The 113,577-nt window shown below is 65.5% G+C and carries 100 protein-coding genes, 1 other RNA gene and 1 pseudogene (1 of these 102 only partly in view); 56 read left to right on the top strand and 46 right to left on the bottom strand.

Annotation, left to right across the window (positions count from 1 at the left end):
* The 3 genes in view from B2R83_RS13500 to B2R83_RS13490 are tightly spaced (at most 33 nt apart) and all read left to right on the top strand, a layout consistent with a single transcriptional unit that may run on beyond the window.
* Positions 1-1,271, top strand: partial view of a TerC family protein gene (locus B2R83_RS13500; RefSeq protein WP_292042142.1) — the 3' portion only. The gene continues 289 nt to the left of window position 1, outside the view; 1,271 of the gene's 1,560 nt are visible here — the last part of the coding sequence; the start codon falls outside the window, past its left edge; the stop codon is at positions 1,269-1,271.
* 33 nt (positions 1,272-1,304) lie between these two features.
* Positions 1,305-2,177 carry a protease HtpX gene (htpX, locus tag B2R83_RS13495; protein ID WP_209587878.1) on the top strand — a complete coding sequence of 291 codons (873 nt, stop codon included), beginning with the start codon at positions 1,305-1,307 and terminating at the stop codon, positions 2,175-2,177.
* Positions 2,174-2,788: an exopolysaccharide biosynthesis protein gene (locus B2R83_RS13490; protein ID WP_292042140.1), complete on the top strand. Its 615-nt coding sequence runs from the start codon at positions 2,174-2,176 to the stop codon at positions 2,786-2,788. The genes htpX and B2R83_RS13490 overlap by 4 nt, the downstream gene beginning before the upstream one ends.
* Positions 2,789-2,803: 15 nt before the next feature.
* Here B2R83_RS13490 and B2R83_RS13485 read toward each other — a convergent pair whose 3' ends face one another.
* From B2R83_RS13485 to ftsY, 8 genes are all read right to left on the bottom strand, one after another.
* Positions 2,804-3,019: a hypothetical protein gene (locus B2R83_RS13485; RefSeq protein ID WP_292042138.1), complete on the bottom strand. Its 216-nt coding sequence runs from the start codon at positions 3,017-3,019 to the stop codon at positions 2,804-2,806.
* A gap of 144 nt (positions 3,020-3,163) precedes the next feature.
* On the bottom strand, positions 3,164-3,799 hold the full coding sequence (locus B2R83_RS13480; protein ID WP_292042136.1) for an exopolysaccharide biosynthesis protein: 636 nt from the start codon (positions 3,797-3,799) through the stop codon (positions 3,164-3,166).
* Between the two features lie 109 nt (positions 3,800-3,908).
* Complete coding sequence (locus B2R83_RS13475) at positions 3,909-4,388, bottom strand: VOC family protein (protein WP_292042134.1); 480 nt, start codon at positions 4,386-4,388, stop codon at positions 3,909-3,911.
* 101 nt (positions 4,389-4,489) lie between these two features.
* The gene (gene yghU, locus B2R83_RS13470) at positions 4,490-5,326 is read right to left on the bottom strand and encodes a glutathione-dependent disulfide-bond oxidoreductase (protein WP_292042132.1); all 837 of its coding nucleotides are present in this window, start codon (positions 5,324-5,326) and stop codon (positions 4,490-4,492) included.
* A gap of 241 nt (positions 5,327-5,567) precedes the next feature.
* Entirely contained in the window at positions 5,568-6,458 is an 891-nt protein-coding gene (gene rpoH, locus B2R83_RS13465) for an RNA polymerase sigma factor RpoH (RefSeq protein ID WP_209587884.1), read from the bottom strand.
* Positions 6,459-6,934: 476 nt separating this feature from the next.
* The gene (gene ftsX, locus B2R83_RS13460) at positions 6,935-7,849 is read right to left on the bottom strand and encodes a permease-like cell division protein FtsX (protein WP_292042129.1); all 915 of its coding nucleotides are present in this window, start codon (positions 7,847-7,849) and stop codon (positions 6,935-6,937) included.
* Positions 7,846-8,508 carry a cell division ATP-binding protein FtsE gene (locus B2R83_RS13455; protein ID WP_036210808.1) on the bottom strand — a complete coding sequence of 221 codons (663 nt, stop codon included), beginning with the start codon at positions 8,506-8,508 and terminating at the stop codon, positions 7,846-7,848. Before B2R83_RS13455 ends, ftsX begins: the two co-directional genes overlap by 4 nt.
* 15 nt (positions 8,509-8,523) lie before the next feature.
* On the bottom strand, positions 8,524-9,669 hold the full coding sequence (ftsY, locus tag B2R83_RS13450; protein WP_292042128.1) for a signal recognition particle-docking protein FtsY: 1,146 nt from the start codon (positions 9,667-9,669) through the stop codon (positions 8,524-8,526).
* Between the two features lie 24 nt (positions 9,670-9,693).
* Here ftsY and B2R83_RS13445 point away from each other — a divergent pair, with 24 nt between their 5' ends.
* Positions 9,694-10,110 carry a hypothetical protein gene (locus tag B2R83_RS13445; protein ID WP_209587887.1) on the top strand — a complete coding sequence of 139 codons (417 nt, stop codon included), beginning with the start codon at positions 9,694-9,696 and terminating at the stop codon, positions 10,108-10,110.
* A 33-nt stretch (positions 10,111-10,143) separates the two neighbouring features.
* Here B2R83_RS13445 and B2R83_RS13440 read toward each other — a convergent pair whose 3' ends face one another.
* Positions 10,144-11,847, bottom strand: coding sequence for a thiamine pyrophosphate-binding protein (locus tag B2R83_RS13440; protein ID WP_292042124.1), 1,704 nt, complete (start codon positions 11,845-11,847; stop codon positions 10,144-10,146).
* Positions 11,848-11,996: 149 nt separating this feature from the next.
* Between B2R83_RS13440 and rnpB the strand changes: the two genes are divergently transcribed.
* An RNA gene (gene rnpB / locus B2R83_RS13435) (RNase P RNA component class A) lies at positions 11,997-12,335 on the top strand.
* Positions 12,336-12,365: 30 nt separating this feature from the next.
* The gene (glpK, locus tag B2R83_RS13430) at positions 12,366-13,853 is read left to right on the top strand and encodes a glycerol kinase GlpK (protein WP_292042123.1); all 1,488 of its coding nucleotides are present in this window, start codon (positions 12,366-12,368) and stop codon (positions 13,851-13,853) included.
* A 10-nt stretch (positions 13,854-13,863) separates the two neighbouring features.
* Here the strand turns inward: glpK and B2R83_RS13425 are convergent, their stop codons facing one another.
* The gene (locus tag B2R83_RS13425) at positions 13,864-16,056 is read right to left on the bottom strand and encodes a hypothetical protein (RefSeq protein ID WP_292042120.1); all 2,193 of its coding nucleotides are present in this window, start codon (positions 16,054-16,056) and stop codon (positions 13,864-13,866) included.
* A gap of 298 nt (positions 16,057-16,354) precedes the next feature.
* On the opposite strand from B2R83_RS13425, the gene B2R83_RS13420 reads away from it, so the two are divergent.
* The 3 genes from B2R83_RS13420 (at position 16,355) to B2R83_RS13410 (ending at position 17,528) form a co-directional block, all read left to right on the top strand.
* Positions 16,355-16,906, top strand: coding sequence for a DUF6622 family protein (locus B2R83_RS13420; RefSeq protein ID WP_292042117.1), 552 nt, complete (start codon positions 16,355-16,357; stop codon positions 16,904-16,906).
* A 45-nt stretch (positions 16,907-16,951) separates the two neighbouring features.
* Positions 16,952-17,212 (top strand): hypothetical protein, encoded by a 261-nt coding sequence (locus B2R83_RS13415; RefSeq protein WP_209587892.1) that lies wholly within the window; start codon positions 16,952-16,954, stop codon positions 17,210-17,212.
* 76 nt (positions 17,213-17,288) lie between these two features.
* The gene (locus tag B2R83_RS13410; RefSeq protein ID WP_292042114.1) at positions 17,289-17,528 is read left to right on the top strand and encodes a hypothetical protein; all 240 of its coding nucleotides are present in this window, start codon (positions 17,289-17,291) and stop codon (positions 17,526-17,528) included.
* Here B2R83_RS13410 and B2R83_RS13405 read toward each other — a convergent pair.
* On the bottom strand, positions 17,525-18,475 hold the full coding sequence (locus B2R83_RS13405) for an AAA family ATPase (RefSeq protein ID WP_292042112.1): 951 nt from the start codon (positions 18,473-18,475) through the stop codon (positions 17,525-17,527). The two genes, B2R83_RS13410 and B2R83_RS13405, sit on opposite strands and share 4 nt — an antisense overlap.
* Positions 18,476-18,942: 467 nt before the next feature.
* Here B2R83_RS13405 and mraZ point away from each other — a divergent pair, with 467 nt between their 5' ends.
* From mraZ to lpxC, 19 genes are all read left to right on the top strand, one after another.
* Positions 18,943-19,371, top strand: a complete 429-nt coding sequence (gene mraZ / locus B2R83_RS13400) for a division/cell wall cluster transcriptional repressor MraZ (RefSeq protein ID WP_027867878.1) — start codon at positions 18,943-18,945, stop codon at positions 19,369-19,371.
* Positions 19,358-20,353 carry a 16S rRNA (cytosine(1402)-N(4))-methyltransferase RsmH gene (gene rsmH, locus B2R83_RS13395; RefSeq protein ID WP_285381931.1) on the top strand — a complete coding sequence of 332 codons (996 nt, stop codon included), beginning with the start codon at positions 19,358-19,360 and terminating at the stop codon, positions 20,351-20,353. Before mraZ ends, rsmH begins: the two co-directional genes overlap by 14 nt.
* Positions 20,350-20,622, top strand: a complete 273-nt coding sequence (ftsL, locus tag B2R83_RS13390; RefSeq protein WP_027867876.1) for a cell division protein FtsL — start codon at positions 20,350-20,352, stop codon at positions 20,620-20,622. Before rsmH ends, ftsL begins: the two co-directional genes overlap by 4 nt.
* A complete protein-coding gene (locus tag B2R83_RS13385) occupies positions 20,619-22,394 on the top strand; it encodes a peptidoglycan D,D-transpeptidase FtsI family protein (protein WP_292042107.1) in 1,776 nt (591 codons plus the stop codon). Before ftsL ends, B2R83_RS13385 begins: the two co-directional genes overlap by 4 nt.
* The gene (locus B2R83_RS13380; protein WP_292042103.1) at positions 22,394-23,914 is read left to right on the top strand and encodes a UDP-N-acetylmuramoyl-L-alanyl-D-glutamate--2,6-diaminopimelate ligase; all 1,521 of its coding nucleotides are present in this window, start codon (positions 22,394-22,396) and stop codon (positions 23,912-23,914) included. Before B2R83_RS13385 ends, B2R83_RS13380 begins: the two co-directional genes overlap by 1 nt.
* On the top strand, positions 23,914-25,281 hold the full coding sequence (locus B2R83_RS13375; protein WP_292042100.1) for a UDP-N-acetylmuramoyl-tripeptide--D-alanyl-D-alanine ligase: 1,368 nt from the start codon (positions 23,914-23,916) through the stop codon (positions 25,279-25,281). The genes B2R83_RS13380 and B2R83_RS13375 overlap by 1 nt, the downstream gene beginning before the upstream one ends.
* A gap of 1 nt (position 25,282) precedes the next feature.
* Complete coding sequence (mraY, locus tag B2R83_RS13370; protein ID WP_027867872.1) at positions 25,283-26,452, top strand: phospho-N-acetylmuramoyl-pentapeptide-transferase; 1,170 nt, start codon at positions 25,283-25,285, stop codon at positions 26,450-26,452.
* 14 nt (positions 26,453-26,466) lie between these two features.
* Positions 26,467-27,966: a UDP-N-acetylmuramoyl-L-alanine--D-glutamate ligase gene (gene murD / locus B2R83_RS13365; RefSeq protein ID WP_292042091.1), complete on the top strand. Its 1,500-nt coding sequence runs from the start codon at positions 26,467-26,469 to the stop codon at positions 27,964-27,966.
* Positions 27,966-29,183, top strand: coding sequence for a putative lipid II flippase FtsW (gene ftsW / locus B2R83_RS13360; protein WP_036210845.1), 1,218 nt, complete (start codon positions 27,966-27,968; stop codon positions 29,181-29,183). Before murD ends, ftsW begins: the two co-directional genes overlap by 1 nt.
* A complete protein-coding gene (gene murG, locus B2R83_RS13355) occupies positions 29,180-30,274 on the top strand; it encodes an undecaprenyldiphospho-muramoylpentapeptide beta-N-acetylglucosaminyltransferase (protein WP_292042084.1) in 1,095 nt (364 codons plus the stop codon). Before ftsW ends, murG begins: the two co-directional genes overlap by 4 nt.
* On the top strand, positions 30,274-31,662 hold the full coding sequence (murC, locus tag B2R83_RS13350; RefSeq protein ID WP_292042082.1) for a UDP-N-acetylmuramate--L-alanine ligase: 1,389 nt from the start codon (positions 30,274-30,276) through the stop codon (positions 31,660-31,662). The genes murG and murC overlap by 1 nt, the downstream gene beginning before the upstream one ends.
* 3 nt (positions 31,663-31,665) lie before the next feature.
* Positions 31,666-32,640: a D-alanine--D-alanine ligase gene (locus B2R83_RS13345; RefSeq protein ID WP_292042078.1), complete on the top strand. Its 975-nt coding sequence runs from the start codon at positions 31,666-31,668 to the stop codon at positions 32,638-32,640.
* 6 nt (positions 32,641-32,646) lie between these two features.
* A complete protein-coding gene (locus B2R83_RS13340; protein ID WP_292042071.1) occupies positions 32,647-33,471 on the top strand; it encodes a cell division protein FtsQ/DivIB in 825 nt (274 codons plus the stop codon).
* 13 nt (positions 33,472-33,484) lie between these two features.
* Positions 33,485-34,717 (top strand): cell division protein FtsA, encoded by a 1,233-nt coding sequence (ftsA, locus tag B2R83_RS13335; protein WP_209587903.1) that lies wholly within the window; start codon positions 33,485-33,487, stop codon positions 34,715-34,717.
* 178 nt (positions 34,718-34,895) lie between these two features.
* Positions 34,896-36,092: a cell division protein FtsZ gene (ftsZ, locus tag B2R83_RS13330; RefSeq protein ID WP_027867864.1), complete on the top strand. Its 1,197-nt coding sequence runs from the start codon at positions 34,896-34,898 to the stop codon at positions 36,090-36,092.
* Positions 36,093-36,219: 127 nt separating this feature from the next.
* Complete coding sequence (locus B2R83_RS13325) at positions 36,220-36,723, top strand: peroxiredoxin (protein ID WP_036210860.1); 504 nt, start codon at positions 36,220-36,222, stop codon at positions 36,721-36,723.
* A 48-nt stretch (positions 36,724-36,771) separates the two neighbouring features.
* Positions 36,772-37,221 (top strand): GNAT family N-acetyltransferase, encoded by a 450-nt coding sequence (locus B2R83_RS13320; protein WP_292042062.1) that lies wholly within the window; start codon positions 36,772-36,774, stop codon positions 37,219-37,221.
* A gap of 35 nt (positions 37,222-37,256) precedes the next feature.
* Positions 37,257-38,099, top strand: a complete 843-nt coding sequence (locus B2R83_RS13315) for a DMT family transporter (RefSeq protein ID WP_292042150.1) — start codon at positions 37,257-37,259, stop codon at positions 38,097-38,099.
* A gap of 49 nt (positions 38,100-38,148) precedes the next feature.
* Complete coding sequence (lpxC, locus tag B2R83_RS13310; protein ID WP_027867860.1) at positions 38,149-39,084, top strand: UDP-3-O-acyl-N-acetylglucosamine deacetylase; 936 nt, start codon at positions 38,149-38,151, stop codon at positions 39,082-39,084.
* Positions 39,085-39,281: 197 nt separating this feature from the next.
* On the opposite strand, the gene B2R83_RS13305 is transcribed toward lpxC, so the two are convergent.
* The gene (locus B2R83_RS13305; protein WP_036210868.1) at positions 39,282-39,749 is read right to left on the bottom strand and encodes a DciA family protein; all 468 of its coding nucleotides are present in this window, start codon (positions 39,747-39,749) and stop codon (positions 39,282-39,284) included.
* Between the two features lie 293 nt (positions 39,750-40,042).
* Between B2R83_RS13305 and secA the strand changes: the two genes are divergently transcribed.
* Positions 40,043-42,826 carry a preprotein translocase subunit SecA gene (gene secA / locus B2R83_RS13300; RefSeq protein ID WP_292042049.1) on the top strand — a complete coding sequence of 928 codons (2,784 nt, stop codon included), beginning with the start codon at positions 40,043-40,045 and terminating at the stop codon, positions 42,824-42,826.
* A 198-nt stretch (positions 42,827-43,024) separates the two neighbouring features.
* Here the strand turns inward: secA and alr are convergent, their stop codons facing one another.
* Entirely contained in the window at positions 43,025-44,116 is a 1,092-nt protein-coding gene (gene alr / locus B2R83_RS13295; protein WP_229445908.1) for an alanine racemase, read from the bottom strand.
* A gap of 19 nt (positions 44,117-44,135) precedes the next feature.
* Positions 44,136-45,425, bottom strand: coding sequence for a D-amino acid dehydrogenase (locus B2R83_RS13290; RefSeq protein WP_292042044.1), 1,290 nt, complete (start codon positions 45,423-45,425; stop codon positions 44,136-44,138).
* Positions 45,426-45,531: 106 nt separating this feature from the next.
* On the opposite strand from B2R83_RS13290, the gene B2R83_RS13285 reads away from it, so the two are divergent.
* Positions 45,532-46,017, top strand: coding sequence for an Lrp/AsnC ligand binding domain-containing protein (locus B2R83_RS13285; RefSeq protein WP_027866013.1), 486 nt, complete (start codon positions 45,532-45,534; stop codon positions 46,015-46,017).
* A 21-nt stretch (positions 46,018-46,038) separates the two neighbouring features.
* Here the strand turns inward: B2R83_RS13285 and B2R83_RS13280 are convergent, their stop codons facing one another.
* From B2R83_RS13280 to B2R83_RS13270, 3 genes are all read right to left on the bottom strand, one after another.
* Positions 46,039-47,073 carry a MerR family transcriptional regulator gene (locus B2R83_RS13280; RefSeq protein WP_292042040.1) on the bottom strand — a complete coding sequence of 345 codons (1,035 nt, stop codon included), beginning with the start codon at positions 47,071-47,073 and terminating at the stop codon, positions 46,039-46,041.
* A gap of 82 nt (positions 47,074-47,155) precedes the next feature.
* Positions 47,156-48,172, bottom strand: a complete 1,017-nt coding sequence (locus B2R83_RS13275) for a peptidoglycan recognition protein family protein (RefSeq protein ID WP_292042035.1) — start codon at positions 48,170-48,172, stop codon at positions 47,156-47,158.
* A gap of 29 nt (positions 48,173-48,201) precedes the next feature.
* Entirely contained in the window at positions 48,202-48,933 is a 732-nt protein-coding gene (locus B2R83_RS13270) for a transglycosylase SLT domain-containing protein (protein ID WP_292042027.1), read from the bottom strand.
* 345 nt (positions 48,934-49,278) lie between these two features.
* Between B2R83_RS13270 and argJ the strand changes: the two genes are divergently transcribed.
* The 3 genes from argJ to B2R83_RS13255 are packed head-to-tail and all read left to right on the top strand — an operon-like array spanning position 49,279 to position 51,842.
* The gene (gene argJ, locus B2R83_RS13265; protein ID WP_292042024.1) at positions 49,279-50,517 is read left to right on the top strand and encodes a bifunctional glutamate N-acetyltransferase/amino-acid acetyltransferase ArgJ; all 1,239 of its coding nucleotides are present in this window, start codon (positions 49,279-49,281) and stop codon (positions 50,515-50,517) included.
* Positions 50,518-50,530: 13 nt separating this feature from the next.
* Entirely contained in the window at positions 50,531-51,430 is a 900-nt protein-coding gene (locus B2R83_RS13260) for an ATP-binding protein (RefSeq protein ID WP_292042020.1), read from the top strand.
* The gene (locus B2R83_RS13255; RefSeq protein WP_292042017.1) at positions 51,423-51,842 is read left to right on the top strand and encodes an NUDIX domain-containing protein; all 420 of its coding nucleotides are present in this window, start codon (positions 51,423-51,425) and stop codon (positions 51,840-51,842) included. Before B2R83_RS13260 ends, B2R83_RS13255 begins: the two co-directional genes overlap by 8 nt.
* Positions 51,843-52,038: 196 nt before the next feature.
* On the opposite strand, the gene yacG is transcribed toward B2R83_RS13255, so the two are convergent.
* The 4 genes from yacG to B2R83_RS13235 form a co-directional block, all read right to left on the bottom strand.
* Positions 52,039-52,221 (bottom strand): DNA gyrase inhibitor YacG, encoded by a 183-nt coding sequence (gene yacG / locus B2R83_RS13250; protein ID WP_292042014.1) that lies wholly within the window; start codon positions 52,219-52,221, stop codon positions 52,039-52,041.
* Between the two features lie 19 nt (positions 52,222-52,240).
* Complete coding sequence (gene zapD / locus B2R83_RS13245) at positions 52,241-52,996, bottom strand: cell division protein ZapD (RefSeq protein WP_209587917.1); 756 nt, start codon at positions 52,994-52,996, stop codon at positions 52,241-52,243.
* A gap of 99 nt (positions 52,997-53,095) precedes the next feature.
* The gene (gene coaE, locus B2R83_RS13240) at positions 53,096-53,719 is read right to left on the bottom strand and encodes a dephospho-CoA kinase (RefSeq protein WP_292042009.1); all 624 of its coding nucleotides are present in this window, start codon (positions 53,717-53,719) and stop codon (positions 53,096-53,098) included.
* A 1-nt stretch (position 53,720) separates the two neighbouring features.
* Positions 53,721-54,593 carry a prepilin peptidase gene (locus B2R83_RS13235; protein ID WP_292042003.1) on the bottom strand — a complete coding sequence of 291 codons (873 nt, stop codon included), beginning with the start codon at positions 54,591-54,593 and terminating at the stop codon, positions 53,721-53,723.
* A gap of 259 nt (positions 54,594-54,852) precedes the next feature.
* On the opposite strand from B2R83_RS13235, the gene B2R83_RS13230 reads away from it, so the two are divergent.
* The gene (locus B2R83_RS13230; RefSeq protein ID WP_292041993.1) at positions 54,853-56,193 is read left to right on the top strand and encodes a hypothetical protein; all 1,341 of its coding nucleotides are present in this window, start codon (positions 54,853-54,855) and stop codon (positions 56,191-56,193) included.
* Between the two features lie 39 nt (positions 56,194-56,232).
* Here B2R83_RS13230 and B2R83_RS13225 read toward each other — a convergent pair whose 3' ends face one another.
* Positions 56,233-57,600, bottom strand: coding sequence for an enolase C-terminal domain-like protein (locus B2R83_RS13225; protein ID WP_292041991.1), 1,368 nt, complete (start codon positions 57,598-57,600; stop codon positions 56,233-56,235).
* 95 nt (positions 57,601-57,695) lie between these two features.
* On the opposite strand from B2R83_RS13225, the gene B2R83_RS13220 reads away from it, so the two are divergent.
* Entirely contained in the window at positions 57,696-58,943 is a 1,248-nt protein-coding gene (locus B2R83_RS13220) for an SGNH/GDSL hydrolase family protein (protein ID WP_292041990.1), read from the top strand.
* Between the two features lie 113 nt (positions 58,944-59,056).
* Here B2R83_RS13220 and B2R83_RS13215 read toward each other — a convergent pair whose 3' ends face one another.
* Positions 59,057-60,829 (bottom strand): alpha-glucuronidase, encoded by a 1,773-nt coding sequence (locus tag B2R83_RS13215; RefSeq protein WP_292041988.1) that lies wholly within the window; start codon positions 60,827-60,829, stop codon positions 59,057-59,059.
* Positions 60,724-61,266 (bottom strand): alpha-glucuronidase family glycosyl hydrolase, encoded by a 543-nt coding sequence (locus tag B2R83_RS13210; protein ID WP_292041985.1) that lies wholly within the window; start codon positions 61,264-61,266, stop codon positions 60,724-60,726. The genes B2R83_RS13215 and B2R83_RS13210 overlap by 106 nt, the downstream gene beginning before the upstream one ends.
* A 263-nt stretch (positions 61,267-61,529) precedes the next feature.
* Here B2R83_RS13210 and B2R83_RS13205 point away from each other — a divergent pair, with 263 nt between their 5' ends.
* Positions 61,530-64,466 (top strand): TonB-dependent receptor, encoded by a 2,937-nt coding sequence (locus tag B2R83_RS13205; protein WP_292041983.1) that lies wholly within the window; start codon positions 61,530-61,532, stop codon positions 64,464-64,466.
* A gap of 88 nt (positions 64,467-64,554) precedes the next feature.
* On the opposite strand, the gene B2R83_RS13200 is transcribed toward B2R83_RS13205, so the two are convergent.
* The 4 genes from B2R83_RS13200 to B2R83_RS13185 all read right to left on the bottom strand — a co-directional run bounded on the left by B2R83_RS13200 (position 64,555) and on the right by B2R83_RS13185 (position 68,749).
* Complete coding sequence (locus tag B2R83_RS13200) at positions 64,555-65,574, bottom strand: glycoside hydrolase family 43 protein (protein ID WP_292041981.1); 1,020 nt, start codon at positions 65,572-65,574, stop codon at positions 64,555-64,557.
* A 33-nt stretch (positions 65,575-65,607) separates the two neighbouring features.
* On the bottom strand, positions 65,608-67,092 hold the full coding sequence (locus tag B2R83_RS13195; RefSeq protein ID WP_292041979.1) for an MFS transporter: 1,485 nt from the start codon (positions 67,090-67,092) through the stop codon (positions 65,608-65,610).
* 213 nt (positions 67,093-67,305) lie between these two features.
* A complete protein-coding gene (locus tag B2R83_RS13190) occupies positions 67,306-68,292 on the bottom strand; it encodes a TerC family protein (protein WP_292041977.1) in 987 nt (328 codons plus the stop codon).
* Between the two features lie 28 nt (positions 68,293-68,320).
* Positions 68,321-68,749 (bottom strand): TerB family tellurite resistance protein, encoded by a 429-nt coding sequence (locus tag B2R83_RS13185; RefSeq protein ID WP_292041974.1) that lies wholly within the window; start codon positions 68,747-68,749, stop codon positions 68,321-68,323.
* Positions 68,750-68,858: 109 nt separating this feature from the next.
* On the opposite strand from B2R83_RS13185, the gene B2R83_RS13180 reads away from it, so the two are divergent.
* Positions 68,859-69,758, top strand: coding sequence for a LysR family transcriptional regulator (locus B2R83_RS13180; protein WP_292041967.1), 900 nt, complete (start codon positions 68,859-68,861; stop codon positions 69,756-69,758).
* 73 nt (positions 69,759-69,831) lie between these two features.
* On the opposite strand, the gene B2R83_RS13175 is transcribed toward B2R83_RS13180, so the two are convergent.
* From B2R83_RS13175 to uraH, 6 genes are all read right to left on the bottom strand, one after another.
* Positions 69,832-70,920 (bottom strand): hypothetical protein, encoded by a 1,089-nt coding sequence (locus tag B2R83_RS13175; protein ID WP_292041964.1) that lies wholly within the window; start codon positions 70,918-70,920, stop codon positions 69,832-69,834.
* 8 nt (positions 70,921-70,928) lie between these two features.
* A complete protein-coding gene (locus B2R83_RS13170) occupies positions 70,929-73,610 on the bottom strand; it encodes a hypothetical protein (protein WP_292041962.1) in 2,682 nt (893 codons plus the stop codon).
* Between the two features lie 181 nt (positions 73,611-73,791).
* Positions 73,792-75,027: a type II secretion system F family protein gene (locus B2R83_RS13165; protein ID WP_292041960.1), complete on the bottom strand. Its 1,236-nt coding sequence runs from the start codon at positions 75,025-75,027 to the stop codon at positions 73,792-73,794.
* Between the two features lie 17 nt (positions 75,028-75,044).
* Positions 75,045-76,772, bottom strand: coding sequence for a type IV-A pilus assembly ATPase PilB (pilB, locus tag B2R83_RS13160; RefSeq protein WP_292041958.1), 1,728 nt, complete (start codon positions 76,770-76,772; stop codon positions 75,045-75,047).
* Positions 76,773-77,009: 237 nt separating this feature from the next.
* Positions 77,010-77,567 carry an ATP-dependent Clp protease proteolytic subunit gene (locus tag B2R83_RS13155; protein WP_292041955.1) on the bottom strand — a complete coding sequence of 186 codons (558 nt, stop codon included), beginning with the start codon at positions 77,565-77,567 and terminating at the stop codon, positions 77,010-77,012.
* Between the two features lie 62 nt (positions 77,568-77,629).
* Entirely contained in the window at positions 77,630-77,989 is a 360-nt protein-coding gene (gene uraH, locus B2R83_RS13150) for a hydroxyisourate hydrolase (protein ID WP_292041952.1), read from the bottom strand.
* Positions 77,990-78,082: 93 nt separating this feature from the next.
* Between uraH and puuE the strand changes: the two genes are divergently transcribed.
* The 10 genes from puuE to B2R83_RS13100 all read left to right on the top strand — a co-directional run bounded on the left by puuE (position 78,083) and on the right by B2R83_RS13100 (position 95,042).
* Positions 78,083-79,024, top strand: coding sequence for an allantoinase PuuE (puuE, locus tag B2R83_RS13145; protein ID WP_292041948.1), 942 nt, complete (start codon positions 78,083-78,085; stop codon positions 79,022-79,024).
* 126 nt (positions 79,025-79,150) lie between these two features.
* Positions 79,151-80,629 carry a xanthine dehydrogenase small subunit gene (gene xdhA / locus B2R83_RS13140; protein WP_292041945.1) on the top strand — a complete coding sequence of 493 codons (1,479 nt, stop codon included), beginning with the start codon at positions 79,151-79,153 and terminating at the stop codon, positions 80,627-80,629.
* 13 nt (positions 80,630-80,642) lie between these two features.
* On the top strand, positions 80,643-82,982 hold the full coding sequence (gene xdhB, locus B2R83_RS13135) for a xanthine dehydrogenase molybdopterin binding subunit (protein WP_292041942.1): 2,340 nt from the start codon (positions 80,643-80,645) through the stop codon (positions 82,980-82,982).
* On the top strand, positions 82,982-84,070 hold the full coding sequence (gene xdhC / locus B2R83_RS13130; protein WP_292041932.1) for a xanthine dehydrogenase accessory protein XdhC: 1,089 nt from the start codon (positions 82,982-82,984) through the stop codon (positions 84,068-84,070). Before xdhB ends, xdhC begins: the two co-directional genes overlap by 1 nt.
* Entirely contained in the window at positions 84,070-85,380 is a 1,311-nt protein-coding gene (guaD, locus tag B2R83_RS13125; RefSeq protein ID WP_292041923.1) for a guanine deaminase, read from the top strand. The genes xdhC and guaD overlap by 1 nt, the downstream gene beginning before the upstream one ends.
* A 111-nt stretch (positions 85,381-85,491) precedes the next feature.
* Positions 85,492-86,994, top strand: a complete 1,503-nt coding sequence (locus B2R83_RS13120; protein ID WP_292041922.1) for an adenosine deaminase — start codon at positions 85,492-85,494, stop codon at positions 86,992-86,994.
* 541 nt (positions 86,995-87,535) lie between these two features.
* On the top strand, positions 87,536-90,967 hold the full coding sequence (locus B2R83_RS13115) for a TonB-dependent receptor (RefSeq protein WP_292041919.1): 3,432 nt from the start codon (positions 87,536-87,538) through the stop codon (positions 90,965-90,967).
* 181 nt (positions 90,968-91,148) lie between these two features.
* Entirely contained in the window at positions 91,149-92,843 is a 1,695-nt protein-coding gene (locus B2R83_RS13110) for a bifunctional metallophosphatase/5'-nucleotidase (protein ID WP_292041915.1), read from the top strand.
* Positions 92,844-92,869: 26 nt separating this feature from the next.
* Entirely contained in the window at positions 92,870-93,931 is a 1,062-nt protein-coding gene (locus B2R83_RS13105) for a S1/P1 nuclease (protein WP_036212128.1), read from the top strand.
* A 253-nt stretch (positions 93,932-94,184) separates the two neighbouring features.
* Positions 94,185-95,042, top strand: a complete 858-nt coding sequence (locus B2R83_RS13100; RefSeq protein WP_292041906.1) for a MipA/OmpV family protein — start codon at positions 94,185-94,187, stop codon at positions 95,040-95,042.
* Between the two features lie 73 nt (positions 95,043-95,115).
* Here the strand turns inward: B2R83_RS13100 and B2R83_RS13095 are convergent, their stop codons facing one another.
* The 7 genes from B2R83_RS13095 to B2R83_RS13065 form a co-directional block, all read right to left on the bottom strand.
* Positions 95,116-95,481, bottom strand: a complete 366-nt coding sequence (locus B2R83_RS13095) for a hypothetical protein (RefSeq protein ID WP_292041903.1) — start codon at positions 95,479-95,481, stop codon at positions 95,116-95,118.
* A gap of 210 nt (positions 95,482-95,691) precedes the next feature.
* The gene (locus B2R83_RS13090) at positions 95,692-96,657 is read right to left on the bottom strand and encodes an ABC transporter permease (protein ID WP_292041898.1); all 966 of its coding nucleotides are present in this window, start codon (positions 96,655-96,657) and stop codon (positions 95,692-95,694) included.
* Between the two features lie 3 nt (positions 96,658-96,660).
* On the bottom strand, positions 96,661-97,746 hold the full coding sequence (locus tag B2R83_RS13085) for an ABC transporter permease (protein WP_292041893.1): 1,086 nt from the start codon (positions 97,744-97,746) through the stop codon (positions 96,661-96,663).
* 1 nt (position 97,747) lies between these two features.
* Positions 97,748-99,277: an ABC transporter ATP-binding protein gene (locus B2R83_RS13080; RefSeq protein WP_307189260.1), complete on the bottom strand. Its 1,530-nt coding sequence runs from the start codon at positions 99,275-99,277 to the stop codon at positions 97,748-97,750.
* A gap of 96 nt (positions 99,278-99,373) precedes the next feature.
* Positions 99,374-100,384: a BMP family lipoprotein gene (locus B2R83_RS13075; protein WP_036212079.1), complete on the bottom strand. Its 1,011-nt coding sequence runs from the start codon at positions 100,382-100,384 to the stop codon at positions 99,374-99,376.
* Between the two features lie 387 nt (positions 100,385-100,771).
* Positions 100,772-101,737 carry an alpha/beta hydrolase gene (locus B2R83_RS13070; RefSeq protein WP_292041887.1) on the bottom strand — a complete coding sequence of 322 codons (966 nt, stop codon included), beginning with the start codon at positions 101,735-101,737 and terminating at the stop codon, positions 100,772-100,774.
* A gap of 132 nt (positions 101,738-101,869) precedes the next feature.
* On the bottom strand, positions 101,870-102,418 hold the full coding sequence (locus B2R83_RS13065) for a DUF2231 domain-containing protein (protein ID WP_292041885.1): 549 nt from the start codon (positions 102,416-102,418) through the stop codon (positions 101,870-101,872).
* Between the two features lie 138 nt (positions 102,419-102,556).
* Here B2R83_RS13065 and B2R83_RS13060 point away from each other — a divergent pair, with 138 nt between their 5' ends.
* Complete coding sequence (locus B2R83_RS13060) at positions 102,557-102,859, top strand: YciI-like protein (protein ID WP_036212074.1); 303 nt, start codon at positions 102,557-102,559, stop codon at positions 102,857-102,859.
* Positions 102,860-102,878: 19 nt separating this feature from the next.
* On the opposite strand, the gene B2R83_RS13055 is transcribed toward B2R83_RS13060, so the two are convergent.
* Positions 102,879-103,847 (bottom strand): IS1595 family transposase, encoded by a 969-nt coding sequence (locus B2R83_RS13055; protein WP_292041880.1) that lies wholly within the window; start codon positions 103,845-103,847, stop codon positions 102,879-102,881.
* A gap of 155 nt (positions 103,848-104,002) precedes the next feature.
* Between B2R83_RS13055 and B2R83_RS13050 the strand changes: the two genes are divergently transcribed.
* The 3 genes from B2R83_RS13050 to pcp are packed head-to-tail and all read left to right on the top strand — an operon-like array spanning position 104,003 to position 106,301.
* Positions 104,003-104,707 carry a DUF969 domain-containing protein gene (locus B2R83_RS13050; protein WP_292041879.1) on the top strand — a complete coding sequence of 235 codons (705 nt, stop codon included), beginning with the start codon at positions 104,003-104,005 and terminating at the stop codon, positions 104,705-104,707.
* Positions 104,704-105,657, top strand: coding sequence for a DUF979 domain-containing protein (locus B2R83_RS13045; RefSeq protein ID WP_292041877.1), 954 nt, complete (start codon positions 104,704-104,706; stop codon positions 105,655-105,657). Before B2R83_RS13050 ends, B2R83_RS13045 begins: the two co-directional genes overlap by 4 nt.
* The gene (gene pcp, locus B2R83_RS13040) at positions 105,654-106,301 is read left to right on the top strand and encodes a pyroglutamyl-peptidase I (RefSeq protein ID WP_292041875.1); all 648 of its coding nucleotides are present in this window, start codon (positions 105,654-105,656) and stop codon (positions 106,299-106,301) included. The genes B2R83_RS13045 and pcp overlap by 4 nt, the downstream gene beginning before the upstream one ends.
* Positions 106,302-106,344: 43 nt before the next feature.
* Here the strand turns inward: pcp and B2R83_RS13035 are convergent, their stop codons facing one another.
* A complete protein-coding gene (locus tag B2R83_RS13035) occupies positions 106,345-106,719 on the bottom strand; it encodes a hypothetical protein (protein ID WP_292041872.1) in 375 nt (124 codons plus the stop codon).
* Positions 106,720-106,924: 205 nt separating this feature from the next.
* Between B2R83_RS13035 and B2R83_RS13030 the strand changes: the two genes are divergently transcribed.
* Positions 106,925-107,134 (top strand): hypothetical protein, encoded by a 210-nt coding sequence (locus B2R83_RS13030; protein ID WP_292041869.1) that lies wholly within the window; start codon positions 106,925-106,927, stop codon positions 107,132-107,134.
* Here the strand turns inward: B2R83_RS13030 and B2R83_RS13025 are convergent.
* The 3 genes and pseudogenes from B2R83_RS13025 to B2R83_RS24095 form a co-directional block, all read right to left on the bottom strand.
* Positions 107,121-108,032 carry a LysR family transcriptional regulator gene (locus tag B2R83_RS13025; protein WP_036212064.1) on the bottom strand — a complete coding sequence of 304 codons (912 nt, stop codon included), beginning with the start codon at positions 108,030-108,032 and terminating at the stop codon, positions 107,121-107,123. The two genes, B2R83_RS13030 and B2R83_RS13025, sit on opposite strands and share 14 nt — an antisense overlap.
* A 13-nt stretch (positions 108,033-108,045) precedes the next feature.
* Complete coding sequence (locus B2R83_RS13020; RefSeq protein WP_292041866.1) at positions 108,046-108,954, bottom strand: pseudouridine-5'-phosphate glycosidase; 909 nt, start codon at positions 108,952-108,954, stop codon at positions 108,046-108,048.
* A gap of 2 nt (positions 108,955-108,956) precedes the next feature.
* Positions 108,957-110,013 (bottom strand): annotated as a pseudogene (locus tag B2R83_RS24095) (carbohydrate kinase).
* A 259-nt stretch (positions 110,014-110,272) separates the two neighbouring features.
* Here B2R83_RS24095 and xapA point away from each other — a divergent pair.
* The 4 genes from xapA to B2R83_RS12995 all read left to right on the top strand — a co-directional run.
* Positions 110,273-111,115, top strand: a complete 843-nt coding sequence (gene xapA, locus B2R83_RS13010) for a xanthosine phosphorylase (protein WP_036212055.1) — start codon at positions 110,273-110,275, stop codon at positions 111,113-111,115.
* Positions 111,116-111,137: 22 nt separating this feature from the next.
* Positions 111,138-112,331, top strand: a complete 1,194-nt coding sequence (locus B2R83_RS13005) for a phosphopentomutase (protein WP_292041861.1) — start codon at positions 111,138-111,140, stop codon at positions 112,329-112,331.
* Positions 112,328-113,284 carry a deoxyribose-phosphate aldolase gene (deoC, locus tag B2R83_RS13000; RefSeq protein ID WP_292041857.1) on the top strand — a complete coding sequence of 319 codons (957 nt, stop codon included), beginning with the start codon at positions 112,328-112,330 and terminating at the stop codon, positions 113,282-113,284. Before B2R83_RS13005 ends, deoC begins: the two co-directional genes overlap by 4 nt.
* Positions 113,285-113,302: 18 nt before the next feature.
* The coding region (locus tag B2R83_RS12995; RefSeq protein WP_414674412.1) for an aldehyde dehydrogenase family protein at positions 113,303-113,577 on the top strand (275 nt) is incomplete at its 3' end.

Below are 113,577 nucleotides of genomic sequence, written 5' to 3'. Positions count from 1 at the left end.
TGCTGTTCAAGGCCACGGTCGAGCTGCACGAGCGCATCGAGGGCGTGGTCCACGTCCAGTCCGGCAACAAGGTGTATGCCGGCTTCGCCGCCGTGGTGGCCCAGATCGTCGTGCTCGACGCGGTGTTCTCGCTGGACGCGGTGATCACGGCGGTGGGCATGGTCGACGAACTGTGGGTCATGATGGCGGCCGTCGTCATCTCGATCGGCGTCATGATCCTGGCCTCGAAGCCGCTGACCCGCTTCGTCAACGCCCACCCGACCGTGGTGGTGCTGTGCCTGAGCTTCCTGTTGATGATCGGCCTGAGCCTGATCGCCGAGGGACTGGGCTTCCACATCCCGAAGGGCTACCTGTACGCGGCGATCGGCTTCTCGGTGCTGATCGAGACCTTCAACCAGTTCGCGCGCCGTAACTTCCTGAAGAACGAGGCGCGCCTGCCGTTCCGTGAGCGCACCGCCGACTCGGTCCTGCGCCTGCTCGGCAAGCCTCGCCATGCCCAGGAAGAGGTGCCGGACGAAGCGCGCGAGCCGGACGACAGTTTCGCCGTCGAGGAGCGCAACATGGTCAGCGGCGTGCTGACCCTGGCCGACCGCTCGATCCGCTCGATCATGACGCCGCGCGCCGAGATGTCCTGGGTGAACCTGGAACAGGACGCGGCCACCATCCTGCAGCAGCTGCAGGAAACCCCGCACAACCAGCTGCCGGTCTGCCGCGGCGACGTCGACCGGGTGGTGGGCGTGGCCCGGACCAAGGACCTGATCGGGGCGCTGCTGCTCCACGAGCGCATCGACGAGGCCGACCCGGCGCTGCTGCGCAAGCCGATCTACCTGCCCGACACCGCCGGCGTGCTGCGCGCCATGGACACGCTCAAGCGCGCCCGCGGCCAGCTGGTGCTGGTGGCCGACGAGTACGGCGTGGTCCAGGGCCTGTTGACGCCGATCGACCTGCTGGAAGCGATCGCCGGCGAGTTCCCGGACGAGGACGAGCAGCCGGCGATCCGCGCGCAGGGAGCGGGCCGCTGGGAGGCCGACGGCAGCGCCGACCTGCATCTGCTCGAGCAGGTGCTGGAGTCCGACCGCCTGGTCGACCCGGACGCCGACTACAGCTCGCTGGCCGGCTACCTGCTGGCGCGTTTCGAAACCCTGCCGGCCGCCGGCCAGGCGATCGAGACCGACGGGCTGCGCTTCGAGATCCTGGCTGTGGAAGACCGGCGCATCCTGCGCGTTGCGATCACGCGCCTGGACCTGCAGGCGCAGGACGCCGCGGGCTGACTCTTTATCTCATTTGTCATTGAAGGAAAACCCATGAAACGCATTGTGCTGTTCCTCGCCACTAACCTGGCCGTCGTGCTGGTCCTGAGCCTGAGCGCCAGCCTGCTCGGCGTCAACCGCTTCCTCACCGCCAACGGCCTGAATCTCCCCATGCTGCTGGCCTTCGCCGCGCTGATGGGCTTCGGCGGCGCCTTCATCTCGCTGTGGCTGTCCAAGCCGATCGCCAAATGGTCGACCAAGGCGCGCGTCATCGCCCAGCCGGCCAATGCCACCGAGGCCTGGCTGCTCAATACCGTGGGGGAGCAGGCGCGCAAGGCCGGCATCAAGATGCCGGAAGTGGCCGTGTACGAGGGCGAGCCGAACGCCTTCGCCACCGGCGCCACCCGCAACGGCTCGCTGGTCGCGGTGTCCACGGGCCTCCTGGCCTCGATGTCGCAGGAGGAGGTCGAAGCCGTGCTGGCGCACGAGGTGGCGCACATCGCCAACGGCGACATGGTCACGCTGACCCTGGTCCAGGGCGTGGTCAACACCTTCGTGGTGTTCCTGGCGCGGGTGGTCGGCTACGCCGTCGACCAGATGCTGCGCCGGAACGACAGCGAACAGTCGGGCCCGGGCATCGGCTACATGGTCACGGTGGTGGTGTGCGAGATCCTGTTCGGCATCCTGGCCAGCATCATCGTGATGTACTTCTCGCGCCAGCGCGAATTCCGCGCCGACCGCGGGGCTGCACAGATCCTGGGCCGCCCGCAGCCGATGATCGCGGCGCTGCGCCGCCTGGGCGGCCTGGCCGAAGGGGAGCTGCCGAAGAACATGGCGGCCTTCGGCATTTCCGGCAAGGGCGCGCTGTCGCTGTTCTCCAGCCACCCGCCGATCGAGGCGCGCATCGCGGCATTGCAGGCGCAATGACCGGCCCAGCCGCGGGGAGCGCGCTGTCGGCGGTGCTGCAGCGCCTGGCCGAGGAGGAGGGCGAGCGGATCTCGATCGGCGACCTGCTCGCGGCCCTGGGCGACCGCGCGCTCGGCGCCCTGCTGTTCGTGTTCGCCTTTCCCAACGCGCTGCCGGCGCTGCCCGGCACCTCGGCCATCCTGGGCCTGCCGCTGGTGTTCCTGGCGGCGCAGCTGGCGTTCGGGCGCCAGCCCTGGCTGCCGCGCTTCATCGCGGCGCGTTCGATACCGCGCCCGGCCTTCCGCGCGCTGGTAGGGCGCATGCACCCCTGGCTGCAGCGCGCCGAGCGCCTGCTGCGGCCACGCGCCGGCGCGCTGGCGCTGCCGCCGATGGAATACCTGGTGGGCGCGGTGTGCCTGGTGCTGGCCGTGGTCGTGCTGCTGCCGATCCCGATGGGGAACATGCTGCCGGCTTTTTCGATCAGCCTGCTGGCGCTCGGCATTCTCGAACGCGACGGCTACTGGATCCTGGCCGGCCTGGCCGCGGCCCTGGCATCCGCCGCGCTGGTGTCGGGCGTGGTGATCGTGTTCGTCAAGATGGCGCTGTACGCGGTGGCGGCCTGGCTGCCTTAGGCGCCAGGACTGCCGTCAGCGTGCGGGACGGGGATGCCGGCGGCGGTCGCGCTGGCGGAAGTGTTCGGGAGAGCACAGCACGCGCAGGGCCACCCGGCGCGGCACCCCGACCTGTTCCATGAACAGCAGGGCGGGGTGGACGCCGTAGCGCGCGCATAATTTCAGGCCCTCGTCGACCTGGCCAGCCGTCACCAGGTCACTGCGTGCATCGTTCCTGCTCTGCTCTGCCATGCGTTCCTCCATGCGAGCGAAGGATGCTAGCAGAGCTGTAAATGCACTTAAAGTAAATTCTTAAGACTTTGCATTAAGTTGATGTTTTAGTGGCTAAACAGCAAAAATTGCCGGTTTGGTATTGCAGACCGGACTTCGAGCTGCTCAGCCAACCATGCGGTTGAACAGCTCGCGCGCGGCCAGGCCGCCGCCACCGATGAGCAGGCTGAAATACAGGATGGTGACGACGTTGCTGACGTGACCCAGCAGTACGCTGACGCCGTCGCGCTGCAGCAGGCCGATCGCCAGGAACAGCAGGGCGACCGCGGGGAAAGTGTTGCTGAACGGGATCAGGCCGAAGGGCATCATCAGCAGCACGGCGCCCAAGATCAGGCCGGCGTTGTTGAGATGCTCGATCGAGCCATTCGCCACCAGCCACTGGATACGATTCGGCTTGCACACCCGTTCGATCCGGTACAGCCAGGGCAGCGCCTTGCGCAGCGCCGGGCGCAGCTTGCTGGTGGAGATCAGTCGGTGCTTCAGCTTTGCCGGGACCCAGAGTTCGCGGCCGAACAGGCGGCTGACGCCGATCAGGAGGATCGCGGCGCCGAACACGGTGCTCACCCCCGGAATCGACACCGGGATCAGGAAGACCAGGGTGAGCAGGGCGGTCAGGATCAGCAGGCCTTCGTTGCCGACACGGCGGATCAGTTCGCTCAGGGTGATGCCGCCGGGCGGCAGGGAGCGGACCATGCCGCGCAGTTTCTTGAAGACCGGTTCAGCTTGCATGGGTTCTTTCATCGTGCTTCTCATGGTTCCTGGCGGGAAGGCAAGAGTATAGTGCAGGAGCGCATGCTTCCGCCGCTGAATGGCAAGTGCGCGCAGCCCACAGGCCGCTGTCCGTTCCCGTTCAGCCGCGCCGCGCAGCCTCGATCGCCGCCACGTCGATCTTGCGCATCGTCATCATCGCCTCGAACACGCGCTTCGCCACGGCCGGGTCGGGGTCGGCGATGCCTTCGCTGAGCACGCGCGGCGTGATCTGCCAGGACAGGCCCCACTTGTCCTTGCACCAGCCGCAGGCGCTTTCCTGGCCGCCGTTGCCGACGATGGCGTTCCACAGGCGGTCGGTTTCTTCCTGGTCATCGGTCGCGATCTGGAAGGAAAAGGCTTCGGTATGGGAGAAGACCGGGCCGCCGTTCAGGCCGATGCAGGGGATGCCGGCCACGGTGAAGGCGACGGTCAGGACGTCGCCTTGCTTGCCGGCCGGATAGTCACTCGGTGCGCGGAACACCTCGCCGAGCGCGCTGTCGGGAATGGTCGCCGCGTAGAACTGCGCCGCTTCCAGCGCGGTTCCGTTGAACCAGAGGCAAATCGTGTTCTTGCTGACCATGGCATGTCTCCCATCGTAGGCACATCGTTCGGAATATCGCGCGCCAGCATAACGCAATCGCGCGCGCCTTCCTCGCTTGCCACGGTCTCCCTTACGGAAGATCAGTCCAGGTCGGAAGCGTCGTGACGCTCGGGAACCTGCTCCTCCGGATTGCCACGAACCCGGTTGACCTTGCGGCCACGGACGACGGCCGGGCGCGCGGCGATCTCGTCGGCCCAGCGGCGCACGTGCCGGTACTCGTGCACCGAGAGGAATTCGCCGGCATCGTACAGCTCGCCGCGCACCATGCCGCCGTACCACGGCCAGATCGCCATGTCGGCGATCGTGTACTCGTTGCCGGCCACAAACTGCTTGTTGGCCAGCTCGCGCTCGAGCACGTCGAGCTGGCGCTTGGTCTCCATCGCATAGCGGTCGATCGGATACTGCAGTTTTTCCGGCGCGTAGGCATAGAAGTGGCCGAAGCCGCCGCCCACGAAGGGCGCCGACCCCATCTGCCAGAACAGCCAGTTCATGGTCTCGGCGCGCGCCGGACCATCTTTTGGCAGGAAGGCGCCGAACTTCTCGGCCAGGTAGACCAGGATCGAGCCGGATTCGAACACGCGCACCGGCTGTTCGGCGCTGCGGTCGACCAGGGCCGGGATCTTGGAATTCGGGTTGATCTCGACGAAGCCGCTCGAGAACTGGGCGCCCTCGTTGATCTTGATGAGCCAGGCGTCGTACTCGGCGCCGCTGTGGCCGAGGGCCAGCAGCTCTTCCAGCATGATGGTCACCTTCACGCCATTGGGCGTGGCCAGCGAGTACAGCTGCAGCGGGTGCTTGCCGACCGGCAGTGCGGCCTCGTGGGTCGGGCCGGCGACCGGGCGGTTGATGTTGGCGAAGGTGCCGCCGCTGGAAGCGGGCGGGGTCCAGACTGTGGGTGGGACGTACTGGTCGGTCATCGGGCGCTCCTTGGGAATCTGGTCAAAGTAGCCATTCTAGCCGCGGCATGCCGGACCTGCCCAAACCATGAGAAACCATGAGGGTCAGAAACCATGAGGGTCAGGTCTGACATTCGGACACGAGCTCGAGCGTTACTCCGATGTTGTATTGCTCAGTCCGTGTCTGAATGTCAGACCTGACCCTCGACTTTAAAAAAAGAAAACCCCGCCGGGGCGGGGTTTCGGTTGGGGCGGGCAGGGCTCAGATGTAAGCCGCCAGCGCGCCTTTCATCTTCTTCAGCGCAGCCGATTCGATCTGGCGGATACGCTCGGCCGACACGCCGAATTCTTCGGCCAGCGTGTGCAGCGTGGCACCCGAACCGTCGTCGTTGGCCAGCCAGCGCGCTTCGACGATGCGGCGCGAACGCGGGTCCAGCTTCGACAGTGCGGTCTCCAGTCCTTCGGACTGCAGGCGGTCGCGCTGCTCGGATTCCAGCACGCGGGTCGGCTCCTGCTGCTCCGACGACAGGTAGGCGATCGGGGCGAACTTGTCGTCTTCGTCGTCGGTTGGCGATTCGAGGGCGATGTCGCGGCCCGACAGGCGGGTTTCCATCTCGATCACTTCTTCACGCTTGACGTCGAGCATCTTCGCCAGCTCGTCGACCTGGCTCGGGGTCATGGTGTCCAGGCCCTGCTTGTTGCTGCGCAGGTTGAAGAACAGCTTGCGCTGGGCCTTGGTCGTCGCGACCTTCACCAGACGCCAGTTCTTCAAAATGTATTCGTGCATCTCGGCCTTGATCCAGTGCATCGCGTACGAGACCAGACGCACGCCCTGGTTCGGGTCGAAGCGCTTGACCGCTTTCATGAGGCCGATATTGCCTTCCTGGATCAGGTCGGCGTGCGGCAGGCCATAGCCGAGGTAGCCGCGCGCGATCGACACGACCAGGCGCAGGTGCGACAGCACCAGCTTCTGTGCAGCGTCCAGGTCATTCTTTTCCCGGAGCGACTTCGCCAGCGATACCTCTTCCTCGTGAGTCAGCATCGGCAGGCGGTTGACGGCAGAAATGTAGGCATCGATGTTGCCCAGATTGCCAGAGAAACCCAGTCCCAGAGCACGACTGCCGGCCGGAACCAATGCGGATTGTGCGGACATTTTCAATTTCCTCGTAGTAGACTTACTGCATCCCAATGTGCCACCGACCCATGCCGTGTGACACCAGCGTTACTGCTTGTTACTTGGATGCTTTCCTTGATTTCGCTGTATTCGAGACATATATTAGCACTCTCCATGTATGAGTGCTAGGCAGGCCATCGATTTATCGAAATCGATTAAGTTTGGCTAAAGTATTGCTCGTGGGAATCAAAATCGCGCCGCCTTAACTGTAGTGCAGGCGACCCCAATTCAGTTGATTTAGCTCAAAAGTGAGCAAAAACCCGCTGGAAAACGTGTTAGAGACAGGTTAAAGGCCTGAGAAGCGGCCTTCTGTTGGATGGCGCACATTCGTCAAAGCCGGCCTGTAGGAATAGCGCTCGTGTGAACGTAGGGTGGGGCGGGTCAGCAGTTTGAAGCAGGGCCAAGATTGGGCGCGCCGCCGGCTCGAACGGCCCGCGCGCCCAGTGGAGTCTGCCTTATTGCACGCGCGCCAGGTGGCGCTGCACCGACAGCATCGCGCCGATCAGGCCGAGGCCCGCGCTGATCGCGAGGACGCCGGCGGTTTCCAGTGCGCCGAGCGGCGCCAGCTGGAATTCCGACGCATACAATCTTGCAAAGTCCGCAATCGCGCCGTTCAGCGGCTGCAGGGCCAGCACCACGGCGCCGAGCGCCACCGCGCCCGCGCACAGGCCGAGCAGGCCGCCGGTATAGTAGAAGGGGCGGTGGATGAAGTTGTCCGTGGCGCCCAGCAGCTTCGACACGTTGATTTCCTCCTTCTGCGTCAGCACCTGCAGGCGGATGGTGTTGAACACCACCGCGATCACCACGATGCCGAGCGTGACCGCCAGCAGCAGCAGGGCCAGGCGCAGGATGGCCAGCATGGCGGCCAGGCGCTTCACCCAGGCCGAATCGACCTGCACTACATCCACGCCGGGCAGGGCGCGCAGCTGTTCGGTGATCGCGTCGACCTGGCTTGCTGCGCTGCTGCCGCTAAGTCGCAGCTTGAAGCTGTCCGGCAGCGGGTTTTCGCCCAGCGTGTCGATCACGTCGCCCAGGCCGCTCCCGGCCTTCATCGCGGCCAGCGCTTGCTCGCGCGGGATGAAGTCGATGTCGGTCTTGCCGCCGCCGGCCGCGATCGCGCGAATGCGCGGCTGCAGGGCGGTCGCTTCCTCGCGTGTCGCCTCGAGTTTCATGAAGACGCTGATCTCCGGGTCGACCGAGAGCTGTTCGGACAGCGGACGCACGTTGTCGAGCAGGGTGATGCCGGCGATCGGCAGCATCAGGGCGAAGGCGACGACGAGCACGTTGAACAGGAAGCTGCCCGGCGATTTGCGCACCGTGGACAGGGCCGCCCCCAAGGCGAAGCGGTGCTGGCGGATCCAGGGGCTCATGCGGCGTCTCCCACCAGTTGGCCATGCTCGAGACGGATCACGCGTGCCGCCGCACTGTCGAGCACCTGATCGTCGTGGGTCGAGATCACGCAGGTCACGCCGACGGCGTTGAAGGCGCGCAGCGCGTCGAGCACCTTGTCGGCCGCCACGCGGTCGAGGTTGGCGGTCGGCTCGTCCGCCAGGATGATCTGCGGGCGGTTGACGATGGCGCGCGCCACCGCCACGCGCTGCTGCTCGCCGCCGGACAGTTCCAGCGGCATCGCCCTGGCGCGTTCGAGCAGGCCCACCTTGTCGAGGGCGGCCCGGGCGCGCTGCTCGGCCTGCGCCTTGGGGGCGCCGGTGACGAGCAGGGGCAGCATGACGTTGCCGAGGATGTTGCGGTCGTTGAGCAGGCGCTGGTGCTGGAAGATCAGGCCCAGGTTACGGCGCAGGAAAGGAATGCCGGCCCGCTTGAGGCGGCCGATGTCCTGGCCGTTGACGGTGACCACGCCGCTGCTGGGCCGCTCGACGGCGGCCACCATCTTCATCAGGGTCGACTTGCCCGCGCCGGACGGGCCGGCCAGGTAGACCAGCTCGCCCTTGCCGATATTGAGGGAGACGTCGCGCAGCGCGTAAGCGTCAGGGGAATATTGTTTGGAGACGGACTGGAATTCGATCATCGATGGTCCGTTCCTTCAACCCAGCAGCGCTTCGACGAATTCTTCGGCGTTGAACGGCTGCAGGTCGTCCAGCTTTTCGCCCACGCCGATGAAGTACACCGGCACCGGGCGGGTACGCGCGATCGCGGCCAGCACGCCGCCCTTGGCGGTGCCGTCCAGCTTGGTGATCACCAGGCCGGTCAGCTGCAGGGCGTCGTCGAAAGCCTTGACCTGGGCCAGCGCGTTCTGGCCGGTGTTGCCGTCGATGACCAAGAGGGTCTCGTGCGGGGCGCCGTCCATGCCCTTGCCGATGACGCGCTTGATCTTCTTGAGTTCTTCCATCAGGTGCAGCTGGGTCGGCAGGCGGCCGGCGGTGTCGACCATGACCACGTCGGTGCCGCGCGCCTTGCCCGACTGGACCGCGTCGAAAGCGACGGCGGCCGGGTCGCCCGAGGCCTGCGAGATCACGGTGACGTTGTTGCGCTGGCCCCAGACCATCAGCTGCTCGCGCGCGGCGGCGCGGAAGGTGTCGCCCGCGGCCAGCAGCACCGACTGGTCGAAGCGCTGCATGTGCTTGGCCAGCTTGCCGATGGTGGTGGTCTTGCCGGCGCCGTTCACGCCCGAGATCATCATCACCAGCGGTTCGTGGCGGCCCAGTTCGAGGGGCTTCTGCAGCGGCGCCAGCAGCTCGATCATGAGTTCCTTGAGCGCGGCCTTGACCTGGGCGGCGTCGAGCAGCTTGTCTTCCTTGACCTTGCGGCGCAGGGCGCCCAGCAGGTGCTCGGTGGCGTCCATGCCGGCATCGGACATCAGCAGCGCCGCTTCGAGCTCCTCGTACAGGTCCTCGTCGATGCGCGCACCGACGAACAGCAGCGACAGGTTGCTCGAGGTCTTGGACAGGCCGGCCTTCAGGCGCGCCATCCAGGATGTCTTCTGTTCCGCGGCGCTGGTCGGGCGTTCCGCGGTTTCCGGGAACAGTTCGCCGAGATCGGCTGCGACGGGCGGGGCGGCCGGCGCAGCCGGCGCAGCCGGCGCGATAGCGGGCGCGGCGACTGGTGCCGGCGGCGGGCTGACCGGTGCGTCCAGTGCACCCGGCACGAACATCGGCGCCGCTGCGGGCGCCGCCTGGTCCGGCGTCGAGACCTCGGTTTCAGGCTTCTTTCTCTTGAAGAAACTAAACATAAATGGGGGCGATTCCTGCGCACGATGCCGGCTGGCGCCGGCGATGAAAAAAGTAGCGAATATTTTACCAGAGCAGCAAGACGCCACCCGGAATGGCAGGTATCGACGCTAGAAGATGCGTGGAAGGAACTCTTTGTTGTGTTATTGCTGAAACCGACTGGTTACTCAACAGTGCGCGTCTGGAAAACGACAGCGACTTGCGTTAAATTGAACAGAGAGAGAAAACCACAAAATACAACGGGGCACACCGTGAAAATTACCAATTTTCTGAAGCGCCTCATCTATGGCGACAACGCCACGGATGGCAGCGCCGCGAACATGCGCAACATTATCGTGTGGGCGTTCATCGCCCTCGTCGCATTGTTCCTGACCAACCCGGAACAGGTCAGTTTCTTCGACCAGCCGATTCCGCTGCCGGCCGAGCTGGGCTTGGGGCAGTAGGGCGGTGGTCGGCAAGCCGACCACCGTACGACATCAACGGCCGGCCTTGGCCGCTTCCGCCGTCTTGCGAATCGTCTCGAGCGTCGCGTTCGGCGTAATCAGATTGCCGTCGTAGCGCAGCTCGATCACCGCCGGCAGCTTGCGTTCGTTCGCATGCGCCAGCGCGCGCTGCAGGGCGGGCGCGAATTCCTCGGTCTTCTCGACCACCTCGCCGTGGCCGCCGTAGGCGCGCGCCAGCGCGGCGAAATCCGGATTGTGCAGGCTGGTACCCGACACGCGGCCCGGGTAGTCGCGCTCCTGGTGCATGCGGATGGTGCCGAACATGCTGTTGTTGAACACCAGGATGATCACGCCGGCGCCGTACTGCACCGCGGTGGCCAGTTCCTGCCCCGTCATCATGAATTCCCCGTCGCCGGCGAAGGTGACCACCGTGCGCTGCGGATCGATGATCTTGGCCGCCACGCCGGCCGGCACCGCATAGCCCATCGCGCCGTTGGTCGGCGCGAGCTGGGTGCGCTTGCCGCCGTAGCGGTAGAAGCGGTGCGCCCAGGTCGCGTAGTTGCCGGCGCCGTTGGTGATGATGGTGTCGCGCGGGCTTTGGCGCATGAGTTCCTGCACCACTTGCCACAGGTCGAGCGGCGCAGCGCCGTCGCGGAAGATCGGCGGCTGCGCCTGCCAGGCGGTCAGGTCGGCCCTGGCTTCTTCCACTGTGTTAGCCCAGGCCGAGGAATCCACCGGCTCCATCGCGGCCAGCATCGCGCACACCTGCGGAGCGCCGCTGGCGATCATCAGGTCGGCCTGGTAGACGCTGCCCAGCTCTTCCGGATCCGCGTGGATGTGGACCAGGCGCTGGCGCGGCACGGGCGAGGACAGCAGCGAATAGCCGCTGGTGGTCATCTCGCCCAGGCGCGGGCCGATGGCGATCACCAGGTCGGCTTCCTTCACGCGCGCCGCCAGTTTCGGGTTGATGCCGATGCCGACGTCGCCCACGTAGTTCGGGTGGGCGTTGTCCATCAGGTCCTGGAAGCGGAAGGTGCAGCCGACCGGCAGCCGGTTGGCTTCGGCGAAGCGGGCCAGGTCGGCGCAGGCCTGGTCGGACCAGGAGCCGCCGCCGAGCAGCACGATCGGGCGCTGGCTTTCGGCCAGCATGGAACGCAGCTGGGCGACCTGTTCCGTCGACGGTGCTGCCTGCACCGGCTGGTAGCGGCGCGCATCCGGCACTTCCGCTTTGTTGACCAGCATGTCTTCCGGCAGGGCCAGCACCACCGGGCCGGGGCGGCCGCTGGTGGCGACCTGGAAGGCGCGCGCGATGTATTCGGGGATGCGGTCGGCGCGGTCGATCTGGGTGACCCACTTGGCCATCTGGCCGAACATGCGACGGTAGTCGATTTCCTGGAAGGCTTCGCGGTCGATGAAGTCGCCGCCGACCTGGCCGATGAACAGGATCATCGGGGTCGAGTCCTGGTAGGCGGTGTGCACGCCGATCGAGGCGTTGGTGGCGCCGGGTCCGCGGGTGACGAAGCAGATCCCCGGCTTGCCGGTCATCTTGCCGTAGGCCTCCGCCATGAACGCCGCGCCGCCTTCCTGCCGGTTGATCACGAAGCGGATGTCCGAATCGTGCAGTGCGTCCAGCACGTCGAGGTAGCTTTCGCCGGGCACGCCGAAGGCGGTGTCCACGCCATGGGTATGGAGCGCATCGACCAGGATCTGGCCGCCGGTGCGGGAAGGGTGGGTCATGGTTGGGTCTCGTCCTTGATGGTTTTGCTATCCAAACATTCTATGTGGATGAGGTGGGGAAGGATTTTGAAATGGCGACACGAAATTTCAGAAAACGTGGTCACTTGGCGATAGGTTGCGCGAGCCCAATCGGTTACAATGCCCTCCGTGAAGCAGGCCAGGCAGCCGCTGGCCGTCATCTTCGGGTGATGGCGGGAGGAAGGTCCGGACTCCACAGAGCAGGGTGACGGTTAACGGCCGTCCGCTGAAAGCCGCAAGGTATAAGGCGAGGAATAGGGCCACAGAGACGAGCGTATTAAGTTACGGTGAAACGCGGTAACCTCCACCTGGAGCAATTCCAAATAGGCACGCGTTGATGTTGCTCGCGGAGCGTGCGGGTAGGAAGCTTGAGCGCTGGAGTAATCCAGCGCCTAGAGGAATGGCTGTCATAGGGGCGTCCCGCAAGGGAGACCACTACACAGAATCCGGCCTATCGGCCTGCTTTACATGAATTCCGGTAGTCCTTGGTGGAGTCATCGATGCATCAATACATCCTTGCCCTCGACCAGGGCACCACCAGCTCACGCGCCATCGTCTTCGATCGCGCTGGCTTGGCCGTAGCGAGCAGCCAGCACGAATATCCCCAGCATTTCCCCGAACCCGGTTGGGTCGAGCACGACGCCCTCGACATCTGGCACAGCCAGCTCGCCTGCGCGCGCGAGGCGCTGCGCCAGGCCGGCATCGACGGACGGCAGCTTGCCGCGATCGGCATCGCCAACCAGCGCGAGACCACGGTGCTGTGGGACCGCGCCACCGGCGAACCGGTCGCGCGCGCCATCGTCTGGCAGGACCGCCGCACCGCCGCCATGTGCGACCGCCTGCGCGAAGGAGGTAAGGCGGAGGACATCCGGCAGCGCACCGGCCTCGAAGTCGACGCCTATTTTTCCGCCACCAAGCTGCAATGGCTGCTCGAGCAGGTGCCGGGCGCCAGGACCCGCGCCGAACGCGGCGAACTGGCCTTCGGCACGGTCGACAGCTGGCTGGTGTACCGCCTGTGCGGGCGCCACGTCACCGACGCCAGCAATGCCGCGCGCACCATGCTCTTCAATATACATACCCTGCGCTGGGACGAGGAACTGCTGGCCCTGTTCGGCATTCCGGCCGGCGTGCTGCCGGACCTCGTCGCCAGTTCGGAGGTCGTGGGCCTCGCGGCCGAAGAATGCTTCGGCGCCGCGGTGCCGATCGCCGGCATCGCCGGCGACCAGCAGGCCGCCATCTTCGGCCAGGCCTGCCACCGCCAGGGAATGGTCAAGAATACCTACGGCACCGGCTGCTTCATGCTGATGCATGCCGGCGCCACGCCGCCGGTCTCGCACAATCGCCTGCTGTCCACGGTCGGCTGGAGCGTCAGGGGCGCCACCGACTATCTATTGGAAGGCAGCGTCTTCATGGGCGGCGCCACCGTGCAGTGGCTGCGCGACGGCCTCGGCATCATCAGGCAATCCGGTGAGGTCGAGGCGCTGGCCCTGAGCGTGCCGGACAGCGGCGGCGTGATGCTGGTGCCGGCCTTCACCGGCCTGGGCGCGCCGCACTGGGACCAGTACGCGCGCGGCACCATCGTCGGCATGACGCGCGGGACGACTGGCGGCCACATCGCCCGCGCCGCGGTCGAGGCGATCGCCTACCAGAGCGCGGAACTGCTGGCGGCGATGCAGAAGGATGCCGCCTGTCTTGTTACCGAGATGCGCGCCGACGGCGGCGCCGCCCGCAACGACCTCCTGATGCAGTTCCAGGCCGACCTGCTCGGCATCCCCGTCGTGCGGCCGCGCGTGCTTGAAACCACGGCGCTGGGCGCCGCCTACCTGGCCGGGCTGGCGGTCGGCTACTGGGAGGGTGTCGACGAGATCGCCCGCCAGTGGCAGGTCGAGCGGCGTTTCGAACCGGCGATGGATGCCGGCCGGCGCGCCGAGCTGATGGCGCGCTGGGGCCGGGCGGTGGAGCATGCGAAGGGCTGGCCGAACGGCTAGCCGGCGTGGTTCAGAACAGCTTGAAGCCGCCCACGCCGGTGTTGAAGCCAAGCCAGGTCAGCGCAGCCGCGGCCAGCATCCCGAGCACCAGGTAGAGCTTCCAGGATGTACCTTGTGCGACGTAGGGGTCCCGCAGGCTGCGCTCCGCCCCTTCCGGTAGCCTGGCCATGCGGGTCAGCGCGGTGCCGAAGGGGATGTTGATGCGGGCGCGGGCGTTCACGGCCCAGCCGTTCGCGTCCAGGATGGGGCCCAGGTTGCGGTTCCTCAGCTTGAAGAAGGCCATCGCCACGGAAGGACCCGAGATCGCCAGGAAAAGGCCCACCATCGCGAGCGGCATCTGCCAGCCCTTGAGGCCCAGGAAGCCAGTGACCACCGAGGCCAGGGCGGTGCCGATGGCGCCGATCGCGAGCCCGAGGGCCGCGAAGATGCCGGCGAAGCGCGCCGCGTCGAACGGCGTGGGGGCAGGTCCGGGCCTGGCGCCGGATTCGACCTTGCTGCCGGCCTCGGTGACCAGCCTGGACGTCATGTCGTCCACGCCCTTGGCCCGGGTGGCGGCAAATTTCTCCATCTGCTCGCTGATCAGGCGGGTGGCCTTGCGGTAGGGCGCCCAGAAAGCCTGGCGGATGCTGATCGGGTGGTCCACGATCTTGGTGATGGTGGCATCCCAGTCCTTGCCCTCGCGGTCATAGAAGATGCCGTTGCGACCGACCATGAGCTGGTCCGAATCGCCGGCGGTGAACGCGGCGGCGATCGTCATCTTCTGGCCGGCGCGCACACAGTCGCAATACGCCAGGTAGACCCCGGACAGGCTTGCCAGGACCCCGTGGCGCGCCGGGTCCAGTACCTTGATGCAGAGCTCGCAGCTGCGGCCGTCCAGGAACAGGGTGCCGGCCTGGAATACGGCCTTGTCCTCGCTACTATAGAAGTTGCGGAAGGAGACGAAATTATTGGCCAGCTGTTCCAGGTCGCGCACATACCGCACCAGGCGTTCCACCTCGGCGATGGCGTCCGCTTCCGGGGCCAGGGCCAGGTCGCGGGACAGGAGCCCGTCAATGGCGGCGCGGATGCCCGGGGCCAGGAAGGCTTGCAGGCGGGAGGTCTCGAGCTTGGCCAGGGGTGTTTCCGGACGGGCCGCCTGCCAGGCCTGGTAGGCGGCAAAGCGGTCCTTCAGGTTCTCCCACTCGCCGGCGCCCAGGCTTTCCCGGTCTCCCAGCAGGGGCTGGACCACCTGGTCGCGCAGGGCCGCCACTGCCGCCGTCCAGGCCGGATTGATGCCGGACTCCAGCGGCAGCGCGCCGCCGGGCTGGACGTAGGCGATCGGCAGGGCCGCCAGGACGGCGTCGTCTGCCGTCAGGCTCCGGGCGCCGACGGCGCGGATCTCTTCCGGTGCGCCGTTCATCAATTCCGCGGCCCGTGGGTCGAACTCGGCCAGGCGGCAGCGGGTGAAATAATCGTCGGCCTTGACCCGGATCGCGGCCAGGGCGGCGAAGGCGGATTCGGTGTCGGCGCCGAGGGGGAGCAGGGTGGCGTCTTCGTGGGGGCGGGACTGCCAGGCGAGCCAGGCTTCGGCTTCGGTAAAGAAGCGGTCGGCGCGCGCCCCGTCGATGCCTGGCGCGCCGCTGCGATCCGGCACGCTGCCCAGGGTGTCCACGATGGCGGCGAAGACCGGCTCCAACGCCTCGTCGCAGGCGGCGGCGGTGATGACGCCGTCGCCGTTGAAAGCCATGCCGGAAAAGATGCGGTCGCTGTCGCTGACATCCTCGACGCTGATGCTGTCGCTGCCGCCCTTGCCCAGGCTGTCCAGCACGTGGCGCGCCGAGGTCAGGAGCCGCGCGCCCGCTTCGCTGTCGATGTCGAGGGCGGCCAGCGGCAGCGGGCCGCCCCGCGCCAGGACATCGGGGGAGGCCAGCCGCGCCGCCGCCCAGTCGATGGCGGCGATCAGTTCCGGAGCCCGGATGTGTCCGTCGTTGTCCGTATCCATCAGCGCCAGGGTGCGGCGGTCGAATTCCAGGCCCTGGACGGGACAGGAAAGGGCGACCCACAGCTTCTGGTCGAGCTGCTTGAGGTTGACGAAGTCGGCGCCCGTGTCGAGGCGGACCTGGGTGAAACCGCCGGCGGAAAAGAAGCGCCATGGATGACGCGCCTGGTCCTCGGCGGCAAGAGAGGCGAGATCCAGGAGGTGGCGATCCAGCGGGGCGTTCATGACAGGGCCTCGCAGGCGCGGCATGTTCCCATGCGGGTGTGGACGGTGGAAGCGATAAGGGGTAGGACAACTGCCATGTCGAGCTTGGCCAGGGAGGCCTGGGTCATTGTACGGAGCCCGGCAGTCTAGCCTAAAACTTATCGCTAAGAAGTTGGTCGGAGATTTATACCAAAGAGCAGCGCGCCTTCGTGGCGCATTTCGCACCGCTTTCCGCGCATCTGGCGCCGCCGACCGGCCATGTCGTCGCAAACCTGCCGGCGCACTACCCGCCCTGATAAGGTGGCGTGCATCGACCACCATGCGAAAGCCCGTCATGCTGCAGCAGATCCTCATCAAGACCCCAATGTATGTCTGGGCCATCCTCGCCTTCCTGGTCTATCGGGGCGTGCTGGCCGCGCGCGAGCGCGACATGACACTCACCCGGATGGCGATCGTTCCGGTGGTCATGCTGGTGCTGGCGCTGCACGCCATCGCCACCCAGTTCGGCATGGCGAGCGTGGCCATGCCGGCATGGCTGCTCGGCGCGGCTGTCCTGACGCTGCAGCGCCTGGCTTTTGGCCGTAGCTGCGTCCTCGCGGCCGCCGGCGCGGGGAGGGTGCGACTGCGCGGCAGCTGGACGCCGCTCGCCCTGATGCTGGCGGTATTCTCGATCAAGTATGTGCTGGCGGTCGTGCTGGTGATCCTGCCCGAGATGGCAGGACAGGCGATCTTCGTGGCCACTGTGTGCGGCCTCCTTGGCCTGTGCAATGGCTACTTCCTGGGCCAGCTGGTGCGCGATATCGCCTCGGCCCGCCGCATCCCGCATGAGCAGTCCAATGGTGTGCCGTCCACGATTGCCGATGCCGTATGATCCCCGCAGCGGCGGCGCCCAGCTCGCCGATTCGCAGGAGAAAACATGCTGAAACTGGGAGACACCGATCCCCGGCTGATCGACAAGCTCGGCACACTCGCCGCACGCGTGGTGGAAGACGCACTGGCCTCGGGCCTGACCTGGGACCAGGCCGTCGTCGCCCTGGGCGTCGCGGCCAAGGCCATGTCGGCCAAGGCGGCCAGCCAGGGCGGCGCCGCGCCGGCCGACTACGCCCTGCATGCCGAGAAGCGCCTGAAGGAAGGCATGGACCGCAGCGCCGCGGTCCTCAAGGCCTACCTGAGCTGAGGCGTGACATTCCGAGAGTTTGCAAGCCTGCGGCAGATGGCATGATCTGCCGAATGCAAACGAAGGATGGACGAGGATGAAGAACACCAAGCCTGACTACTGGTTCGCGGCCAAGCCACCGGGACACGGATGGGGATGGGGCCCGCCGCTGACCTGGCAGGGCTGGGCGGTCTTTGTGGGCTTCATCGTGCTCCTGATCGCGGGATCGGTCCTGGTCCTGCCCTACGGCACCGGCATCTTCCTCGCCTACGTCGCCGTGCTTGGCGCGCTGCTGATCTTGATCTGCGCGAAGAAAGGGGAGCCGCCGGGATCCTAAAACCCGATCCGGCCCTTGCCCGGCGTCGGCCTGATCCGGATATCGTCCACGCTCACGCGTTCGCGTCCGGCCGCTACCGCATGGCCCAGGCCATCGAGCAGGGTCTTGCGCAGGTCGCGCGGCGACACGTTCACCAGCTTGTCCAGCACCACGTCGCCCAGTCTTGGGTCGAAGGCCGCCAGGTTCAGTTCGTCCAGCAGCCCGGCATACATGCGCTGGGCGATGCCGGCCGCCTGTTCCGGCGTCGGGGTCGGTACCTCGTACACCGCCATGCGATTGAGCAGCGGATGCGGGATGCCTTCGACCGAGTTCGCGGTCAGCACCCAGAAGATCTGCGAAGCGTCGATCTCGACGTCGATGAATTCGTCGCGGAAGGTGCTGGCCGTTTCCGGTTCCAGCAGCTGATACAGGGCGGCCAGCGGATCGGATTGCGAGGAGCCGCTCGCCTTTTCCACTTCGTCCAGCACGATCACCGGATTGGCGTACTGCCCGCGCACCAGGCGCTCGGCCACCTTGCCGCACTTGGCGCCGCGCCAGCTGGCCGAACTGCCGGTGATGACGAAACCGGCCGACAGCGCATTCATGCTGATCAGCTCGCACTCGGTCTGCATCACCCTGGCCAGGCGCCGCGCAAAGTGGGTCTTGCCCACGCCGGGGCCGCCCAGCAGCAGGATCGGCATGACGTTGACGCCGCGGTCGCCCGCATGCGCCAAGGCCAGGTAACGCGCCAGGTCGTCCAGGACTTCGTCGAAATTGGGGCATTCCTCGAACAGGGGATCGAGGGCATCGATCGATGAGGGCTTGGTGACGAAGCGGTCGGCCCCGGTCTCCAGCATGCGCTCGTAGAACGCTTCGAGTTCCGGGGAGCGGCCGCGGCTGCGGTCGAGCGCTTCCTGGACTTCGATCAGGTCGTAGACCGCGCAGGTACGGGCGAGTGTAATGCTCACGGCTTTCTCCCAGGTCGCCCGCCCCCATCCGGCTCCCATCCTGCCGAGCGGGCCTTGGCCGGATGGGTCTTCGCCATGCCCCGATCCTAACGCTTCCAGCCGAGCGCCGCCAATCCCAAGCCACTAATTCTGTGCGGCAATTTAGTTTCCATAAAAAAAGACGACGTCATGACGTGACGTTGATCAAACGGAAAGCTTGTCATTACAACTGAGGTCCAACCTTCATGTTGTTTCCTAAGTGACTGATTTACGAGACATTTTAGCTTCGAGATGCCTCAATAGATGCCGCTAAGTCCTTGGTTTCATTAGAAAAATCCGGATTTGCCAAGCGTGAATTCGCTTGACCACCAACATTGATTCCAATAAAGTGGGAAACAGTGTGAAAAAGTGTCGATTTGTGGGGGAGTTTTGGAACCCCAGGCGGCCAAAAAATTCTAAATTGATAATTCTCCAAGCTAGGTAAATACGTGTTCCAGGGCGCGTCAGCGATCAATCTCGATGCTAAAGGAAGGATGTCGATCCCGGCAAAGCATCGTGACGCCCTTGCGGTGCAGTGCGAGGGCCGGATGACGCTGACGAAGCATCCGCACGGCTGCCTGCTGTTCTTCCCGCGCCCGGTGTGGGAGCAGCATCGCGAGCAGATCGCGGCCTGGCCGATGTCGGCCCGTGCGTGGCAGCGCATTTTCCTTGGTAACGCGTGCGATGTCGAGCTGGACAGCGCAGGCCGGGTACTGATTTCGCCCGAGTTGCGCGCCGCCGTGGGTTTGGAGAAAGAAGTCATGATGTTGGGCATGGGCACCCATTTCGAAATCTGGGATGCCGCCAAGCTTGCCGAAAGCGAAGCCGAAGCTGTTGCCGGCGGCATGCCCGATGTCCTTTCCAATTTCTCCTTCTGAGGCGCCGATGACGGAAACAAACACGGTGCCTGGAGCTTTTCAGCATCGCACGGTGCTGCTGGATGAAGCAGTCGACGCACTCGACCTGACCGGCGAGCGCATCAACGGTACATATATAGATGGCACGTTCGGCCGTGGGGGCCACAGCCGCCTGATCCTGTCCCGACTGGGCCCGCAGGGCCGCCTGGTCGCCTTCGACAAGGATCCGCAGGCGATCGCCACCGCGGCGGCAGTGCAGGACCCCCGTTTCACGATCGTGCATGACAGTTTTGCCACGATGATCGACGCGCTTGCCGCGCGCGGCATCAGCCAGGTGGACGGCATCTTGCTGGACCTTGGTATTTCGTCGCCCCAGGTGGACGACGCCTCCCGCGGATTCAGTTTCCGCCAGGATGGACCGCTCGACATGCGCATGGACACCACGCGCGGGATGTCGGCGGCCGAATGGCTGGCCACCGCGACGCAACAACAACTGGAAAAGGTTATTCGGGATTATGGAGAAGAACGGTTTGCTTTCCAGATTGCAAAGGCGATTGTTGCTCGCCGCGCAATCCAGCCAATTTCGACCACACGAGAGCTTGCCGCAATCGTGGCAGACACGGTCAAGACTCGCGAAAAGGGCAAAGATCCGGCAACCCGGACCTTTCAGGCTGTCCGGATTTTCATCAATAAAGAGCTTGAAGACCTCGAAGCAGGTCTGAGCGCCGCCTACGCGATGCTGGCGCCGGGGGCGCGCATGTCCGTGATCAGCTTCCACTCGCTGGAAGACCGCATGGTCAAGCAATTCCTCGCGTCCAAGGCCAAAGTGGAGCAGCCGGACCGCCGGCTGCCGATCCGCGCTGTCGACCTGCCGCAGCCCCTGATGAAACTGATCACCAAGACCAAGCCATCCGACCTCGAGGTCGAGGCCAACCCGCGCGCCCGCTCGGCGGTGCTGCGCGTGGCCGAACGCCTGGGCAATCGTCAGGAAAGCGCTGCATGAGCGTCAAGCTGAACATCGTCCTGACGGTGGCCGTGGTCGGCTGCGCGCTGTCGGTGGTGAACGCGCGCTACCAGTCGCGCCACCTCCTGATCGAACTCGAACGCCTGAACCAGCATTCGCGCCAGCTCGAGATCGACTGGGCCCAGCTCCAGCTCGACCAGTCCACGCTCGGCAAGAACGAGCGCATCGAGCAGATCGCGCGCAACAGCCTGAACATGTCGCCGCTCACTCCGGCCCGTACCCAGTACCTGACGGAAGGGGCGAAATGAGCCGCGCCGAACGTCGCAGCACCTCGCGGGTGGCCGCGTCCAAGGGCGTGGCTTTCTCGAAGAGCCCGGTCCTGGCCGTGAACGTGCCGAACTGGCGCTCGCGCCTGGTGCTGTTCGTGCTGTTCGCGGCCTTTGCCGCGCTGGCCGTGCGCGCGCTCTGGCTGCAGGGCGTGTCCACCCAGTTCCTGCAGAAACAGGGCAAGAGCCGCTACGAGCGCCTGGTCGAACTGCCGGCCGCGCGCGGCAAGATCATGGACCGCAACGGCCAGGTGCTGGCCTCTTCGCTGCCGGTGAAGGCGGTGGCCGCCTTCCCGAAAGAAGTGCTGAACGCGCCTGCCGACAAGCTGGCCGAACTGGCGCGCCTGCTCGACATGCCGCTCTCCGAGGTGCGCACCAAGCTCGATCCGAAGCGCAGCTATGTGTACCTGAAGCGCCAGGTCGAGATGGACAAGGTCGAGCAGATCGAGAAGCTCAAGATCGACGGCATCGACACCCGCAAGGAATACAAGCGCTACTACCCGCAGGGCGAAGTGATGACCCACATGGTGGGCTTCACCAACGTCGAGGACAAGGGCCAGGAAGGCATGGAGCTGTTCCACCAGAAGTCCTTGAACGGCGTGCCGGGCAGCCGTCGCGTCATCCGCGACCGCCTCGGCCACATCGCCGAAGACCTGGGCATGTTCCGCGAACCGCACCACGGCAAGGACCTGACCCTGTCGGTCGACAGCAAGCTGCAGTACATCGCCTTCACCAGCGTGAAGAACGCGGTCGAGAAGTTCAACGCCCAGGCCGGCGGCGCCGTGGTGCTGGACGTGCACACCGGCGAAGTGCTGGCGATGGCCAACTACCCGACCTACAACCCGAACGACCGCGCCGGCCTGACCGGCGCCCAGCTGCGCAACCGCGTCATCACCGACACCTTCGAGCCGGGATCGACCCTCAAGCCGGTCACGGTGGCGCTCGGCCTGGAAAAGAAGAAGATCACCCCTGACACCGTGTTCGACACCTCCGGCGGGCGCATCGTCGTGGGCGGCCGCCCGATCCGCGACATGCATCCGAAGGACGCCCTGACGACCAGCGGCATCATCCAGAAGTCCTCGAACGTCGGCACCGTCAAGATCGCCCAGATGCTCGAACCGAAGGACATGTGGGAGCTGTACACCAAGCTGGGCTACGGCCAGGCGCCGCGCTTCGGCTTCCCGGGCGCCGTCGCCGGCCGCGTGCGTCCATGGAAATCCTGGAAGCCGATCGAATACGCCAACATGTCCTTCGGCCACGGCCTGTCGGTGTCGCTGCTGCAGCTGGCGCGCTCCTACATGGTGTTTGCGCGCGACGGCGACATCATCCCGCTCTCCTTTTTGAAAGTCACCGAAGAGCCGGTCGGCCAGCAGGTGATCTCGCCCGAGACCGCGGCCAAGGTGCGCACCATGCTGGAATCGGTCGTGGAGCCGGGCGGTACCGCAACGCGCGCCAGGGTGGCCGGCTACCGCGTGGGCGGCAAGACCGGCACCGCCGAAAAGATCGTCAACGGCCGTTACTCGAAGACCGACAACATCGGCTACTTCGTCGGCATCGCGCCGATGTCCAAGCCGCGCTTCGTCATCGCGGTCATGATCGACAACCCGCGCGGGGCCCTCAGAACAGGCGGCAGCGTCGCGGCGCCGACCGCCGCGGACCTGGCCTCGAATGCCTTGCGGGCCGCGAACGTGCCGCCCGACTCATCGATCACCGACATCATCATTCCGGACGAACCGGTAGAGGAGGATTTGTGATGGCGATGAGCCTGAACGACATCTGCCAGTGGATTCGCGCCGCCGCTCCAGGCGGCCGACTCGTTTCCGACTCCCGCCGCGTGGCGCAGGGAGACGTGTTCTTCGCCTATCCGGGCGAAGCCTCGGACGGACGCAGCTACATCGCCGCGGCGCTTGCCGCCGGCGCGGCCGCCGTCGTGTATGAAGAAGACGGCTACAGCTGGGACGTGGCGCACGACATCGCGCATCTCGGCGTGGCCAAGCTGAAGAAGAACCTGGGTCCGATCGCCCACGGCGTGTTGCAGCATCCGGACGCCGGCATGTTCACCGTCGGCGTGACCGGCACCAACGGCAAGACTTCCTGTGCGGTGTGGACCGGGCAGGCACTCGCGCGCCTGGGCGAGACCGCCGCCGTGATCGGCACCCTGGGTGTCGGCATCGTGAAGAAAGGGGCGGAACCGCAGTTCGACGCCACCGGCTACACCACGCCGGACGCCGTGCTGCTGGCGCAGACCCTGGGCGAGCTGCGTGCCCAGGATGTCGGCGCGCTGGCGATCGAGGTCTCGTCCATCGGCCTGGTGCAGGAGCGCGCCGCCGGCATGCACTTCGACGTCGCCATCTTCACCAACCTGACCCGCGACCACCTCGACTTCCACGGCACGATGGAAGACTACGAGGCCGCCAAGCTGAAGCTGTTCGAGTGGGAAGGCCTGAAGCATGCCGTGGTCAACCTGGACGACCCGGCCGGCCTGCGCCTGGTGGCGCACCTGCGCACGAATTTCCCGGCGCTTCCGGTGACCGGCTACACGCTCGGGAGCGAGGCCGGGCAGCCGGCCATCGACGGCGTCGCCATCCTGCGCGCCTCGAACATGCGCAGCCGCCACGCGGGCACCGACTTCACGGTCGACAGCCCGGCCGGCACCTCGGTCGTGAAGACCCGTCTGGTCGGCCACTTCAACGTCAGCAACGCGCTGGCGGTGCTGGGCGCGCTGCTGGCCAAGGGCGTGTCCTTGAAGAGCGCGGTGGATGCCGTCGAGGCGCTGGCGCCGGCCCCGGGCCGCATGCAGCAGATCGGCGGCCAGGATGCGCCGATGGTCGTGATCGACTACGCGCATACCCCGGACGCGCTGGAAAAGACGCTGCAAGCCCTGCGCCAGGTGGCCGACGAGCGCGGCGGCCAGCTGTGGTGCGTGTTCGGCTGCGGCGGCGACCGCGACCCGGGCAAGCGCCCGCAGATGGGCGCCGTGGCGCAGGCCGCCGACCACATCCTGGTCACCAGCGACAACCCGCGCAGCGAAGAGCCGGCCAGCATCATCGCCCAGGTCGTTGCCGGCATCGAAAAGGAATACCAGGCCGTGGAAGACCGCGCCACCGCGATCCTGCTGGCCGTGAAGAATGCCGGCAAGCAGGACGTGATCCTGCTGGCAGGGAAGGGCCACGAGCCCTACCAGGAAATCAAGGGCAAGAAGCTCCCGTTCTCCGATGCCGACCACGCTTCGCTGGCATTGACCGCGCGGCTCACCATGATGAGGACCCACTGATGCGCGGTACGCTTGCACAACTGGTCGCCGCGATTCCGGGCGCACGGCTCGCGGGCGGCGACGCCGCTTTCGAGGGCGTGTCGACCGACAGCCGCACCGCGCCCGCCGGCGCGCTGTTCGTCGCCCTCAAGGGCGAGACCTTCGATGCGCACAGCTTCCTCGGCCAGGTCGCCGGGCGTGGCGTCGCGGCGGTGGTCGTGCACGCGCTGCCGGAGGGCTGGACCCTGCCTGCGATCGTGGTGCCGGATACCCTGGTGGCGCTGGGCCGCATCGCCAATGCCTGGCGCACGCAGCATGACATCCCGGTGATCGGCGTGACCGGCTCGAACGGCAAGACCACGGTCAAGGAAATGATCGCCTCCATCCTGGCCGCCGCCGTCGGCGAGGACGCCCGCCTGGCGACCCAGGGCAACCTGAACAACGAGATCGGCGTGCCGCTGACCCTGTTCCGCTTGGGGAAAGCGCATCGCGCCGCCGTGATCGAGATGGGCATGAACCATCCGGGCGAGATCGCCCGCCTGGCCGCCATCGCCGCGCCCACCGTGGCGATGGTGAACAACGCCCAGCGCGAGCACCAGGAATTCATGCACACCGTGGAAGCGGTGGCGCGCGAGAACGGCTCGGTGCTGCAGGCGCTGCCGAGCGACGGCGTCGCGGTGTTCCCGGGCGACGACACCTATACTGCGCTGTGGCGCGGCCTGGCGCCGTGCCCAGTGCTGACTTTCGGCCTGGGCGACGCATGCGACGTGCGCGCGACCTACACCTCGACCGGTTTCGGCAACGCGCTGCAAGTCGACGCACGCGGCCAGCAGTTCGCGCTGAACCTGGCCGCGGCGGGCGACCACAACGTACGCAACGCGCTGGCCGCGATCGCCAGCACGCTGGCGGCGGGCATCCCGGTCGAGGCCATCGTGCGCGGCCTGGAAAGTTTCGCCCCGGTCGGCGGCCGCCTGCAGCGCAAGCAGGCCGCCATTGGTGCGACCGTCATCGACGACACCTACAACGCGAATCCCGACTCGATGCGCGCCGCGATCGACGTGCTGGCGGCGTATGAGGCCCCGCGCATCCTGGTGGTCGGCGACATGGGCGAAGTCGGCACGCAAGGTAAGGAGTTTCACGAAGAAGTCGGTGCTTACGCTCAGGCGCGTGGCATCGAACACGTGCTCGCCACTGGTGAACTGGCCCGTCACATGACGGCGTCGGGAGCACGGCATTACGAGCAGTTCGACGAATTATTGGCAGCACTGGATTCAACACTGGGCGGCAATAGGAAAGCGACTGTGCTGGTGAAGGGCTCGCGCTTCATGAAGATGGAGCGCGCGGTCCAGCACCTGACCGGATCAACTATGAGTAAGGACGCCCACTGACATGCTTCTCTGGCTAGCCCAATATTTTCAGGACTACATCGGTCCGCTGCGCGTGTTCAACTACATCACGTTCCGCGCGGTCTTCGCGACCATCACCGCGATAGCCATCGGCCTGGTCTGCGGCCCGGCCGTCATCCGCAAGCTGACCGCCATGAAGGTCGGCCAGGCGGTGCGCACCTATGGCCCGCAGACCCACCTGGCCAAGCACGGCACCCCGACCATGGGCGGCGTGCTGGTGCTGATCTCGATCGGCGTCTCGACCCTGCTGTGGTGCGACCTGTCGAACCGCCTGATCTGGCCGGTGCTGGTGGTGACCATGGGCTTCGGCGCCGTCGGCTGGGTCGACGACTACCGCAAGGTGGTCTACAAGGACCCGGAAGGCATGCGTTCGGGCGAGAAATACTTCTGGATGTCGCTGATCGGCATCGCATCGGCCCTGTACCTGGCGTTCTCGGTCTCGGCCGCGAACCCGTGGGAAGTGCTGCAGCTGTTCTACGCCTGGGTGCAGTCGGGCTTCTCGATGACCCTGCCTCCTAAAGCAGACCTGATCGTGCCCTTCTTCAAGTCGATCAGCTACCCGCTGGGCGTGTGGGGTTTCATCGCGCTGACCTATTGCGTGATCGTCGGTTCCTCGAACGCGGTCAACTTCACCGACGGCCTGGATGGCCTGGCGATCATGCCGACCGTGATGGTCGGCGCCGCCCTCGGCCTGTTCGCCTATCTCACCGGCAGCGTGACCTATGCGAAGTACCTGTTCATCCCCTACATCCCGGGCGCCGGCGAACTGCTGATCTTCTGCGGCGCGATGGCGGGCGCGGGCCTGGCCTTCCTCTGGTATAACGCGCACCCCGCACAGATGTTCATGGGCGACGTCGGCGCGCTGGCGCTGGGCGGCGCGCTCGGCACCATCGCCGTCATCGTGCGCCAGGAAATCGTCCTGTTCATCATGGGCGGCGTGTTCGTGGCCGAAACCCTGTCGGTGATCATCCAGGTCACCTGGTTCAAGTACACCAAGAAGCGCTACGGCGCCGGCCGCCGCGTGTTCCTGATGGCGCCGCTGCACCACCATTTCGAACAAAAGGGCTGGAAGGAGACCAAGGTCGTGGTCCGCTTCTGGATCGTGACGATGATGCTGGTCCTTGTCGGCCTGTCCACCTTAAAACTGCGCTGAAGCTACGCTAAAGAATGAACTACGAAGGCAAATCCGCACTGGTGCTGGGCCTGGGTGAATCCGGGCTGGCAATGGCGCAATGGCTGGCACGTTGCGGGGCGCGCGTGCGCGTGGCCGACACGCGCACCGAGCCGCAGCGCCTGTTCGCGCTGCGTCAGGCGGTGCCGAACGCGGAGTTCGTCGGTGGCGAGTTCGGCGAGTCCCTGCTCGACGGCATGGACTTCGTGGCCGTCAGCCCGGGCCTGGCGCCGGAGCGCGAACTCGCGCAGGTGGCACCGCAGGCGCGCGCGCGCAACATCCCGGTATGGGGCGAGATCGAGCTGTTCGCGCAGGCGCTCGCGCACCTGCGCGCGCAACGCGCATATTCTCCGAAAGTCATCGCCATCACCGGCACCAACGGCAAGACGACGGTGACGAGCCTGACCGGCCTGCTGTGCCGGCGCGCCGGCCTGTCGACCCGCGTGGCCGGCAACATCAGCCCGGCCGCGCTCGACGTGCTGCGCGAATGCCTGGATGGCGAAGACCTGCCGCAGGCCTGGGTGCTCGAGCTGTCGAGCTTCCAGCTGCACACCACCTTCAGCCTGCAGGCCGATGCGGCCACGGTGCTGAACGTGACCCAGGACCACCTCGACTGGCACGGCAGCATGGACGCCTATGCCGCGGACAAGGCGCGCATTTTTGGTTCCGACACGGTGCGCGTGCTGAACCGGAACGACGCGATCGTCATGCGCATGACGGCCGTCGACACGCCAACCTATACCTTCGGTACCGACGAGCCGTCGGATCCGAACAGCTTCGGACTGGTCAACGAACGCGGCGTGCTGTGGCTCGCCAACGCCGTGGCGCTCGACGACGAGCCGCCCAAGAAATTGAAGAAGGGCGAGGTCGCCCCGCCGGTCGAGGTGAGCGTGAGCCGCCTGATGCCGGCCGATGCGCTGAAAATCCGCGGCCTGCACAATGCCTCGAACGCGCTGGCCGCGCTGGCCCTGTGCCGCGCCTGCGGCCTGCCGCTGGCCCCGCTGCTGCACGGCCTGCGCGAATACGCGGGCGAGCCGCACCGCGTGGAACTGGTCGCGAACATCGACGGCGTCGATTTCTATGACGACAGCAAGGGCACCAACGTCGGCGCGACGGTCGCCGCGCTCGAAGGCCTCGGTAAGGCCTTTGCCGGCGAAGACCAGCAGATCCTCCTGATCGCCGGCGGCGACGGCAAGGGCCAGGACTTCGCGCCGCTGGCATTGCCCGCTTCGCGCTACGTGCGCGCCGTGCTCCTGATTGGCCGCGATGCGCCGGCGGTCCGCGCCGCGATCGAGCCGAGCGGCGTGCCGGTGTTCGATTTGCCTGGCCTGCCGGAAGCGGTGCGCCGCGCCGCCGGCCTGGCGCGCCCTGGGGACGCCGTGCTGCTGTCGCCGGCCTGCGCCAGCCTCGATATGTTCACCAACTACGCGCACCGCGCGCAGGTGTTCGTCGACGCCGTGCGCGAGCTGGCGCTGGAGAAGGGGCAGGAGATCTGATGGCCTTCCAGCTTCCGTTCAAGTTCTCCGGCTCCAGCAGCGATGCAAGCATCGCGGCGCGCAGCCGTCCGTCGAAGATGATGGATTACGACCAGCTGCTGGTCTGGGTCACCGTGCTGCTCATGATGTTCGGCCTGGTGATGGTGTACTCGGCCTCGATCGCGCTGCCGGATTCGCCCAAGTTCGCCTACCTGAACGACAAGAACGAATACTTCCTGTACCGCCAGATGATGTACATCATCGTCTCGATGGTGGCCGCGGCCGTCGTGTTCCAGGTGCCGGTCGCGGTGTGGCAGAAGTACGCGCCGATGATGTTCATCGGCACGCTGTTCCTGCTGGTGATCGTGCTGATCCCGGGCATCGGCGTGTCCGTCAACGGTGCGCGCCGCTGGCTGCCGCTGAAGGTCATGCAGCTGCAGCCGTCCGAGATCATGAAGATCGCGGTAGTGTTGTACGCGGCCGATTTCACGGTGCGCAAGCAGGAATACATGCACAAGCTGACCAAGGGCTTCCTGCCGATGATGGTCGCGATCGGACTGGTGGGCGGCCTGCTGCTGCTGGAACCGGACCTCGGCGCCTTCGGCGTGATCGTCTGCATCGCCATGGGCATTCTGTTCCTGGGCGGGATCAATATCGTCTGGTTCGGGGGCATCGGCGCGCTGCTGGTGCTGATCTTCAGCGCGATCATCGCGCTGTCGCCGTTCCGCCGCGCGCGCATGTTCGCCTACCTCGACCCGTGGGCCGACGGCCATGCGCTGGACAAGGCCTACCAGTTGACGCATTCCCTGATCGCTTTCGGGCGCGGCGAATTCTTCGGCGTGGGCCTGGGAAGCAGCGTCGAGAAGCTGTTCTACCTGCCGGAAGCGCATACCGACTTCATCATGGCCGTGATCGGCGAGGAACTCGGCCTGGTCGGCGTGCTCGTCGTGATCGCGATGTTCTACTGGCTGGTCAAGCGCGCCTTCGACATCGGCCGCCAGGCCATTGCCCTCGACCAGATCTTCGCCGGCCTGGTCGCCAAGGGCGTCGGGATCTGGATCGGCGCGCAGACCTTCATCAACATGGGCGTCAACCTCGGCCTGCTGCCGACCAAGGGCCTGACCCTGCCGCTGATGAGCTTTGGCGGTTCGGGCGTGATGTTCAACTGCATTGGCCTGGCCATCCTGCTGCGGATCGACTACGAGAACCGCGTGCGCATGCGGGGAGGGCGGACATGAGTACGCCAATGAGGAAGCGCCTGATGATCATGGCCGCCGGCACCGGCGGCCACATCTTCCCCGGCATCGCGATCGCGCAGACCATGCGCGCGCGCGGCTGGGAGGTCTCGTGGCTGGGCACCGCCCACGGCATGGAAACCGAGCTGGTGCCGAAGGCCGGCATCCCGATGGACAGCATCGACTTCGCCGGCATGCGCGGCAAGGGCCTGGGCCACACCATCAAGGGCGCCTTCAAGATGCTGGGCGCCTTCGCCGCCTGCCGCCGCTATCTCGGCCAGCGCAAACCCGATGTCGTGCTGGGCATGGGCGGCTACGTCACGGTGCCGGGCGGGATGATGGCGAAGACGCGCAACATCCCGCTGGCCCTGGTGAATGCCGATGCGGCGCTCCTGCTGTCGAACAAGACCCTGGCCCCGATCGCCAGCCGGGTGCTGTTCGGCTTCCCGGCCGATTTCGGCGCGGCGACCGGCAAGGCGGTCGTCACCGGCAATCCGGTGCGCCAGCAGATCCTCGATCTGCCTCTGCCCGCCGCGCGTTTCGCCGGCCGCAGCGGGCCGCTGCGCGTGCTGGTGGTCGGCGGCAGCCTGGGCGCGAAGGTGCTGAACGACAGCGTGCCGGCCGCGCTGGCGCAAATCGATCCGGCCACGCGCCCGATCGTGACCCACCAGTCGGGCAAGAAGAACATCGACGCGCTGCGCGCCGCCTATGCGGCCGCCGGGGTGCAGGCAAACGTGGTCGACTTCATCGACGACATGGCCGCAAGCTATGCGAACGCCGACCTGGTGATCTGCCGCGCCGGCGCCATCACGGTCTCGGAACTGACCGCGGCCGGCGTGGCCAGCGTGCTGGTGCCTTTCGTGGCCAGCACCACCAGCCACCAGCGCGACAACGCGATCTGGATGCACGAACAGAAGGCGGCGGTGCATTTGCCGCAGGGCGAACTGGATCCGCAGCGGCTGGCAAGCCTGCTGCAAACGACAACGCGCGCTGACTGCCTGGCAATGGCGCAGGCGGCGCACAAAGTGGGCAAGCGCGATGCGAACGAGGCAATCGCGCGCGAACTGGAGCAACTGGCCGGGATGAGCAAATAATGAAGCACAAGATCAAGAACATCCATTTCGTCGGCATCGGCGGCAGCGGCATGAGCGGCATCGCCGAAGTGCTGCTCAACCTCGGCTACAACGTGTCGGGTTCCGACCTGTCGAGCAATGCCGCCAGCCAGCGCCTGAGTGAACTGGGCGCCCGCGTGTACACCGGCCACTCGGCCGAACACGTGGTCGGCGCCAACGTGGTCGTGACCTCGACCGCGGTCAACGAAGCCAATCCGGAAGTGGTCGCTGCCCGCGCCGCCAAGGTGCCGGTGGTACCGCGCGCGATCATGCTCGGCGAGCTGATGCGCCTGAAGCGCGGCATCGCGATTGCCGGCACCCACGGCAAGACCACCACCACCAGCCTGGTGGCCTCGGTGCTGGCCCAGGGCGGCCTGGATCCGACCTTCGTCATCGGCGGGCGCCTGACCGCGGCCGGCGCCAACGCCAAACTGGGCTCGGGCGACTACATCGTGGCCGAGGCCGACGAGTCGGATGCCTCCTTCCTGAACCTGACGCCGATGATCGAGGTGATCACCAACATCGACGCCGACCACATGGACACCTACGAGCACGACTTCGAGAAGCTGAAGGCCGCGTTCGTGAACTTCACCCACCGCCTGCCGTTCTACGGCCGGGTGATGATGTGCATCGACGACCCGCACGTGCGCGCCATCCTGCCGCAGGTGACCAAGCCGGTGACGACCTACGGTTTCTCGCCGGACGCCGAAGTGCGCGCCATCGACGCCCACGCCGAAGGCGTGCAGATGCACTTTACGGTGCGCCAGCAGGGCTACCCGGATACCAAATTCGTGCTGAACCAGCCGGGCATGCACAACGTGCTCAATGCCTGCTCGGCAGTCGCGATCGCGCGCGAGATCGGCATCGACGACGTCTCGACCAACCTGGGCCTGCAGAATTTCAGCGGCGTCGGCCGCCGCTTCACCCGCTACGGCGAAGTGGCCATCCCCGGCGGCGGCAGCTTCACCCTGGTGGACGATTTCGGCCACCATCCGGTCGAGACCGAGGTGACCCTGGCCGCCGCGCGCGCCGCCTATCCGGGCCGGCGCCTGGTGCTGGCCTTCCAGCCGCACCGCTACAGCCGCACGCGCGACCTGTTCGAGGACTTCGTGAAGGTGCTGGCGACCCCGGACGTGCTGCTGCTGGCCGACGTCTACGCCGCCGGCGAAGCGCCGATCGTGGCCGCCGACGGCCGCGCTCTGGCGCGCGCGCTGCGCACCGGCGGCAAGCTGGAACCGATTTTCGTGGAGGCGATCGCCGACATGCCCGCCGCCATCATGAACGTGGCGCGTGACGGCGACGTCGTCCTCACCATGGGCGCCGGCTCGATCAGCGGCGTCCCGCAACAACTGACCAATGCAAAGGCCTGAATCGTGAACGTAACTACTCCCACCTTTGATCCGGCATCCTTCGGCAAGGTCGGCGTGCTGTTCGGCGGCCGCTCCGCCGAACGCGACGTGTCGATCATGTCCGGCACCGGCGTCCTGAACGCCCTGAAATCGCGTGGCGTCGATGCCCACCCCTTCGATCCGGGCACCCAGAGCCTGGCCGAACTGGCCGAGCAGAAGTTCGACCGTGTCTTCATCGCGCTGCACGGCCGCTACGGCGAGGACGGCAGCCTGCAGGGCGCGCTCGAGCAGCTCGGCATTCCCTACACCGGCAGCGGCGTGATGGCGTCCGCGGTCGGCATGGACAAGATCACCACCAAGAAGATCTGGAAGATGGACGAGATCCCGACGCCGGACTACATGGCGATCGATCCGTCCACCGACCTCGACGAAGTCCTGGTGGCGCTCGGCCTGCCGATGATCGTCAAGCCGCCGCTCGAAGGGTCGACCATCGGCATCACCAAGGTGAACAAGGCCGACGAGCTGAAGGCCGCCGTCGACCTGGCCATCGGCTTCGACCCGGTGGTGTTGGCCGAGGAATTCGTTACCGGGCGGGAGTTCACCGTCGCCGTGTTGGGCACCGGCAAGCTTGCCCGCGCCCTGCCGATCGTCGAGATCGTGGCTCCGGAAGGCAACTACGACTACCAGAACAAGTACTTCACCGACGACACCCAGTACCACTGCCCGGCGCAGCTGGATGCGGCCCTGACGGAAGAGATCCAGCGCCACGCCGTGAACGCCTACCGCGCGCTCGGCTGCGAGGGCTGGGGCCGGATCGACGTGCTGGTGCGCAAGGAAGACATGCGTCCCTTCCTGCTGGAAGTGAACACCTCGCCGGGCATGACCTCGCACTCGCTGGTGCCGATGGCAGCGCGCGCGGTGGGCATCGGCTACGAGGACCTGTGCCTGGAGATCCTCGCCTCCGCCCGCCTGAAAATGGCGAAGAAGGTAGAGGGATAAGAACGCATGTGGCATGACGTCCGCGCCCTCAACGCAACCGCCAGCAGCCTGGTGGCGCTGGTGGTGCTCGCCTGTATCGGGTCCGGCGTGTGGTGGCTGTCGCAGCTCCCCATGTTCTCGCTGCGCGCGGTGACGGTGGAAAGCATGTACCAGCTGCCGCTGCGCCACGTGAACGAACTCACGGTGCGCAACGGCGTGATCGGCAAGATCCGCGGCAACTTCTTCACCACGGACCTGGAAGGGGTGCGGGCGACGTTCGAGACCGTGCCCTGGGTGCGGCGCGCCACCGTGCGCCGCGAATGGCCGGACCAGCTGATCGTCGAGGTGGAAGAGCACGAGGCGCTGGGCACCTGGGGCGAGGATGGCCGCCTGCTGTCGGTCAAGGGCGACGTGTTTACCGCCAACCTGGCCGAGGCCGACGACGACCACGAGCTGCCGGCCTTCAGCGGCCCACGCGGCAGCGAGAAGGAAGTGCTGGCCCGCTTCACCGAACTGCGTTCGCTGTTTGCGCCGGTGCAGCTGGCGCCGATGGCGCTGTCGCTGTCCGACCGGTATGCCTGGACCGTGAAGCTGGACAACGGCATGAGCGTGGCCCTGGGGCGCGAGCAGGACAAGGACACGCTGAAGAAGCGCGTGCAGCGGCTGGTGGGCGTCTACCCGCAGCTGGTCGCGCGGCTGCAGGAAGGGCGCATCGACACCATCGACATGCGCTACCCGAACGGCCTGGCGCTGTCCTCGGCTCTGCTTTCGGTGCCGGACGACGCCAGTAAACCAGTAAAGCCGGTGAAGAAAAAACCGAATCAACCCAACAAAACAACCAAGCAAACATAAGCAGGCAACAGCAATGACTAAAGACGCGAAGAACCTGATCGTCGGCCTCGACATCGGCACCTCGAAGGTGGTGGCGGTCGTGGCCGAAGTGATGTCCGACGGACGCCACGAGGTGATCGGCCTCGGTCAGCACGAGTCGAAAGGATTGAAGAAGGGCGTGGTCGTGAACATCGAGGCCACCGTCGAGTCGATCCAGCGCGCGCTCGAGGAAGCGGAGCTGATGGCCGACTGCAAGATCCGCAACGTCTATGCTGGCATCGCCGGCAGCCATATCCGTTCGTTCAATTCGAGTGGCATGGTTGCGATCAAGGACAAGGAAGTCACCGCCACCGACGTGGCGCGCGTGATCGAGACCGCCAAGGCGGTCAACATCCCGACCGACCAGCAATTGCTGCACACGGTGCCGCAGGAATTCATCGTCGACAACCAGGAAGACGTGCGCGAGCCGATCGGCATGAGCGGCATCCGCCTGGAAGTGCGCGTGCACATCGTCACCGGTGCGGTATCCGCGGTCCAGAATATTGTAAAGTGCGTGCGCCGTTGCGGGCTCGAGGTCTCGGACCTGATCCTGCAGCCGATTGCCTCGGCCGACTCCGTGCTGACGGTCGACGAAAAGGAACTGGGCGTGGTCCTGATCGACATCGGCGGCGGCACCACCGACATCGCCGTGTACGCGGATGGCGCGATCCGCCACACCGCCGTGCTGCCGATCGCCGGCGACCAGATCACCAGCGACATCGCGATGGCGCTGCGCACGCCGACCGGCGAAGCCGAGGACATCAAGATCCGCTACGGCGTGGCCAAGCAGGTGCTGGCCGACCCGGGCGAGACGCTCGAGGTGCCGGGGCTGGGCGACCGCGGGCCGCGCGCCCTGTCGCGCCAGGCGCTGGCGGCCGTGATCGAGCCGCGCGTCGAAGAGCTGTTCGCGATGGTGCACACGGTGGTGCGCGAGTCGGGCTACGAGGGCGTGCTCTCGTCGGGCATCGTGCTCACCGGCGGCAGCTCGATCATGCCGGGCATGATCGAGATGGCCGAAGACATTTTCCTCAAACCGGCGCGCCTCGGCACGCCGGATTACCGCGGCCAGCTGGCCGACGTCGTGCGCAGCCCACGCTACGCCACGGTGCTCGGCCTGCTGCTGGAAGCGAAGAAGCAGTACCTGCGCGGACACATCGTCACGCGTCAGGATGGTTCGGTGAAGGCAGTGTGGCAGCGCATGAAGGAATGGATAGCGGGGAACTTCTAGAAGCGAGAGCAGGGATTAACAGTCGGGCAAGGCGTGAATTTTTTCAGTACGTCAGCAACAAAGCGTTCACGGGTAAAGATTTTTTAAATACAATCGCTACTTCCGGTTTCAGGGCTCTGCCAGGGGCCTGGCACCAGTCTTGAAACGGAAGCGGCAACTTGAAAATTGGGAGTTCGATATGGAGTTCGATATGGTCGATAACGCAGCACTGGGAACCGTTATCAAAGTTGTCGGCGTCGGCGGCGCCGGCGGCAACGCGGTTCAGCACATGATCAACAAGGGTGTGTCCGGTGTCGAGTTCATCGCCGCAAACACGGATGCGCAGGCACTTGCCGTTTCGAGCGCAAACAACATCATCCAGATCGGCGAATCCGGCCTGGGCGCGGGCATGCGCCCGGAAGTGGGCCGCCAGCTCGCCGAGCAGTCGCGTTCGCGCATCGAAGACGCGCTGCGCGGCGCGCACATGGTCTTCATCGCCGCCGGCATGGGCGGCGGCACCGGCACCGGCGCCGCGCCGATCGTCGCCGAAGTGGCCAAGACCATGGGCGCACTGACCGTTGCCGTGGTTTCCAAGCCGTTCTCCTACGAAGGCGACAAGTGCATGCAGGTCGCGGAAGCGGGCCTGGAAGAGCTGACCAAGCACGTCGACTCCCTGATCGTCATCCTCAATGAAAAGCTGGAAGACATCTACGAAGACGAATCGATGCTCGACTGGATGAAGCACGCCGACGACGTCCTGAACAACGCCGTCGCCGGTATCGCCGAGATCATCAACGTGCCGGGCCACATCAACGTCGACTTCAACGACGTGAAGACCATCATGAGCGAGCAGGGCAAGGCCATGATGGGCACCGCGACCGCGTCGGGCGTGGACCGTGCGCGCATCGCCGCCGAGCAGGCCGTGGCGTCGCCGCTGCTGGACGGCATCGACCTGTCGGGTGCCAAGGGCGTGCTGGTCAACGTGACCGCAAGCCGTGGCCTGAAGGGCAAGGAGATCAAGGAAGTCATGGCCGCCGTGCGCGCCTTCGCGGCGCCGGACGCCTCGATCGCACAGGGCATCGCCTACGACGACGCGATGGGCGACGAGCTGCGCGTGACCGTGGTCGCGACCGGCCTGGGCAAGAACAAGAAGATGCAGCTGGTGCAGCCGCAGCAGATGCTCAAGACCGGCACCTACAACGCCCCGGTCATGGCTGGCGCCTCGACCGTGGCCGGCGGCCTGACCATGGGCCACGCAGGCGGCGACGCCATGGGCGGCATGAAGCAGCCGGCCGTGTGGCGCCGCGAGCAGGCATCCGAGCAGGTGCAGGCGATGCAGCGCAACGGCGTCGAGACCTACGACATCCCGGCCTTCCTGCGCAAGCAGGCTGACTGATTCAGGATTAGCTGAATAAAGAAGGGCCAGCACTAGCTGGCCCTTCTGCTTTCTGACGTCGCTTCCTGCAGACCGTCGCTACATCGGCGATAATTGCCAGATTCTCAAAACTGAAGGAGCACACCCCATGACCATCCAGATCGGCGACCGCCTGCCGGAAGGCACCCTGTCGGAATTCATCGAAACCGAAACCGCCGGCTGCTCGCTGGGCCCGAACACGTTCCAGGTTGCTGAACTGGCGAAGGGCAAGAAGATCGTCATCTTCGGCCTGCCAGGCGCCTACACCCCGACCTGCTCGGCCCAGCACGTGCCGGGTTTCGTGAAGAATGCCGAGGCGCTGAAGGCCAAGGGCGTGGACGAGATCTGGTGCATCTCGGTGAACGACGCCTTCGTGATGGGCGCCTGGGGCCGCGACCAGAAGGCCACCGGCATCGTGCGCATGATGGCCGACGGTAACGCCGACTACTCCAAGGCCCTGGGCCTGGACGCCGACTTCTCGAAGCACGGCATGGGCACCCGCTGCAAGCGCTACTCGATGCTGGTCGAAGACGGCGTCGTCAAGCAGCTGAACGTGGAAACCGCCGGCTTCGAAGTCTCGAGCGCCGAAAAGATGCTGGAACAACTGGGCTAAACTGCCCGCTACCCTGTGCAAACGGCGCTGCGGCGCCGTTTTTCAATCATGATCATCAACGCCGAATCTCCTGACCAGCCCGAAGTGCGGGCCATGCTGGAACAACTCGACGCCTACTGTGCGTCGCTGTACCCGCTTGAGTCCAACCACCTGATGGACATTGCGTCGCTGCTGGCCGGCGACGTGCTGTTCCTGGTCGCGCGCGACGTGACAGGAGCGGCGGTCGGCTGCGCGGCGCTCGCCAATCGCGGCGCCTATGGCGAAGTCAAACGCATGTATGTCGAGGAAGCGGGCCGCGGCCGCGGCATCGGCAGCAAGCTGCTGGAGCAATTGGTGATGTTCGCGCGCATGTCGGGACTGCAGGTCCTGAGGCTGGAAACCGGCATCCACCAGCCGGAAGCGATCGCCCTGTACGAGCGGATGGGCTTCGTGCGCCGCGACGCCTTCGGCGACTACCAGCCCGACCCCTTGAGCCTGTTCATGGAAAAGCACTTGTGAAGCGGCCCGCCGGCAACCTGTACAGCATCTACGCGATGGTGCTGGCCGTGTTCATGTTCGCGCTGATGGACACGATGATGAAGCTGCTCTCGCAGAGTTACCCGGCGATCCAGGTGGCCGCGCTGCGCTCGCTCACCTCGCTGCCGCTGATCGCCGTCTACGTCGGCATCAAGGTCGGCTACGGCGACATCTTCCGCATCCGCTGGCCGCTGCATATCCTGCGCGCGGTGCTCGGCATCGCCATGCTCAGCTTCTTCGCCTTCGGCATCCGCAAGCTGTCGCTGGCCGAGGCCTACACGATCTTCTTCATCGCGCCGGCGATCATCACAGCGCTCTCCGTATGGTTCCTGAAGGAGCGCGTCGACGTACCCCGCTGGATTGCCATCTCCGTTGGACTGTGCGGTGTGCTGGTGGTGCTGCGCCCGAGCGGCGCCGGCTTCCTCACCATCGGCGGCCTGGCCGTGCTGGGGGCGGCCGCGATGTATGCGGTCTCGGCGATCACGGTCGGCATCCTGGCCAGGACCGACCGCAGCGAGCACATGGTGTTCTGGCTGATGGTCATGATGTCGATCGGCGCCGGCTTGCTGGCGGCGCCGGGCTGGGTCGGGATGCGTATGAGCGATATCCCGCTGTTGCTGGGCCTGGCCTTGAGCGGCTTCATCGGCCAGCTGGCCATCACCGAAGCCTTCGCCAAGGGGGATGCCTCGAGCGTGGCGCCCTTCGAGTACACGGCCCTGGCCTGGGCGGTCGGCATCGACTGGATGCTGTGGCAAACCCTGCCGGACGGCTGGACGGTGGTGGGCGCGGCGATCATCATCGGCAGCGGTATGTATCTGATTCGCCACGAAAAAGTGCACGTGGAGTCGGATCATCCGTAAGGACGGCATGGCCTCAGCGGGCCAATAAGCGCTGGGCTATAATCGCCGGATGCTGAAACAACGAACCATCAAACAGGTCGTCCGCACCACCGGTGTCGGCGTCCATTCGGGCACCAAGGTCGAACTGACCCTGCGTCCGGCGCCGCCGGGCGCCGGCATCACCTTCCGCCGCGTCGATTACGACCCCATCGTCGCCATTCCGAGCGCGGCCGACGTGGTCGGCGAGACCCGCATGGCCACGGTCCTGATCAAGGATAACGCGCGCGTCTCCACCGTCGAGCACCTGATGTCGGCCTGCGCCGGCCTCGGCATCGACAACCTGACCGTGGACGTGACGGCCGAAGAGATCCCGATCATGGACGGCTCGGCGGCTTCCTTCGTGTTCCTGCTGCAGCAGGCCGGCCTGGAAGAGCAGGATGCGCCGAAGCGGTTCATCCGCGTGCTGAAGGACGTCGAGATCCGCCAAGGTGAGGGCAAGAACGAGAAGTGGGCGCGCCTGTCGCCCTACGACGGCTTCAAGCTCGACTTCTTCATCGAATTCAACCACCCGGCCGTGGACGGCACCATGCAGCGCGCCTCGGTGGATTTCGGCGACGTCTCCTACGTGCACGACGTGGCGCGGGCGCGCACCTTCGGCTTCATGCAGGACGTGGAAACCCTGCGCGGCATGGGCCTGGCGCGCGGCGGTTCGCTGGAGAACGCGATCGTGATGGACGAGTACCGCATCCTGAATGCGGACGGGCTGCGCTACGAGGACGAGTTCGTGCGCCACAAGATCCTCGACGCGATCGGCGACCTGTATATCGTGGGCCACCCGCTGCTGGCCAGCTACACGGCCCACAAGTCGGGCCATGCGCTCAACAACGAACTGCTGCGCAAGCTGTTGGCAACGCCGGATGCCTACGAGTGGGTGGAGTTCGATTCGCTGAGCGAGGCGCCGCCGTCCTACCTGCGGCAGATGACGCGGGAGTGGGCGCAGATGTGATTCTGTGGTGCACGCTCAGTCTTATGGCGTGCATGCAGAAATTGGGTTCCGGCCTTCGCCGGAACGACGGTTTTTAGGGCGGTGGAGTAAACGATCGTTACATGTTGCCACTAGCAATAGTACGTCGTACCGGCGAAGGCCGGTACCCAAGTTAGCGGCAAACCGCTAGCGTGTCGTTTAGCCAAAGAAGCAAGGAACTACTTCCGCCTCTCCGCCAACCTCCTCAACGCCGCCACCAGATCCTTGTTCTGGCTGCTGTCCTCCAGCGACTCGGCCAGTTCCTCGAAGGCCTGCACCGCCGTCTTCGGCAGCTCCAGGGTGCGCATCTGCGGCTTGTCGTCCGGCATGGCGCGCGCCACCTGCACCTTCAGCTTGACCGACTCCACCGCCCAGCCGCGCTGCGCCAGCGCCGACTGCAGCTTGGGCAGCATCTGCTTCATCCTTGCCGCGACGGCGGAACTCGGCACGGCCAGCACCAGCACCCCGTCCTGGAACGAGATCACGTCGGTATTTCCGGCCATGACGGGCAGGATGGCGGCGCAGTCGGACTGCAGGCGCGCCATCCGCATCGCGGCGGGCAGGAGGCTGGCCATGCGGTCGTTCTTGCGCAGGAAATCCGTCGCGACGATCGAGGTCTGCCGGTTCTTGGTACCGTAGATATGCACTGGTAAACAGGGACAGGAAAAAGGGAGAAGAGCGGGTTCGCTATGCCCGCAACATACCATATTCGCCGCCCGTGCGCGGGCGAGGGGCCCTGGGAACGTGGCGCGTGGTGCACGCGCAGTGCAATTTGATAACATTCTGCTGTTCAGCAGCCTTGTTATCCTGCCCAATGACCCCAAGTGTGGCCGGATCGCATGATAAAATCAGTAGCTTTTTGCCATAGGCGGTCTGCGGCGGCTAGTATGTACAAGCCACCCCTGGCTCTTTTTGCGGCGTAATTTTCTAGAACACAGCAATGTCATTCCTGACCCAGATTTTCGGCAGCCGTAACCAGCGTCTGCTCAAGCAATACCAAAAGACCGTGCGTCAGATCAACGCGCTCGAGCCCCAGATGGAAAAGCTGTCTGACGCCGAACTGCAAGCCAAGACGCCCGAATTCAAGGACCGCCTGGCCAAGGGCGCGACGCTCGACGACATCCTGCCGGAAGCCTTCGCGGTCTGCCGCGAAGCCGCCAAGCGGGTCATGAAGATGCGCCATTTCGATGTCCAGCTGATCGGCGGCATGGTCCTGCATGAGGGCAAGATCGCCGAAATGGGCACCGGCGAGGGCAAGACCCTGATGGCGACCCTGCCGGTCTACCTGAACGGCCTGTCCGGCAAGGGCGTGCACGTCATTACGGTCAACGATTACCTGGCCCAGCGCGATGCCGAATCGATGGGCCGCCTGTACGGCTGGCTCGGCCTCACGACCGGCGTGAACCTGTCGCAGCTCGACCACGACAGCAAGCAGAAGGCCTACGCTTCGGACATCACCTACGGCACCAACAACGAATTCGGCTTCGACTACCTGCGCGACAACATGGTCTACGACGTGCGCGAACGCGTGCAGCGCAGCCTGAACTTCTCGGTGGTCGACGAGGTCGACTCGATCCTGATCGACGAAGCCCGTACTCCCCTGATCATCTCCGGCCAGGCCGAGAACCACACCGACCTGTACCACCGCCTGAACGCGCTGCCGCCGCTGCTGACCCAGCAGATCGGCGAAGAGACCCCGGACGGCAAGGGCAAGATCGAAGTCCCGGGCGACTACACCAAGGACGAGAAGGCGCACACCGTGCTGCTGACCGAAGCCGGCCACGAGAAGGCCGAGGCCATCCTGACCGAATGGGGCCTGCTGCCGGAAGGCGCTTCGCTGTACGACGCCGCCAACATCACCCTGATCCACCACCTGTACGCGGCGCTGCGCGCCCATGTCCTGTACCACAAGGACCAGCACTACGTGGTGCAGAACAACGAGGTGGTGATCGTCGACGAATTCACCGGCCGCCTGATGACGGGCCGCCGCTGGTCCGACGGCCTGCACCAGGCCGTGGAAGCCAAGGAAGGCGTGCGCATCCAGAACGAGAACCAGACCCTGGCCTCGATCACCTTCCAGAACTACTTCCGCATGTACAGCAAGCTGGCCGGCATGACCGGTACGGCCGACACCGAAGCCTACGAATTCCAGGAAATCTACGGCCTCGAGACCGTGGTCGTCCCGCCGAACAAGCCGTCGCAGCGCAAGGACCGCCAGGACCAGGTGTACAAGTCGGCCGAAGAGAAGTACAACGCGATGCTCAACGACATTCGCGACTGCTACGAGCGCGGCCAGCCGGTGCTCGTGGGTACCACCTCGATCGAGAACTCGGAACTGCTGTCCGGCATCCTGAACAAGGCGAACCTGCCGCACAACGTGCTGAACGCCAAGCAGCACGCACGCGAAGCGGAAATCATCGCGCAGGCGGGCCGCCCGAAGATGATCACCATCGCCACCAACATGGCGGGCCGCGGTACCGACATCGTCCTGGGCGGCAACGTCGAGAAGCAGATCCAGCTGATCGAAGCCAACGACGCGCTGTCGGACGCCGACAAGGAAGCGCAGTCCAAGGTGCTGCGCGACGAATGGCAGTCGCTGCACGACCACGTGGTGGGCGCCGGCGGCCTGCACATCATCGGTACCGAGCGCCACGAGTCGCGCCGGGTCGACAACCAGCTGCGCGGCCGTTCGGGCCGCCAGGGCGACCCGGGCTCCTCGCGCTTCTACCTGTGCCTGGACGACCCGCTGCTGCGCATCTTCGCCGGCGACCGCGTGCGCGCGATCATGGAGCGCCTGAAGATGCCGGAAGGCGAGCCGATCGAGGCGGGCATCGTGACCCGCTCGATCGAGACCGCCCAGCGCAAGGTCGAGGCCAGGAACTTCGACATCCGCAAGCAGCTGCTGGAATACGACGACGTCGCCAACGACCAGCGCAAGGTGATCTACACCCAGCGTAACGAACTGCTGGAATCGGTCGACATGGCCGAGCTGATCGCTTCGCTGCGCGTGGGCGTGTTCACCGACCTGGTGCGCCAGTACGTCCCGGCCGAGTCGGTCGAGGAGCAATGGGACATCCCGTCGCTGGAATCGGTGCTGGCCGCGGAGTGGGGCTTGAGCCTGCCGCTGCAGAAGATGCTGGTCGACGAGCCGAACCTGAACGACGACGACATCCTCGAGCACGTGCTGAAGGCGGCCGCGGAGTCCTACGACACCAAGGTGGCGGTGGTCGGCAAGGAATCCTTCGGCGGCTTCGAGCGCAACGTCATGCTGCAGAGCCTGGACACCCACTGGCGCGAACACCTCGCGGCGCTGGACCACCTGCGCCAGGGCATCCACCTGCGCGGCTACGCCCAGAAGAACCCGAAGCAGGAATACAAGCGCGAAGCCTTCGAGCTGTTCAGCGACATGCTGGACCGTATCAAGAACGAAGTGATCCGCACCGTCATGACGGTCCGCATCCAGACCCGCGAGGAAGTGGAAGCTGCCGAAGCGGCGATGGCGGCGCAGGTGGCGCAGCTGGAAAACATCAACTTCCAGCACGCCGACTTCAACCCGTCGGCAGCGCCGGAAGAGCTGCTCAACCCGAACCCGGTGCGCGCCGATTCGGCGGCTGTGGCGGCGGAAGACCACAACACCTACCTGGGCATGAAGGTCGGCCGCAACGATCCGTGCCCTTGCGGTAGCGGGAAGAAGTTCAAGGCGTGCCACGGCAAGCTGGCGTAAGCTGCTTCAGCGTGTAAACGGAAACGGCCGGACTGATGTCCGGCCGTTTTTTTATATTTGCGTGATGCTTGGGAACTTGGGTCCCGGCCTGCGCCGGGACGACGTTGTTTCAATGTGTATGAATGGCAAGCGGTTCGATTCCTGCCGCTGACCTAAAGACCGTCATCCCGGCGAAGGCCGGGATCCAATTTTGCGTAATCAGACGTAGCGCCGATGGAAGCGGGTGCCCAAGCGCGTCAGCACCTCATACCCGATCGTCCCCGCCAGCGCCGCCACCTCGTCCACCGGCTGGTGCGCACCCATCAGCTCGACTTCCGAACCCGGCGCCACGCGCTCGGGCGCAATCCCGGTCACGTCCAGCGTGATGCTGTCCATCGACACCCGCCCCGCGATCGGCACCTTGACGCCGTCCACGAAGGCAAAGCCGCGTCCCGACAGCGAACGCAGCCACCCGTCGGCATAGCCCACCGCGATGGTGGCGATGCGCTGCTCGCCGGTGCAGGCATGGTGCGCGCCATAGCCCACCACAGCGCCATCGCAGACGCTGCGCACCTGCACCACGCGCGCATGCAGCGACACCGCCTGCCTGAGCGGATTCGGCATGCCCGGCTGCGGATTGATGCCGTACAGCGCCGCACCGGGGCGCAGCAGGTCGTAGTGATAGGCGGAACCCAGGAACACGCCCGAGGAATTGGCCAGGCTGGCCGGTACGCCCGGGAACAGCTGGCGCAGCTCCTCGAAGCGGCGCCGCTGCGCCTCGTTCAAGGGGTGCAGGGGCTCGTCCGCGCAGGCCAGGTGGCTCATCACGAGGGTGGGGCGCACGCCCGCCAGCCAGTTGCGGTCCTTGGAGAGCGCCAGCAGGTCTTCCGGCGCCAGTCCCATGCGCGACATGCCGGTGTCGAGCTGGATCGCGGCCGGCAGTTCGCGGTCCAGGGTGCGTGCCAGCGCGCGCCATTCCTGGATTTGCCCGGGATCGTTCAGCACCGGCCGCAGGTCGTACTGGAAGCAGTCCTTCGTCGTGCCCGGCGGCGGTCCGTGCAGCACGTAGATCGCGCAATCCTCGGGCACCAGCTGGCGCAGGCGAATGCCTTCCTCCAGGTGGGCGGTGAAGAAGGTCTTGCAGCCTTCCAGGGCCAGCGCGGGCGCCACCTGTTCCATGCCGAGCCCGTAGGCGTCGGCCTTCATGACGGCCGCGCAGGCGCCCTTGGTCTTCCCGGCCAGCAGCCGGTAATTGTCACGGATCGCACCCAGGTCGACCGTCAGCCGCGCCCCGGCGCGGGACGCATCCACAGAATCCACCATCGGCGCGTCAGGCCTTGACCAGTTCGGGCGAAGCGCCGCGCTGCGGAGTGCCGGCGTAGCGGAACACCGCCAGGTCGTCGGCGCGGATGGCCGGCTTCTTGCCGCTGACCAGGTCGGCGATCACGCTGGCCGAGCCGCAGGCCATGGTCCAGCCCAGGGTGCCGTGGCCGGTGTTGGTGAACAGGTTGCGCAGCGGGGTGGCCCCGACCACCGGGGTGCTGTCCGGGGTCATCGGACGCAGGCCGGTCCAGAAGGATGCCTGGCGGGTGTCGCCGGCGCCCGGGAACAGGTCGTTGACCACCATTTCCAGGGTTTCGCGGCGCGCCGGGTTCAGGACCTGGCTGTAGCCCGCGATCTCGGCCATGCCGCCCACGCGGATGCGGTCTTCGAAACGGGTGACGGCGATCTTGTAGGTCTCGTCCAGGATGGTCGACACCGGCGCACGGCTCGCGTCCGTGATCGGCACCGTGATCGAGTAGCCCTTGAGCGGGTAGACCGGCAGCGTGAACTGGTGCTTGAGCAGCAGGCGCGAGTAGCTGCCCAGCGCCAGCACGTAGCGGTCGGCCATGAGAAGACCCTTGTCGGTGCGCACGCCGGTGATCTGGTCGCCGGCGATGTCGAGGGCCTGGATGCTTGTATCGAACTCGAAGCGCACGCCCAGGTCGCGCGCCATCGCGGTCAGGCGGGTGGTGAACATCTGGCAGTCGCCGGTCTCGTCGTTCGGCAGGCGCAGTCCGCCCACCAGGGTGCCGTGCGAGCCCAGCGCCGGCTCGGCCTTGCCGAGGTCGTGGCCGAGCAGCAGTTCATAGTCGACGCCGGCGTCCTTCAGGACTTCGATGTCCTTGCCGGCGCTTTCCAGCTGCTGCTGGGTGCGGAACAGCTGGATCGTGCCCAGGCTGCGGCCTTCGTATTCGATGCCGGTGTCGGCGCGCAGTTCGCGGATGCAATCGCGGCTGTACTCGGCCAGGCGCACCATGCGCTCCTTGTTGACGGCATAGCGGTCGGCGGTGCAGTTGCGGTACATCTGCCACATCCACTGCAGCTGGAACAGCGAGCCGTCCGGACGGATGGCCAGCGGCGCGTGCTTCTGGAACAGCCACTTCGCGGCCTTCAGCGGAATGCCCGGCGCCGCCCAGGGCGAGGCATAGCCCGGCGAGATCTGGCCGGCGTTGGCAAAACTCGTCTCCAGGGCAGGGCCGGGTTGACGGTCGATGACGGTGACGTCGTGGCCTGCCTTGGCCAGATAGTATGCGGTGGTCACGCCGACCACGCCGCTGCCCAGTACGAGAACGCGCATGAGGAGTCCTGATTAAGAAAGAAGCCGGATTCAGAAAAGATTGCCATGATACAGGTGGTGGTGAAATAATGGTTCCTGTTATTACACACGTTTTCAGTGAAACTTCATGCGCGTCCAGAAGAACTCCCACCGCGTCCTCGACAAGATCGACCTGCACATCCTGTCGATTCTCCAGGACGACGCGCGCATCGTCATGAAAGACCTGGCCGAGCAGGTCGGGCTGTCGCTGACGCCCTGCATCGAACGGGTCAAGCGCATGGAGCGCGACGGCGTGATCGCCGGCTACCATGCGCGCGTCAATCCCCAGGCGATGGGCCTGCAGATCCTGGTGTTCGTCGAGATCACCCTGCACCAGAAATCCGAAAAAGCCTTCGACCGCTTCCGCCGGGCGATGCTCGGCATTCCCGAGGTAATGGAGTGCCACCTCGTATCTGGGGATTTCGACTACCTGATCAAGGCCCGCATTCCGGAAATGTCCGAGTACCGCCGCCTGCTGGGCGAGATCCTGCACGTAGCCGATGCCGGCCAGTCGAAGAGCTATGTGGTGATGGAAGAGCTGAAAGAGACGCTGGCGCTGTCGATTCCGCGCTGAACAGCGCCGCATCCCTGTCGCTTACGCTTGGGCCTGCGCCTGCGCCTGGATGTTCTGCATGGCCCGGCGCAAGAAGCCGATCACATCGTCGCCGATCCCCGTGCCCAAGTGCAGCATGGGCTCAAGGCTGCCGGCGCGGCGGAATTGCGCCACCACCTCGGGATCGTCGCCGACCATATCGTGGAACAGCGCGAACCAGCGCCGGGTGAGCGCCAGTGCCTCGCTCGACCGCGCCTCCGGGTCGGCCCCCATGCGTGCACGGATCGCCATGGCCAGCTCGATCCATTCGTCCGAATGCGTTGCCTCGTGGCGGCGCATGCGCTGCAGCGTCGCTTCGGGCAGGTAGCGCGCGTAGATGCCGAAGCGCAGCTCGGCGATCGCCGTGCGCATGTAGGCCAGCAGCGCGGGCGTCAAGCCCATCTCCTTCTGCGCTTCCGGATCCTGCCCAGCCATGGCGGTCAGGCGCAGGATGAAGGCGGGGTCGCCGCCGCTGTCGCGCTCCACGCAGCCCAGCCAGCGCTCGGCAAAAGCCCTCGCTTCGCGCGTATCCGGCGCGACGCCGCGATTCATCAGCGACTGAGCGTGGCGCACCAGCTCCTGCCATTCGGCCTGGGCCTCGGGGTTCCGGTACAGCGGCAGCCGCGCCAGTTCTTCCTTCGAAAAGTGTTTTTCGTACATGTTCATCTGCTCCAGAGTGGTTAGCCAGATGGACAGGTCCGTCTCCTCGCCGGCGGTCAGGCGCGAGCGCAGGCGCAGCAACTGCTCGCGCATGTGCCGCGCCTGCGCGATCTGCTGGTCGAGGCTGGAGAGCTGGCGCTCGACGATGGCCAGCGGCGAGGCGGCGGGACTGTCCAGGTAAGCTCCAATGTCGCTGAGTGCCATGCCGAACGCGCGCAGGGCCTGGATCTGCTGCAGGCGCGCCACGTCGTCGCGGTTGTAGAGGCGGTAGCCGGCATCGGAACGCGCAGAAGGCGAGAGCAGCCCGATGCTGTCGTAATGGTGCAGCGTGCGGACCGTCAGGCCGGCGCGCGCCGCGAGTTCTCCCACTTTCAACATCGAGCTTCTCCCCGTCTTCATGCGTAGCGCTACTCTGGACCCTCACCTTGCGTGAGGGTCAAGCATCTTCGCACACCCCTGCTTACCAGACCATCTTGTTCCAGGTGTTGTCGCCGACGACGCCGTCGGCGCTCAATCCTTTCGAGGTCTGGAAGTTCTTCACGGCGGTCGCCGTGGCCGGGCCGAAGGCGCCGTCCACCGTGATGCCGGCGCCGCTCTCGTTGAGCTGGCTCTGCACCGCGCGCACCTTGGCGCCCGAGTCGCCCTGCTGGGTGAGGATGGTCAGCGCCGGCCAGGTGGCGTTGCCGACCACGCCGTCCGCGCCCAGGCCGTGCGAGGACTGGAAGTTCTTCACCGCGTTCTGGGTCGTGGTGTCGAAGCTGCCATTCACGGTGAGCGTGTAGCCCCATTGCTGCAGCAGGTACTGGATGGTGCGCACGCGCTCGCCCGTGTTCCCGTACTGGACCAGCGGCCAGGTGGTGGTGGTGCCGCCGCCCGAGGTGCTGCCGGCCACCAGCGATTTGTAACGCGGCCAGTCCCAGCCCGAGCCCGGGTCGGTATGGCTCTGGCTGGCGTAGTTGACGTGGCCCTTGACGTTGTACAGCGAGTCCGAGGGCACGGCGCTCCAGCCGCTGCTGCCGTCATACACCTTCTGCGCCAGGCCGCGCGAGGCGAGGATGTCCTTGGTCAGCGCCGCCGAGGCGTTGTACATCGCGGTGGTGTACCAGGCGGACGGGTTGGCGATGTAGCCCTCGTGCTCGATGCCGATGGTGTAGCCGTTCGAGTTCCCGACGTGCCAGGCCTTGTCGGCTTCGCGCACCATCTGCGTCACCTGGCCGTCCGAGGAGCGGATCACGTAGTGGGCGCTGACGCCGGCGCTGCAGTTCTGGAACCAGGAGATCGAGCCGGCGTAGGAGCCCTGGGTGGTGTGCACGGTCACGTGGCTGACCGAGGCGGTGCGGGCGGAATAATTGCAGCTGGCGGCCGGGTTCCAGATGGCCGGCGGATAGTCGGTCGAGGCAAGCGCCGGCTGGGCCGACGCGATCAAACACAGGCCTGCGAGGAGCCTGGCAAATGAGCCGCGCATCATGTTCTTCATGGATGTTGTCTCCGTATTCTGCTTCGTTATTATTTATTCGGGGTATCGACGAAATCCGGCGCCGAAATCTTCGGATCGGGCGTGCCGGTTTCCACCGTGATGCGGCGCGCGGACAGCTTGCGCAGCCGCTCCTTGCCGTAGGCTTTCTCCATCTCGACGTGCTTCTGGTCGATCTCGAACTTGTCGCTGCGCCGGCCCTGGCGGATCGCGGTCAGCACTTCGTAGCTGTAGATCTTCGCGATCTCGGGCTGCGGGATGCCGCTGTAGCGGGCCACCGCGCTTTCCCAGTCCGCGAGCGGGAAGCCCTTGTTCTTGCGGGCGCCGTAGTGGGCGAGCAGGGCGGCGGCGGCGCGGATGTTGGAGCGCGTGTCCGAGGCCGCCTGTTCCGGCGTGACGCGGATCAGGGCCGCGCCTTCGCGCAAGGAGTGGCCGAAATGATTGTCGTCGCGCAGGCCCATGATGCCGTAGCTGATCGGCATGCCTTCATGCGACTCGACTTCGACCTCGGGCTCGCCGTTTTTCTTGAGCTTGCCCTTGGGGACGTGCGGATGCCAGCGCGTTTCGGCATAGGCGATCGACTGCAGCAGTTCGACCGGCACGTTGAATTCGTTCGAGGCTTCCCGGAAGTACTGCTTGTACTGCTTTGCCGACACGGTCAGCTCGGCCTGCTTGCCGTCGGCGAGCGCGAGCGGCGCTGCCGCCGTTCCAAGGATTGCTGCACATAGCGCGGCCAGCAGCCGCAGCTTGACGCTTTGCTTCATTGTTGTCTCCAGTGTTGTTTGAATAGGCTCCGGCACGGGGCCGGAAGGGTGCCTGGAAGAATCCAACAACATGCCATTTCCAGGCCTGTCGAGTATATGCATACTCCAGGTCGAGAAACGGTAAGGGTTTGATTTAAAACAATATTTCGGCAGAAATGAATCGTGCTCAATGCGCCACTAAAAGTCGGACCATACACACAGATTAAGAGGGTGTAAGCGGGGGTTATCGCTTTATGCGCACGGCATGAAAGCGGGCGCGACACCCTGGCTGGACAGGCCTGCTCGCCCTAGCCGCTGCTGGCAGTACAATATCGGATTACCTATCTTTTCTTTTAAGAGATCGCCATGGCCGTCAATTCCCCCCTGCCAGTCGCAGCCGACCTGAAACCCGTCAACGGCATCGAGATCGGCTTTGCCGAAGCCGGTATCAAGAAGCCTAACCGCAAGGACCTGCTCGTGATGAAGCTGGCCGAAGGTGCGACCGTGGCCGGCGTCTTCACCACCAACCGCTTCTGCGCCGCGCCGGTCCAGGTGAGCAAGGCCAACCTGGCAGCCGTCGCGAATGGCGGCAAGCCGATCCGCGCCCTGGTGGTCAACACCGGCAACGCCAACGCCGCCACCGGCGAGCAGGGCCTGGCCAACGCGCAGGCCACCTGCGCCGAGGTGGCGAAGCTGCTGGGCCTGGACGCGCAGCAGGTGCTGCCGTTCTCCACCGGCGTGATCCTCGAGCAGCTGCCGATCGATAGAATCGTCGCCGGCCTGCCGGCCGCCGTGTCGAACCTGAAGGCGGACAACTGGTTCAACGCCGCCGAGGCGATCATGACCACCGACACCCAGCCGAAAGCCGCCTCGCGCACCGTCACCATCGGCGGCCATCTTGTTACCATGACCGGCATCAGCAAGGGCGCCGGCATGATCAAGCCGAACATGGCGACCATGCTGGGCTACCTGGCGATCGACGCGCGCGTGGCGCAGCCGGTGCTGGACGAACTGGTGAAGCACGCGGCCGACCACTCGTTCAACAGCATCACCATCGACGGCGACACCTCGACCAACGACTCCTTCATCATCGTCGCCACCGGCGCGGGCAGCCTGAACATCGATGCCGCCTCGGGTGCGGACTACGAAGCGCTGAAGGAAGCCGTGACCGACATCTCGCGCAACCTGGCGCAGCAGATCATCCGCGACGGCGAAGGCGCGACCAAGTTCATGACCATCACGGTGGAGCAAGGTGGGAGCGTGGAAGAGTGCCGCAAGATCGCCTACTCGATCGCGCACTCGCCTCTGGTCAAGACCGCGTTCTTCGCCTCGGACCCGAACCTGGGCCGCATCCTGGCCGCGATCGGCTACGCCGGCGTCGACGACCTGGATACCACCAAGCTGGATCTCTACCTGGACGACGTGTGGGTTGCCAAGGCGGGCGGGCGCAACCCGGACTACAAGGAAGAGGACGGCCAGCGCGTGATGAAGCAGGCCGAGATCACCGTGCGCGTGACGCTCGGCCGCGGCAACGCCACCGCCACCGTCTGGACCTGCGACCTGTCGCACGACTACGTCTCGATCAACGCCGACTACCGTTCGTAAGGAGAGCAAGGGAGTGACGCCACTGGAACAGTTCCTGCACCGCGCCGAAGCCCTGCTGGCGCGGGTCGAAGCGGTGCTGCCGCCCGCGGTGCCGCGCGAGCCGGACTGGAAGCGCAGTTTCGCCTTCCGCTGGCGCAAGCGCCCTGGTGGCGCCGGCGGTGGCGGCAAATACCTGGCGCCGGTGCTGCACGCCTCGACCATCCGGCTCGAGGATTTGCAGCACGTCGACGCCCAGAAACGTGCGATCGAGCAGAACACGAAGCAGTTCGTGCTGCGCCGCCCGGCCAACAATGTGCTGCTGACCGGTGCGCGCGGCACCGGCAAGTCCTCGCTGATCAAGGCCTGCCTGAACGGCTTCGCAAGCGAAGGCCTGCGCCTGATCGAGGTGGACAAGGCCGACCTGGCCGATTTGCCCGACATCGTCGACCTGGTGGCGGGACGGCCGGAGCGCTTCGTGATCTTCTGCGACGACCTGTCCTTCGAGGAAGGCGAGGCCGGCTACAAGGCGCTCAAGGTGGCGCTCGACGGCAGCATTTCGGCGCAGTCGGACAATGTGCTCATTTATGCGACCTCGAACCGGCGCCACCTGATGCCGGAAAAGATGTCGGACAACGCCGGCTACACCCATGGCGACGACGGCGACCTGCATCCGGGCGAGACGGTCGAAGAGAAGATCTCGCTGTCGGAACGCTTCGGCCTGTGGCTTTCCTTCTACCCCTTCAGGCAGGACGACTACCTGGGCATCGTCGCCCACTGGCTGGCCAGCTTCGGCTGCACGCCGGAGGAAATCGAATCGGCGAGGATGGAGGCGCTGCAGTGGGCGCTGCAACGCGGTTCGCGTTCGGGCCGGGTGGCGTGGCAATTTGCGAAGGACTACGCCGGCAGGCTGCCGGATCAAGAAACCAATGAGTGAAGCAGTAAAAGCAAAACCGGTCGACGTCGCAGTCGGCATCCTGATGCGCCCCAACGGCGACGTGCTGCTGGGCCAGCGTCCGGAAGGCAAGCCCTATGCCGGCTACTGGGAATTCCCGGGCGGGAAAGTCGAACCGGGCGAAGACATCTTCCACGCGCTGCAGCGCGAGTTTGTCGAGGAGCTGGGCGTGCGCCCGCTCAGCGGCGAGGCCTGGTGCTGCGTCGAGCATGTGTACGAGCATGCGCACGTGCGCCTGTATTTCTACATCTGCCGCGAATGGGAAGGCGAGCCGCAAAGCCTGGAAGGGCAGGCCTTCGCATGGCAGGGAGGGTACAGCGTCAGTCCATTATTGCCGGCGACGATACCCTTGCTGGAGTGGCTGGATAAGGTGCGTTACGCGACGCCGGAGTAGCCCAGCATAACTTAGTACCGCCCCCTCGGCACGTCATCCCGGCGAAGGCCGGGATCCAATTTCGTCGATATGCCGCGAAAGTCAAATTGGGTTCCGGCCTTCGCCGGAAGTCGTAGCCGCCAGTGGCGGGTACGACGGTCTTAGGGTTAGCTAAAGAACAGCGGAACCGTAATGCCGCTCGCGCTGTTACTGGTGCTCAGTCGTCCGTCGGCTTGTCGTCCTGGGGATCGTTCGGCGCCGCGCCGGGAATCGTGTACTTTTCTTCGGCCCAGGCGCCCAGGTCGATCTGCTTGCAGCGTTCCGAGCAGAACGGGCGGTACTTGTTCGCCGGGGTCCATTCGACCTTCTTGCCGCAGGTCGGGCAGGCTACAACAGTCATCTTCGTCTCAATCGTTGAATCAGAAATTACACAGGGTCAGGTTGAAGGGCACGTCTGTTTCCAGCGCCTTCGGCTTGCAGTCCCCGTCCTGGGTGGTGAAGCGAACCCACAGCATATACTTGTTGGCCGAGATTTCGGGAATCGCGCCAAGCGAATCGTCGATCGACAGGCGCAGCATCTGGTAGACCTTTCCCTGCAGCATCTGCTGGTAGCTGCCTCCCACGGCGATCATCTTGGCCGGGCCGCCGGAATCGCGCAGCAGGCGCAGCACCAGGGCCAGGGCCTCGAACAGCGGCGCCAGCGGGGCGAACCAGCCCATGATATCCGATTGGCGCTGCTGCGCGGGTCGGTGCTGCCAGGCGTAATACGAGGGCAGGTCGAACTCGCAGGCGCCGCCCGGGATGATGGTGCGGCCGCGGATGCTCATCAGCCATTCGTTGTCGCGCACGTTCTGGCCGGTCTTGCCCTGGCTTGCCACCAGCGCGCCGCTGACGGCGTCCAGCTCGGCCAGCACGGCGTCGAGCGTCTCGGTGGCGACATTGGGATTGCTGCGGTAGGACAGCAGGCTCTGCTTTTGACGCTCGAGCTCCTGCAGCAGGTCGGACTTCAGGTCGGCACGCCCGGCCACTTCCAGCATGTCGAAGATCGTGGCGAGGGCCACGTGGTGCTGCATCGGGTGCTCTTGTTGCACAAAGAACTTGAACTTCTCGTACAAATCTTCCAGCCGCAACAACGTGCGAATCCGCTCGTTGAAAGGATATTCGTAGACGATCAAAATGACATTCCTCTGAATGTAGGCTGGCGAGCAACCCCGTGATTCTGAACCATGCTGCGCAAAATTACAAATCCCGCATTGACCTAATTCAATTGATTTTCAAGTTCGTTTGCTCTGGGATAAATACATTGCGTGCAAAATCTCGACTTGCGGGCGTAAAGCGTCCAGTCCGTCGTCGTTGACGATGATGTCGTCGGCCGCCGCGCGGCGCTGTTCGCGGGTGACCTGGGCGGCCATGATGGCGCGTACCTGTGCCTCGGTGATGCCGCTGCGCGCCATCACCCGCGCCACCTGCAGCTCCTCGGGGCAGTCGATCGCCAGCACCCGGGTGACGCGCTCGCGCCAGGTGCCCGATTCGATCAGGAGGGGCACGACGAAGATCACGTAGTCGCCGCCGGCGATGGCGGCCGCGGCCGCGGTGGCCTCGCGGATGCGCGGGTGCAGGATGGCCTCGAGCCGGGCGCGCGCCGTGGCGTCGCTGAACACGAGGGCGCGCATCCTGGCCCGGTCGAGCGCCCCCTCGGGGGTGGCGAAGTCCTCGCCGAACTCGGCGAGCAGGGCCGGCATCGCCGCGCCGTGCGGGGCGGTGAGCGCGTGGGCGATCTGGTCGGTATCGATGACCGAGGCGCCGAGGGCCGCGAACATGTCGGCCACGGTGCTCTTGCCGCAGCCGATGCCGCCGGTCAGGCCGACCGAGAAAGCGAGCTGATGTGCGGTGTCCATCTCAGCCGGTCACGACGGCTTGCAACTGGGCGCTGATGGCGCTGCCGTAGAGCAGGGCGATCAGGCCGGCCGCCGCCAGGTAGGGGCCGAAGGGAATCGGCTTGTCGCGGCCGCGCTTGGCGAACACGATCAGGCTGATGCCGACGATCGCGCCGACCACCGAGGACAGCAGGATGATGGTCGGCAGCATCTGCCAGCCGAGCCAGGCGCCGAGCGCCGCCAGCAGCTTGAAGTCGCCGTAGCCCATGCCTTCCTTGCCGGTGACGAGCTTGAACAGCCAGTACACCGACCACAGCACCAGGTAGCCGGCGGCGGCGCCGACCACGGCGTCCTGCAGGGGCACGAAGGTGCCGTGCAGGTTCACCAGCAGGCCGGCCCACAGCAGGGGATAGGTCAGGTCGTCCGGCAGCAGCTGGGTGTCGATGTCGATGAAGGTCATCGCCACCAGCAGGAACAGGAACAGCAGGGTCGCCAGGCCGGCCAGGCCGCTGCCGAAGGTCCACACCAGCACGCCCGCCAGGATGCCGGTCAGCAGCTCGACCGCCGGGTAGCGCGCCGAGATCGGCGCCTTGCACTTGCGGCACTTGCCGCGCAGGGCCAGCCAGCTGATGACCGGGATGTTTTCCAGTGCCGTGATCTGGTGGCCGCAGTGCGGGCAGCTTGACCTCGGCACCATCAGGTTGTAGCGGTCGGTATGCGGCGGCTCCTTGCCGCTCTCCTGCGCCACGTAATTGTCGGATTCGCGCTGCATCATCTTCGGAATCCGGTGGATGACCACGTTCAGGAAGCTGCCGACGAGCAGCCCGAACAGGGCGGCCACCAGGGTGGCGCTGAGTGTGGCCGGCGGGGCAAACAGCAGGGATTCCAGGGGCATGGCGGCAGGGTCCGATCAGAAAGCAGGGGCACAAAGCGGGAAAAGATTCTTTACATCAACCTATTGTAGAGGTTTCCCGTGATTTGGCGAAGCATCTGCACCTCGCCGGGAGTGGTGGTGTGGTATGCCGTCCCGGCGCACGATTGTGAGGGATCATGCCCGCTCCGTGGCGCGCGGCTACGCTGGACCTTGATAGAGCGACTCCCGGGTGCCTGCGATGCCACGCGCAACATTTACTTTCCTGAACCATGCCTGTTTCATGGTCCGCACCGACGGTGCCCTCCTGGTGTCCGACCCATGGCTGGAAGGCGCGGTGCTGGGCGAGGCCTGGAGCCTGGTCGACGGCGCTACCAGCCATGCGGCCCTGCTCGACATCCTCAATGCGGCCGGCGTGCCCGTCTATATATGGTGCTCGCGTGCCCAGCCCGACCATTTCTCGCTGCCCTTCCTGCGGCGCTTCCGGAGCGAATTCCGCGGCATCGCTACCTTCCTCTACCGCCCCGGGCGCGACATGCGCATCGGCGAGGAACTGCGGCGCCAGCGCCTGCCGGTAGGCGAATGCCCGGACGGCGTCACCGTGGCGCTGGCCGGTGACCTGCGCCTCACTGCCCTGGCCAACGGCGACGGCGACTCCGCCTGCCTGATCAGTTGCGGCGGCCGCAGCATCCTCAAGCTCGGCGACCGGGCGCTGGCCACCGAGGCCGCCTGTCATGCGGCGGCGCCGCGCATCGGGCGGGCGGCCTCGCGCATCGACCTGCTGCTCACCGGTTTCGGCAGCATGGGCTGGTGCGGTAATCCGGAACAGTTCGCGGTACGCGAGGCGGCAGCCAAGGCGGCGGTGGAGCGCCTGGCGCTGCAGGTCGAGCACTTCCGGCCCCGGCTGGTGGTGCCGATCGCCTCCTTCGCACGTTTCGCGCGGTCCGACAACGTCTGGCTCAACGGCGGCAGGCTGTCGCCGCCCGAGTTGCTCGAGCTGTCGCGGCTGGAAAACCTGCGCGGCGTGATCCGCTTCCTCACACCGGGCAGCAGCATCGACCTGCAGCGCGACACGCCCGGCACGCTCGGGGCCGCGCACGAGCGCGCGCTGGAGCACTGGGCCGAGTGCTGGCGCAAGCGCCCGCCGCCGCTGCCGCGTCCGCCGCAGGCCTCGCTGGGGGAACTGAAGGCGGCCTTCGCGCGCTACCGCGAGCGCATCGCGACCACGATGCATGTGCTGCCGCGCCTGCTCGAGACGGCCGGGCCGCTGCGGCCCCTGCTCGTGCACCTGCCCGATCTGCGCCAGACGGTGGAGCTGTCCTACCGGCACGGTTTTCGCGTGAAGCCGCGCATGGATGATGAACAGCAGACGGCCCACGTGGCGATGTTTTCGGGAACGGCACTGCAGCTGCTGCGCTCCGAGGATGGCTTCGACACGGTGTATGCCGGCGGCTGCTTCTGGACGCTGCGGCGCAGCGGGCTGTCCACATTCGGGCGCTTCTTCCTGCCGCAGCGCATGGGACGGCGCGGGGCCGACCGCCACCGGCCGCTCAGGATGGGCGGCTACCTGTGGCGGGCGCTGATGGGAAGGATGGCAAGGCAGTTGCAGGCGGCACTGCGCTGAACGCCGCCCCGGGGCGCCGTGTGCGCCCGCGTGGAGCGCTCAGCGCGCGTAGCTGGGACGCTTCGCGTCGTAGGTCCAGTCCGGGAACAGGTAGCGCATCGCCGTCGCGTCGTCGCGTGCGCCCGACGCCACCTTCTTGTACAGGAGGTGCGCCTGCTCGATGCGCGCCATGTCGGGTTCGATGCCCAGGCCCGGGCGCTCCGGCACCGCCACCTGTCCGCCAACGATCTGTAGCGGCTCGCGCGTCAGGCGCTCTTGGCCCTCCTGCCAGATCCAGTGGGTGTCGATGGCGGTGATCGTGCCGGGCGCCGCGGCGGCGACGTGGGTGAACATGGCCAGCGACACGTCGAAATGGTTGTTCGAATGCGAGCCCCAGGTCAGGCCCCAGTCATGGCACAGCTGGGCCAGGCGCACCGATCCCTGCATGGTCCAGAAATGCGGGTCCGCCAACGGAATGTCGACCGCGCCCAGCAGGTGCGAATGGCCCATCTGGCGCCAGTCGGTGGCGACCATGTTGGTCGCGGTGGGGATGCCGGTGGCACGCTTGAATTCGGCCATGATCTCGCGTCCGGAATAACCCTGCTCGGGGCCGCACGGGTCTTCGGCATAGGCCAGGACATGGCCCTGGCCGCGGCAGGCGGAGACTGCCTCTGCCAAGGACCAGGCGCCGTTCGGGTCGAGCGTCGCGCGCGACTCGGGGAAGCGGCGCTTGATGGCCGCCACCGCCGCAATCTCTTCTTCCGGCCGCATCACGCCGCCCTTGAGCTTGAAGTCGCGAAAGCCATACTTGTCGACGCTGGCCTCGGCCAGGTCGGCGATTCTCTCCGGCGTGAGCGCTTCCTCGGTGCGCAAGCCGTACCAGTCATCCGCGCCGCTGCCGGGAGAATAGGGCAGGTCGGTGCGCTTTCGGTCGCCGATGTAGAACAGGTAGGCCAGCATCGGCACGTGGCTGCGCTGCTGGCCGCCGCCCAGCAGCTCGCAGACCGGCACGCCCAGGTGCTGGCCGAGCAGGTCGAGCAGGGCGGCTTCGACTGCCGTGATCACGTTCTCCAGGCGCAGGTTGATCTCATGCGGCTGCGCCAGGAGGGCGGCTTCCGCTGTTGACGTGACCTGGTGGTTCGGCCCCGCGATGGCGCCGCGCAGCGTGTTCAGCGTGTGCTTGTAGCGGGCGATCGGGGTGCCGCCAACCAGCGGCACGAGGCGCTCCAGCGCGCGCAGGATGCCGCTTGACCCCGGAACCTCACCCATGCCGGTGTTGCCGGCGCTGTCCTTCAGGAGCACCAGGATGCGCGTGAAGTAGGGCGCATGGGCGCCGCACAGGTTGAGCAGCATGCTGTCCATGCCGGCCACCGGGATCACCTGCATCTCGGTGACGGTCGGGCTGGCGTGTCGCTGGATCGGATTCATCGAAGAGTCTCCTTGCAAGCAAGGATGGAACTTGCTCGTAACATTAGTATCAAATAAAATGGTTGCGCTAACATAATCAGTGTGAAGGAATTGCGATGGCGCGTCAATCGATTCTGGCAGCCGCGCTGGCTGCCGTACTGCTGGCCGGATGTGCCGGCGCTCCGCGGCAGCCAGGCGCCTCCCATTGGGTCGCCTCCTGGGGGACGGCGCAGATGGTGCCCGGCGCCGAGCACGAACTGGCGCCCGCCCAGTGGCGCGACGCCACCCTGCGCCAGGTGCTGCGAGTGTCGCTGGGCGGCGAGCGCCTGCGGGTCAGGTTCAGCAATGCCTTCGGCACCGAGCCGCTGGTGATTGGCGGCGCCAGCATCGCGCTGTCGGGCGGGCCGGGCCGCTCCACGATCGACCCGGCCAGCAGCCGGCCCCTGCGCTTCGACGGCGCCGCCTCGGTCACGATCCCGGCCGGCGCCGAGTACCTGAGCGACCCGGTCGACCTGCCTCACAGCGCCGGAAGCGACCTGGCGGTATCGATCCACTACCCGGCCGCCCCAAGCCGCCAGACCAGCCACCCGGGCGCCCGCGCCACCAGTTTCATCGCGCCGGGACAGCAGCTCACGGCTGCCGAGCTGCCGCAGGCATCCAGCTTCACGCGCTGGTACCAGCTGGCCGGGATCGAGGTCGAGGCCGGGCCCGGCGCGCATGCCGTGGTGGCGATCGGCGATTCGATCACCGACGGCTATGGCGTCGCGCCGGACACCAACCTGCGCTGGACCGACGGCCTGGCGACCAGGCTGCGCCAGGCCGGCATGACGGGAGTCGGCGTGGTGAATGCGGGGATCGGCGGCGGCCGCCTGCTGCGCGACGGCCTGGGCCCCAACCTGGTTTCGCGCTTCGAACGCGACGTCCTGGAGCGGTCGGGCGTGCGCCATGCGATCGTCCTGATCGGCGTGAACGACTTCGGCGGCCTGCACCGGAGCGGGCAGGACAGCCCGGCCGCACGCGCGCAGCTGCTGCTTGATATGAAGGAGGCGCTGCGCCAGTCGGCGGCGCGTGCCCAGGCGCGCGGCGTGTGCGTGATCGGCGCCACCATCACCCCTTATGCCGGCAGCGAGTACTACCACCCGAAGGCGCCCAACGAACAGGATCGCCTGGCGTACAACGACTGGATCCGCCGCTCGAACGTGTTCGACGGGGTGATCGACTTCGATGCGGCGCTGCGCGATCCCGCGCGGCCGGATCACCTCCTCAAGGCGTATGACAACGATGGGCTGCATCCGAACATGGCGGGGTACAAGGCGATGGCGGAGGCGGTGCCGCTGGAGCTGCTGAAGGACTGCCGCCGCTGATTCATGCAGGGTGGACGGCTATGCCGTCCGCGCGTTCAGCCAGTGCAAGCGCAGTGGCAGCGCATCCGTGAGTTGAACGCGCGGACGGGAGACCCGTCCACGCTACGCACAACTCAACCGTTACCGGGAGCGTACGGAAAACGCAGCGCGCGGTAATACTCCAGCGACTGCGCCGGCGCCTTCGCCCCGGCCGGCAGCGCCCGTCCCGACACGTGCATGAAATACGCCAGGCAGGCATCGCGCCACCACTGCGCCTCGGCGCGCTGCTGGGCCAGGCGCTGGGCGGTGTCGTTCCAGCGCTGGGCGTCCACCACCCCACGCAGCCCATTCCAGCGTTCTTGCATGCGCCCGACCTCGAGCACACCGCGGTCGTAGCGCGCCACCAGCTCTTCCCACAGCGTGCGGTTTGAAGGCATGCGGTAGTCCCAGGGCAGGTGGTGGAACCACAGCAGCAGTTCGGGCGGCGTGGTGGCCGGGTTGGAGAAGCGGCGCGCGACTTCTGACGCGTACTGGCTGACTGCATTGCTGCCGCGCGCCGTGCGGTCGAAGCCGATGCCGTCGCGGCCGGCGCGGTGGTAGTACACCGGGTTCCAGTCGGGACGCTCCAGGTTGTCCACCCAGGGGCCCGGGCCATGGTGGTGGCCGGTGTCCATCAGGTGGTGCAGGCCGAGCGGCGTCATGTAGTCGACCACTGCCTCGCGCGAAGCCATCATCATCGCGACCACCGGGTCGAGCACCTGCCTGTCCGGCGAGAAGGTCTGCGCCGCCCACTCGCGCGCCACGGCGCCGGCGTCCAGCATCGGATCCCAGGCCATGCGTCCGAACACGTACCAGTTGGCCTGATCGAAGACCGAGCCGGACCAGCTACGGCTGCTGCCGATATTCGCCACGCCGGCGATGCCGCCGACGCGTCCCTTCTGCGCGCCCTGCAATGCCTGGGTCACGGTGAGAGCCTGACCGCCGGCGCGGGTGTCGGCGCGCAGGGTCTCCTGGAACATCGGGCCGAGGTAGGCCTGGTGGGTGGCGAAACCGAGATACTCCTTGGTGATCTGGAATTCCATCATCAGGCGCGTGTCCGGCATGGCGCCGAACAGCGGATGGAAGGGCTCGCGCGGCTGGAAGTCGATCGCGCCGTTCTTCACCTGCACCAGCACGTTGGGGTCGAACTTGCCGTCCAGCGGCTTGAACTGGTCGTAGGCGTGGGCGGCGCGGTCGTGCTTCGAATCGTCCCCCAGGCCCTTGCGCTTGCGCGCCTCGGGCGGCTCGTACACGAAGGCACGCCACATCACGGTGCCGCCATGCGGCGCCAGCGCGCGCGCCAGCATGTTGGCGCCGTCGACGTGGTTGCGGCCGTAGTCCTGCGGGCCGGGCTGGCCTTCCGAGTTGGCCTTCACCAGGAAACCGCCGAAGTCGGGGATGCTGCGGTAGATATCCTCGGTCTTGCGGCGCCACCAGGCGGCCACCGCCGGGTCGAGCGGATCGGCAGTGGCGGTCTCGCGCAGGTCCAGCGGGGTCGACCAGCGCACCGAGAGGAACACCCGGATGCCGTAGGGGCGCAGGACCTTCGCGACCGCGGCGGCCTTGGCGATGAAGGCCGGGCTCAGTACCTCGGCCTTGGCATTGACGTTGTTCAGCACCGTGCCGTTGATGCCGAGCGAAGCGTTGGCGCGCGCATAGTCCAGGTAGCGCGGATCGACGATGGCGGGCAGTTCCCACCAGTTCCAGATCGATTGGCCGGCATAGCCGCGTTCGACGCTGCGGTCCAGGTTGTCCCAGTGGTTCAGCACGCGCAGCGGCAGGGCAGGGTTCGAGACCAGCGGACTGCGCACCAGGGAGGCGGCGCTGCCGTCCTGCAGGGCGCGCAGCCAGGCGAAGCTGCCATACAAGAGGCCGATGTCGCTCTCGCAGTGATCAGGAACACGTCTTGGCCCTGCATCCGGGTGCGGGCAAGCAGGTAACCCTCCGGGCCGATGCGGTCCAGGGAGCCGCGCAGCTCGGCAGGCAGCCCGGCGCGCAGGCGGTCGCTGCGCGCCAGCACCACGCTGCCGGCGCGGATGGCGGTGGCAGCCTGCGGCACCCGGCCTAGCATGCCTCCCAGGGCGCGCTGCAGTTCGGTGCGTGCGGCCAGCACGGTCGGGGTCTCGGGCGCCAGCGTGACGATCGCGCTGGCCGGCACTGCGGCTGCCTGGACGGCCGGCAGGGCGCGATAGCGTAGCCAGAGTTGGTAGCCGTCTTCGTCGGCGCGGGCGGCGGCTGCGAACATGGCGCCCAGCAGCAAGGCTGCCAGGGCGCGAACCAGCACGGATGCGAGGGATCGCTGCAAGATAGTCTCCGTCGTTTTGTTGTCCGGCCTAGCTGCGCCCGACGTATGTTGGAATCCGGATGTTAGCGCAAACTTTTTCAAACAGTAACTAATTTCGCGTGTGCGCCACGCTTTTTCTGCGGTTGTCTTCGCAGCAAATATATTAGTTGACAAGTATAAAAGTTGAAGTTTAGACTAAAAATGATTGCGATAACATTTATGTTATTCAAAATGTTGATCGCGTCGCCGACAACATATTGCATAAAAATACTCAGGAGACAATCATGGTCCAGCAGCGATTCCTGCGCCCCGGTCATACCGGCGGCCGCATTCTTCAACTGACCATCCTCGCCGGGCTGGTTTCGGCAGCGTACGCGCAGGAGGCGCCAAGTGCCCAGGGCTCGATCCAGACCGTGCAGGTGACCGGCTACCGCGGCAGCCTGGAAACCTCGGCGCGCGACAAGCGCGAAGCCACAGGCTTCCAGGATTCGATCTTCGCCGAGGACCTCGGCAAATTCCCCGACACGAACATCGCCGAATCGCTCAACCGCATCCCGGGCGTGCAGGTGTCGCGCGAGATCACGGGCGAGGGCGTCAACATCCAGATCCGCGGCCTGGGCACCAGCTTCACCAAGGTCCTGCTGAACGGCGCCCCGATCGCGGTGGCCTCCACCGGCAGCACCGACAGCCAGAACACCAACCGCGAGGTCGACCTCGACCTGCTGCCCACCGACCTGTTCACCAAGCTTACCGTCAGCAAGAGCCCGTCGGCGTCGCTGCTCGAAGGCGGCGCCGCCGGCGTGGTCGACATGCGCAGCGCGCGTCCCTTCGACCACAAGGGCAGCTACGTATCCGCCAACCTGGGCGGCACCCGCAACCAGGTCGCCGGCAAGTGGGGCAACCGCGGCTCGGTCCTGGCCAGCAAGACCTTCAACAACACCTGGGGCATCCTGGGCGGCGTCGCCTGGAACAAGTCCAAGGTGCAGGCCACCGGCTACGAGACTATCGGCCTGACCAACCCGAACCTGACCGCGGCCCAGAACAGCAGCCCGACCCGCAACAACACCGGCGGCGGCAACTGGACCATCCCGGCGACCGTCCCGAGCAATGCCGGCAACGGCCTGACCCCGGGCGCCGCCATCGACCAGGCCTTGCTGCTGGCCCGTAACCCGGGCCTCTCCATCCAGCAGATCGACAACGCCCTGATTCCGCGCCTGGGTCGCCAGATGGCGCAGTACGGCGACAAGGACAAGGTCACCGCGATCCTGTCCGGTGAGTTCCGTCCGAGCGCCGGCCTGCACTTCTACGTCGATACCATGTACAGCGAGAAGGACAACGACCTGCAGCGCATCGATACCAACTGGATCGGCCGCAACGGCGCCATCATCCCGCTGGACATGAAGGTCGACCGCAGCGACTGCGCCAACGGCTGCGTGGTCGAAAGCGGCACCTTCGCAAACGCCCAGTTCTTTGCCGAATACCGTCCCTATATGGAGAAGGTGCGCCTGAAGGGCGTCAACCCGGGCATGGAATGGCAGCTCGGCGAGAAGCTCAAGCTGAACGCCCAGCTGAACTACACCAAGTCGGAGTTCTCGCGCGAGTCGCCCACCGTGCTGCCGGTCACGCCGGTCAACGCGGGCAATACCGTGAGCTTCACCAATGGACCGATCCCGCGCATCGTCAGCTCGATGGACATCACGAATCCGGCCAACTACCGGCTCGACACCGCCAACGGCGCACGCGTCAACCTGCAGCAGGAGCTGCGCGAGACCAGCACCAAGGGCTTGCGTTCCGACCTGACCTGGGGCGACAGCGACTTCAGCGTGAAGGGTGGCTTCGCCTACGACGACATCCTGCGCCGCATCACCGCGCGCGACAACTCGACCGCCTGGCAGAACCTGATCTGCGGTAACGTGGCCGGCTGCCAGGGTGCGGGCACGATCGGCGCGCGCGTGGGCGAGTACCTGCGCCGCGGCCCGAACGGCCTGATCGAAGTCGACTGGCAGCGCTTCGCGGGCGACACCAACTACCAGCAGCTGCTCGACCAGGCGCCGATCACCGGCGCGGCCAATACCGGCGCGGCCACCGGCTTCATCCAGGAGAAGACCAAGGGCGTGTTCCTGCAAGCCGACGGCGTCACCCGGCTGGTGGGCTACCAGCTGCGCTACAACGCCGGCGTGCGCTACGTGCGCACCGAACAGAGCGTGGGGGCCTACAACTCGGTGGCCGACCCGCGCAACGCCAGCCTGCCGGCCGGCGCCACACCCTTCCCGAACGTGAACCAGTGGGTCTACGTCGACAAGACCTACAGCAATACGCTGCCGTCGGCCAGCGCCGCCCTCGACCTGGCGAAGAACGTGGTGCTGCGCGCCTCGGCCTCGCGCTCGATGACCCGCGCCAATCCGGAGGCCCTGCGTCCGGGCATCAACTTCTCGAACCCATCGGCCGACATCGGCAGCCTGGGCGCACCGAACCTGGCGCCCTATATCTCGGACAACCTGGACTTCGGCGTCGAGTGGTACACCGGACGTGAAGGCTATGTCGCGGCCACGGTGTTCCAGAAGACGCTGAACGGCTTCACGGTCAACCAGAACAATACCTTGCCCTTCAGCGCGCTGGCCCAGTACGGCGTCACCTACGAGAGCGTGACCCCCACCATGCAGCAGGCGCTCGACGCCCGCGGCGGTCCCGCCAACGCCAACGTGGTGATGACTTCGCAGCGCAACGCCGGCGGCGAACTGAAGATCAAGGGCCTGGAGCTGGGCTGGGTGCAGCCGCTCGACAAGCTGCTGCCGTGGCGCGGCTTCGGCTTCTCGGAAACCCTGACCCTGATCGACCAGAAGGCGACCGGCGAAGGCACCCAGGGCTTCGTGGCGCTGGGCGTGCCGAAGAAGAGCAACAACTTCCAGCTCTACTACGAGAACCATGGCTTCATGGCGCGCCTGTCGCACACCTATTCGCAGGGCAGCCAGATCTCGGGCCTGAACCAGAACGGCATCGCCGCCGCGGCCTTGTACAGCGACGACTTCAAGCAGCTCGACTTCTCGTCGCAGTTCGACCTCGAGAAGCTGCTCGACCGCGACGGCCTGCCGACCCTGACCTTCGACGTGGTGAACGCGACCGACACCGTGCGCCGCGCCTACTTCCAGTTCTCGAACGCCACCTTCACCAGCTACAAGCCGGGCCGCACCATCTCGGTCGGCATGCGCATGAAGTTCTGATGTACCTTGCCTCGCGCAGCCTGGCGAGGCAAGGAAGAAACGACAAAGGGCGCCATCGGCGCCCTTTGTCCTTGCTGGCCAGCGGATGCTAGCGTTCGCCGTACGGCGAGATCGTGAGGATATTCCCCTGGTCGTCGTAGTGCAGCTCGGTGACCTTCACGCTGCGCAGGTGGGTCACGCCTTCCGACAGGCTGCTGTCGTGGTAGAACAGGTAGCTGCGTCCTTCGAACTCGCAGATCGAATGGTGGGTGGTCCAGCCGATCACCGGCGTCATGATCTGGCCACGGTAAGTGAAGGGACCGTAGGGGCTGTCGCCGACCGCATAGCAGAGCAGGTGGGTATTGCCCGTCGAGTAGGAGAAGTAATACTTGCCGTCGTGCCGGTGCAGCCAGGGCGCCTCGAAATAGCGGCGCTCGTGGTCGCCGGCGAGCATGGGCTGGCCGTTCTCGTCGAGGATGAGGACCGCGCGCGGGCTTTCCGCGAACTGCGTCATGTCGGACGTGAGCCGCGCCACGCGCGGGGCCAGCGCTTCCTGGCTCGCATCCGGCTCTTCGTTGGCCGCGTCATAGGCATTGTCGCGGTACTTCTGCAGCTGTCCGCCCCAGATCCCGCCGAAGTACATGTAGAAGGCGCCGTCGACGTCTTCGAAGACGGCCGGATCGATCGAATAGCTGCCTTCGATCGGCTTGGGCTCGGGCACGAAGGGGCCGGCCGGGTGCTCGCTCACGGCGACGCCGATCTGGAAGATGCCGTCGGGGCGCTTGGCCGGGAAGTACAGGTAGTACTTGCCGTCCTTGCAGGCCGCGTCCGGCGCCCACATCTGGCGTTCGGCCCAGGGCACGTCCTTCACGTGGAGGGCGACGCCGTGGTCGACCGCTTCGCCGCCCGGATGGTCGAGCGAGAGGACGTGGTAGTCCTCCATCGCGAAATGGTCGCCGTTGTCGTTGAAGGGGATGCCGGCCTCGATGTCGTGCGAGGGATAGATGTAGATCCTGCCGTCGAAGACATGGGCGGAAGGGTCGGCGGTATAGATGTGGGTGACGAGCGGAGCGGAAATGGCGCGCGCCTTCAGTTCCTGCACGTGCTCGGTGTCGATGACTTCGGACATATGGTTGGGACCTGTTTGTCGTTGAAAGAAGAATCAGTGCTGGGCGGCGGCGCGGCGGTCGCCGAGATCGCGCTCGATCTGCAGCTCGACCGACTTGCGGATGTCGTACAAGGCCAGGCTGGCGACGCCGAGCAGGAAGGGAATCGAGGCCCACACGCTGACCGACAGCAGGATGCCGTTGGCCGTCTCGGGCGCCTGGGCCGGCAGCGACGCGTCATACCCATAGTGGGACAGCAGGGCCGCGACCAGGGCGCCGCCGATGCTCAGGCCCGCCTTGAGGCCGAAGATCATTGCCGAGAACAGCAGGGCGGTGGCGCGCCGGTTGTTCTTCCATTCCGAGTAGTCGGCGACGTCGGCGATCATGGCCCACAGCAGCGGGATCGTGATGCCGTAGAAGAAGCCGTGCAGCAGCTGGCACAGGAAGACCGGGCCGATGGATTCGGGAGGGAAGAAGTACAGGGCCAGCATGAAGACGGTCGAGACCAGCAGCGCGGCGCCGAACACGTCGCGCTTGCCGAAGCGGTCCGCCAGCGGCTTGGAAAAGCCGATCCCGATGATCATCATGATGATGCCGACCGCATTGAACACGCTGAAGCCCGAGGTGGCGGCATCTTTCGGCCAGTGGAAGGCGGTCAGGCCGACGCTGGCGAGCAGCGCGTTCAGCCCGGCGATGAAGCCGTTGAAGCCGATGTTCTCGAGGAAGGCCGCGAGGTGCGTTTCGCTCAGGTAGGAGTTGAAGTAGTAGACGTAGGTGCCGCCTTTCAGGGCCAGCGTGATGAACACCAGGATGGTCAGCACCAGCATCACGACCCAGGGGCGGTTGCCCAGCAGGTCCACGATGTCCTGGCGGATGCTGGAGCGCTGCGTCGGCGCCGGCACCACCCGCTCGCGGGTGGTGAAGAAGGTGATCAGGAAGAAGACGGTGCCGACGATCGCGAACACGGTCATCACGTTCTGGAAGCCGAGCGCCTTGTCGCCGCCGCCGGCGATCAGCACCAGCGGCAGCAACAGGACCTGGATGATGAACTGGGCGACCATCACGGCGGTGAAGCGGTAGGCCGACAGGCTGTTGCGCTCGGCCATATTGCCGGTCAGGACGCCGCTCAGGGCCGAGTAGGGCAGGTTGTTGGCCGAGTAGACCAGCATCAGCAAGATGTAGGTCAGCAGCGCATAGACGATCTTGCCCTGCTCCCCGAGATCGGGCGTGCTGAAGGCCAGCAGCGCGGTGAGACCGAAGGGAATCGAGGTCCACAGGATCCAGGGACGGAACTTGCCCCAGCGGGTGCGGGTGCGGTCCGCCAGCAGGCCCATCATCGGGTTGAAGCAGGCGCCGACGATGCCGCCGATGAAGATGACCGAGGCCGCCGCGCTCGGCGCCAGCTTGTACACGTCCGTGTAGAAGAAGGCGATGAAGGTCAGGAGGGTCTGGAAGATCAGGTTGGCGGCAAGGTCGCCCAGGCTGTAGCCGAGCTTTTCGACTACTCCCAGCCGTGCAGGGGTCGCTTTTGGAATGCTCATGATGTCTCGGATATCGTTATAAGTCAGGCGTCTGATGCGCCGGAACCAGTCGCTACCATTTATATATCACTAAATGATAGCGCTAGCATTTATCCGAGTATGGCTGAGGCTTAGTACGGAGTCAACTGCCGAGAAGGCTGGAAACGAGCCGGCGGCACGGTCGGCGCTGTTTGCTTCGCGCCTGCCCGTGCCGCCGTGTGGGTGTGCTGCTGGTTAGCCCGCTACCGCCGGCGGGTCATTCCGGGTCTTCCACAGCGAGTACAGGATGCCCGAGGCGAGCAGCAGTCCCGTCACCGCCAGCGACAGCGCCGCCGGCACCTTGCCGCCGAAGACGAAGTCGCCCAGGAAGATCTTCGAGCCGATGAAGACCAGCACCGCGGCCAGCGAGTACTTCAGGTAGTGGAAGCGCGCCACCATCGCCGCCAGCGCGAAGTACAGCGCACGCAGGCCCAGCACCGCGAAGATGTTCGAGGTGTAGACGACGAACGGGTCGCTGGTGATCGCGAAGATCGCGGGCACGCTGTCGACTGCGAACACCACGTCGGTGATCTCCACCATGCATAGCGCCAGGAACAGCGGCGTCGCCCACAGCAGGGTCTTGCCGGGTTGCGCCGGGTCCGGCTGGCGCACCAGGAAGTGGTTGCCGTGCAGGTCGGGCGTGATGCGCATGTGGCCCTTCAGCCAGGACAGCACCTTGCTTTCGCGGATGTCGTCGCTGTCGGTATCCACGAAAAACATCTTGATGCCGGTGAAGACCAGGAAGGCGCCGAAGATGTACAGGGTCCAGTAATAGCTTTCCACCAGGGCGGTGCCGGCGCCGATCATGATGCCGCGCGTGATGATCACACCCATGATGCCCCAGAACAGCACGCGGTGCTGGTAGAGCGGCGGGATCGCCAGGGTGGCGAAGATCAGCGAGATCACGAAGATGTTATCCAGCGACAGGCTCTTCTCGATCAGGAAGCCCGTATAGAAGTGCATGCCTTTTTCGCTGCCGAACTCATGCCAGACCCACAGGCCGAACAGCAGGCCCGCGGCGATGTACAGCGCCGACAGTCTCAGGCTTTCCTTGACCCCGATGACGTGGTCCTTCTTGTTCAGCACGCCAAGGTCGAAGGCCAGCAGCACCACGACGATGGTGAGGAACACCAGCCAGGACCAGGCCGGCGTGCCGAGCCAGAGGGTAGTGAGGAAGTCCATGATGTTCTCCGCTTAAGAAAAGGCGGCCTCAGGTGGCGAGGGCCGCGGTGGTGAAGGAATCCTCGGCATCGATCTGGCCGAACCAGGCGCGCGCCGCGCGTCGCACCAGCGTCGCTTCGCGGCCGTCGAGGTGGCCGTCGGCGTGGATGATGTCGACCATGGTCCTCCACACGCGGATCTGCAGCAGCGGATCGCGCAGGTCGAGCAGCAGGGCGTCCATCAGGCGCGGGTCGATCTCGACCATGCCGGCGCGGCGGTTGGCCGCGGCATCGAGCAGGTCTTCGCACAGCTCGCGCAGGGTGCGGTCGAAGGTGTCGTCGTCGATCTGCACCTGTTCCAGGTATGTGGAGTGGTGCATGGCGCTCACCTCGGCGGGGCTCAGGTGGCCGTCGACGATCATGGTCAGGGCCAGGATGCGGCTGACGGCTTCGGGACTGTTGGTTTGATAAGCGTGCATGGTGACCTCGTTGTTGTGATTAAGTGAGGCCCACTATAGAAGCGCACGAAACTAAAGTAAAATCGATTAATCTTTCGTAAAGCGTAAGTTTAATTGAGGTTTTGCTGCCATGATCAATTACAAGCATCTGCATTACTTCCACGCGGTCGCCACCCATGGCACCGTGGCGCGCGCAGCCGAACAGCTGCACGTGACGGCGCAGGCGATCAGCATGCAGCTGCAGGTGCTGGAAGAGCAGCTGGGCGAGGAACTGTTCAAGAAGAAGGGGCGGGTGCTGGAACTGACCGAGGCCGGCAAGACCGTGCTGCGCTACGCCGAGCAGATCTTCGACCTCGGCAACGAGCTCGAACAGGCGGTACGGCGCGGCGCCTTCACGGGCGAGGAAACGCTACGGGTCGGCATCTGCGACGTGATCGCCAAGCCGATGGCCTTCCGCCTGCTGCAACCGGCGCGCGAAGCCGGGACGGCGATGCGTCTGATCTGCCGCGAAGGGCGTTTCGACGACCTGGTCGTCGATCTCGCCGCCCACAAGCTCGATCTCGTGATCGCCGACCAGGGCCTGCCCACCGGCGGCGCGGTGCGCGGCTATACCCAACTGATGGGATCGAGCACGCTCACCGTGTTCGGACACCCGGAGTTATGCGAGGAGTGGCCCGGCGAATTCCCGCAGCGCCTGCGCGACGCGCCCTTCCTGCTGCCGGGCCAGGACGCCGCCGTCCACACCCAGCTCAAGAGCTGGTTCGAGAGCCACGACCTGCGTCCGATCACGGTGGGCGAGTTCGACGACGGCGCCTTGTTGAAATCCTTCGCCTGCGCCGGCACCGGCTTCATGGTGGCGCCGACCGTGCTGTCCGAGATCGTGCAGCTTGAAAACGGCATGGTGCCGGTGGGCGTCATCGACAGCATCGTCGAGCACTTCTATGCGGTGTCGGTGGAGCGGCGCGAACGGCATCCGGCGGTGCGGCGCATCCTGGAGGGGGCGGGGGCGGTGTTCGGACGCGCGGACTGAAGCGGTTAAGCTGTAGCGGTAGCGCATCCGGTCTCGGCAAGCTCGCCCTGATTCGCTGTCCGAAAGCTGTCCTTCACGTGAGAAGCTGCAAGGTCATTCCCGCTTCCGGCGACGCCGGGTACTCTGTCCGGTGCGTCCTGCGCCCTTGCATCTGTTCGAACGGTGCAGTGCTAGGCGAACGGTGGTTGAACCAGAGTACCGGGTCCTTCAGGGAGTGCTGCAAGATGGCGTCGATCGTTGCTTGGTGTGGGTGCAGGTGTCGGGCGCCATTAGTACTGAACAGGTAATGACGGGCGTCGATGAGACCAAGGAGTTCGTCGGATATGTTATTGCTGCTGCCGTGGTGGGAGACCTTTACGGCATCGACTTCAAGGCGTTCCGCACCCTCCGGTAGAATCGCCTTGATCGAGCTCGCCAGAATATCCGCATGGGCATCCGCCAGGAACAGGCAGGATGCGCCTTTGAAATGTGCAAGGAATGCGATACTGCTGCCGTTGGCGGCCGAGTCGTCGACCTGACGGAATAATTCCTCAATCTCGTCCGTGCCTGCCTTGCCAAGCGTGCGCGCGCCGGCCTTGCGGTATCGACGGTCAGCGTGCAGACGCGCCAGCGTACGTTTGTCGTCGCCGGGAGCCAGGCCTGCCTTGCTCAAGTCTGTGCGCCATTTACCGCGCAGCTTGCCTAGCTTGTCCCTGTTCGGTGAAAGCAGGGTAATTTCCATTCCCCCCGGCAGCGTCATCGGCTTCTGCGGGACGTTCTCCATGATGACCGCTACGCCGTGGAACGACTTGTTCCATGCTTGTGGTGCATGTTTGCGCAAGAGCGCGCTCAAATACTCGCCGTCGCGTGCGCCAAGCGTATTTCCTAGAAGATGATGATAGCCATTGAACCAGATCTCGTCCGGATAGAACAGCCAGTTCGTCCGTGGTCCGGCCAGCATCCTCACCACGCCTTCGATGTGATCGCCGTCGATATGGCTGATGACTAGCAGTTCCACCGTACGATTCCTGGAAGGCAGGCACTTCCTCGCATGTTCGCACAGCGCCGGGAAGGTGTGGAACGGGCCCCCGTCGATGCAGATATGGTGGCGAGCATCGCCTTCGCCATATTCGATCCAGATGGCGTCGCCTTCGGCTGCAGGGAGCAGTGTGATGTCGAACATGAGGCTCCTCAATGGGTAAGCTGCCAGTCGGCGTCGCCAAACGCCATCACACCCAGTGCCAGCATGATGTTTTGCGCCAATGCCTTGCGGCGGAAGGTGCGCATGCATTCACCCAATGACCCATGTTTCTCGGCTGCCGTCTTGCACAAGGTGTCCACCAGGATCGTCGCCGCGTGTGCCGCCTGGTCCCCGTCGACGATGCAACTGGTGGCAACGACAATGGCTGCGCCTTTCGCCATGAACCGGCGCACGTGCGGGCTGAAATCCTGGCCTGCCTGGACCGTATCGCAGCCGAGCAGCAGGACGATCGGCGCTTGGCCGCCGGGATGGGGACAGACGTGTTCACGTCCGATCTCTTTCGTCCTCAGGTACTGCCCGCTGATCTCCAGCGAAGCATACGCATCCGCACCTCCAGTATGCGCCAGGCACAGTAGCAGGCGCGGGTTATCTTGCGTGACCCTGTCAACCCAGGCGGCCCAGTCCTGCACGTGTAGTGACGTGATGCCGGCCGCATTCAATGCCTCGACAAGCTGCTGCTCGGAACCGGCCAGCACCTTGCTGGTTCCGAGCAGCAGCTTGTCCCCGATCGCGATACTCTGGACAGCCCGGTCCGGCTCGCACTGCAGGTAGAAGTCACCGCCCGCGCCATGCTCCCCGCTCAACTGATGTCGTTCGATCACCTTACTGACGCCCCAGAAACCGCGCGGACAAATACGCTCCTTCGATCCGCCGCCGCAGGACGAAGGACAAACTCCCTCGGCGTTTTCCCAGTCGGGGCACAGTCTCGCCCCTTTGCCGGGTGCGTCGAAGTCGTATACGATCTCGAGCGGCAAGGTCGGCCCGTCGCGTGCTGTGACCAGTTGGATGTATTCCAGGTGCATGATGCCGGGATTGTTGCGAGGGCGCGCAATGCTCGTCTGTATCAGTTGCTCTCGCAAGTCGGCGCCTTGTACGGCAAGTTCACGCAGGAGCGCGACCGAATCCGGCGAGTTCAATTGCTCATACCGGCCTGGCGTACACCCAACGTGCGAAAGAATGTCGTTGAGTTGTTCGTGATAATCGTTGGCATTGAATCCGCGCACGACCCAGGCTGCCGAACCCGACAAGGCCACCAACCTCGGCTCTCCACCGGGCAGGTGATTCTCGACGAGTGCCAGGTCGAACTGGGCACGTTCGCGCAAGTCGTCGATGCGCATGCGCGCGCGAATCACATTTCCCAGCCTTGGGGTGGCCATGCGATTTGGACGCGGGACGACGTCAGCTCTCGACACCTGCCCCAGCAGGAGGGCTGTTTGGAGCACGCGTCCACGGAACAGGACGAGAATACGTGCTTCGAAGTCGCCTTCGGCGCGTGGAATGAATTCGAACGTGTGAACGCTGCTTGGCCCTTCCGGTGGCAGTTCGATGGTGCCGTGCAATGGGGCGTCGAGCTGGCGCGGTTCGGTCAGCCACACGTGCAGCATAGCGGGCTCATCGAAGCGTGTGTCCGGATCGGGAAACGCTTCTTCCAGGTTCTGCCCAAGCGTCTCTTCTGGCCCTATCCGTATTTCGATTCGTGCCGTACGCCCCAGCAAGAACCCTCGATCCGCCGGCCATGCCTGGCCGTCGAGCATGATCCAGGATTGCTGTTGCAGCACCCGCTCGACGCTGCGCGATATGGAGTCAGTGGATTTCCGGCGGTGTTCAAACTCCCGCGCGTGGCGCGCCAGCCGCCATGCGCGATGATACGGGTTGCCGCTGAGCGTCGCCCCACGATTGCTGCGCCTGCTCCCGGAGGGCCGGAAGGCCTCTTCCAGCTCGGCCAAGGAGCGATCCGCCAGTTCATCCGAAAGATGCGGCAGGATGTTCGCACCGTAGGTGTAGTGCCATGCCTGGTCGAAGCGGAAACCATGTGCGAGTCCGTGGGCCAGGCCTGTTGAACGATGGATGAGAGCGCGAAAATCGTCCGCATGGAAACACGCGTAACCGCTGCACTGGAGCGTGTCGAGCACCCGTCGCATGACGCTGGCGGAACCTTCGTAGCGCAACAGTACCATGTCCGCGCGAATCGGTAGCGGAGAAGTGTGAAGGTCTTCGAGCAGATCGTCGCCGCTGCCCGGGTAGATCAAAAGATCGCAGCGATCATGCACTCGTCCGAGCGTGAGGATTCTGGTAAAACGGTGCCCCCACCTGGCGTAGTCGAAAGCGTCCGAGTTCGTCAGCCCGTGTCCAAGCACGCCGACGCGCAGTGGCCAGTTCGATGCGAGCGGCCGTTTCTCCCACAGGCGAAAGCTGAGCGCGATGCGAACAGTGTCCGATATGTGTAGAGGGACCAGCCACTTATCGTCGAGCGTGCCGTCGGCGGCCTGTACGCGCAGCCGTAACGCCGGACCGCGCAAGTCCGGAATCGCTTCCCCGACGCAGCGGGCGAGATCGTCGGCGGAGAGGTCGAGTACTTTGTCGAGTAGTGCGGAACCCCAGTGGTCTGCCGGGACTCGCCAAGTGAGGTGCTGGTCCGGCAAAGACGGACGTAGTTGCTGGAAGTGTACCAGCCATTCGTCCGCTGTCTCCAGCAAGGGTTTGTTGTAGGCGTCGAGACGGCGCAAGGTCGCATACGCGTGTCCGAGACCGATCCAGGCCAGGGTTTGTTGTTCCGGTGCAGCTGTGCGCACCCAGTCGCGGCACCGGTCATAAAAATAGTCTTGATTCATGCGGCGATCAGGCGTGCAACGGGAATATGCTTTCTGGAAAGTAGTCCAGCTATCGTATACGGGCGCGCCAGCCAAGTCACCATCGATGCACGAAATAGCGACAGGCTCTTGCCGCTGCCTCGTGCCTGTGTGTCGGCCTGATTAGTCGCCCAGAAAACTCCGACAGTCTACAGAAAGCAACTCACACCACCGACCCCAGCTTGAAGATCGGCATATACATCGCAATCACCAGGCCACCAATCAGCACCCCCAGGATCACCATGATCAGCGGTTCCATCAGCGACGACAGCGCCGCCACCGCCTCGTCCACTTCCTCTTCGAAGAAGTCGGCCACCTTGCCCAGCATGGCGTCGAGCGAACCGGATTCCTCGCCGATCTGCACCATCTGGATGACCATGTTGGGGAACACGTTCGCGTTCTGCATCGAGATCGTCAGGCTGGTGCCGGTGCTGACTTCGGTCTGGATCTTCTTGGTCGCTTCCAGGTAGACGTCGTTGCCCGAGGCGCCGCCGACCGAGTCGAGCGCTTCGACCAGCGGCACGCCGGCAGCGAACATGGTCGACAGGGTGCGGGTCCAGCGCGCGATGGTGGCCTTGCGGATCACGGCGCCGAAGATCGGCAGGCGCAGCAGCAGGCGGTCCATCGCCTGCTGCATCTTGCGCGAGCGCTTCCAGGCCTGGAAGAAGAAGTACAGGCCGGCGAACAGCCCGCCGAAGATCAGCCACCACCATTCCACGACGAAGTCCGAGATGCCCATCACGATCAGGGTCGGGGCGGGCAGGTCGGCGCCGAAGGTCTTGAACACTTCCTTGAAGGCGGGGACCACCCAGATCATGATGATCGCGGTGACGACGAAGGCGATCGCGATGATCGAGATCGGGTACATCAGGGCCGACTTGATCTTGCCCTTGATCGCCAGCGTCTTCTCCTTGTAGATCGCCAGGCGGGTCAGGAGGTCTTCCAGGATGCCGGCCTGTTCGCCGGCGCCCACCAGGTTGCAGAACAGCGGGTCGAAGTAGACCGGGTACTTGCGGAAGGCGTTGTTCAGGCTGGTGCCGGTCTCGACGTCGTTGCGCAGGTCCATGATCAGCTTGGACATGGACGGGTTGGCGTGGCCCTTGCCGACGATGTCGAAGGCCTGCAGCAGCGGCACGCCGGCCTTCATCATGGTGGCCAGCTGGCGCGTGAACAGAGACAGGTCTTTCTCGGTGATCTTGCGTCCGCTGCGGTAGGCCTTCTTCTTGACCTTGGTGACCAGGATGCCCTGGCGGCGCAGCGTGACGTTGACGATCGCCTCGCCGCCGGCGCGCAGTTCGCCGCGCACCGTCTTGCCGGTCTTGTCCTTGCCTTCCCAGGCGTAGACCGCTTCCTTGACCTGCACGCCTGCGCGGTCGCGCTTTTGTAGGGACGTTGCCATAGTTGTCTTCTAGTTCGCTATTCGTTGGTGCAGCCGAGCACTTCTTCTAGACTGGTGAGTCCTTGTTTTACCTTCATCAGGCCGGAGCGGCGCAGCGAGTTCACGCCTTCCTTCTCGGCCTGCTCGGCGATCTGCATCGAATTGCCGTGCGCAAGGATCAGGGCCTCGATGGCCGGGGTGATCGGCATGATCTGGTAGATGCCGACGCGGCCCTTGTAGCCGGAGCCGAGGCAGCGGTCGCAGCCCACCGGGCCATAGGGCTTCCAGCCGCCTTCCAGGTCGCTGTCGCGGTAGCCGGCCGCGACCAGCACCTCGCGCGAGGTATCGAGCGGCTGCTTGCAGCTGCAGAGGCGGCGCGCCAGGCGCTGCGCCGTGATCAGGATGACCGAGGAGGCGATATTGAAAGGCGCCACGCCCATGTTCATCAGGCGGGTCAGGGTCGAGGGCGCGTCATTGGTGTGCAGGGTCGAGAACACCATGTGGCCGGTCTGGGCGGCCTTGATCGCGATGTCGGCGGTTTCCAGGTCGCGGATTTCGCCGACCATGATGATGTCGGGATCCTGGCGCAGGAAGGACTTCAGCGCCACCGGGAAGGTCAGGCCGGCCTTGTCGTTGACGTTCACCTGGTTCACGCCGGGCAGGTTGATCTCGGCCGGGTCTTCGGCGGTCGAGATGTTGATGCCGGGCTTGTTCAATACATTCAGGCAGGTGTACAGCGATACCGTCTTGCCGGAGCCGGTCGGGCCGGTGACCAGCACCATGCCGTAGGGGCGCGAGATCGCGTCCAGCAGCAGCGCCTTCTGTTCGGGATCGTAGCCGAGCGCGTCGATGCCCATCTGCGCCTGGGTGGCGTCGAGGATACGCATGACGGTCTTTTCGCCGAACAGCGTGGGCAGGGTGCTGACACGGAAGTCGATGCTGCGGGTCGGGCCGACGATCAGGCGCATGCGGCCGTCCTGCGGCACGCGCTTTTCCGAGATGTCGAGCTTGGCCAGCACCTTGATGCGCGAGACCAGCTTCTCGCGGATCGCCAGCGGCGGATTGGCATGGTCGCGCAGCACGCCGTCGACGCGCATGCGGATGCGGTAGTACTTCTCGTAGGGCTCGAAGTGGATGTCGGAGGCGCCCAGCTGGAGCGCATCCATCAGTATCTTGTTCAGGAAGCGCACGATCGGCGCATCCTCGACATCGCTCGCCGGGTCCGGCAGCGCGGCCGCCTGCGCTTCTTCCTCGGCGAATTCGATCTCGGCATCGTCGCCGACCAGCTCGTTCAGGCTGGCTTCGTTGCTCTTGGCCAGCTTGTCCAGCAGCTTGAGCAGGACATCGTGGGCCACGATCACCGGCTCCACCGAGGCCTCGCTCTGGAACTTGATCTGGTCCAGGGCCTGGATATTGGTCGGGTCGGACAGCGCCACCGACATCTTGTTGCCGCGCTTGGCCAGCGCGATGACGCGCTGCGCCTGCATCAGCTTGGCGTCGATGGCGGTCGCCGGGAGGGAGTCGGGCGCGAAGCAGGACAGGTCGAGCAAAGGGTAGCCGAAGGTCTCGGCGCAGAAGCTGGCCAGGGCGGCCGGCTCGATGATGCCGCTCTCGAGCAGGGCGTCGATGAAGGCGGTCTTGTCGGCGGCGGCTTTCTTGTGCAGCCCATCCGCCTGTCCCGGACTCAGCCGGCCAGCCTGCACGAGCGCCCGCGCCAGGCCCGACAAGGGCGCACCGGTGATCGTGTTGGGGAGGACTGCTGCCATAGGAGAAGGGCTGAAAGGACGGAGATTTACCCGGGATGGATTCTCTGGATGATGCCTACGGGCATCAAATTTGTAAAGCGTGCCGTGCCCCGGGAGATGCGTACGCGCCACGTAGACAGGCTGTCATGCGGGACTTTATGGTGCAGCCGATAATGCTTGTGGTTGGGGCGACAAGCATTATGGTTGAGCTGACAAGGAGGGGCTTGATGCAGTTCGAGCGGGTGGCTTGTTGGCAGATTAATTCCACCAATGACAAGTCGATCCGGCCGCCGGCAACTGTGCCTGCACGGCGCGGTGGACGATCCCGGCCTTGACCGCCCCGTCGGCATCGAAGATGCGCGCATTGCCCGTCAGGTTGCTGCGGATGTCGGTGGGACAGCCGGCGGCGGTGGTGGCCTCGAGGAAGATGCTGGCATAGCGCTCGGCGTCGAAATCGAGGCAGTCGCGCCACTCGGACACGCGCGAATGGTCGGCCGCGACCAGGCTGCCGAAACCCCAGTGCAGCGGGTGGATCAGGAAGCGCGTGCCGGGGCAGGCGTAACGTTTTTGCCCGGCCAGGAAGATGACCACGGCCACCGATTCCACGCTCCCGATATTGTGGGTGGTGAGCGGCACCGGCAGCGGCTTCAGGAAGAAATACAGGGCGAAGCCGGCCGTCATGTTGCCGCCCTCGCTGGACATGTGCAGTTCGATCTCGGTCGCGCCGTTCTGCAGCGCCTGCAAGCAATTGTTGCGAATGCTGCTGGCGGAATGATGGTTGATCGGTCCGATGAAATGAACGATATGCAATGCCATGGCTTCTCCCGACGCGATGAGATCGAGCATAGCAAGTTTCAGGCGCCGGCCGCGTCCGGATGCTAGCTGCCCCGGTAGGTGGAGTAGGACCAGGGCGTCATTACCAGCGGCACGTGGTAGTTTTGCTGGGCGTCGAAGATGCCGAAAGCGATCGTCACGCGGTCGAGGAAGCGCAGGTGGGGCGGGGGCAGCTCCACGCCCTGGGCGGCGAAGTAGTCGCCGGCATGGAAGACCAGCTCGTACTGGCCGGGCCGCAGCAGCTCGCCTTCCAGCAGCGGCGCGGAGCAGCGGCCGTCGCTGTTCGTGACCTCGGTCTTGATCAGGGTGCGGCCGCCCGAGTCGATACCGTACAGCTCGACCTTGACCCCCGCGCCGGGGCGGCCGTGGGCGGTATCGAGCACGTGGGTGGAGAGTTTGCCCATATCAGCGGAATGAGTGGAAGTATGCGGGCAATCATATACCGTTGTGCTTCCTGCAATATATGATCGCCGATATACCTGCCTCTTTCCGAGACCATGGACACTTACTCCGAATATCCGCGCGACCTGGTCGGCTACGGCCGCAATCCGCCGCATGCGCGCTGGCCCGGCGGCGCGCGCGTGGCCCTGCAGTTCGTGCTGAACTACGAGGAGGGTGGCGAGAACTGCGTGCTGCACGGCGACCCGACTTCCGAAACCTTCCTTTCCGAGATCATCGGGGCGCAAGCCTTCCCGATGCGCCACATGAGCATGGAGTCGCTCTACGAATACGGCTCGCGCGCCGGCCTGTGGCGGGTGCTGCGCCTGTTCGAGGACCGCGGCCTGCCGCTGACGGTGTTCGCCGTGGCGATGGCGCTCAGGCGCCATCCCGAGGCGGCCAGCGCCTTCCGCGAACTGGGCCACGAGATCGCCTGCCACGGGCTGCGCTGGATCTCGTACCAGAACGTCGACGAAGCGACCGAGCGTGCGCACATGTTGGAGGCGGTAGAGATCCTGCGCGAGCTGACCGGCGAAGCGCCGCTCGGCTGGTACACCGGGCGCGACTCGCCCAACACGCGCCGGCTGGTGGTCGAGCACGGCGGCTTCGCCTACGACGCCGACCATTACGGCGACGACCTGCCGTTCTGGCAGCAGGTCGAGACCAGCGACGGCCGGCGGGTGTCGCACCTGGTGGTGCCGTACACGCTCGATACCAACGACATGCGCTTCGCCGCCCTGCAGGGTTTTAACTCGGGCACCCAGTTCTTCGACTACCTGAAGGATGCCTTCGACGTGCTGTATGCCGAGGGCGACCCTGACGGCCTGGACCGCCCGAAGATGCTGTCGATCGGCCTGCATTGCCGGCTGGTCGGACGGCCGGCGCGCGCCGCGGCGCTGGCGCGCTTCCTCGACTATGTCCAGGGGCATGATAAGGTCTGGATCACGCGCCGCATCGACATCGCGAACCACTGGAAAACGCTGCATCCTTTCCTAAAATGAAAGGGCAGGGCGATTCTTAAGATATACGAATATATTGATGAGTAATATATAGATTATCTTATAAGTGGTGTGCATCCGGGTGGTAGCCTTCCGCCCTTGCCGCTTTTGCAGCCAAGAGAGAACAGAATGCCAGAGCCGATCCGCTTCTTTTACCGCGGCGCCGTCCACGAAGTCCGTGACGCGCAGCCGACGCAGACCATCCTGCAGCACCTGCGGGAGGACCTGCATTGCACCGGCACCAAGGAAGGTTGTGCCGAGGGCGATTGCGGCGCCTGCACGGTGGTGATCGGTTCGCTGGAAGGCGGCGAATTGCAGCTCAAGGCGGTCAATTCCTGCATCCAGTTCACGCCCACGCTCGACGGCAAGGCCTTGTTCACGGTCGAAGACCTGCAGCAGCCCGACGGCAGCCTGCATCCGGTCCAGCAGGCCCTGGTCGAGTGCCACGGTTCGCAGTGCGGCTTCTGCACCCCGGGCTTCGCCATGTCGCTGTGGGGCATGTACCTGAAACAGGAAAGCCATGGGCTTTCCGGCCGCCAGCCCTCGCGCTGCCAGATCGACGATGCGCTCTCGGGCAACCTGTGCCGCTGCACCGGCTACCGCCCGATCATCGATGCGGCCCGCCGCATGGTCGAGCTGCCCCCAAGCGCTTTCGACCGCGCCGCGCTGGCCGAGCGCCTGCGCGTCCTGCAGCGCACCCATGGCTTCACGTACGAAGCGCAAGGCGGGCGCTTCCACGTCCCGCGCACGCTCGCCGAGCTGGTGCAGCTGCGCAGCGCATTCCCGCAGGCCCTGATGCTGGCCGGCTCGACCGACGTCGGCCTCTGGGTCACCAAGCAGATGCGCGAGCTGAACGACATCATCTACCTGGGCCAGGTGGACGAACTCAAGACACTGGCCGAATCCGGCGACACCCTGGAGATCGGCGCGGGCGTGAGCCTGAACGATGCCTACGCGGCCATCTGCCGCCACTATCCGGATGCGTTGACGGAGATGTGGCAGCGCTTCGCCTCGCTCCCGATCCGCAATGCCGGCACGCTGGGCGGCAACGTCGCCAACGGCTCGCCGATCGGCGACTCGATGCCCTGGCTGATCGCCCTCGGCAGCCAGGTGGTGCTGCGCGGCGCCGCGGGCGAGCGGGTGCTGGCGCTGGAAGATTTTTATCTCGGCTACCAGCAGAAAGACCTGCAGCCGGGCGAGTTCGTGCAGGCAGTACGCGTGCCCTTGCCAGGCGCCGGCCTGCGTTTTCGCACCTATAAACTGGCCAAGCGCTTCGACCAGGACATATCAAGCGTGTGCGCGGCCTTTGCCGTCACCCTCGACGGCGACACCGTGACCGCCGCACGCATCGCCTTTGGGGGCATGGCGGCCACGCCCAAGCGCGCCGCCAAGGCCGAAGCGCTGCTCATCGGCCAGCCATGGAACGAAGCTTCGCTGCGCGCCGCCATGAACGCGCTGGCCCAGGATTACGCGCCGCTGAGCGACATGCGCGCCTCCAGCGCCTACCGCATGCTGGCCGCGCAGAACCTGCTGCGCCGCTTCTGGTTCGAGACCCGCCTCGAGAATCCGCTGCCGGTCGGCGCGCTCAATGCCTTCGCGGCCGCTTGAGAGGAGAACGGACATGAACGACGCAGGCACCACCATCCTCGACGCGGCCCAGTGGACCGAAGTCGGGCGCGCCCGCCCGCACGAATCCGCCGTGCTGCACGTGCTCGGCCAGGCCACCTATACCGACGATATCCGCGAAACCGCCGGCACCCTGCATGCGGCGCTCGGCCTGTCGGGCCGCGCCCATGCGCGCATCCTCGGTATCGACCTGGACTCGGTACGCGCCAGCCGCGGCGTGGTGGCGGTGCTCACTGCGCAGGATATTCCGGGGCTGAACGACTGCGGCCCCATCATCCATGACGACCCGATCCTGGCGGACGGCCTGGTCCAGTACGTGGGACAGCCGGTCTTCATCGTCGTCGCCGACAGCCACGACAACGCGCGTCGCGCCGCCAGGCTGGCCAGGATCGACTACGAAGACCTGCCGGCGATCCTGACGCCGCAGGAGGCGCGCGCCGCCCAATCGTACGTGCTGCCGCCGATGCGCCTGGCGCGCGGCGACGCGCAAAGCGCCTTCGCATCGGCGCCGCACCGCGTGAAAGGCGAGCTGTATGTCGGCGGCCAGGAACAGTTCTACCTCGAAGGCCAGATCGCCTACGCCATTCCCGGCGAAGACCACGGCATGCACGTGTACTGCTCGACCCAGCACCCGAGCGAGATGCAGCACGTGGTGGCGCATGCGCTCGGCCTGCATTCGCACCACGTGACGGTCGAGTGCCGCCGCATGGGCGGCGGCTTCGGCGGCAAGGAATCGCAGTCGGCGCTGTGGGCTGCGGCGGCGGCGATCGCAGCTAGGCGCACGCGCCGCCCGGTCAAGCTGCGCGCCGACCGCGACGACGACATGCTGGTCACCGGCAAGCGCCACTGCTTCCACTATGAATACGAAGTCGGCTACGACGGGGAAGGGCGCATCGTCGCCGCGAAGGTCGACATGGTCACGCGCGCCGGCTTCTCGGCCGACCTGTCCGGTCCGGTGGCGACGCGCGCCGTCTGCCACTTCGACAACAGCTATTACCTGTCCGACGTCGAGATCCGCGCCGCCTGCGGCAAGACCAACACCCAGTCGAACACCGCCTTCCGCGGCTTCGGCGGACCGCAGGGCGCGATCGCCATCGAATACGTGATCGACGAGATCGCGCGCAACCTCGGCCGCGACCCGCTCGACATCCGGCGCCTGAACTTCTACGGCCGCAGTGGCAGCAACGAGCGCAATGTCACGCCCTACGGCCAGACGATCGTCGACAACGTCATCCACGAACTGGTGGCGGAGCTCGAGCAGACCAGCGAGTACCGCGCGCGCCGCGCTGCGATCGAGGACTTCAACCGCGCCAGCCCCGTGCTCAAGAAGGGCCTGGCGCTCACCCCCGTCAAATTCGGCATCGCCTTCAACGTCACCCACCTGAACCAGGCGGGCGCGCTGGTGCACGTCTACGTGGACGGCTCGATCCTGGTGAACCACGGCGGCACCGAGATGGGGCAGGGCATCAACACCAAGGTGATGCAGGTGGTGGCGCACGAACTGGGCGTGGACCTGGCGCGCGTGCGCGCCACGGCCACCAATACCAGCAAGGTCGCCAACACCTCGGCCACCGCCGCCTCGACCGGCGCGGACCTGAACGGCAAGGCCGCGCAGGACGCCGCGCGCAAGATCCGCGACCGGCTGGCCGCCTTCGTGGCATCGCAATTCGGCGGCGATCCATCGGAAGTGCGTTTTGCCGACGACACCGTGTTCGTGAACGGAGAAGCGCTGCGCTTCGGCGAAGTGGTGGCCAAGGCCTACCTGGCCCGGGTGCAGCTGTGGTCCGACGGCTTCTATGCCACCCCCGGCCTGCACTGGGACCCGAAGACCATGAACGGGCATCCCTTCTCCTACTACGCCTATGGCGCCGCGGTGTCGGAAGTGGTGGTGGACACGCTCACCGGCGAATGGAAGCTGCTGCGCGCCGATGCGCTATACGACGCCGGCAATTCGCTCAACCCGGCGATCGACATCGGCCAGGTCGAAGGCGCCTTCATCCAGGGCATGGGCTGGCTCACCACCGAAGAACTGTGGTGGAACCCGGCGGGCAAGTTGATGACGCATGCGCCCTCGACCTACAAGATCCCCGGCGTTTCCGACTGCCCGGAAGACTTCCGCGTGCGCCTGTTCCGGAACCGCAACGTCGAGGACAGCATCCACCGCTCCAAGGCCGTGGGCGAGCCGCCGCTGCTGCTGCCGTTCTCGGTGTTCTTCGCGATCCGTGACGCCATCTCCGCGGTCGGCGGGCACCGGGTGCATCCGCCGCTGAACGCGCCGGCCACCTGCGAAGAGATCCTGAAGGCGGTGGCAGCCGTCGAAGCGGCGAGCGCTTGATGAGCGATTGGCTGCAAGACTGGTTGCCAAATGAGGAACTGCACGCGCCGGCAGTGCTGGTGACGGTCGCCCGCGTCGAGGGCTCCGTCCCGCGTGAGCCGGGCGCGCGCATGCTGGTGGACGCGCAGGGCTTTCGCGGCACCATCGGCGGCGGGCACCTCGAGCACCGGGCGCTGGAAATGGCGCGGGCGATGCTGGAGCAGGGTGGGGGGCAGGCGCATGTCGAGCGTTTTCCGCTGGGGCCGAAGCTGGGGCAGTGTTGCGGGGGGATTGCGTGGCTGGCTTTCGAGATGGCGGATGCCGAGCAGATTGCATTGCTCAATAGACGACGGAACGAAGATACGTGGCGCGTTGTTCTTGTAGGGTGGGCGGGTTCCCCGCCCACGCGTTCAATAGACGGAAGCTCAGCCGCGAATTCAACTTTGGCTGAACGCGTGGGCGGGAGACCCGCCCACCCTACGTCCTTGTTCGATGCTAACGGGCGACTGCTTGCCGGCGGCGACGCTCCCGCATTCGACCGCACTGCAGGGACTCATCTCTTCCAGGACGCTGACAATCGCCTCTGGCTGCTTGACGCCGTCCTCGCCCCGCGCGCCCACCTGATGCTGTTCGGCGCCGGCCACGTCGGCGCCGCCATCGTCCGCGCGCTGGCCGAACTGCCCTGCCGCGTCACCTGGGTCGACGAGCGCGACGAGCTGTTCCCGGCCTCGATCCCGGCCAACGTCACGGTCGAAGCGACCGACACCCCCGAGGTGCTTGTTGAAAAAGCACCACACGGCACCACCTTCCTGGTCATGACCCACAGCCACGCACTTGACCTGCAGCTGTCCCACGCGATACTGTCCCGCCCCGGCGCAGGGGATTGGTTCGGCCTGATCGGTTCGAGCACCAAGCGCCGCCAGTTCGAGCACCGCCTGCGCGAACGCGGCATCGATGCCGCGCGCCTCGACGCGATGGTCTGCCCCGTCGGCTTGCCCGGCATCGAGGGCAAGGCCCCGGCCGTGATCGCGGCCTCCGTGGCGGCCCAGCTGCTCCTCGTGTGGGAAGCTTGCGCCCGCCAGCCAGACGTTTCAACGGAATTTATCTAATGTCCACCGCACCCAATAACGTGCAAGCCTACCGTGCGAGCTTGCTGCATTTTCACGCCGACCCGGCTTTCGACAGCGACGCCTACGCCTGGCACGAGGACGGCCTGCTGGTCGTCGAAGACGGCCGCGTCAAGGCGGCGGGCGATTACGCCGCCCTGGTCGGCACGCTGCCGCCAGGCGTGGCCCCGCACGACTACCGCGGCCAGCTCATTACTCCGGGCTTCATCGACACCCACCTGCATTACCCGCAGACCGACATGATCGCCTCGCCGAGCCCGGGCCTGCTGCCCTGGCTGGAGACCTACACCTTCCCGACCGAGCGCCGCTTCGAGGATCCGGCGCATGCGCGCGCCACCGCCGAGTTCTTCCTCGACGAGCTGCTGCGCTGCGGGACCACCACCGCCGTGGTGTACTGCACCGTTCATCCGCAATCGGTGGACGCGTTCTTCGAGGCCAGCGAGGCGCGCAACTTGCGCATGGTGGCCGGCAAGGTGCTGATGGACCGTCATTGCCCGGACTTTCTGCGCGACCTCGAGGGCGGCGTCGGCGCCAGCGCGGACCTGATCGAGAAGTGGCACAAGCGCGGCCGCCAGCTGTATGCGATCACCCCGCGCTTCGCCCCCACCTCGACCGACGCCCAGCTGCGCGCCACCGCCGAATTGGCCCAGGCCTACCCGGACACCTTCATCCAGACCCACGTCTCGGAAAACAGGGACGAGTGCAAGTGGGTGGGCGAACTGCATCCGCAGGCGCGCAGCTACCTGGACGTCTACGAGCGCTTCGGCCTGATGCGTCCGCGCGCCCTGTTCGGCCATTGCATCTGGCTGGACGACGAGGACTTCGCGCGCATGGCGGCCACGGGTAGCGCGGCGGCGGTGTGCCCGACCTCCAACCTGTTCCTCGGCAGCGGCCTGTTCGACTTCGAGAAGGCCGACAGCGCACGCACGCAGCTTGCGCTCGGCACCGACGTCGGCGCCGGCACCTCGTTCTCGATGCTGCAGACCATGAACGAGGCCTACAAGGTGGCGCGCCTGAAGGGCAGCTACCTGCCGGCCGCGCGCATGTTCTACCTGGCGACGCTGGGCGCGGCGCGCGCCATGGGCCTGGAAGGCACGGTCGGCAGCTTCCGGCCGGGCACGGAAGCGGACTTCGTCGTGCTCGACCCAAGCTGCACGCCGCTGCTGGCGCGCAGGACGAAGCAGCTGGACTCGCTGGAAGAACTGCTGTTCGCGCTGGCGCTGCTGGGGGATGACCGGGCCATCCGGGCGACTTACTCGGCCGGCAGGCAGGTCCACGCCCGCGACGCGTGATACCAGTGCGATATTGCCAACGCTAACTCAACCGTATAGAGTTGCGCGGTCCACCGCAGGCGCGAGCCTGCGCGTATTTGCAGCAACCACCGCACCAGAAAGTCCCGATCCATGTACAAACAACTGACCGGCAGCGTCCTGCTCGCCCTGGCCGTCGCCGGCGCCCCGCAGGCCCTGGCCAAGGGCCCGGCCGCAGCGAAAACGAGCGCGAATGAAACCGCGACCGCCCGCCACTACGCCAGCCTGATCGCCGGCGAGCCGAAGACCGCCGAGCTGACCCTGTTCTTCACCCAGATGCCGAAGGGCGGCGACCTGCACCACCATTATTCGGGTTCGGTCTACGCCGAGCAGTACGTCGACTTCCTCGACAAGCAGGGCTACTGCGTCGACAAGCGTACTTACCGCATCGAGACCAGGAAGGACGTGGTGGCCGCCGAGCGCGCCAAGCCGGCGGAGGACCGCAACTGCCTGTCGACCGCCGAGGTCTATGCCGACGACTACACCTACCGCGAGCTGCTGCAGCGCTGGTCGAACAAGGACTTCAGCAACCATGGTGCGATCCAGCCGCCGCCGGACCGCCTGTTCTTCCAGACCTTCGGCTTCTTCGGCCCGGTCTCGAACGCGAACTTCCGCGAAGGCCTGCAGGAACTCAAGAAGCGCGCCATCGCCGAGAACGTCAGCTACATCGAGACCATGTTCAAGATGTCGCCGTTCGTGGTGAACAAGGATTTCGACGCCCAGGCCTGGAACAATGCTCACGATGATAGGGCTTTCGAGGCCCAGATGGGGGCCTGGCTGGCCGTGCTGGAACAGGACGCCGGCTTCCGGAAGCAGACCGAGGACTTCGTGGCGAAGATCCACGAGTCGGCCGAGGGCATCGACGACGAGCGCTTCACCATGCGCTACCAGACCTATGTGCTGCGCCTGCTGAACCCGTCGCAGGTGTTCTCCTCGATGGTTTCGGGCTTCAAGGCCGCGGCCATGAGCGACAAGATCGTGGGCGTCAACATCGTCGGCCAGGAAAGCACCATGGTCTCGATGCGCGACTACACGCTGCACATGAAGATGTTCCGCTTCCTGAAGTCGCGCTACCCGGAAGTGAAGGTGGCCATGCACGCCGGCGAGCTGGCGCTGGGCGACGTCCCGCCGGAAGGCCTGAAGTTCCACATCGACCAGGCCCTGGTGGTCGCCAACGCCAACCGCATCGGCCACGGCCTCGACCTGGCGCACGAAAGCAACGCTCCGGCCATCATGGCCAGGATGCGCAAGGACGACATCCCGGTCGAGATCAACCTGACCTCGAACGCTTTCATCAGCGGTGTCGAAGGTGCGAACCACCCGATCACCCTGTACCGTAAATATGGCGTGCCCTACGTGATCTCGACGGACGACGCCGGCGTTACCCGCCACACGCTGTCGCACGAGTACGTGCTGTTCGCCAGCCGCTACAAACCGGACTACGCGGAGATGAAGCGGACCTCGTACAACAGCATCCGCTACGCCTTCCTGTCGGTGGCAGAAAAACAACGTTTGACCCGCCAGCTGGATGAGCGCTTCGCCGCTTTCGAAGCGAAGATTGCCGCCCTGGCAAAGGCGCAGGCTGCAGCAAAGTAAGCCTGTGTACAAGGCGCTTCGCAGCCACTGCGGAGCGCCTTCAAGTCATCTTGAACGAGTGACTTTTTGACACTCGCTTAGCAATAATTCATCTTTTGTGGCCTTCCTGCTACAAAAAATCCTCTTCCTTCCTCGGTTTGGCGAAATTTTTATTAAAAAAATTTCGCCTAGGAATGCCGCCTTTATAATCCCGCCTTGTCATTTTGCTGGGTATCGAGCCGAGTTTGTGGCGTAGCAACAACGTGCTGCTCCGTATTTATACGACAAACGTATGAATATCGAAGCCAAAACGAATTTGCCGGTTTGATAACGGTCATGCATATTGGAGTTTGATTTCCAAAAGGCATACATCGTTTGACGGGCACCCGTGTGATGAACACTCGCGGTGTAACTTCGTTGAAATACTTGCACGTTAGACTTGCCGCCGCCAGCCGCCTAGACCGCCGGCGCACCACGCAGCAAATAAAAGATTGCAGTACTTGTAAGAGAGGGCAACCGTCGGCTGCCCGTTATAACTATTAAGTTCTTTTTGGGGTTATCAATGATCACTCAACAACAGATCCGGCTCACCAAACTGGCGCTGGCTTTGTCGGTTGCATTGGCTGCTACGCCGGCCTTCGCACAGAACACCACCTCGGCCATCGGTGGCCGTATCTCGGCCGCTGACGGCAAGCCGGCCGCCGGCGCCCAGGTGCAGATTGTTCACGCCGAGTCCGGTTCTGTCAGCAATGTCACGACCGACGCAGAAGGCCGTTACGTTGCACGTGGCCTGCGTGTAGGCGGTCCTTACACGATCATCATCACCAAGGATGGCGTCACCGAGCGCCGCGAAGGCGTGTTCGTCGACCTGGCTGAAACCGCCGCCATCGACGCAACCCTGGGCCAGCAGATGCAGACCGTTACCGTGACCGGTTCGGCAGCCCGCTCGGAAATCTTCTCGAACCAGTCGATGGGTTCGGTCACCGCGATCAGCCGCGCCGACCTCGAAACCCAGGCATCGATCAACCGCAACCTGCAAGACTTCGCGCGTCTCGATCCGCGCGTCTCGCAGACCGACAAGGACCGCGGCGAAATGTCCGTGGCCGGCCAGAACTCGCGCTACAACTCGATGACCATCGACGGCGTGGCCGTGAACGACACCTTCGGCCTGGAAGCCAACGGCAGCCCGACCGCCCGCCAGCCGATCTCGATGGAAGCGATCGCCTCGGTGCAGGTGAACGTCGCCAACTACGACGTGACCCAGCGCGGCTACACCGGCGCCAACGTCAACGCCGTCACCAAGTCGGGTACCAACGTGTACCACGGCGGCGCCTACTACGTGACCCGCGACGACCGCCTGGTCGGTAAGCGCTACAACCGCTCCACCGACGCCTACACCGACGCGCCGGACTTCAAGGACAACACCAAGGGCCTGTGGGTCAGCGGCCCGCTCATCCAGGACAAGCTGTTCTTCTTCGCCCTGGCTGAAAACTACGAAAGCAGCCGCAGCGGTCCGGAATTCGGCGCCATCGGCAGCGGCACCGGCACCACCGTCGGCATCAGCCCGAACCAGATCAACCGCATCAAGGACATCGCCCAGAACCGCTACGGCTTCGACATCGGCAGCACCGAAGTGCCGGCCGGTACGAAGATGAAGTCGGAAGAGCGCATGATCAAGTTCGACTGGAACATCAACGACAACCACCGCGCCAACCTGCGTTACTCGAAGACCTCGCAGAACGAACCGATCTTCCCTGGCTTCTCGCAGAGCGGCGTCGCCCTGAGCTCGCAGTTCTACAACCAGGACAAGACCATCGAAACCCTGGTCGGCCAGGTGTTCTCGGACTGGACCGAGAACCTCTCGACCGAATTCAAGATCTCGCAGCGCGACTATGACTCGCAGCCGATCAACAACGCCACGCTGCCGACCATGTCGTTCCAGTTCAGCGGCCCGCTGCCGTCGGATGCCCCGAGCGGCACCCGCACCGGCAACCGCTTCCTGAACACCGGTACCGAAAGCAGCCGCCACAACAACGTGCTGGGCACCAAGACCCTGGACGTGTACGCCGGCGCCAACTACCTGTGGGGCGACCACGAATTCAAGGTCGGCGCCGACTACACCCAGAACAAGGTGTACAACGCCTTCCTGCAGAACGTGTTCGGCAACTACACCTTCGCCTGCGACAACAACTTCACCTATGCGAACGTGCCGGGCACGAGCGCCGCTGGCACGCTCAACTGCTCGACCGCGACCGCATCCCAGATCGATGCTGCGATCTACGAGAACTTCTCGCGCGGCCGTCCGACCTCGTACACCGTGCAGCTGCCGGTGCCGGGTGGTTCGCTGAGCAACGCGATCGCCCAGTTCAAGATGAAGAACACCGGTCTGTTCCTGCAGGATAACTGGACCGTCAACAACAACCTGACGATCAGCGCCGGCGTGCGCGTCGACGTGACCGGCGTCGACGGCAACCCGCTGCGCAACGCCAACGTCGCCCAGGCGGCGGTGGCCGGCAATGCCGCGACCTTCACCCGCCAGACCGGCGGCTTCAGCGTCGACAACACCCGCACCTTCGACGGCAACAAGCTGTGGCAGCCACGCGTCGGCTTCAACTACAAGATCGACGCGGCACGTCCGACCCAGCTGCGCGGCGGTGTCGGCCTGTTCCAGGGCGCGGCAGCGACCGTGTGGATGTCGAACCCGTTCTCGAACCCGGGCGTCGCTACCCGCAGCATCACCTGCTCGGGCTCGGGCGCGACCCGCTGCCCGAACACCGACGGCCTGTTCACCCCGGACGTGAACGCCCAGCGTACCGTGGCCGGCTCGACCCCGGCGGTCAACGTCGACATCCTGTCGCCGAGCCTGCGCCAGCCGTCGATCTGGAAAGCCAACCTGGCATTCGAGCATGAGCTGCCGGTCGGTGGCCTGGTGTTCGGCGCCGAGCTGCTGGCGACCGAGAACAAGGATGCGATCTTCTACCAGCACCTGAACCTGGGCGCACCGACCCGCATCGGCAAGGACGGCCGTGAGCTGTACTACAACGCCAACGGCCTGAGCGCGAACTGCTACACCTTCACCAACAACGCGGCAGGCGCGGCAACCGGCTGCCAGAACACGGCCAAGGCCCTGTCGAACCTGAGCTACGACCGCGTGCTGCTGGCCCAGCGCACCGGCAAGGGCGACGCCCAGCTGGTGACCTTCTCGCTGACGAGCCCGACCCGCAAGGGCTTCGGCTGGTCGGTGGCCTACACCCACACCAACGCGACCGAAGTCTCGCCGCTGACCTCGTCGACCTCGAACTCGAGCTGGTCGGGCCGTTCGGTCTTCAACCCGAACGAAGAAGTCGCCGCCAACTCGTCGTACCTGGTGAAAGAGCGTATCAACGCCCGCCTGTCGTGGGAAAAGCGCTTCTTCGGCGACTACCGCCCCCGCCTCGGCGTCTTCTATGAAGGCCGCGAGGGCAAGCCGTACAGCTGGACCTTCAACAACGACCTGAACGGCGACGGCCTGGCCGGCAACGACCTGATGTACATCCCGTCGAAAGAAGGTTCGGGCGAAGTCGTGTTCTTCGGCGACACCGCGACCAACAAGAGCAACGAAGCGCGCTTCTGGGCAACCGTCAACGCCAACGAAGTGCTGCGCAACGCCAAGGGCGGCGTGGTTAGCCGTAACAGCGACTTCTCGCCGTGGACCAACAGCTTCGACGTGAAGATCACCCAGGAACTGCCGGGCTTCTTCAAGAAGCACAAGGCCAGCTTCGCACTCGACATCCTCAACTTCGGCAACCTGCTGAACAAGAAGTGGGGCCGTATCGAGGAAGTGGGCTTCCAGTCGGCCGGCGCGCAGGCGCGCAGCTTCGTGGACTACCTCGGCCTGGATGCACAGGGCCGCTACGTCTACGGCGTGCGTAACAACGTCGAAGACCTGGACGTCCGCCAGGCCAAGGGCGAATCGCAGTGGGCCATCCAGGCAACCTTCAAGTACGAGTTCTGATCTCGACTTGATGGCATTCCTGTGATGTGAGAACGGCCGGTGGCGACACCGGCCGTTTTTTATTGGGTGAAGGCTGCGTATTTCGCTCCATCGACCGCCCCGTAAAGATGGCGGGCGGGCGCAAGCCCATGTGATAATGCGGAGGGCATAGCTCGCCTCCCTCCTTGATCGAGAACACTCCATGACCGTTTCCCTGCGTGCTCCGGCACCACTCTCGCGCGCCGCATTGGCCGTCGCCGTTTCCCTGACCCTGGCCGGCTGCGCCACCACCGCCAGCCGTGAACCGGTCAGCATCAACCTGATCGCCATGAACGACTTCCATGGCAACCTCGAACCGAGCCGCTATGTCCCGACCAATCCGGACGGCAGCAAGGCGCCCGCCATCCGCGCCGGCGGCGTCGAGGCCGTGGCCGCCGCGCTGCAGGCCTGGCGCAAGGAAGACAAGGACCTGCTGTTCGTCTCCGCGGGCGACCTGGTGGGCGCCAGCCCGGCCATGTCCTCGCTGTGGGCCGACGAGCCGACCATCGAGGCGATGAACATGCTGGACCTGCGCGTCTCCGCGGTCGGCAACCACGAATTCGACGCCGGCCGCAAGGAACTGCTGCGCCAGCAGAACGGCGGCTGCGATTCGCCGCGTCCGGCCAAGGCCTGCCAGATGGCGCCGAACTACGGTGGCGCCAAGTTCACCTACCTGGCCGGCAACGTGGTCGACAAGGCCACCGGCAAGCCCTTCATCCCGGCCTTCAGGATCATCGAGACCAAGGGCATCAAGGTCGGCCTGGTCGGCGTGGTGCTGCAGGATACCCGCTCGGTCGTGATGGCCTCGGGCATCGCGGGTCTGGAGTTCGGCGACGAGGCCGCGGCGATCAACCGCGCCATTCCCGACATGCGCCGCCAGGGCGCCGACGTGATCGTGGCCCTGGTGCACCAGGGCGGCCGCACCCCGGAAAATCCGCTGACGCCCGGCTGCACCCAGCTGAACGGGCCGATCGTCGACATCGTCAAGCGGCTCGATCCGGCGATCCGCCTGGTCATCACCGGCCATACCCACGAGGGCTACCTGTGCAAGGTCGACGGCCGCACCGTGACCCAGGCCTCGTCCTACGGCCACCTCCTGACCCGCATCGCCATGAAGGTGGAGAAGGGCGTCGGCCAGGTGGGCGAGGTCCAGGTCGAGAACGTCCTGATGAAGGGCGGCGCCTTCCCGGCCGACGAGAAGATGGCCGCCTTCATGGCCAAGGTGAAGGACAGCAGCCGCGCCGCGCTGATGCGCCCGGTGGCGCGCCTGGCATCCGCGCCGGTGCTGCGCAAGCAGAATGCGGCCGGCGAAGCGCCGCTCGGCAACCTGATCGCGGACGCGGTGCTGGCCGCCACTCGCAACGTCGGCGCCCGCATCGGCTTCATGAACGAAGGCGGCATCCGCAAGGACCTGGAAGCCGGGGAGGGCAACATCGCCGCCTTCGGCCAGGTGCAGGCCGTGCTCCCGTTCGGGAATACCCTGGTGGTGATGGACCTGACCGGCGCCCAGATCCGCGCGCTGCTCGAGCGCCAGTGGAACAAGGATGGTTCGATGGGCTCGATGCTGCAGGTGTCGAACGGCTTCAGCTATACCTGGGACGAGAAGCGTCCGGTCGGCAGCCGCGTGACCGCCATCAGCCTGGACGGCAAGCCGCTCGAAGACGGCCAGCGCTACCGCATCGTCGCCAACAACTTCCTGGCCGAAGGCGGCGACAACTATCCGGAATTCGGCAAGGGCACCAACCGCCTCGAGACCGGCCTGCTCGACCTCGACGCCTTCGCCGACTACCTGCGCGAGACCGAAGGGCAGGGCGCCGCCCTCGCCCCAAGCGCGCCGCGCATCGTCAAGGCCCGATAAGCCGACCGTTTCAACCAAGGATGACCATGAAAAAACTAGCCTGCGTACTGGCGCTCACCACCGCTTTTGCCTCCTTCGACGCCGCGGCCTGGGGCCGTGACGGCCACAAGGCCATCGGCGCCATCGCCGACAAGCTGCTCAAGGGCAGCAGGGCGCAAAAGGAAATCGCCCTGCTGCTCAAACCCGGCGAATCGCTCGAACTGATCGCCAACTGGGCCGACTGCGTCAAGGGCACCTATTGCGGCGAGCAGACTCCGGAGATGATCGAATACGTCAACGCCAATCCGCAGCACGACAAGTACCACTACACCAACGTGCCCTTCCAGCACGACCACTACGACGACCATGGCGTGGGCAGGACCGGCGTCGACATCGTGCAGACCCTGCGCCAGTGCATCGCAGTCCTGCAGGGCAAGACCGATCCTGAGCTGAACCCGCACAAGTTCACCAAGCGCCAGGCGCTGATCCTGCTCGCCCACTTCGCCGGCGACATCCACCAGCCGCTGCACGTGGGCGCGGCCTATGTCGGCAAGGACGGCAAGTTCGTCGCCCCGAACACCCAGGAGGAAGTCAACGAAACCGTCATCTTCGATACGCGCGGCAGCAACAACCTGCTGCTGGACGACGCCAGGCTGGCCGAACTGGCGGCGCGCGTGATCCCTGCCGGCGAACCGGCAGTGGTGAAGGAAGGCGTGCCGAAGTCCTTGACGCGGCCCTTCCACTCGTACTGGGACAGCACCACGGTCGACTACGCGTTCCGCCGCCTGCAGACGAAAACCCCGGCGCAGTTCGCGGACAAGGTCGTCAGCGGCAAGGCGCAGCTGCCGCTGATCGAAGGCGATCCGATCACCGTGCCTTACGCCTGGGCCAACCACTCGCTGTTCGTGGCCAAGGAAGCCTTCAGGGAAGTCACGCCCGGCAAGCTGACGCCGCAGACCAGCAAGAAGGGCGAGACCTACTACACCTTCGCCCTGGAAGTGCCGGCCAACTACCCGGTGCCGAGCTCGGAGATCGCCAAGCAGCAGTTGATCCGGGGCGGCTATAACCTGGCGGCCTTGTTGCAGGCAATTTATCCGGAAAAGGGGTAAAAGGTGTGTCGAGTTTAGTTAGCTCGGCAATCTTTAGTTAGGCTCAAGACCGTCATCCCGGCATAGGCCGGGATCCATTTCCGGCGCATAGTGTGAATGCAACTCTATACCGCGAACTTGGGTCCCGGCCTGCGCCGGGACGACGTTTACAGGACGCGAGTTTGTGCATGCGCTGACTCTACTCAGCAAGAACTACGCGTCACCGATCTGGTCTTGGAATAGAATCCGTTGTTCCCGACCTTATCGAAAATACATGAGCACTCTTTCCAAGGCCGCCTGCGCCGCCTGCCTCATCCTCCCCCTGGCCGCCCACGCCCAAACCACCTCCGAACGCAATCTTCCCTTGTGGGAGATCGGCCTCGGCGCCGCCGCCCTGTCCACGCCTTCCTACCCGGCCTCAAGCGGGCGCGAAACGCGCGTGCTGGTCGTGCCGAGCGTGATCTACCGTGGCGAGATCCTGCGCGCCGACCGTTCCGGCATCAATGCGCGCCTGTTCAGCTCCGACTGGGCCGAGCTCGACTTCGGCTTCGCCGGCGCCTTGCCGTCGGATTCGGACGACGTGGACGAACGCGCGGGCATGCCCGACCTCGGCCCGCTGGTGGAAGTCGGTCCACGCCTGAAGCTGCGCCTGGCGGACCTGGGCAACAACCGGCGCCTGCGCCTCGAGCTGCCGCTGCGCGCCGTGATCGAGGCGCGCGGCGGGCTGCACGGCCGCGGCGCCACCTTCGAGCCGCGCCTGGCCTACGAGATGGCGGGCGAGCGCAGGGCCTGGACGTTCGAAGCCAATGTGTCGGCGGTGCTGGGTGACCGCAGGATCAACCGCCACTTCTATGAAGTCGCGCCGCAGTATGCGACGGCCACGCGGCCGGTGTATGCCGCCGACTCCGGCCTGCTGCTGACGCGCCTCGGCCTGTTCGGCTCGCGCTACGTCAACGAGGACGTACGCCTGTTCGGCTACCTGCGTTTCGAGAGCTACAAGGGGACGGCGAACCGCGACAGTCCGCTGCATGTGAAGGACAGCGGCGTATCGGGCGGGGTAGGGGTGTTGTGGACCTTCAAGCGTTCGGCGGCGCGGGCGCGCGGGGCGGAAACGGTCGATCCGAGCATGTAAGGAAAAATGCCGTGCGGGGCCGCACGGCATGGGTGAAACCCGGGCGGCATGGCCGGCCCGGGCAATGCTGCAATTACTTGGAAGCGTCCTTGCCGTCCTTGTGCTTGGACTTCTTGTCGTGCTTGTCCTGCTTGGCGTCAGCCTTGTCGGTCTTGTCGGCGGCCGATGCCGACGCCGGAGTCGCCGGGGTGGCAGGCGTTGCAGGAGTGGCCGGCGAAGCGGCGGTGGCAGCGGTGGTGCCGGTGCCGCCGGCGGTGGCCGACGAGTCGGTGGTGGCCGAGGTTTCGGTTGCCGGGGTGGTCGGCATTGCCGGGGTGGCGGCGGTTGCCGGGGTTGCCGGCGTAGCCGGGGCGGCCGCCGTGGCGGCCGGGGTGGTGGTCTGGGCGTAGGCCGAGGCAGCGGACAGAGCGACGATCAGGGTAGCAATGGTCTTCTTCATTGGGTAAATCCTTTCTGGTTCGGTTCTGGCGTACGTTTATCGTGTCACCTGGGCATCTAACGGGCCGCCGCTAAGCCCTGTTGACCAGCCTTACAAAGCCTTACGGTAGTCACATTTGCTAACAAACTGTGCAACAGGCGGTGATTCAGCGCAAAAAAAAAAAAAAATGGCCTGCAGAAATGCAGGCCATTCTTGTTGCGTGCGAAGCGGTCAGCGTGACTTGACGAAAGGCCTGCCCAGCGCCTTCGGAGCCACCGACTTGGCCATTAGGCCGGCCAGCACCACCACGGTCAGCACATACGGGATCATCTGGATCAGCGCGCCCGGGATACGGCCAACCACCGGCAGGTCCACGCCTTCGATCTGCACTTGCAGCGCGCCGAAGAAGCCGAACATCAGGCAGCCCAGCACCGTATGCAGCGGGCGCCAGTTACCGAACACCATGGCGGTCAGCGCCAGGTAGCCGGCGCCGGCCGACATGTCGCGCAGGAAGAAACCGCTCTGGACGATCGACAGGTAGGCGCCCGAGAAGGAGCACAGCACGCCGGCGATCAGCATGGCGCTATAGCGGGTCTTCTGCACCGAGATGCCCGCGGCGTCGGCGGCATGCGGGTTTTCGCCGCAGGCGCGCAGGCGCAGGCCGAAGCGGCTGTGGTAGAGCACCCAGTGCACCACCGGCAGCAGCAGGAAGGCGAGGTAGACCAGCACGGTGTGACCGCCGATCACGCTGCCGTACAGCCAGCCGATGAAGGGGATGTCGGCCAGGGCCGCGGTGCCCGGCAGGACGATGTCGCTCAGGCGCGCTTCGCCCAGGTCCGGCGTGCGGCCGCCTTGCTGGAAGAAGTACTGGGCCACGACAAAGGTCAGGCCGGTCATGGCGATGTTGATCGCCATGCCGGCGACCAGCTGGTTGCCCTTCTGGGTGATCGACACGAAGGCCTGCACCATGGCCAGCATCACGGAGGCCACGATGCCGGCGGCGATGCCGATCCACGGATCCTGGTAGGTATAGGCGACGCCGGCCGAGACGAAGGCCGAGGCGAGGATCTTGCCCTCGAGGCCGAGGTCGATCACGCCGCTGCGCTCGGCGAACAGGCCGGCCATGGCCGCGAAAATCAGGACCGGCGCATTGCGGATCATCGTGACGACGATGCTGGCGAGTTGGAAGTCGTCCATGGCTTATTGACCTTTACGAGCATTGATCAGTTTGAGGACCGCCGGCGCGTACAGGTTCTCCATCGCGCCGCAGAACAGGATGATCAGTCCCTGGATGAAAATGAAGGTCTCCTGCGGGATGTTCGGCTTTTCCAGCGAGAGGTCGAAACCGCCCTGGATCAGCGCGCCGAACAGGACCGACGACAGGAAGATGCCCACCGGGTGCTGGCGGCCCATCAGGGCGATCGCGATGCCGATGAAGCCGGCGCCGGCCGGGAAGTTCAAGCTCAGGTAGTGCGTCGAGCCCAGGATCGAGTTGACGGCCGCCAGGCCCGCCAGGGCGCCCGAGATCAGCATCGCGACGATGATCATGCGGCTGATGCGCACGCCGGCGTAGTGGGCGGCGTGCTGGTTCAGGCCCGTGGCCTGCAGCTTGTAGCCCCACGAGGAACGCGACATCACGATGCCGTACACCGCCAGCGCGATCAGCGCCAGGAAGAAGGAGATGTTCAGCGGGGTGTCGCCCAGGACCGGGAACCAGTCGACCAGGCGCGGCATCCACGAGGCTTCGCTGAAGACGCGGCTGGCCGGGTTCTGGTCGCCCTCGGGGATGAGGTACTTCACGATGATGAAGTTCATCAGGCTGGCGGCGATGAAGTTGAACATGATGGTCGTGACCACTACGTGGCTGCCGCGCTTGGCCTGCAGGTAGCCGGGCAGGAAGGCCCAGCCGGCGCCGAAGACGGCGCTGGCAAGCATTGCCAGCGGGATCAGGAGCCAGGGCGACAGCGAGGCATCGAAGGCGAGCATGACCAGGGTGAGCCCCAGACCGCCCAGGTACATCTGGCCTTCGGCGCCGATGTTGAACAGGCCGGCTTTCATCGCCACCGAAACCGCCAGGCCGGTGAACACGAAGGTGGAGGCGTAGAACAGGGTGTAGCTCAGGCCTTCCGGATTGATGACGGCGCTGTTGATCAGGATCTGCAGCGATTCGATCGGGCTTTCGCCCAGCAGGTGGATCACCAGCGCGGCCACCAGCAGCGCGGAGAGCAGGTTCAGGATGGGCAGGACGAAGCCCGATGCCCAGCGTGGGAGTTCAGTCGTTTTCATATCAGTGCTTGTGCATCCCGCCCATCAAGAGGCCAATGCGGGTGGTATCGAATTCGTCGATGTTCAGCTCACCGGTGACGCGGCCGCTCGAGACGACCACGATGCGGTCGGCCAGCGCGCGCACTTCTTCCAGCTCGGTCGACACCAGCAGGATCGCCACGCCTTCGTCGCGCAGGCGCAGCAGCTGGGTGTGGATGCTTTCGATGGTGCCGATGTCGACGCCGCGGGTGGGCTGGCCGACCAGCATCAGCTTGGGTGCGGCCGACACTTCGCGTGCGATCACGACCTTCTGCTGGTTGCCGCCCGAGAGCAGGCCGATGCGCAGGTCTGGATTCTTGGGGCGCACGTCGAACGCTTCCAGCAGGTGCGCGCAGCGCTTGGCGATGGCGTCGAAGTCGAACAGGCCCAGCTTGTTCTTGACGCGGTCCTGGTAGCCGAAGACGGTGTTCTGCATGACCGAGAAATCCTTGATGACGCCGTCGCGCAGGCGGTCTTCCGGCACGTGGCCGATGCCCAGCTCGCGGAAGGTGGCGGGCAGGCCGTCCGCGTTGGAGCGGCCGGCATAGGGCAGTTCCTTGCCGAGAAACTCGACTTTACCGGAGCTCGGCAGGCGCATGCCCGACAGGATTTCCATCAGCTCGCTCTGGCCGTTGCCCGACACGCCGGCAATCGCCACGATCTCGCCGGCGCGTACCGTGAGGTCGATGTCGGACAGCAGCTTGACCTTGTTCCTGTCTTCCAGCTGCAGGCCGCTGACCCGCAGCACCGGCGCGCCCGGCTGATACGGTTTGCGCGGCAGGTTGCCTTCGATCGGGCGGCCGACCATCATGTTGGCCAGCTGTTCTTTTGACGTGTCGCGGGTGGCGACGGCGCCGGCCACGCGGCCCGCGCGCATCACCGTCACCTGGTCGGTGATCTCCATGATCTCGCCCAGCTTGTGGGTGATCAGGATAATGGTCTTGCCCTGTTCCTTGAACAGCCGCAGGATCTCGAACAGCGAGGCGGTCTCCTGGGCCGTGAGGACGGCGGTCGGCTCGTCCAGGATCAGGATCTCCGCGCTGCGATAGATCTGCTTGAGGATCTCGACGCGCTGCTGCGCGCCCACCGACAGGTCGTGGATGGTGGCCAGCGGGTCGACGTCGAGGCGGTACTTGGCGCAGATCTCGCGCAATTTCGCCTCGGTTTCCTTGCGCTTGGCAGCCAGCTTGAATCCGCCCTCGGTGCCCAGCATGACGTTGTCGAGCACGGTCATGTTCTCGACCAGCATGAAGTGCTGGTGCACCATGCCGATGCCCAGGTCGATCGCCTCGAGGGACGAGCGGATCTGGCGCTCCTGGCCGTTGATCACGAGCTGGCCGCTGTCGGCATGGTAGTAGCCGTACAGGATGCTCATGAGGGTGGACTTGCCCGCGCCATTCTCGCCGATCACGCCGTGGATCGAGCCTTTGGCGATCGAGAAGCTGACGTCAGCGTTCGCCTGCACGGCCCCGAAGGCCTTGCTAATGTTGCGAAATTCTACGGCTGGCTGCATTGCGATCAGTACTTATAAGAGTGGATGCTTCATTCATTCAAAAGCGCGCCGGGCCGGGATGACCGGCGCGGCGCGCTTCAGAATGGGATAGGTGAATCAGACCGGGCAGCTGCCGGCGGTACGGTAGTCGATGACCTTGATCTTGCCGTTGATGATGTCGGTGCGCACGGCGTTCACGCGCTTTTCCATCTCCGGCGAGACGACCTTGCGGTTGTCCTTGTCCAGGACCCAGTCCACGCCGCCTTCCTTCAGGCCCTTGTAGGTGACGCCCGGTTTCCAGGTGCCGTTCTTCACGGCCATGAAGGAGTCGTAGACGGCGACGTCCACGCGCTTGACCATCGAGGTCAGCATGGTGCCCGGGTGCAGGTAGTTCTGGTTCGAGTCGACGCCGATCGCCAGCTTGCCCTTGGTCTTGGCCATCTGCAGGGCGCCCATGCCGCTGCCGCCGGCCACCGCGAACACCACGTCGGCGCCGCGGTCGAACTGCGCGCGCGCCAGCTCGCCGCCCTTGGCCGGATCGTTCCAGGCCGCGGCGGTGGTGCCGACCATGTTCTGCATGATCTCGACTTTCGGGAACTGCGCTTTCGCACCCTGGGTGTAGCCGCAGGCGAAGGCGCGGATCAACGGGATGTCCATGCCGCCGACGAAGCCCAGCTTCTTCGATTTGGAGGCCATGGCGGCGGCGACGCCGACCAGGTAGGAGCCTTCCTGTTCCTTGAACATCACCGAGTTGATGTTGTTACCCTGCGCAATGCTGTCGATCAGCACGAAGCGCACGTTCGGGAATTCCTTGGCGACCTTCTGGACCGCCTGGGTCTGCGAGAAGCCGATCGCCGCGATCAGGTCGACCTTCTTGCGCGCGAGGCCGCGCATCACCTGCTCGGCCTGGGTATCGCTGTTGGCCTGCACTTCGAAGACCTTGATGCCGGTTTCCTTCGTGAAGCGCTGCAGGCCTTCGAAGGCCGACTGGTTGAACGATTTGTCGAACTTGCCGCCCGCATCGTAGACCATGCCGAGCTTCGGCGCGGCGGGCGCTGCAGTCGCGACGCCTGCGCTGCCGGCGACGCACAGCGCCGCAATGGTCATGGTGAGTTGCTTGAGTTTCATGAATGAGGCTCCTGGGAATTTCGATATTGTACCCGGCCCAACAGTGAGACAGGAACGGGCTGCGCAAGCTGCATCGTCAATGGCGGTGGGGAGCCGGACAATGCGAAGCGCATTGTGTCAGCCGCACGGCGCCCGTGTGGTTACGATTTGTATCGCGGTAGTGTTTCTCTCGACAGTGCTTGATACCTGTAGCTCATCTGCAACATCAATACGGCTACAAGGACAGGCCTGGAGCCGAAACCAGCCCGCAACGCCGCGCAATGAAGGGAAATCCGGGTGTACGCAGCTCAGCCTGTCAAATATGCATCAAACGACATATTGATGACAAATACGATTTTACTTGGCAATTTATTCCAAGGAAATATAACTGCTGACAATATTCAGCAATTATTTTGCTACGGCGCTCATCGTGTCGACGGCCAGCGCCGGCTTGGGGCCGACTTCCTTGCCGACTTCGATCCGGGGCTTTGCCGCCTCCGACGCGCTCGGCTCGGCGGCCGGCAGCTGGGGAGGGATGGCCGGCTTGGCGAACTGGCGCGTGAGGAAGCTGGCGATCAGGGCCTGGGTCGCTTCCAGGTAGGGGATGTTCATGTGGTCCGAGCCGGGCACGGTGTCGTCGCCCACCAGCGTGGCCAGCTTGCCCACCAGCTGGTCGGTATGCGAGTGCGGCACCACGTCGTCGGCGGCGGCGCGCAGGATATAGGTCGGCGCCTTGAGCGAGGGCGCGTACTTGATCGACTCGAAGCGGTGGCGCAGCATGTACTCGATCGGCATCACGCGGAAGCGCCGCTTGGCGATGGCGAGGATGGAATCGTAGGGCGTGATCAGGACCACCGAGTGCGCCGGGCGTTCCTTCGCCACCTGCACCGCCACGCCCGAACCGAGGCTGCGGCCGACCAGGGCGATGCGCGAGGCGTCCACCTGGCCGAGTTCGGCGAGCCAGTCGAACAGGGTGCAGCCGTCGTCGATCATGTGGATCTCGGCCGGCACGCCATGCGACTGGCCGTAGCCGCGGTAGTTCATGGCCAGCACGGTCATGCCGGGGAACAGCTTGCCGGCATCGCGCGCGACCCAGGACACTTCCTCGGAGCGGCCGCCGAAATACATCACCGCGGGACGCGGACCCGGAACGAGGGGAGTGAGGAGCCAGCCGCACAGGCGGGTGCCGTCCTTGGCGCGCAGGACGACGGGACGGGTGCGGTGCCCGCTGCTGCGCGGGCTTTCGCATTCGGGGGTGATGCAGGGATTGAACACCAGGCGGCGCTGGTTGGCCGCGACCGCGGCGGTCAGGGTCAGCCACAAAAAGCTGGCAAACCCAGTGATCCCCGCCGCCATTTTCTTTGAAGTGTCCATGGTTCCAGTCTACGCCTGCCGCAGGAACTTGTTCTGTGCGGCACTTCGCTAAGTGGAACGCGATATGGATGCGTAGCGGAACAGTTGGCTTATTACAACAACAAGCGGGAGGGGCCCCCAGGGCCCCGCGCCTCACTCCGGTGCGTGCAGCGAGGAAGGGCCGGCGGCGACGTATTGCTCGACGTCGGGCGCGCGATGGTCGATGCGCACGTCCTGCCCGTCGGCGTGCACGCCGGCTTCCGCATGCTCGCCGGATTCGCTATTGCTACCCATGCGCCTGCCCAGGTATTCCGAGGCCAGCACGCCGGCGGCCGACAGGGCCGTCAGGGCCAGCGAGCCGCCCCGGGCATGGCTGCCCTGGCGGCGCAGCACCAGGTTGGCCGCGCCCACCAGCAGGGCCGCGCCGGTGAGGGCGGCATGCAGCTGGGATTCGCGCTTGGCTTCGTCTTGCACCTTTGCGCCCTGCGACTTGTCGGCCACGTAGTCGGCCACGCCGGCGGCGCCGGCCGCCAGGCCGCCCACGATGCCAGCCCCCATGCTCAGGTAGGAGGCCTTGGCGTAGTCTTCGTCGCCGGTGGCGCTGTGCATGGCGTCGAGGATGAAACCGAAGGGAATGAGGATGCTTGGGGCCGCGCCCAGGATCGAGTGCAGAGGTTGGCCGGCAATGGTGATCTTGTTCATGGCGTGCTCCTGGCGTTGGTTACTGTCCCGTCAAGTGTGGCATAGGGTGGGGGAGGGGCACGCACGGTTGGGGATGGCCGGATGTTCGAGTAAGATCGATCATTCCGGCCTACGCGCCGCCTTATCATCGGAGACCTTGTGCACTACCTGCTCATGTATGACCTCGCCCCCGACTATCTCGAGCGCCGCGCCGAATTCCGCGACGAGCACCTTAAGCTGGCCTGGGAAGCGCAGCGGCGTGGCGAGCTGGTGCTTGCCGGCGCACTGGACAATCCCGCCGACCGCGCGGTGCTGATGTTCAGCTGCGACAGCCCGCAAACGGCCCAGCTGTTCGCCGCCCGGGACCCCTACGTGACTCACGGCCTGGTGCGCGCCTTCCACGTGCGCCAGTGGAACACCGTGATCGGCGACGACGCTTTCACCCCTGTCCACCCTGGCTAAAAAATTGGCGCTGTCAGCGTTAGCTATGGATGACTCTGATCGAGAGGCGCAGCAATTGCTCCACCGTTGTTATCCGTCCGCCATCGAGCGCCCGGCGCCAGCCCAGGTAGTTCGGCAGGTAGCGCGACGCGACCCCGCGGAAGCGGCTGAACCATTGCCGCAAGCGCTGATGATAGGCGTTGACGTTCTGCACGTGGATGGCCCCGGCAATGCCGCGGCGTACTCGTACGCCCGCACGCAGGTTCACCGCCTCGTGCGCAATGCCATGCTTGCGGGCGAAACTGCGATACGCCCCATGGAAGTCACTGACCAAGAGCACTTCCCGGTCGAGCCGGGGCAGCAGGTGGCGCTCCAGCTGCGCCGCCGTCAAGGCGCCACGGCCGACCACGGCATCGACGGTCTGGCCACTGCGGTCGCGCGCGACCAGGATACAGTCGAGCTCGCGTGAAATGCCGCGCTTGCCGGCGCGGCCGCCGCGCCGGCGTGCCGGCCGGTCCAGCTTGCGCGCGCCTTTCTGCGATTCCAATATAAACATTTCGTCAGCCTCGGCAATGCCGCCCAGGCGCGTCGGCTGGGCATGCCTGGGGCGCTCCAGGAAGCGGTGCCGCCAGCGGAAGGCGGTATTGCGGTGCACGCTGACCTCGCTGGCGGCTGCGCGCACCGACTTCGAGTCGAGCACGGTGCCTAGGTAATCCACCCATTTTTCACGCAGCCGCAGACGCGCCAGCGGCGTGCCGCTCAGATCGTTATAGGTGCGGCCGCAGGCGCGGCAGCGGTAGCGCTGCAGGCCGTTTGCTTGTCCATGCCGGTAATAACGTTCGCAGGCGCAGTTGGGGCAGCGGCGCTGCGTGGCGCCGATCTGGCCGATGAGGACGATCACCTGGTCGAGCCCGGCAGCGGGATGCAGGGCAGCCAGCGTCTGCAGGCGCTGAGGCAGGTTCAGTGCGGGCAGTTTGGCAAACCACTTCTTGAAAGTCGGTGCGCGCATGGTCGTTCCCGTCTGTGGTGACAGGCGTTCGACCAGGAAGCAGCTCAGCAGTTCCGCGCTCATCCATAGTTAAAGTTGACAGCGCCAAAAAATTAGTGCTGGCAACGGCATTGAACAGGTAACATTGCCCGGCTTTCAACTGAGCCGGAGAGTTCATGCACACTGCCGTCAACCTGTGGCCGCTGCTCGGCGTCGCGGTCATCGTCGCCGGGTTCCTGCTGCGCGCGCATCCCGTGCTGGTGGTGGTGGCCGCCTGCGGCGTCACCGGGTTTGCCGCCGCCATGCCGCTGGAAAGCATCCTCGCCTCGCTCGGCAGCGCCTTCGTCAAGACGCGCAACCTGCCGCTGATCCTGCTGCTGCCGCTGGCCGCGATCGGCCTGCTGGAGCGCGCCGGCCTGCGCGAGCGCGCCCAGGCCGCGATCGCCAAGGTGCGCTCGGCCACCGCGGGACGCCTCCTGATCGTCTACCTGTTCGCGCGCGAAACCTCGGCCGCCGCCGGCCTGACCAGCCTGGGCGGCCAGGCCTCGATGGTGCGCCCGCTGGTGGCGCCGATGGCCGAAGCCGCCGCCGAAACGCGCTATGGCAATCTGCCCGAAGCGCTGCGCCACCGCATCCGCGCCATGTCCGCCGCCACCGACAACGTCGGCCTGTTCTTCGGCGAAGACATTTTTGTCGCCTTCGGCGCCATCGTCCTGATGCAGACCATCCTGAACGCCGAGGGCATCGCGGTCGATCCGCTGCACATGGCGCTGTGGGGCATTCCGACCGCCATCACCGCCTTCATCATCCACGCCTGGAACCTGCGCCGGCTCGATGCGCACATTCGCCGCACGATGGGCGAGGCAGGGGTGAAGGCATGATCACGCTCGAGCTGTTCTACATCGTGGCCGGCCTGCTGTTCCTGGCCGTGGCCGTGATGAACCTGCGTGACCGCAGCAATCCGCGCCGCCATGCGACCGCGCTGTTCTGGGGGCTGTACGCCTTGCTCTACCTGGCCGGCGAACGCTTGGCTCCGAGCTTTGTCGGCGCCCTGATGATCCTGATGGCGCTGCTGGCCGGCTTCGGGGGCGTCATCGGCGGCAAGCCCGCCGGGGTGCCGGAGGAGCAGCGCCGCGCCTCCAGCGCCCGGCTCGGCAACCGCCTGTTCATCCCGGCGCTGATCCTGCCGCTGGTGACCATGCTGGGCGCCACCTTGTTTTCAAGCGTGCAGGTGGCCGGCGTGCCGCTGCTCGATCCCAAGCACCTGACCCTGGCCGCCCTGGGCGTCGCGGCGCTGCTGGCGCTGGGCGCGGCCTGCTGGCTGACGCGCGCCACGCCGCTGCAGGGCGTGCGCGAGGCGCGCCGCCTGGTCGATGCGATCAGCTGGGCCTTCGTGCTGCCGCACATGCTGGCCGTGCTCGGCCTGCTGTTCACCGAGGCCGGCGTGGGCAAGGCGGTGGCGCACGTGACGACTTCCTACATCGACATGGATTCGCGCTTCGTCGCGGTGGCGGTGTTCTGCATCGGCATGGCCCTGTTCACGATCGTGATGGGCAACGGCTTCGCCGCCTTCCCGGTGATGGCGGGCGGCGTCGGCATCCCGGTGCTGGTCGGCGTATACGGCGCCAACCCGGCCGTGATGGCGGCAATCGGCATGTTCAGCGCGTATTGCGGTACATTGATGACGCCGATGGCGGCGAACTTCAACATCGTGCCGGCCGCGCTGCTCGACCTGCCCGACAAGAACGCCGTCATCCGGGCCCAGATTCCAACGGCGCTGCCGCTGCTGGTGGCGAACATCTTCCTCCTGTACTTCCTGATGAACCGATGATCAAGACCGTACTGCTTACCGGCTTCGAGCCGTTCAACAAGGCGAACGTCAACCCGGCCTGGGAGGCCGTGCGCGCACTGGATGGGTGGAGCGGCGAGGGCTTTCGCGTCGAGGTGCGCCAGCTGCCCTGCGTCTTCGTCGATGCCAGGGAGGCCCTGGCCGCGATGGTGGACGAGCTGCATCCGGATATCGTGATCGCCGTCGGCCAGGCCGGCGGGCGCGCGGAGATTTCGGTGGAGCGGGTGGCGATCAACGTCGACGACGCCTCCATCCTCGACAACGCGGGCCGCCAGCCAGTGGACCGTCCCATCGTCGAGGGCGGACCGGCCGCCTATTTCAGCACGCTGCCGATCAAGGCGATGGTGGCGGCGATGCGCGAGAAGGGCTTGACGGCGGGCGTGTCGCAGACCGCGGGCACCTTCGTGTGCAACCACGTGTTCTACGGGCTGATGCACCACACGGCCGGCAAGCCGACCCGGGCGGGGTTCATCCACGTGCCCTTCCTGCCCGAACAGGCGGAGGAGCGGCCGGACGATCCGCCCTCGATGGCCCTGGACGACATCATCCTGGGCATCATGACGGCGGTCGACACGGCCGTGCACGTGGAACGCGACGTGGCGCAGGCCGGCGGGGCGACTCACTGAGCCGTCCGCCGGGCTGCGCCCCTATCAGGCGATGCGTGGGTGATTAACGCTTTTCCTGCAGCTTCTCGCCCGCACGTTCCAGGGCGGCGCCGGTCTTGTCGCCCACCTTGTCCGAGGCTTCACGGACTTCGGCAGCGGCTTCCTTGCTTTCCTGTTTGATCTCGGCGCCGGCTTCGCGCATGTTCTCGCCGGCCTTGTCGGCAGCCTGCTCGATGTTCTCGCCGGCGCGGTCGGCAGCGGCGTCGACGCGTGCGGCGGCTTCGCGGGTTTCCTGTGCGGCGTTGGCGGCAGCGTTGTCGACGGCTGCGCCGGCTTCCTGTGCCGGGCCCATGTTCGGGTTGTCGTCGGTTTTCTTGCAGCCGGTGGCCATCACGGCGACAGCCAGCATCAGGGCGGTAATGGTAGCGGTGGTTTTCATGGTGTGCTCCTTGTGAAGAGGTTTAAGTTATTCATCTTTTGACAAGAGTTTGCACGAGAGACTTGATGAGAACGGTGCGCGAAGTAACGCAGAATAAAGAAAAACTTGCTTTTCAAACAAAATTTATCAAAACCGCTGTTGTAATAAGTTTTGTTGAAAGGCGATTGCCTTGGAGTGCGAGCTAGGGGGATGTTAGGATCAGTCAATGGACCGACGAACTGATTACAAGACTGCACTGCTCATCGATTCCGCCATCCACGAGGCGGCCAGCGAAGGGCGCCCGCGTGTCGCCACCGAACTCGCCAAGATGGGCGTGCCGATGGAAATCACGATGCGCGTGCTGACCCGCCCCCTTGACCGCCGTCACCAGATCGCCTCGCTCAGCACGGTGGCGGTCGAGCTCAAGCGCCAGTAGGCTGTTCCGGGAACAGGATGTTCAGGAAGGCGCGCACCACCGGCGCATCGCCTTCCACCGGGTAGGCAATGTAGAGGTTCGCCGAGGGCGGATCGGTCCGGATCGGCAGGAAGCGCACGCCCGGCCAGCCGATGCGGCTGGTGGTCTGGGGCAGCAGCGCCACGCCCAGGCCCGCGCCCACCATGGCCAGCAGGGTCTGCGGCTCGGCCGCTTCCTGGAAGATGGTCGGCTGGAAGCCGGCATTCACGCAGCACTGGATCAGGTAGCGCGGTTCGGCCGACTGGTCCAGGTGCAGGGTCAGCATGGGTTCGTGGGCGATGTCGATCAGTTCGATTGCCTCGTTCTGCGCCAGCGGGTGCTTCTCGTTGATCGCCACGCACACGTTCTCTTGAAAACACAGGTCCTGGCGCAGGTTGGCCTGCTTCAGCACATCCCCCTCGATGCGCGGCTCGCGCCAGAAGCCGACGTCGATCTGCCTGGCGCGCAGCGCTTCCCACTGGTCGTTCGGGCCCAGTTCGTGGATGGTCCAGGTCACGCGCGGATATTGACTCTGAAAGCGTTCGAGCAGGGACGGAATCGGCCCCCACATCGCCGAGCCGACGATGCCCACGCGCAGCCGGCCCACTTCGCCGCGGTCGATCTGGCGGATGGTGTCGATCGTCATGCGCATCTTGGCCAGCAGCTCGGCCGCTTCCACCATCAGCGCCTTGCCCGCCACCGTCAGCTCGAAGCTGCGCGTGGTGCGCGTGAACAGGCGCACCCCGAGTTCGCTCTCCAGCTTCATGATCTGCTGGCTCAGCGGCGGCTGCGAGATGTGCAGGCGTTCGGCCGCGCGCGAAAAGCTTTTCTCTTCGGCCACGGCCAGGAAGTAGCGCAGCTGTTTCAGGTCGATCGACATGGCGCGTCGTGGATCAGGCGTTCAAGGCCACGGCCAGGCGTGCGCCGACCAGGGCGTTGTGCTTGACCAGGGCGATGTTGGTCGCCAGGCTGCGGCCTTCGGTCAGTTCCTTGATGCGGGCCAGCAGGAAGGGCGTGACGGCCTTGCCCTTCACGCCTTGCGCCTCCGCTTCGCCCAGCGCCTGCCGGATGATGGCGTCGATTTCCTCGGTCGGCATCGCCGATTCGCTTGGGACCGGATTGCTGACCACCACGCCGCCCGCCAGGCCGAGCTGCCACTTGGTGCGGATGAAGACTGCCTGCTCGTGCGCCGTGTCGAGCTGGAAGTCGGCCTTGAAGCCGCTCTCGCGCGTGAAGAAGGCCGGGAAGCCCGGCTGGCCGACGCTCAGCACAGGCACGCCGTGGGTTTCCAGGTATTCCAGGGTCAGGCCGATGTCGAGGATCGACTTCACGCCGGCGCAGACCACGGCCACGCTGGTGTGTGCCAGTTCCTGCAGGTCGGCCGAGATGTCGAAGCTGGTCTCGGCGCCGCGGTGCACGCCGCCGATGCCGCCGGTGACGAACACCTCGATGCCGGCCAGCTGGGCGCAGATCATGGTGGCGGCGACGGTAGTGGCGCCGAGCTTGCCGGTAGAGAGCACATAGGGCAGGTCGCGGCGGCTGACTTTCAGCGCGTCGGGCGAGGCGCCCAGCAGCTCCAGCTGCTCGTCGTTCAGGCCGACGCAGATCCGGCCGCCGATGATGGCGATGGTGGCCGGCACCGCGCCGGCGTCGCGGATGATCTGCTCGACTTCGCGTGCGGTCTGCACGTTCTGCGGGTAGGGCATGCCGTGCGAGATGATGGTCGATTCGAGCGCGACGACCGGCTTGCCGGCGGCGCGCGCGCTTGCCACTTCGGGCGAGAACAGGAGGAAGGATTGCATGGTCAGTCCAATTCAGATTCGTTGAGAGTATCCAGGTGGCCCGGTTCGAGCGCGGGGCAGACGGTCTGCTCGCATTCGATGGTCATGGCGGAGAGTTGCAGGCCGCGGCGGCAGGCCAGGCCGAGGTCGGCCTCGCCGCTGTTCAGCGACCAGCAGACGGCGGCGGCGAAGGCGTCGCCCGCACCGGTGACGTCGACGACCTCGACCGCCGGGGCATCGAGGCGCATCACGCCGCCATCCGAGGTATACATGACGCCGCGTGCGCCGCGCGTGACCACCACGTCCTGCACGCCCTGGCTTTGCAGCTCGCGGCAGGCGGCGCCGATGGCGGCGTCGCTGTCCAGCGGGCGCTTGAGGCGGGNNCGGCAGGCGCGCCATCTTCGGTTCCGATACCGCCACCAGCACCAACGACACGCCGTCGCGCGCCGCACCGTCGAGCAGGGCGGCAATCGTGTCGTGGGGGAGGTTGAGGTCGGCCACCAGCAACGCGGCGCTGGCGCATTGTTGCTGGCGAGTGGCGAGGAACTCCGGGCTCAGGCGCTCGTTCAGGGCCATGTCGGCCAGCGCCACCACCATCTCGCCATCCTGGTCCAGCACCGCGGTATAGGTGCCGCTGCTGACGCCGTCGAGACGCAGGGCGCCGCGGGTGTCGATGCCGGCATCCTCGGCGTGGGCGAGCAGGGCGCGCCCGGACGCGTCGTTGCCGACCGCCGTGATCAGGGCCACCGGCGCGCCCAGGCGCGCCAGGTTCTCGGCGATGTTGCGCGCGACGCCGCCGAAGGATTCGTCCTGGCTCGCCGGGTTCGAGGTGCCGAGCACCAGCTTGCCGTTGCTGCGCAGCTTGCGGTCGAGGTTGGAAGCGCCGATGCACAGGATCGGACGCTGGTCCGGCAGCACGTAGGCACGCCCCAGGATGCGGCGCTCGCGCACCAGGGTGGCGATGTAGTTGGCCACGGCCGAGCGCGACAGCCCGAGCTGGGCCGCCAGGTCCTGCTGCGAGATGAAGGGATTCGCGCGGATCAGCTCGTACAACTGTTCTTTTTTGGGCAGCTCGGTCACGGTACGGTGCGGGTAGAAATAAACAAATGTTTGTCTATACTAGACAACTGTTTGGTTGGCGTCAAAGAAAATCGGTTTCTATGTCTGTAGGTCAACAATACATGGAATCATTTATTTTTTAAACCAATAAATCGGCAAGAAAAATGGTATTTGCCATACATATCGCCCCTCATGCATAGTTATAATATTCCGGCTGGTATGTAGCAAACCCTGTTCCAGCCCCTCCTCACGTCTCCCGAATCCGCACACAAGGACTACCATGTTCAGCAATACCCCATTTGAAGCAGCAGAAGTCATCAAGGCCCGCAAACCCGGTTTCGCACCGCGCGCCGCATTGATCCTGGGTTCGGGACTGGGCGTGCTGGCCGAGCAGATGACGGACGCGGTGTCGATCAGCTATGCCGACCTGCCGGGCTTCCCGATCAGCACCGTGCACGGCCACGCGGGCGAGCTGGTGCTCGGTACCCTGGCCGGCGTGCCGGTCGTGTGCATGAAGGGCCGCGGCCACTTCTACGAAGGCTACGGCGCCAACGTCATGACTTCCGCCGTGCGCACCTTCAAGCTGATCGGCTGCGAGATGCTGCTGGTGACGAATGCCGCCGGCTCGCTGCGTCCCGAAGTGGATGCGGGCAGCGTCGTGGTCCTGAACGACCACATCAACCTGCTGCCGGGCAGCCCGATGGCCGGCCCGAACGACGAGCGCTTCGGCCCACGCTTCTTCAGCATGGCCAATGCCTACGACGCCGACCTGCGCGCCATGATCAAGGAAACCGCGGCCGCCAAGGGCATCACCCTGCACGAAGGCGTGTACCTGGCCTGCCCGGGCCCGAACTTCGAGACCGCCGCCGAAATCCGCGCGTTCAAGACGATGGGCGCCGACGTGGTCGGCATGTCGGTGGTGCCGGAAGTGATCTCGGCGCGCCACTGCGGCCTGAAGGTCGCCGGCATCTCGGCGATCACCAACCTGGCCGAGGGATTGACCCCGTTCCCGCTGTCGCACGAGCAGACCCTGAAGTACGCCGCGATCGCGGCCAAGGACCTGGTCACCCTGATCCATTCCTTCATCGAGCGCCTGGGCGCGAGCCCGCGCGCGGAAGCCTAATTTTCGAAAGAGCGAGCGATCCATGTCACGCGCATTCATCCTCCTGCTTGACTCGTTCGGCCTGGGCGCCTTGCCCGATGCCGACAAGTACGGCGACGCAGGCGCCAACACCTTCGGCCACATCGCAGCATGGGCAGCGAAAGAGGGCAAGCCGATGGCGCTGCCCAACCTCGAGCGCCTGGGACTGGCGGCCGCTGCGCACAAAGCCAGCGGCGAATGGGCCGCCGGCTTCAGCCAGCGCGAGGGCTTTACCGGCGCGTGGGGCGTCGCGCGCGAGCAGTCGACCGGCAAGGACACGCAGAGCGGCCACTGGGAGATCGCCGGCGTGCCGGTGCTGTTCGACTGGGGCTACTTCCCGAAGACGGTGCCGTCCTTCCCGAAAGAGCTGACCGACAAGCTGCAGGAGCTGACCGGCGTGCCTGGCTGGCTGGGCAACTGCCACGCCTCCGGCACCACCATCATCGACGAGCTGGGCGACGAGCACGTCGCTACTGGCCGTCCGATCCTCTACACCTCGGCCGACTCGGTGCTGCAGATCGCCGCGCACGAAGAGCACTTCGGTCTCGAGCGCCTGTACGAGGTCTGCGAGGTCGCGTATGAACTGGTGAAGCCCTACAACATCGGCCGCGTGATCGCGCGTCCTTTCCTGGGCGAGAACGGCAAGTACAAGCGCACCAGCAACCGCCACGACTACGCCGTGCCGCCCACAAGCCCGACGCTGCTGGACCACGTGAAGAACGAGGGCGGCGAAGTCATCGCCCTCGGCAAGATCAGCGACATCTTCGCGGCCCAGGGCGTGACCCAGCTGATCAAGGGCGCCGACAACATGGCCCTGTTCGACCGCCTGGTCGAAGTGGCCGACACCGCGCCGTCCAAGTCGCTCACTTTTGTCAACTTCGTCGACTTCGACATGCACTTCGGCCACCGCCGCGACGTCGCCGGCTATTCGAACGCGCTGCACGAGCTGGACGCGCGCCTGCCGGAATTCATGGCCAAGCTGAAGGACGGCGATCTGGTCGTCATCACCGCCGACCACGGCTGCGACCCGACCGCGCCGGGCTCGGACCACACCCGCGAGCACATCCCGATGATCTTCTTCGGCCCGAACGTCGCCCCGCAGGAACTGCCGATCGCGAATACCTTCTCGGATATCGGCGCAACCCTTGCCAAGCACCTTGGCGTCAAACCACTTTCGAACGGAACCGCACTGCTATGACCCAGCCCCTGGATTTCAAACGTAACACCGCCGTCGGCCTCGACCTCGGGCTGGTCAAGCACGTCAAGGTGAACCGCAACGCTGCCGACCGCCGCGCCGCCAGCCTGGCGAACCGCCGCACCGTGAAGAAGGAATACCAGGCCGCCTGGCTGGTGCGCGCCATCGAGTGCATGGACCTGACCACCCTGGGCGGCGACGACACCCCGGGCCGCGTCGAGCGCCTGTGCATGAAGGCGATGCGCCCGCTGCGTTCGGACCTGATGGGGGCCCTGGGCCTGGAATCGCTCACCACCGGCGCCGTCTGCGTGTACCACGAGATGATTCAGCCTGCGGTGAAAGTGCTGCAGGGCCGCCTGCCGATCGCCGCCGTGTCGACCGCCTTCCCGGCCGGCCTGTCGAGCCTGGAAACCAAGCTGCGCGAGATCGAACTCTCCGTGGCTGCCGGCGCGACCGAGATCGATATCGTCATCACCCGCCAGCACGTCCTGACCGGCAACTGGCAAGCCCTGTACGACGAGATGGTCGCCTACCGCCAGGCTTGCGGCGAAGCGCACGTGAAAGCGATCCTCGCCACCGGCGACATCGTCACCCTGGACAACGTGGCCAAGGCTTCGATGGTCTGCATGATGGCCGGCGCCGATTTCATCAAGACCTCGACCGGCAAGGAGGGCGTGAACGCCACCATTCCGGTGTCGCTGGTGATGGTCCGCGCGATTCGCGATTACTACGAGCAGACCGGCTTCCAGGTCGGCTACAAGCCGGCCGGCGGCGTCTCCACCGCCAAGGCCGCGCTGCAGTACCTGACCGTCATGAAGGAAGAACTCGGCAACGACTGGCTGCAGCCGCACCTGTTCCGTATCGGCGCCTCGAGCCTGATGACCGACATCGAACGCCAGCTCGAACACTACGTGACCGGCAACTACTCGGCCGCCCATCGCCACGCGCAACCATAAAACAGCATCGGATTCGTCATGCCAACTATTAAAGAGATTCTTCAGACTATGGATTACGGCCCCGCACCAGAAAGCACCAAGGAAGCGAATGCGTGGCTGGACCAGCATGGACGCCGTTTTGGCCTGTTCATCGACGGCGCGTGGACCGAAGCAGCTGAGACCTTCGCCACCAACAACCCGGCCGACGCCAGCGAGCTGGCCCAGGTGACCCAGGCGACCGGCGACGACGTGGAGCGCGCCGTGCAGGCCGCGCGCCGCGCCCAGCCGGGCTGGGTGGCGCTGGGCGGCCATGG

It is taken from the genome of Massilia sp. UBA6681, from assembly GCF_002454935.1.
Lineage (GTDB): Bacteria > Pseudomonadota > Gammaproteobacteria > Burkholderiales > Burkholderiaceae_D > Telluria > Telluria varians.
Note: the sequence above shows the minus strand (reverse complement) of the source record. Positions and strands in the feature narration are given on the sequence as shown.

What these genes read in the sequence shown, in the direction of transcription:
- htpX (WP_209587878.1), top strand. Translation starts at nt 1,305, where the DNA reads ATGAAACGCATTGTGCTGTTCCTCGCCACTAACCTGGCCGTCGTGCTG.
- B2R83_RS13490 (WP_292042140.1), top strand. Translation starts at nt 2,174, where the DNA reads ATGACCGGCCCAGCCGCGGGGAGCGCGCTGTCGGCGGTGCTGCAGCGC.
- B2R83_RS13485 (WP_292042138.1), bottom strand. Translation starts at nt 3,019, where the DNA reads ATGGCAGAGCAGAGCAGGAACGATGCACGCAGTGACCTGGTGACGGCT.
- B2R83_RS13480 (WP_292042136.1), bottom strand. Translation starts at nt 3,799, where the DNA reads ATGAAAGAACCCATGCAAGCTGAACCGGTCTTCAAGAAACTGCGCGGC.
- B2R83_RS13475 (WP_292042134.1), bottom strand. Translation starts at nt 4,388, where the DNA reads ATGGTCAGCAAGAACACGATTTGCCTCTGGTTCAACGGAACCGCGCTG.
- yghU (WP_292042132.1), bottom strand. Translation starts at nt 5,326, where the DNA reads ATGACCGACCAGTACGTCCCACCCACAGTCTGGACCCCGCCCGCTTCC.
- rpoH (WP_209587884.1), bottom strand. Translation starts at nt 6,458, where the DNA reads ATGTCCGCACAATCCGCATTGGTTCCGGCCGGCAGTCGTGCTCTGGGA.
- ftsX (WP_292042129.1), bottom strand. Translation starts at nt 7,849, where the DNA reads ATGAGCCCCTGGATCCGCCAGCACCGCTTCGCCTTGGGGGCGGCCCTG.
- B2R83_RS13455 (WP_036210808.1), bottom strand. Translation starts at nt 8,508, where the DNA reads ATGATCGAATTCCAGTCCGTCTCCAAACAATATTCCCCTGACGCTTAC.
- ftsY (WP_292042128.1), bottom strand. Translation starts at nt 9,669, where the DNA reads ATGTTTAGTTTCTTCAAGAGAAAGAAGCCTGAAACCGAGGTCTCGACG.
- B2R83_RS13445 (WP_209587887.1), top strand. Translation starts at nt 9,694, where the DNA reads ATGCCGGCTGGCGCCGGCGATGAAAAAAGTAGCGAATATTTTACCAGA.
- B2R83_RS13440 (WP_292042124.1), bottom strand. Translation starts at nt 11,847, where the DNA reads ATGACCCACCCTTCCCGCACCGGCGGCCAGATCCTGGTCGATGCGCTC.
- glpK (WP_292042123.1), top strand. Translation starts at nt 12,366, where the DNA reads ATGCATCAATACATCCTTGCCCTCGACCAGGGCACCACCAGCTCACGC.
- B2R83_RS13425 (WP_292042120.1), bottom strand. Translation starts at nt 16,056, where the DNA reads ATGAACGCCCCGCTGGATCGCCACCTCCTGGATCTCGCCTCTCTTGCC.
- B2R83_RS13420 (WP_292042117.1), top strand. Translation starts at nt 16,355, where the DNA reads ATGCGAAAGCCCGTCATGCTGCAGCAGATCCTCATCAAGACCCCAATG.
- B2R83_RS13415 (WP_209587892.1), top strand. Translation starts at nt 16,952, where the DNA reads ATGCTGAAACTGGGAGACACCGATCCCCGGCTGATCGACAAGCTCGGC.
- B2R83_RS13410 (WP_292042114.1), top strand. Translation starts at nt 17,289, where the DNA reads ATGAAGAACACCAAGCCTGACTACTGGTTCGCGGCCAAGCCACCGGGA.
- ftsL (WP_027867876.1), top strand. Translation starts at nt 20,350, where the DNA reads ATGAGCGTCAAGCTGAACATCGTCCTGACGGTGGCCGTGGTCGGCTGC.
- B2R83_RS13385 (WP_292042107.1), top strand. Translation starts at nt 20,619, where the DNA reads ATGAGCCGCGCCGAACGTCGCAGCACCTCGCGGGTGGCCGCGTCCAAG.
- B2R83_RS13380 (WP_292042103.1), top strand. Translation starts at nt 22,394, where the DNA reads ATGGCGATGAGCCTGAACGACATCTGCCAGTGGATTCGCGCCGCCGCT.
- B2R83_RS13375 (WP_292042100.1), top strand. Translation starts at nt 23,914, where the DNA reads ATGCGCGGTACGCTTGCACAACTGGTCGCCGCGATTCCGGGCGCACGG.
- mraY (WP_027867872.1), top strand. Translation starts at nt 25,283, where the DNA reads ATGCTTCTCTGGCTAGCCCAATATTTTCAGGACTACATCGGTCCGCTG.
- murD (WP_292042091.1), top strand. Translation starts at nt 26,467, where the DNA reads ATGAACTACGAAGGCAAATCCGCACTGGTGCTGGGCCTGGGTGAATCC.
- ftsW (WP_036210845.1), top strand. Translation starts at nt 27,966, where the DNA reads ATGGCCTTCCAGCTTCCGTTCAAGTTCTCCGGCTCCAGCAGCGATGCA.
- murG (WP_292042084.1), top strand. Translation starts at nt 29,180, where the DNA reads ATGAGTACGCCAATGAGGAAGCGCCTGATGATCATGGCCGCCGGCACC.
- murC (WP_292042082.1), top strand. Translation starts at nt 30,274, where the DNA reads ATGAAGCACAAGATCAAGAACATCCATTTCGTCGGCATCGGCGGCAGC.
- B2R83_RS13340 (WP_292042071.1), top strand. Translation starts at nt 32,647, where the DNA reads ATGTGGCATGACGTCCGCGCCCTCAACGCAACCGCCAGCAGCCTGGTG.
- ftsA (WP_209587903.1), top strand. Translation starts at nt 33,485, where the DNA reads ATGACTAAAGACGCGAAGAACCTGATCGTCGGCCTCGACATCGGCACC.
- ftsZ (WP_027867864.1), top strand. Translation starts at nt 34,896, where the DNA reads ATGGAGTTCGATATGGTCGATAACGCAGCACTGGGAACCGTTATCAAA.
- B2R83_RS13325 (WP_036210860.1), top strand. Translation starts at nt 36,220, where the DNA reads ATGACCATCCAGATCGGCGACCGCCTGCCGGAAGGCACCCTGTCGGAA.
- B2R83_RS13320 (WP_292042062.1), top strand. Translation starts at nt 36,772, where the DNA reads ATGATCATCAACGCCGAATCTCCTGACCAGCCCGAAGTGCGGGCCATG.
- B2R83_RS13315 (WP_292042150.1), top strand. Translation starts at nt 37,257, where the DNA reads ATGGTGCTGGCCGTGTTCATGTTCGCGCTGATGGACACGATGATGAAG.
- lpxC (WP_027867860.1), top strand. Translation starts at nt 38,149, where the DNA reads ATGCTGAAACAACGAACCATCAAACAGGTCGTCCGCACCACCGGTGTC.
- secA (WP_292042049.1), top strand. Translation starts at nt 40,043, where the DNA reads ATGTCATTCCTGACCCAGATTTTCGGCAGCCGTAACCAGCGTCTGCTC.
- B2R83_RS13290 (WP_292042044.1), bottom strand. Translation starts at nt 45,425, where the DNA reads ATGCGCGTTCTCGTACTGGGCAGCGGCGTGGTCGGCGTGACCACCGCA.
- B2R83_RS13285 (WP_027866013.1), top strand. Translation starts at nt 45,532, where the DNA reads ATGCGCGTCCAGAAGAACTCCCACCGCGTCCTCGACAAGATCGACCTG.
- B2R83_RS13280 (WP_292042040.1), bottom strand. Translation starts at nt 47,073, where the DNA reads ATGTTGAAAGTGGGAGAACTCGCGGCGCGCGCCGGCCTGACGGTCCGC.
- B2R83_RS13275 (WP_292042035.1), bottom strand. Translation starts at nt 48,172, where the DNA reads ATGAAGAACATGATGCGCGGCTCATTTGCCAGGCTCCTCGCAGGCCTG.
- B2R83_RS13270 (WP_292042027.1), bottom strand. Translation starts at nt 48,933, where the DNA reads ATGAAGCAAAGCGTCAAGCTGCGGCTGCTGGCCGCGCTATGTGCAGCA.
- argJ (WP_292042024.1), top strand. Translation starts at nt 49,279, where the DNA reads ATGGCCGTCAATTCCCCCCTGCCAGTCGCAGCCGACCTGAAACCCGTC.
- B2R83_RS13255 (WP_292042017.1), top strand. Translation starts at nt 51,423, where the DNA reads ATGAGTGAAGCAGTAAAAGCAAAACCGGTCGACGTCGCAGTCGGCATC.
- yacG (WP_292042014.1), bottom strand. Translation starts at nt 52,221, where the DNA reads ATGACTGTTGTAGCCTGCCCGACCTGCGGCAAGAAGGTCGAATGGACC.
- coaE (WP_292042009.1), bottom strand. Translation starts at nt 53,719, where the DNA reads ATGGACACCGCACATCAGCTCGCTTTCTCGGTCGGCCTGACCGGCGGC.
- B2R83_RS13235 (WP_292042003.1), bottom strand. Translation starts at nt 54,593, where the DNA reads ATGCCCCTGGAATCCCTGCTGTTTGCCCCGCCGGCCACACTCAGCGCC.
- B2R83_RS13230 (WP_292041993.1), top strand. Translation starts at nt 54,853, where the DNA reads ATGGTCCGCACCGACGGTGCCCTCCTGGTGTCCGACCCATGGCTGGAA.
- B2R83_RS13225 (WP_292041991.1), bottom strand. Translation starts at nt 57,600, where the DNA reads ATGAATCCGATCCAGCGACACGCCAGCCCGACCGTCACCGAGATGCAG.
- B2R83_RS13220 (WP_292041990.1), top strand. Translation starts at nt 57,696, where the DNA reads ATGGCGCGTCAATCGATTCTGGCAGCCGCGCTGGCTGCCGTACTGCTG.
- B2R83_RS13205 (WP_292041983.1), top strand. Translation starts at nt 61,530, where the DNA reads ATGGTCCAGCAGCGATTCCTGCGCCCCGGTCATACCGGCGGCCGCATT.
- B2R83_RS13200 (WP_292041981.1), bottom strand. Translation starts at nt 65,574, where the DNA reads ATGTCCGAAGTCATCGACACCGAGCACGTGCAGGAACTGAAGGCGCGC.
- B2R83_RS13195 (WP_292041979.1), bottom strand. Translation starts at nt 67,092, where the DNA reads ATGAGCATTCCAAAAGCGACCCCTGCACGGCTGGGAGTAGTCGAAAAG.
- B2R83_RS13190 (WP_292041977.1), bottom strand. Translation starts at nt 68,292, where the DNA reads ATGGACTTCCTCACTACCCTCTGGCTCGGCACGCCGGCCTGGTCCTGG.
- B2R83_RS13185 (WP_292041974.1), bottom strand. Translation starts at nt 68,749, where the DNA reads ATGCACGCTTATCAAACCAACAGTCCCGAAGCCGTCAGCCGCATCCTG.
- B2R83_RS13180 (WP_292041967.1), top strand. Translation starts at nt 68,859, where the DNA reads ATGATCAATTACAAGCATCTGCATTACTTCCACGCGGTCGCCACCCAT.
- B2R83_RS13175 (WP_292041964.1), bottom strand. Translation starts at nt 70,920, where the DNA reads ATGTTCGACATCACACTGCTCCCTGCAGCCGAAGGCGACGCCATCTGG.
- B2R83_RS13170 (WP_292041962.1), bottom strand. Translation starts at nt 73,610, where the DNA reads ATGAATCAAGACTATTTTTATGACCGGTGCCGCGACTGGGTGCGCACA.
- B2R83_RS13165 (WP_292041960.1), bottom strand. Translation starts at nt 75,027, where the DNA reads ATGGCAACGTCCCTACAAAAGCGCGACCGCGCAGGCGTGCAGGTCAAG.
- pilB (WP_292041958.1), bottom strand. Translation starts at nt 76,772, where the DNA reads ATGGCAGCAGTCCTCCCCAACACGATCACCGGTGCGCCCTTGTCGGGC.
- B2R83_RS13155 (WP_292041955.1), bottom strand. Translation starts at nt 77,567, where the DNA reads ATGGCATTGCATATCGTTCATTTCATCGGACCGATCAACCATCATTCC.
- uraH (WP_292041952.1), bottom strand. Translation starts at nt 77,989, where the DNA reads ATGGGCAAACTCTCCACCCACGTGCTCGATACCGCCCACGGCCGCCCC.
- puuE (WP_292041948.1), top strand. Translation starts at nt 78,083, where the DNA reads ATGGACACTTACTCCGAATATCCGCGCGACCTGGTCGGCTACGGCCGC.
- xdhA (WP_292041945.1), top strand. Translation starts at nt 79,151, where the DNA reads ATGCCAGAGCCGATCCGCTTCTTTTACCGCGGCGCCGTCCACGAAGTC.
- xdhB (WP_292041942.1), top strand. Translation starts at nt 80,643, where the DNA reads ATGAACGACGCAGGCACCACCATCCTCGACGCGGCCCAGTGGACCGAA.
- xdhC (WP_292041932.1), top strand. Translation starts at nt 82,982, where the DNA reads ATGAGCGATTGGCTGCAAGACTGGTTGCCAAATGAGGAACTGCACGCG.
- guaD (WP_292041923.1), top strand. Translation starts at nt 84,070, where the DNA reads ATGTCCACCGCACCCAATAACGTGCAAGCCTACCGTGCGAGCTTGCTG.
- B2R83_RS13120 (WP_292041922.1), top strand. Translation starts at nt 85,492, where the DNA reads ATGTACAAACAACTGACCGGCAGCGTCCTGCTCGCCCTGGCCGTCGCC.
- B2R83_RS13115 (WP_292041919.1), top strand. Translation starts at nt 87,536, where the DNA reads ATGATCACTCAACAACAGATCCGGCTCACCAAACTGGCGCTGGCTTTG.
- B2R83_RS13110 (WP_292041915.1), top strand. Translation starts at nt 91,149, where the DNA reads ATGACCGTTTCCCTGCGTGCTCCGGCACCACTCTCGCGCGCCGCATTG.
- B2R83_RS13105 (WP_036212128.1), top strand. Translation starts at nt 92,870, where the DNA reads ATGAAAAAACTAGCCTGCGTACTGGCGCTCACCACCGCTTTTGCCTCC.
- B2R83_RS13100 (WP_292041906.1), top strand. Translation starts at nt 94,185, where the DNA reads ATGAGCACTCTTTCCAAGGCCGCCTGCGCCGCCTGCCTCATCCTCCCC.
- B2R83_RS13095 (WP_292041903.1), bottom strand. Translation starts at nt 95,481, where the DNA reads ATGAAGAAGACCATTGCTACCCTGATCGTCGCTCTGTCCGCTGCCTCG.
- B2R83_RS13090 (WP_292041898.1), bottom strand. Translation starts at nt 96,657, where the DNA reads ATGGACGACTTCCAACTCGCCAGCATCGTCGTCACGATGATCCGCAAT.
- B2R83_RS13085 (WP_292041893.1), bottom strand. Translation starts at nt 97,746, where the DNA reads ATGAAAACGACTGAACTCCCACGCTGGGCATCGGGCTTCGTCCTGCCC.
- B2R83_RS13080 (WP_307189260.1), bottom strand. Translation starts at nt 99,277, where the DNA reads ATGCAGCCAGCCGTAGAATTTCGCAACATTAGCAAGGCCTTCGGGGCC.
- B2R83_RS13075 (WP_036212079.1), bottom strand. Translation starts at nt 100,384, where the DNA reads ATGAAACTCAAGCAACTCACCATGACCATTGCGGCGCTGTGCGTCGCC.
- B2R83_RS13070 (WP_292041887.1), bottom strand. Translation starts at nt 101,737, where the DNA reads ATGGACACTTCAAAGAAAATGGCGGCGGGGATCACTGGGTTTGCCAGC.
- B2R83_RS13065 (WP_292041885.1), bottom strand. Translation starts at nt 102,418, where the DNA reads ATGAACAAGATCACCATTGCCGGCCAACCTCTGCACTCGATCCTGGGC.
- B2R83_RS13055 (WP_292041880.1), bottom strand. Translation starts at nt 103,847, where the DNA reads ATGCGCGCACCGACTTTCAAGAAGTGGTTTGCCAAACTGCCCGCACTG.
- B2R83_RS13050 (WP_292041879.1), top strand. Translation starts at nt 104,003, where the DNA reads ATGCACACTGCCGTCAACCTGTGGCCGCTGCTCGGCGTCGCGGTCATC.
- B2R83_RS13045 (WP_292041877.1), top strand. Translation starts at nt 104,704, where the DNA reads ATGATCACGCTCGAGCTGTTCTACATCGTGGCCGGCCTGCTGTTCCTG.
- pcp (WP_292041875.1), top strand. Translation starts at nt 105,654, where the DNA reads ATGATCAAGACCGTACTGCTTACCGGCTTCGAGCCGTTCAACAAGGCG.
- B2R83_RS13035 (WP_292041872.1), bottom strand. Translation starts at nt 106,719, where the DNA reads ATGAAAACCACCGCTACCATTACCGCCCTGATGCTGGCTGTCGCCGTG.
- B2R83_RS13030 (WP_292041869.1), top strand. Translation starts at nt 106,925, where the DNA reads ATGGACCGACGAACTGATTACAAGACTGCACTGCTCATCGATTCCGCC.
- B2R83_RS13025 (WP_036212064.1), bottom strand. Translation starts at nt 108,032, where the DNA reads ATGTCGATCGACCTGAAACAGCTGCGCTACTTCCTGGCCGTGGCCGAA.
- B2R83_RS13020 (WP_292041866.1), bottom strand. Translation starts at nt 108,954, where the DNA reads ATGCAATCCTTCCTCCTGTTCTCGCCCGAAGTGGCAAGCGCGCGCGCC.
- xapA (WP_036212055.1), top strand. Translation starts at nt 110,273, where the DNA reads ATGTTCAGCAATACCCCATTTGAAGCAGCAGAAGTCATCAAGGCCCGC.
- B2R83_RS13005 (WP_292041861.1), top strand. Translation starts at nt 111,138, where the DNA reads ATGTCACGCGCATTCATCCTCCTGCTTGACTCGTTCGGCCTGGGCGCC.
- deoC (WP_292041857.1), top strand. Translation starts at nt 112,328, where the DNA reads ATGACCCAGCCCCTGGATTTCAAACGTAACACCGCCGTCGGCCTCGAC.